The following is a 115,343-nucleotide window of genomic DNA, read 5'->3' as shown; positions in this document are numbered from 1 at the left end:
AGCAAGTGAGTAACGGTGAAATCAAAGTCGCGCTTTACCCAAGCGCTCAATTAGGTGATGATCGTGCGATGTTACAACAAGTGACTTACGGTGACTTAGATCTTACTTATGCAGAGTTTGGTCGAATGGGTCTATGGATTCCAAAAGCTGAAGCGGTCGCTCTCCCTTATGCCATCCGCGATTTTGACCATTTCCAAAAGGTCTATAATTCTGATTTTGGACAAGATATTCGTTCTCAAATGCTCAATAAGTTTGGTTGGCGTGCTCTTGATACTTGGTATAACGGAACACGAGAAACGACGTCAAATCGCCCCCTTGATTCAATCCAAGATTTCAAAGGATTAAAATTACGCGTACCTAATGCCAAGCCAAACTTAGAATTTGCAAAACTTTCAGGCGCATCTCCAACGCCAATGGCATTTTCAGAAGTTTACCTAGCACTACAAACTAATGCGGTTGATGGTGAAGAGAATCCATTACCTGCCATTAATACAATGAAGTTTTATGAAGTACAAAGTAACTTAGCCATGACTCATCATATTATTAATGATCAGATGGTTATTATGTCTGAAGCTTCATGGAAAAAGTTATCTGATACTGATAAAGCATTAATCAGTAAAACAGTCAAAGAAATTGGTGCTGAACATACTGCAACGGTTAAAAAGCAAGAAGCAGACCTTATCGCCTTCTTTGAAGAGCAAGGAATGAAAGTTTCTTACCCTGATTTAGCCCCATTCCGAGAGGCAATGAAACCACTTTATACTCAGTTTGAGAAGAAAGTTGGCGAACCGGTTATCTCTCAAATAAGTTCACTATAGAACACATAACTTATACCAAAAGTAATTGGCGTTGCTAGTAGGCAGCAAGAGAGAGAGGCTCCATGAGTATGGCTGTTCTATATGATTGGGGCGAACGAATGCAGCTAACAACCTAGCGACTTCAAGTAAGAAAGGTATACCTAAAGTAATTGGCGTTGCTAGTAGGCGGCAAGTGAGTGAGGCAGTAAATTCCCCCCCCTTTACTCGCCTCTCTCCTCCACTCCATTACACATTGAATAACAAGGATAAGGACAATGTTTAAGAAAGTGATTGAAAATATCGAAGAGATAATTACCGTGCCGTTAATGGTCGCACTGTTATTTATCTTAACTTGGCAGATTGCCACTCGCTGGTTTTTAAACTCACCATCATTATGGAGCGAAGAATTAGCACGTGTGCTTTTCATGTACTTATGTCTTATTGGTTCAGCCATTGCGATAAAAAAAAGCACCCATGTTAGCGTGACGTACTTTTCAGACAAATTACCTGAAAAGATTCGATGGCTATTAGTGATGACGTTAGAGTTCTTTGTCTTAATCTCAATCGTTGCCATTATCTATTTAGGTTACAAACATGTTCAGATGACCGCTTTTTTTGAGCTCATCACTTTGGGAATTTCGGTTAAGTGGATGAATTATAGCTTACCGGTTGGTGGCTGTTTTATGTTAGCTCGTCAGCTACAAAAAATGTACGGTATCGCATTTAACTTCAGAACATTCAATGTCTCTGACCCTCTAATCTAAAAGGTATTATTATGTTTGGTTCAATTGTTGGCTGGCTAACACTCCTTTTTGCTGGCATGCCTGTTGGCTTTTCTCTTATTTTTGTTGCTCTGCTGTTTCTCTTTTTCACTCAAAGTTCGGGCATGAATTTTGCCGCTCAACAGATGGTTGGCGGACTCAATAACTTCACGCTTTTGGCGGTGCCTTTCTTTGTTTTAACTGGCCATTTAATGAATAGCGCGGGGATCACTGAAAGAATATTCAATTTCGCCAAATCGATGGTTGGTCATATTACCGGCAGCTTAGGTCACGTAAATATTATGGCAAGCCTGCTGTTTTCAGGTATGTCAGGTTCAGCTCTTGCCGATGCGGGTGGCTTAGGTCAACTTGAAATTAAATCGATGCGAGATGCAAAGTATGATGATGATTTTGCAGGTGGATTAACGGCAGCCTCTTGTATTATCGGCCCATTGGTGCCGCCTTCTATTCCCTTAGTGATTTATGGTGTTGTTTCCAATACCTCAATTGGTGCACTCTTTTTAGCTGGAGCGATTCCAGGACTTTTATGTTGCCTTGCTTTAATGATAATGAGTTATTTTATCTGTAAAAAACGCGGCTACATGACACTGCCTAAAGCCACCTGTTCACAACGTTTTGTGTCATTTAAAGACGCTTTTTTATCGCTTTTAACACCGATTATCATTATTGGCGGGATCTTTTCAGGTAAATTCACCCCAACTGAAGCCGCGGTTGTTTCATCACTTTACGCACTATTTTTAGGCACGGTTGTTTATAAACAGCTTACTTTTGATGGTTTTATTGAAATCATTAAGGAGACCGTAAACACCACCGCTGTCGTCGCATTAATGGTGATGGGGGTTACCGTCTTTGGTTGGATTGTTGCTCGTGAACAGCTTCCTCAAATGTTAGCGGATTACTTTTTAACCATTAGTGATAACCCTTTGGTTTTATTACTGCTGATCAACTTGCTCCTTTTATTCTTAGGCACGTTTATTGAGTCTTTAGCACTATTACTCCTCCTTGTTCCATTTTTAGTCCCAGTGGCAGCCGCTGTTGGTATTGACCCTGTTCACTTTGGTGTGATGGCAATTCTGAACTTAATGATCGGTATCTTAACCCCACCAATGGGCATGGCGCTCTATGTGGTCTCTAAGGTTGGAAATATCCCATTCCATGTATTAACACGTGGGGTGATCCCTTTATTAGTCCCCCTCTTTATTGTGTTATTTCTTGTGGCGGTATTCCCACAATTTACCCTATTCTTGCCCGAGCTATTTTTAGGCTACGGACAATAGCGATAGATTTACCCTTCCATAAAAATTGAAAATAAGTGATTTAAAATGAAAAAACTAACCGGATTAATTGCTGCACCTCATACGCCTTTTGATAATCAAAACCAAGTCAATCTACCGGTCATCGATCAGATTGCTGAACTTTTGATTAAACAAGGTGTTAAAGGTGCATATATTTGTGGCACAACGGGTGAAGGTATTCACTGTTCAGTTGAAGAACGTAAAGCGATTGCTGAACGCTGGGTATCGGCAAGTCAAGGCCAGTTAGATATTATTGTTCATACTGGTGCCTTAAGCATTATTGATAGTTTAGAGTTGACTCGTCATGCAGAAACGTTAGATATTTTAGCAACATCCGTCATTGGGCCTTGCTTCTTTAAACCTGCCAATGTGGATGATTTAGTGGATTATTGTGCGGAAATCGCAGCGGCAGCACCTTCTAAAGGTTTTTACTACTACCACTCATCGATGTCCGGTGTAAATGTTGATTTAGAGCAGTTCTTAATAAAAGCAGACAGTAAAATTCCAAACTTATCAGGGGCTAAATTTAATAATATTGATCTGTATGAATACCAACGCGCTATCCGAGTGCTAGATCGTAAATTTGATATTCCATTCGGGGTCGATGAGTTTCTTCCAGCCGGTTTAGCCGTTGGTGCTATCGGCGCAGTAGGCAGTACTTACAACTACGCAGCCCCCATTTATTTAGAAATAATTTCAGCATTTGAACAAGGCGAGCATAAAAAAGTCGAACAGCTTATGGATAAAGTGATCGAAATCATCCGTATTCTGGTTGAATTTGGCGGGGTAGCCGCAGGTAAAGCCGCAATGCAACTCCATGGTATCGATGTTGGCAACCCGCGCCAACCAATTCGTTCTTTAACCGAAGAACAACACAAACTTGTTATAGAAAAATTTAAAGCAATTAATTTTATATAATATTGTTAATAAAAAGATGAAAGGAAGTTAACCTCCTTTCATCTTCTATCAAAATAGAGTGAATTAGCAAAAAAGAACCGATTTATAATGAAAGTAGTTACTGATATCCATCAAAAATATAACTATAATTACCAAGAGAAACTAAGAAATAAAATTTATAAGCAACATATATGATATCTCTACTATTTTAAGGTCTTATCCGTGAATTCAACCAATAATATCCTCGTTCGTCTTCGTTCAAATACGGAATCTTTAAGTAAAAAGCAGAGAGTCGTTGCAGATTATATTTTAGAAAACGCTATTGAAGTCCAATTTCAAACTATCACAGACCTTGCTCGAAATACGGCTACCAGTGAAGCGACGGTGGTTCGTTTATGTCGAGATATTGGTTATAAAGGTTACCCAGATTTTCGTATGTCTCTCGCTGTCGAATTGAGCCAAAAAGAGCAGCAGAAAAATAAACCATTAAATGATGATGTTTGTCATACCTCAATGCAAAATGCAATTACCAGTCTGCAAGATACCAATAAGTTAATCGATAAAAAAGCCATTGATCGCGTCTGTATTGCAATCCATAAAGCTAAATTTATTAGTTGTGTTGGTGTTGGTGCATCGAGTGTTGTTGGCCAATATCTGACTTACCGCTTAACCCGCATTGGTAAAAAATCCACCATGTATAGTGATAATCATTTAGCGGTGATGAATGCCAGTTGTGCAACGAAAGGGGATCTATGGTTTGCCATTTCAAGCTCAGGCGTCACCAAAGAGATCATTCAAGTTGCTAACAGCGTCGAAAAGAAGCAAGCGCCTGTTATCACCATCAGCAATATCAGTAATAGCCCTCTCGCTCGTCTCTCGACAGAATTGTTGATTGCAGCTAGGCCAGAAGGTCCATTAACCGGTGGGGCATTCTCTTCTAAAGTCGGCGCGTTATTAATTGTCGATATCATCATCAATCGCTTAGTGAAAAAGTATCCACAATATGACGACTCTATCCAGCAGACCGCAAAAGCAATTATTCCTTTAGTTAATGATTAGTTTTCAATTACAATAATTGGAGTTGCTAGCAGGCGGCAACTCCAACTATTTTAGGTATCTCTCAATCAACAGAGAATTAGATCTTTATTAAATTTCACACTATCTCCATTAGAAACTCTTTTCATATCGAGAAAACTAGCCTAACTTTATATCATCGAGTAAAACAGAACTTTATTATGTGATAAAAGAAAGGAGAAAGAGATTTGTTAGAAACAGACCGATTAATATTAGAACCTATCTCATATCACCATGCTCCTGCCCTTTATCGTTATTATTGCAACAACGCCGATCATCTAGAGCCTTGGGAGCCAACCAGAGATGAGGATTTTTATACCCTCAGATTTTGGCAACAAGTTGGCTTAAGCAGTGAGCATTCATTTTCTGAAGGGCGAGAATTCCGCTTCGCCTTAATTGAAAAAAGCAGCCAACAACTGATAGGTGTTTGCAACTTTACTTGTGTCATGGGAGGTGCTTTTCAAGCCTGTTATTTAGGTTATTCAATCGACCACCAGCATCAAAATCAAGGCTTAATGAGTGAAGGAATAAAAGCGGGAATTGATTTTATCTTTAATGAGGTTGGTCTCAATCGCATAATGGCTAATTATCTGCCTCATAATCGTAATAGCGCCCGAGTTTTAGAAAAGTTAGGCTTCGAAATTGAAGGGCGAGCAAAACGATATTTAAAGATTGATGGAAAGTGGCAAGATCATATTTTAACTGCAAAGGTCAGATAGCTTTTTATTCTTTCTATTTAATGAACCATGGCTAACTACTTACTTGCCGCCTACTAGCAAACGAATCAAGGAGACCAATGACTTAGTAGCCTCACGTTTGAAGTATCTATCAATTCTTATATTAAGTGCAAAATCACAATCATTAAACAAAATAGTTGCAGGACAAGCTGAATAGGAATATAGTCTATCGTAAATCGACGATAGACATTGTTTAATATAAGGTATAAAAATGAAAAGCATTACAATTTATGATCCATCAATGTGTTGTTCAAGTGGTGTTTGTGGAACTGATTTAGACCAAAAGCTTGTTGAATTCTCAGCAAACTTTAGCTGGTTAAAAGAACAAGGTTCTGACATTAAACGTATTAATCTAGCACAAGAGCCTATGGCATTTGTTGAAAACAGTGCTGTCGCTGCATATTTAGAGTTAATGGGTGAAGAAGGTCTTCCTTTAACGTTGGTCGATGGTCATGTTGCTTTAACTGAGCGTTACCCTAACCGCAAAGAGCTGGCTAAATGGGCTGATATTGAGTTAGTTGAAGAAGAGAAAAAACCTAGCAGCTGCTGCAAGTCAACTGGCTGCTGCTAAGGAGAAATAATATGGTCAATTATCTTAACGCTGTACCTAATTACCTTTTTTTCACAGGTAAAGGTGGAGTTGGTAAAACATCTCACGCTTGTGCATCTGCACTATCTCTTGCCGAATCAGGTAAAAAAGTTTTAATCGTCAGTACTGATCCAGCCTCTAACGTTGGACAAGTTTTTGATACTCAAATTGGCGATACCATTACTGCGATTAATGGTGTAGAAAATCTTTATGCGTTAGAGATCGATCCTCAAGCGGCAGCTGAACAGTACCGAGAACGTATTGTTGGTCCGATTAGAGGTAAGCTTCCTGATCCAATAGTCAAAAGTATTGAAGAACAACTGTCAGGCGCCTGTACTACCGAAGTAGCCGCGTTTGATGAGTTTACTGATTTACTAACTGATGAAAAACTTCAGCAAGAATTTGACCATATTGTCTTTGACACGGCACCAACTGGCCATACTATTCGTCTTCTTCAATTACCTGGTGCTTGGAATGAATTTCTAGAGCATGGTAAAGGGGATGCTTCGTGTCTAGGTCCACTGGCTGGACTTGAGAAACAGCGCGTAAAATATGCGAATGCAATTTCTGTGCTTTCTGATCAAACTCAAACTCGCCTAATTTTGGTGGCAAGAGCGCAATCATCTACCATTAAAGAGGCAGCTAAAACTCACCTAGAGCTTGATGATTTAGGTTTAAAAGGTCAGCATTTAGTACTAAACGGCCTTTATCCAACAAATCGTAGCGATGACGATCCATTAGCTGAGGCTATCATTAAACGCGAACAGAACGTGGTAGCAAATCTTCCGGCTGAGCTAAAACGTTTACCGTTATCTCAAGTTTCCCTGCTCTCTTCAAATATCTTAGGTTTAGATAATTTAAGAGCGCTTATCGATGAAAATATAGTAGTTAATCACCCAGTCGCTGCTACGCTAGTTGATGAAGAACAGTACAACTCATTATCAGATCTTATTGACCAACTTGCGCCACAAGGACATGGTTTAGTGATGTTAATGGGTAAAGGTGGTGTCGGCAAAACAACGATGGCGGCTTCCATTGCCGCTAAACTTGCAGAACGTGGCGGTAATGTTCACCTGACGACTTCAGATCCTGCTGCTCATTTGCGTTATACCTTAAATGACGATGCGACAAACTTTACGGTGAGTAAGATTGACCCAGTCGCTGAAACTGAACGTTACCGTGAATCAATTCTGAAAGAGAAAGGCGAAAATCTTGATGATGCGGGTCGAGCATTGTTAGAAGAAGATCTTCGTTCACCTTGTACTGAAGAGATTGCGGTATTCCAAGCATTCTCAGAAATCATTAAACAAGCTGAAGAGAAGTTTGTCATTATGGATACCGCACCAACGGGGCATACTTTGCTATTGTTGGATGCAACAGGTGCTTATCACAAAGAAGTGACTCGTCAGGATCAAGAGGTGGAAACCCCACTTTTAAAACTGCAAAACCCTGATCTAACTAAAGTGATTATTACTACATTAGCAGAACCAACCCCTGTTCAAGAGGCAGCTGACCTTCAGCAAGATTTAGAACGTGCCAATATCAAACCTTGGGCATGGGTCATCAATAACTCGTTGGTACAGAGTTCAGTTAAAGCAGAGTTATTAAAAGAGCGAGCGGCAAGTCAAAAGCCATTAATTGACCAAGTGATCAATCAATATGCTCAACGTACTGCTGTTGTGGCAATGCAAAAACAAGAGCCCGTTGGTATTGATGCATTAAAAGCATTAGCGAGTTAATTGCTATACCCAAAGTAATTGGAGTTGCTAGATTGAAGACGCAGATATTTAATCTTTTTAAATATCTGCGTTTTTTTAACAGACCACGTTGATAACAATGACTGACGGCTTATCCCCTTTGACCATCAGGGTAAAGATGAGGTAATAGCAGCTCATGGACATTAACCCGACTACCAAGGTGAGAGGCTAAAAGATACATCCCTCCAATTTTTCGATGTAAAAACAGGGCGTCGGAAGGCGGAGTATGCCAATAATTTTGTTCTAAACTCAAGACTTTACCTGCATCTTGTAAACGCTTTGAAAGATCACTGTTTTTAAAATCAAACTCATCTTGATAAATGACAGGCTCACAAGCCACAACCACTAGATCTAAAATCGTCTCTCGTTGTTCTGGCACAATATCTTGACTAAAAAAGCCTATCTTTTCCAGCGCACGATTTAATTCAACTTTATCGCCTTCCAGTACCGATCGAAAAGCAACTCGATAACCCTCGCTTATTTTTTCGCTATAGACTCGTGTTGCTCCAAAATCGAGTAATGCCACTCTCCCACTCTCTTTACAATAAAGATAATTGGCATAATTGGGATCCGTCTGAACCATCTTAAATTCAAACAATTCACGGAAAAACAGAGTGATTAACTGTTTTAATACTCGATCTTTCACTTCTTGAGGCTCATCAACTAAACTTTCAATCGCAACACCGTCGATAAACGTCATTGTCAATACGGTATCACAACTACATTCTGGATAAATATCGGGAACAATAAAATTTTTGTTATCATTTAATAGTGTTTTATATTGTTGAGCAAAATCGGCTTCTCTCAGATAATCCGCTTCATCATGTAGCTGTATTTTAGCATCCTCAAGTAACTCCTGATAATTAACACCCTTAGGGATCAGTCCAACGACATTCAGCAATGTGCCCACATTATTTACATCGCTATCGATACTATTTTTAACGCCAGGATACTGTACTTTTACCGCCACTCTATCGCCATCATCGGTATGAGCTTGATGAACTTGCCCGATAGAAGCACTGGCTAAGGGCTTATAGGTAAATGAGAGAAATAACGACTTCCAATCCTCGCCCAACCCTTGCTCCATTGTTTTGCTTAACTGTTTAGCAGGCATTGGGTCGGCATCGGACCTTAACCTTGCAAGAATCTTCGCCAGTTCAGGATCTAAAATATCCCCAGCATCCATAGACAACATTTGTCCTAGTTTCATCGCCGCACCACGAAGGTGTGCAAGTTGATCCGTTAAACGTTGAATATTACCGGGTGTCAGAAGCAGATCCTTAATTTGCGGCTTATTCCCCTGAGCTAATTGTTTGCTCCCTTCCTTGATGACATTGCCTGCTACTCGGGTCGCTAATGATGCAAAATTGCCAAAACGAGAAATTCTGTTGGTCGGAAGATCTCTCTCTTTCTTGGACATACCTGCACTCCTGAGCTCTGTGCTTTGAAATCAATAATGAATGGAATTACTGATAGTTAGTATAGTTGAGCAATTTAGAAGTGACAATTTGGGACAAAATTAGGCATAAATCATCGCAACACGATTATTTAACGCTAAATGACACTATTTTAAAATCTCATTTTTAACAGCTAGTTAACTTATTTTTAATTAAAGGGTATGCTAGCTACCAACAATAAATAATAGAAAATAAGGATATTCATGGAAGAGATCATTGAAATTCACCACGCCCAGCTTCCCCTACCTGATAAGACAAAACTCGCTTATCGAGCTTGGATGCCTAAAAATGCAGAACAGAAACCAGTACCAGTCATTCTTGAGTTTCTCCCTTATCGCAAGAATGATGGAACAATTGTTCGTGATGAAATCACCATGCCACAAACCGCCGCACAGGGTTATGCATGTGTACGAGTCGATTTACGAGGTTGTGGCGAATCAGAAGGTCTTTTTGATGATGAATATTCACCACAAGAGCTACAAGATGGTTGCGATGTTATTACTTGGTTAGCAGAACAACCGTGGTGTGATGGGAATATCGGAATGGTTGGGATCTCTTGGGGTGGTTTTAACTCCTTACAAATTGCAGCCCTTCAACCACCAGCGTTAAAGGCGATTATCACTCAATGTTCAACAGATGATCGTTATCGAGACGACATTCACTATTCTGGTGGCTGTCTGCTTAATGATAATATGGATTGGGCCGCTTTCTTTTGGGCTTATGCGCAAGCTCGCTCTCCTGATCCAAAATTAGTGGGCGAAAATTGGTTAGCGATTTGGAAGGAGCGGTTAGAAAAAATGCCTTTTCTTGCTAAACCATGGATAAAAGAACAGCGTAGAACTGACTATTGGAAGCAGGGATCAGTATGTGAAAACTATGATGCCATTAAAATTCCCGTTTATGCCATGAGTGGTTGGGCAGATGGTTATCGAAATACAGTATTTACCCTATTATCCAACCTTAAAGGTCCTAAAAAAGGGTTAGTGGGTCCATGGGCGCATAAATATCCTAATATTGCTTATCCAGCGCCTCAAATTGATTATGTCAAAGAATCCGTTCGATGGTGGGATCGCTGGTTAAAAAACCAAGAAAATGGCATCGATACCGAGCCTAAACTTCATTACTATTTGCAAGATAGCGTCAAGCCACAAACGGATTATCAACACCGAGCCGGTCAATGGGTATCTGAACCGAATTGGCCATCGACAAATACGGAATATCAAGCTCTCTATTTTACTAAAAACAAACTTTCAACTCAGCAATCGTCAACAGACGACATACCAGCAACAGAACAAAAAGCCTATCTATCTTCTCCTCAAACCGTTGGCTTAGATGGTGGTCGTTTCTGTGTTGGAATTCGTTTAGACATGGAACACCCTGATGATCAGCGTATCGATGATGCAGGATCATTATTTTTTGATTCAGAAGTGCTAACTGAATCCACTCCAATTGCGGGTGAAATTATCGCTAATTTGGCATTTACCAGTAAAACTAACAACGCAAATTTAATCGTTCGAGTGTGCGATGTTCATCCAAATGGTGAAGTGACAAAAATTACCCATGGTATTTTAAACTTGTCTCATCGTCAGAGCCATGAGCACCCTACTTTACTGAAAATAGACAATGAAGAACAGGCTACCATTTCACTCAATCATATCGCCTATGTCGTACCCAAAGGACATCAAGTTCGTGTTTCTCTCTCAACGGCATATTGGCCATTGATTTGGCCGAGTTCTGAAAAAGCAGATCTCAACTTTAATTTGCAACAGTGCAAAGTGACACTGCCTCTGAATAAAACCCCGACTATTTCATCTTTGGTTCCACCGTACAATCAAGCGGTCGAATTCAAAGGAAAAGCATTACGAAACTCAAATGGCACAAGAGAAGTAACCAAAGATTATAAAACAGGCATAACTACATTAAAAACCTTTGAAGATTTTGGTCATCAGTTTTATGACTCCTGTGAGACAGAAATAGATTTCACCATTGAACAAGCATTTTCGATTCATAAGGATGATCCTACTAGCGCAAAAAATGAAATTACTTTAGCGGTCGAAATGGGAAGAGAAAACTGGAGAACAGCCATTAAAGCGGATTATCAAATGACCTGTGACCGAGACTATTTTTATATTAAAGCCAATTGGTCGGCAAGTTATAACAATGAAACAATTTTTAATAAGCACTTTGATGAGAAAATATTGCGAGATTTTGTTTAATAACGCAATACAAAAATCAGCAACAAGTTATACCCTTCTTGCTTGGAGCTGCTAGGTTATTGACGGCGTCTCATTCACTTGTCGCCGACTAGCAACGCCAATTACTTTGGGTATAAATTTAACTAAACATCCATCAACAGAAGAGGCAGATTCATTATTGCCTACGAGTAAAAAAGTATTTTGCCTTTTCTGTATGATAAATCATCAACTAAATACTCTACTCCCCATTTTCCCACTCAAATATGTTAACCTAATTGCTTAGTTGTTACGGATTACAGCTATTTAAATGACAATGGAGTTAACAAATGATAAAAAATAGAATCACTCAAACACTTCTTTTTACTTTAGGTCTCTCTACCTTTTCAACCCTTTCTCACGCGGCCAACGTGCCAGATAATGTTCAATTAGCACCCCAACAAGAGTTAGTGCGTGGTAATGGAATGGAAGTGGCTTCAATCGATCCACATAAAGCGGAAGGTATGCCAGAATCTCATATTATGCGCGACCTTTTTGAAGGCCTTGTGAATCAAGATGGTGATGGGAATACCGTAGCTGGAACGGCAGAGAGCTGGCAAACAACGGATAATCGAACATTCACATTTACACTTCGTCAAGATGCAAAATGGTCAAATGGTGACACTGTCACGGCAAATGACTTTGTTTATAGTTTTCAGCGAATTGTCGACCCAAATGAAGCGGCACCGTACGCTTGGTTTGTAGAAACAATGACCATTAAGAATGCCACCGCAGTTATTAATGGCGAGAAAGATAAGTCTGAACTTGGTATTAAAGCCATTGATGAACATACATTAGAGATCCAATTATCTGAAGCGCTCCCTTATTTTGTTGATATGTTAAGCCATATGGCATTAAAACCGGTTCATCAGGAAACCGTAGAAAAGTTTGGCGATAAATGGACAAAGCCAGAAAACTTTGTCGGTAATGGTGCCTATCAAATCAATAAATGGGTAGTAAACGAGCGTATCGAAGTTGTTCGTAACCCACATTACTGGGATAACGAAAATACTGTTATCAATAAAGTAACTTTCTTACCGATAGATAACCAAATCTCGGAGATGAACCGTTTCTTCTCTAATGAGATTGATATCACTTATGAAGTTCCACTTGAACACTTTAAGCATATCAAAAAGAAAAATCCAGAGTCTTTAGGCGTCATTCCGAGCTTGTGTTCTTACTATTACGCATTTAATACTCGTAAAGCGCCGTTTGATGATGTTCGCGTGCGTAAAGCCCTCTCTTACACCATCGATCGAGATATCATCTCGAATGCTGTTTTAGGTCAAGGTCAAAAACCCGCTTACTTACTGACTCCAGAAGTTGTTGCAGGGTTTGAACCAAAAATCCCTGAATATGCATCGATGAGCCGTCAAGAGCGAACTAAAAAAGCTCAGGAATTATTAGCTGAAGCTGGATTCAATGAAGATAACCCACTTAACTTCTCATTACTCTACAATACGTCGGAGAGTCATAAAAAAGTCGCTATCGCGATTCAATCCATGTGGAAGAAGTCACTGCCTGTCAATGTTGATCTCTATAATAAAGAGTGGAAAACGTATTTAGACGATCAGCGTGAAGGGAATTTTGATGTGACTCGTGCAGGTTGGTGTGGCGATTATAACGAAGCATCGACGTTCTTAGGGTTAATGAAGTCAGGGATTGTTTCTAATCAGCCTAAATTTGCTAACACTGATTACGATGCTATCATGCAAAAAGCGATTACGGTTGAAGATAGCGTAGAGAGAAACATGCTTTACAATCAAGCCGAATCTGTATTGGCGAATGAAATGCCAATTGCCCCTATTTACCAATATGTCCAACCGAGATTAATTAAGCCAAGTGTGGGTGGATTCCCATTCAATAACGGTTTAGAACAGATCTATTCTAAAGATCTTTATATTAAAGCGAACTAATAAAAAAAACCAACTGCCAAATAATCTCTGGCAGTTGGTTTTCGACCACTTTAATAAATAATTAACCTAAGAAAGCGGCACCGTAAACTAAGCTACTGCAAATAACCCAAGTTGGATGAACTTTTAACTTATCTAACGTTACTCCGGCCACAATAAAGAGTAGTGCGAAGTGGAATAAGCCAGCCTCTAAACCTGAAACGACTAATTTATAGCTTAGAATGACCATTAAAGCCGCAATAACCGGTAAAACCCAAGCGCTTAACGCTTTGACTTTTGGTGCATTACGATACTTATATAGAATACTCATCGCTATAATCATAATAATGATTGTCGGTGCCGCCGTCGCAATGACCGCAATAATTGCACCGATTACACCACCAACCTCATAACCAATATAGCCTGCCATCTTAGTTGCAATTGGGCTAGGTAAAGCATTACCTAAAGCAAGTACTTCAGCAAACCGAGCTGCATCCATCCAAGCATAATTCCCAACAACTTGAGCTTCAATCAGTGGGATAATTGCAGGTCCTCCGCCATAACCAACAATATTTGGTATAAAAAAGGCTAAGAAAATATCTAAGTACATTTCCATAAATCACCCACTTTGCTTTGTTGATTTAGACTCAAGTTTCTTTTCAGGCTTTATAAATACACCTAGAATAACTGCGGCAACAATTAATCCAGGATGTACTCCAAAGGACAAGACAAGAATAAGCGAAGCCACTGACAAAATTGCTGTAGATATCACCCCCACAGCTTTATAACCTTTTAAGAAAAAGTCATAACATAACTTAGACATCATCCAGGCAACAACAGGTACCACTCCCATCGCCATTCCTTTGACCCAAGGTGTATCACGATACTCATTTAAAAGGCCTAATCCAACAATCATAACGATGATAATTGGAATAATGGTAGCAAATACAGCATTAATGCAACCGGTAACCCCTCCAACCTTATAACCAATATACCCTGCCATTTTTGTTGCAATTGGCCCAGGTAAGGTATTCCCGATGGCTAAAACATTGGAAAACTCATCGTCTTCCATCCATTTATAGTTATCAACAACTTCTTTATGAACAAGAGGGATCATCGTTGGTCCCCCTCCAAATCCAAAAATACCAATTCTAAAAAAAGCATTAAATAGATCTATTTGTTTTTTCATTATTATCTCTAAAATGCTGCAATTGAGCCGTCAGTACGCGCTTCTGTACCACCACATAAAACACCAGACTTAGGATCTTTCACAATGATCTGTCCTCGACCATAAGTCGTATAATCAGAAGCGACTTGAACATGATGTCCTTTGCGCAGCATTCCTGTCACAATATGATTTGGCATTGCTTGCTCTAAACCGATATTCATTCCACCCATCCATTGCCAACGAGGTGCATCAAGAGCAGATTGAGGATTTAAACCAAAATCAACCATATTCATTACAACTTGCATATGCCCCTGTGGCTGCATAAACCCACCCATTACCCCAAATGGACCAACAGGCTCTTTTCCTTTAGTGATGAAACCAGGGATAATTGTGTGATACGTTTTCTTATTCGGTTGAAGATAGTTATCATGGTTAGGATCCAATGAAAAGTTCTCACCACGATTTTGTAAGGCAATTCCTGTACCAGGCACAACAACACCAGATCCAAATCCGTGATAGTTGCTTTGGATAAATGAAACCATATTCCCTTCATTATCAGCAACTGCCAAGTAAACGGTGCCACCAGCAGGAGGCTTACCAACAGAAGGTTCTATCGCTTTACTTCCAATTAGATTACGTCTCGTTTGAGCATATTCATCAGATAATAATCCTTCAACAGATACTGACATCTTATCACTCTGGGTAATATAAGCTTGCCCATCAACGTAAGCAAGTTTCATTGCTTCGCACTGTTTATGGATAGTATCTAAATCATCACGGCTAGAAAATGTGTCATTTTTAAGCATGTTTAATGCCATTAATGCAACCATTCCTTGACCATTTGGTGGGATCTCCCAAACATCATAACCTTTATAGTTGATACTGATAGGTGTTACCCACTCAACCTCATAACGCTCTAAGTCACTTTTACGAATTAAACCGCCAGTTTGTTGTGAAAAAGCATCAATTTTATCTGCCAACTCGCCATGATAAAAACTACTTGCTTTCGTTGCTCCAATTTCACGTAGTGTTGATGCATGACCAGGACTTCTAAATAACTCACCAGGAGCCGGTGTTTTGCCTTCAATTGTAAACATCTCTAGCCAAGCTTGCTTCAACTCATCATTTAGTGCGGATGAAAATGTATTTTCTGCTTTTTCCCACAAGAAGCTAATAGTCGGTGAAACAGGGAAACCATCGTCAGCTAACTTAGCCGCTGGTTCCATCAAATCAGCAAAAGGTAATTTACCAAAACGTTCACTTAATGCAGCCCATGACGCAGGAATACCGGGAACGGTAACCGGAGTCCATCCATAAAGAGGCATCTTATCATGACCTTGCTCAGTCATTAGTTCAGGTGTTAATGCTTCTGGAGCAAAACTAGAACCATTTAAACCATATAATTTATCTTTGACCCATACAATAGCAAAGGCATCTCCACCAATACCACAACCCGTAGGTTCAACAACGGTTAGAGCAGCAGCTGTTGCTATAGCAGCATCAATTGCATTACCGCCATTTTTTAAAATATCAGCACCAATTTGTGCAGCCAAAGGTTGAGAAGTAGCAACCATTCCATTTTTTGCATAGGTTGCCATACGTTGTGATGTGTATGGGTAAGATAATCCATCATTACTAAGCATTTGTTACTTCCTTATTAAACATAACTCGATTTTTTCTATGTTGATAAATATTGTAAATTCCCATTAAAACAATAAAAACACCAATAACTGAACGAATATAGCCATCCATCATAAATAGTGGAATTGATAATGAAAAAAGCATGATGGGCATAAAGTAAGGAGCCCATGTAGCACTAATTGACTTCCCTTTTTGATAAAGAGGAAAGCATGAAGAAAATAAGGCTAAAATAATAAAAAACAGAGACCAAGGTCGCGTGATAAATACCATTAAATTAGAATCTGTTGATAATGCTCGAGAAAAATTAATTTCTGCGATATGACCCAACACAACACCCAAGATCATCGGTGCTAGTGGAAATCCTAATCCTTTTAATACAAAACCAACCATACCAAAAATAAATAAAGTCCATATATCAGCTTCTAAATTATTCAGAGAAAAAACACCTACCGAACAATAAAGCAGAATCACCGAAGCCAATGTATACATTGGTACGCGAGTTACTTGTACAAATGCTTTCAAACAAAGTGACTGTAAAGCGACCATAAAGAAATGGGCAATAAAGAACGCGATAAAAATCCCATTAGCTAAGACTGGCTGTTCACTAATAAAACCAGGACTTGGTACAATATTGTGAACCATTAATGCCCCTAACATAACAGCAGTTACCACATCCCCAGGAATACCCAGTGCCATCATAGAAATTAATGAGCCACCAGCAGTAGCATTATTTGCAGCTTCAGGTGCGATGATCCCATCAGGGTGACCTTTACCAAATTCGTCTTTCTCTTTTGAAGCTTTCTTAGCTTGATCATAAGCCAATACATTTGATATAGAACTGCCTGCTGCAGGAAGAATTCCAGTAAATACACCAATAACACTAGAACGACACAAATTTACCCAACTAGATAGAACCTGACTAATGGCTGCAAAATGATTAATCTTTGTTGCTTGGCCTGGATTTTTCATCAAAGGCTCTTTCGCTTTCTTTTTATCAGACAAATCACCAAGAAGCTGGGAAAATGCAAATAAACCAATTAATACTGGCAGAAAATCAAAACCATCAACTAGAAACTCAGTACCAAATGTAAAACGCTCAACACCATTAAGATCATCGGTACCAATACATGCAACCAAGAGACCTAATGCACCAGCAATTAGTCCTTTGACTAAGCTACCATTAGATAAGCTAGCGGTAATAGTCAAAGCAAAAAGAACTAATGAGAAATAATCCCAAGGCCCAAATTCCAAACCAATGTTAGCTAATTGAGGGGCCAGTAATACCAATACAATTGATGAAAATATGCCACCAAAAAAAGATGCCCAAACACCAATTCCTAATGCTAAACCTGGCTTCCCTTTTCGTACCAAAGGAAAACCATCAAAAGTTGTTGCTATTGATGATGGCGTTCCTGGAATACCAGTTAACATCCCGGACATTAAACCGCCAGATAATCCCCCGACCATCACGGAGATCATAGTGGCTAACCCTTGAATTGGGCTCATTCCAAATGTAAATGGTAATGTTAATACAATCGCCATAGTAATGGTAAAACCGGGGATAGAACCGGCCAGCAAACCACCAAAAGTGCCCGCAGCCATGAGCATCATTGTTTCTAAAGTAAACAACTGGCTTGCTGCATCTAAAACATCTACAAACATCTATTTATTCCTTAATACATTAGAGAGTAAAGTAACTCGCCTTCCGGTAAAAATACGCTTAAACCATATGTAAAGACGATATACATTACAGCGACGCTGCCAATCGCAATGACAAGGTGAATAAAAAGATATTTTAGGGTTTTATGACCAAGCATCGTTAAAACTGTAAAAACAAATAGACTGCCGCCAATTAACATTCCTAAGTAAGGAAGGGTATAAACAAACATCCCAAATAAAGAAAAAACAATTAAAACATTACGAGGAAAAAAAGTTTTCCAATTAAATTTTTCTTCATTTTCTGACTTTAATGAAGTTACAAAATAGATGACACACAAAATGGTCAGCAAAGAAAGTATAATTGTTGGCCATACATCAGAAGTAATTGTTCCATAATTTGTACGTTCAATACTTCCTAACGCATTAATAAATAAACCACATCCCATTAAAAGGATTAAACCTACAACACTATCCCTATTGATAAAGTTCATATTATCTCCTTAACGAACTTTTTCAAATAAAGGGGTATAACTCTACACCCCAAAATTATTCAAATATTATTTTACGTTATAAATGCCAACTTGCTTGGCAAGTGCTTCCCAAGATCCAAACTCTTGCCCTAAAGATTGAGAATAATCATTAGAAGCTAAGTATTTAACTTCAGTACCTTTAATTCGTAGTGTTTCTTTAACCTTTGTGCTTGCAACTGCTTTCGCAAATACTTCTTCATAATAGGCAACAATTTCAGGTGATGTCCCTTTTGGTAGAGCGACACCTCGACGTACACCGAATTCAACATCAAACCCTTGCTCCATAACAGATGGAACATCTGGCATCTGCTTTTGGCGATCTTCTGACGTTGTTGCTAATAATTTAATTGCACCGGTCTCAACATTTTTACGAGAAGAGGTTAGATTTGATAGACCAATGTGTGCATTTCCTGAAAGTAGTGCCGTCGTACGTTCACGTGTACCATCATAAGAAACATGACGAAACTTAACATTTAACGCCTCTTCTAACATCAACATTGTATAGTGTGATGTAGATCCTAATGAACCAGCGGCAACAACAGTATTAGGGTTAGCTTTTGCATAAGTTTGCAGCTCAGCAAGTGTTGAATATGGCTGCTGTCCATTCACACCGATATATTCAGCCGTTTCTGTTAACTGTGCAACAGGTAGATACCCATCCCAATTTACTTTTGCTTGTCCGCCAAGATAACTTGTCATCACTGATTGGTGAATAGCTAATAACTCACAACCATTCTTTCGGGTTTTCAAGAATTTCTTTGAACCCTTATTGCCACTACGACCAGGCATATTAACAACTTGTAATTGTGGCTTGATGCCTTGAGCATTTGCCTCTTCAACGATGGTACGAAAAATAATATCCGTTCCACCACCAGCGCCCCAAGGCACAATTAATTTCGCTGTTCCACAAGGCAAACGAATCTCATCACTTGCAAAGCTATTAGTAGAAAAAGCGCCTAAAACAAGCGCTGCCGATAAAGCTAATTTATTTTTTAACATTAAATCATCCCTGTGAATGTATATTTTTAATAAATAATCGATTATTGTAATAATTAATGCAAATTAGCGATTATTAGTAACAAAGTCAACAATTATGAAAAAAGGCATCAGGGAATGAAACAAACAAAAAGCACGCTAGTTTATCGAGAAATAAAGAATAATCTTATGAAAGGCCAATATTTACCGGGTGAAAAACTAAAAATCAGCGATTTAAAAGCAGAATATAATTTTAGTTTAGCCCCTCTTCGAGAAGCGCTTAGTCAACTAGCTGCACAAGGATTGCTCAATCAAGAGATTAACAAGGGCTACTCTATTCCTCACTTAAGCCTTGACGATATTTTAAATATTAAAAATGGGAGGGTATTAATCGAAAGTGAAGCCCTAAAATTATCATTAAAAAATGGAGATATAGATTGGGAAGCTAAGCTAATAAGTGCTCACCATAAATTAGAAAAATATTCATTAGCACCTGAGACCTTAGAAGAGTGGAGTTACGCTCATGAAGCATTTCATTCAATTTTACTTTCAGGGAGTACAAACCATTATCTAATCAATTTTTCGACTCAGTTAAATCTTGCTTTAAATAAATATCGCAGCATTAACGGTTCAGACGTTCTAATAAGAAAGACATTAGACAAACAGCATTATGAATTGCTTCAATGTGCTTTAAATCGTGATATAGATAAAGCAACAAAAATTCTAGTTGAACATATCGAACTATCTTGCCAATCTGCGATTAACTCATTACAAGAAGCATCAGAGAGTGTCAGTATATAACGCCAATAATTAGAGTGGCTAATAGTCGAAAGCACATGAAATTCAATGAGTATGGGTATAGTTATAGTTATAGTTATAGTTATAGTTATAGTAAATGATGGGACAAACAACTGTAGGTTTCATTTTTTTATTAATATACAACCCTAGTAACTTCAAGAATCGCCGTAATATGATGACAGTAGTATTGCGTTGCTAAAAATAAAATAGCAACGCAATACTATACCTAAAATAATTGGCGTTGCTAGTAGGCGGCAAGTGAGTGAGGCTCCATGAGTATAGGTGTACTATATGATTGGAGCGAATGAGCGACGCCAACAACCTAGCAACTTCAAGTAATAACGAGATATCAATTAATTATAACTAGAATGATTCACCTCGTTAATAACTTGCAACCGCTCCGTCAGTTCTTCCTTCTGTACCACCAATTAAAACACCAGTTTCTGGGTCTTTAACGATGATCTGTCCGCGTCCAAACACACCAGACTCAGCTTCAATTTTAATATCATGCCCTCGCTGTAATAAAGATAAAATAGAATGATTATCTAACGATTGCTCGACTAAGACAGTTTTTTCTTTCATCCATTGCCAACGTGGCGCATCTAAAGCCGATTGTGGGTTTAACTTATAATCTATCAAGTTCATCGCGACTTGAAAGTGTCCTTGAGGTTGCATGAATCCCCCCATAACACCAAACGGCCCTATTGGTTGACCATCTTTCATAATAAAACCAGGAATAATGGTATGTAACGTCTTCTTTTCTGGTTTTAAATAATTTGCATCATTTTCATTCAATGAGAAGTTATGACCTCGATTTTGCAAACTAATCCCTGTTTCAGGTACCACTAACCCTGAACCAAACCCCATATAATTGCTTTGTATGTAAGAGACCATATTCCCATCTTTATCCGCTGTTGCCAAATAAACAGTGCCCGATGATTTAGGATTATCGTGAGTGAACACTTGAGCTTTATGGCTAATTTTTTTGGCTTGGGATTGTCCATATGATACAGATAGAAGATCATCAGTAGAAAGATCCATATCAGCAGGGTCAGTAATATAATGTAATCCATCAGCAAAAGCTAACTTCATTGATTCAATTTGAAGATGAAGATCAAGCTCGTTTCGAGTTTTATTATATTCATGGTTATTTGCAATATTCATTGCCATTAAAGCAATAATACCTTGTCCGTTAGGGGGTATTTCACAAAAATCATACCCACGATAATTCAACGATACCGGTGTTATCCATTCCACTTCGTGTTTACTTAAATCATCAAGAGTAAAATAACCACCAGTTTTATCTGAATATTCAACTATCTTTTTAGCTAAATCACCATAGTAAAAAGACTTCGCATCGGTCTCACCAATCTCTCTCAAGGTGCGAGCATGGCCTTCTAACTTCCAAACATCACCAAGTTGAGGGGCTACGCCATCTTTAGTAAAAGTATCAAACCAAGAAGAAAGTGGTAACTCAGGCTGGTCTATTCTAATTTTATTAAACTTCTCAACTGCCTTCTTCCAGTATTTGGCCAAAGTAGGCGAAAGTGGGTAGCCATGTTTTGCATATTCAATAGCGGGGACTAAACATTCTAATAAAGATAAATTCCCCCAGCGCTCAGAAAGTGCAGCCCATGCTGATGGAACGCCAGGTACAGTAACAGGTTCCCAGCCATAACAGGGCATTTCTGAATGTCCTTGCTCTTTTAACATCTTTGCTGTTAAATTTTTGACTGACTTTCCAGAAGAATTTAAGCCATGCAATTGATCTTTCATCCAAACAATAGCAAAAGCATCACCTCCGATACCATTGGATGTAGGCTCGACCACCGTTAATGCAGCGGCTGTCGCGATTGCAGCATCCACGGCATTGCCACCTTGTTGTAGAATTGATAAGCCAGCTTGTGCCGCTAAAGGTTGCGAGGTTGCAACCATCCCATTTTTTGCATAAACAGCATTTCGCGCTGAAGAGAATGGGTATACAGGTGAATGAAGATCCATATCATTATCCTTAATGTGATTTAGGGTCAAATGCATCTCTTAATGCATCTCCCAAAAGATTAAAAGCTAGCACTACACTAAAAATTGCTAATCCAGGCCAAACTGCCATCCATGGAGCTTGAGTCAAAAAACCTTTAGCTGAATTCAACATGCTTCCCCAACTTGCCTCAGGAGGCTGCTGTCCTAAACCTAAAAATGATAGACTTGACTCAGCAATAATTGCACTCGCTAAAGAGAGAGTGACTTGAATGACTAACGGTGCAGATATATTAGGTAAAATATAACGTATTAAAATCCCTGTATGTGACACACCCACAGATATTGCAGCTTCGACATATTCAATATGTTTAATGGATAATACCTGCCCTCTCGCTAAACGAACAAAAACCGGCACACTAGCTAAGCCAATAGCTATCATTGCATTCGTTAAATTAGCCCCTAAAGCAGCCGCGATAGCAATAGCTAAAATTAAAGATGGGATTGCCATTACTGCTTCTGTACAGCGAGATATGACTGCATCTACACGACCGCCAAAATACCCAGCTATCATTCCTAAGGGCACACCAATTAACACCGCGATACCAACAGAAAAAAATCCAGCCATTAAGGATGCTCTTGCGCCGTAAAGTATCCTAGATAAAATATCACGCCCTAATTCATCTGTTCCCATTAAATGATGTAATGAAGGAGCTTGCCGTATAGCTAACCAATCCGCTTTATTTGGAGAATAAGGGGCAACTTGAGGAGCAAATATTGCCAATAATGCAAAAGATAAAATCACGATTAACCCAAACCAACCAACTTTATTTGCCTTAAATTTCAGCCAAGTTCGGTTGTTTTTTAAAGAAGTGAAAAATCTATAATTACTTTTAGGCTGTAGGACACTAATATTGGACATTACCCCACCTCTTGATGTCTAAGTTTTGGATTAAATACGTAATAAGCAACATCGGCTAAAATATTACAAATAATAAAAGAGAGCGCAGAAAATAGAACAACGCCTTGAACAACAGGAAAGTCACGGTTATACACAGAATCAACAATTAGCTTCCCTAACCCAGGAATAGTGAAAACTTGTTCAGTTAAAACAGCTCCTCCCATTAATTCACCAAATTGAATTGTAGAGAGTGTAATCACTGGGATAATTGCATTTTTTAAACCATGCTTAATAAATATAATGTAACGATTTACACCTTTGGCTCTTGCTGTGCGGATATAATCTGCATGTAAAACCTCAGACATTGCCCCTCTTGTATGTCTAAATAAGACAGCCGCAATTCCAGTACCCAAAACTAAACTAGGCATTATCATTGTTTGTAAATTTAACAGTAGATCTTCTTGAGGACTGACATATCCAGATGCAGGCAATACCCCCCATCGAACAGAAACTAAAAGTATTAACATAAAGCCTAGCCAAAAGTTAGGTATTGATTGTCCAGCTAAGGCGAAAAAACTAGATATAACATCCCATTTGGAATTTTTTTTAACAGCAGCAATAACCCCCATTGGAATACTAATTAAAAGAGCAATTAGCATTGATAAAAGACTAAGTTCTAATGTGACTGGAAGTTTTGAAATTAAAAGTTCCATAACAGGTTGTGCTGTTCTTATCGATGTCCCAAAATCACCTTGAACTACGCCACTCAACCAATAAAAATATTGCATCAGTACAGACTCATTCAAATGATATAACTCTCGAATATAAGCTAAAGCTTCAGGGCTCTTATCCTCACCAGCTAAAACTAAAGCAGGATCTCCCGGTATCATTTTCTGCAAAATGAATATAATAAGAGATATAAGAAATAAGGTTGGAATAGATGATAACAATCGCTTAAGTATAAATGTAAGCATAAAAAATCCCTTTTAAATGACTCACCAATTAAAAATAATTGGTGAGTTTAGTCTATTACTGTTTAATTACATCTCTAAGGCGAGGCATTCCATCACCATACCCCTTAAAACCAGTAATATCTTTGCTTACACCCCATTGCCATTTTGGATGATAAAGATATAGATAAGGACGATCATTTAAGACAGTTTTCATCGCTTGTTGATAGAGATCGACTCTAATCTCATGTTGATCTTCAGATCGTGCTTTTGAAATTAAAGTTTGAACATCATTATTGTTATAATTATTTTCATTTAAAGCCCCACCTTTAGAATAATAACTAAATATATTACCATCAGGATCTATTCGCCCGCTCCAACCAATTAAAAACATCTCATAGTCACCTTGAGCCTGTTTTTGGAGAGATGTTGCAAACTCCGTTGCTTTAATATTCAACACAAATCCAGCTTCGCCAGCCATTGCTTGTATTACTTGAGCAATATGCAAGTTTTCAGTCGTATTTGGCACCATAAAATCAATCGTTGGATTTGGTTTTCCAGCTTTTTCTAATAATTGTTTTGCCGCAGTAATATCTCTTGCAGGAAAAGTGGCATTTTTATCATAAAAGCTACTATTAGGCGGGACCCACTGATTACCAGCTATATATTGATTGGAAAAAACAACTTGATTAACAATATTTCGATCAATCGATAATTCAAATGCTTTTCTTACATCCGCATTTTTAACAGCTGACTCTTTACCTTGATTTAGACCGTAACCTAAGTTGAATGTAATCCCATTAAAGCCAATACCTGCAGCTTCAACTAGTGTTAATCTATCCTCAGATTTTAAGCTTGCTATATCTGTTGGCGCTATTCGTTCGGCAATATCAACTTGACCAGACTTTAAATTAGCTAAACGGATTGTCGTATCAGGAAGAGGTAAATAAGTGACTTTCTCAAAGTGGTAATGATCCGCTTCCCAATAGCTGTCATTTTTATCTAGCACTATTTTGTCCTGTGCTACACGACTCTCAAATTGATAGGGGCCACTACCAATTGGCATTTTAGAAAACGCTTCATTTGCCTGTTTTGCCGCTGTCATTGAAACCATCATTCCAGATCTATCGGCTAAAGCAGCTAAAAGTGGTGAGAATGGTTCACTTAGGTTAAAGCGAACCGTGTATTCATCAACAACATCGACAGTTTCAACAATTTTCAGATCCCCCTTACGGCGAGAGCTTTCCATGTTCTTTGAACGATCAATATTAAATTTAACAACTTCGGCATTAAATTTAGATCCATCATGAAAAATAACATCATCACGTAATGTCATTTCTAGACTTCTCATATCAGTGCTCCAAGCCCAAGATGTCGCCAGCATTGGTTTAAAACTTAAATCCTGATTGATATCGATAAGTTTATCAAAAATATTTGTAAATACTTCACGTCCAACCATAGAGGTGCTTGTATCAGGATCAAGAGCATCAGGATCCGCATTAATCGCAATAGTTAAATCTTTGGCATAAACAAATGGTGACAATGTCAGCATTGCCACCGCTAATACTTTCTTCATAAAATATCCTTATTTATTGTGTTTTAAACTGTTTCTAATTTAATTTTTTTGCTTGCAGAGAAATGTTTATATAACTCACTTCTTTCAATATATTCTTGTGTATATTGATTGACAGAATCATGACTATTTATACCCATAATCTCACTTTCATATAAACAACTTGATCTATGCAATTTATCTGTTGTTTTTAAAGCCACTCGATGGTTCAAACAATCATCTTTTGCATACCGACATCTAGATGCAAAAAAACAACCTTTGGGTAACTCTAAAGGTGATGGAATTTCACCAAATAAAGGTGAAATACTATTCCCACCAGCAACCGGGTGAGGTATCGCAGATAATAATGCTTGGGTATAAGGATGCTTAGGTTGAGAATAAATCTCATTTTTGGATCCACTTTCAACCACTTCGCCAAGATACATAACAAGAACTCTATCTGCCATATGTTCAATAACAGATAAATCATGAGATATTAAAACTAAAGTTAAACCAAATTTAGCCTTTAACTCATTTAAAAGATTAATGATTTGAGCTTGGACAGAAACATCTAATGCAGATAATGGTTCATCTCCAATAATCAATTCGGCTTTTGTTGCTAATGCTCTTGCTATTGCTATCCTTTGTCGCTGTCCCCCACTAAATTCCTGTGGGTAGCGATTCGCATAACTTGGATTTAGTCCAACTAGATTAAGTAACTCTAATACTTCATCCTCTAATTCATCGCCTTTTAATTTATGATGAATCTTCAATGGTTCAGATAAAGTATCTCTAATTGTCATCCGAGGGTTTAAAGAAGCAAAAGGATCTTGAAATATCATTTGCATATCTTTTCGGGCATTCCGCATCTCTTTTTTGTCTAACTCAATTAGTGATTGCCCCTTAAAGAAAACTTCTCCACTACTTGGTTCATGCAGTCTTAGTAATAAACGTCCTAAAGTAGACTTTCCGCACCCAGACTCTCCCACAATTGCTAATGTTTCTCCGGCTTTTACAGAGAAGCTGACATTATTAACAGCATTTAAAACTCGCTTTCCTGGTAATAAAAACTGCTTACTTAAATGATTAACTTCAAGAATATTATTAAGCGACATATTTACTTTCATCCTGCACATTAAGTGTGAAAAAAGACTCTAGTGGAGTAAACCAACAAGTACTTTTATGTTCATTCTGATGGTAAGTTGTTGATGGCTTCTTTTCACATTGAGGCTGAGCCATTGGGCAACGTGTTCTGAAACGACATCCACTTGGCATTTCAGTTACAGGAGGTACTAAACCTTCAATAGTATTCAGTTTATTGATATTCTCACCAATACGAGGAATAGAGTTTAGTAAGCCGATAATATAAGGATGTTGCGGTGACTCTAGAATTAAAGATGTTTTACCTTGCTCAACAATTTGCCCTCCGTACATAACAACGGTCTCATCAGCAATATTTGCTACAACACCGAGATCATGAGTGATCAGGAGGATTGACATCCCTTCTTCTTCTTGTAATTTTTTTAGTAATTGGATTATTTGAGCTTGAACTGTGACATCTAAAGCCGTTGTTGGCTCATCGGCAATCAGTAATTTAGGCTTATTAATAATAGCCATCGCAATCATCACTCTTTGACGCATTCCACCTGATAATTGATAAGGGTATTCTTTTAGCCTATCTTTCCCTTGAATTTGAACCTTTAGAAGAGTTTCAACAACAAGCTCCTCAACAACGCTTTCCGACAAAGACGGATTATGCGTTATGACAGCCTCTTTTAACTGATCACCAATAGTTAATGTTGGGTTAAGCGATGTCATCGGTTCTTGAAATATCATCGCAATATCTTGCCCACGCAATAATTCAAATTGAGGTTCATCTAGAGATAGTAATTCAGTATCATTAAATGAAATTGAACCAGAAAAGCTTAAGGATGAGGATGAGGAGGTTTGGTTAATTGGATGCTGTAACCCCATAACAGTTAAAGCAGTCAAGCTCTTTCCACAACCACTTTCGCCAACTAAGCAGGTGATTTTTCCTTTTTTTAGCTCAAAGGATATATCATCAAGAATTTTAGCTTGCCCAATATGCGTATCAACATTTAAGCTTAAGTTAGTGATTTTTAGTACATTGCCTTCCATTGCAATCCATCCTGTTAAGAATCATTAATAAAAAAATATCGATATTTTTACAAAATGTCAACAAAACAATAATGGTATACTTAATCAAAAAAATTGCATAAATTATATATAACTCACTCAATCACATTAAAAAATAAGGGGCATAATATGTCGATAACTACGGCAGATAGTCTATATACCTCGCTTAAACACGAGATTATAAAGGGGACTTATCCGCCAAATAAAAAACTAAAACTTTCAGAAATTAAAGATAAATATAACGTTAGCTATAGTCCATTACGTGAAGCACTGTCTCGTTTATCTGAAACTAGATTAATTACACAAACGGGTCAAAAGGGCTTTAAAGTTGCTGATCTGTCTCTAGATGATTTCTTAGACATTGTAAATCTTCGTATTCAGCTTGAACTTCAAGCATTAAACGCTTCGATTATTAATGCAGATATTGAATGGGAAAGTAAGCTACTCGCAGCACATCATAAATTAATTAAACAGTATCAAATAACCAAAATAAACACCTCTATTGAAGAAATTAATTTATTGGAAAACTTACATAGTGATTTCCATCAAATGCTTCTTTCTAAATCACAATCTAAGTGGTTATTATTTTTTATAAATGACTTAAATACACAATTTGATCGTTATAGAAGATACTTTTCACCCTATACGTATCAAAATTCGTCAAGTGTTAATGAGCATACTGACATTCTAAATGCCTCTTTAAATCGTGACGCTAATTCTGCCGCTCAGTTATTACAAAATCATTTAACTCACTCTGCAAATGTAATCATTGAAGCGATTAAAGAAAATACTTCTACTTACTCGACGAGTTAGTCAGTTGACTTTTTCAAATTGAAATTGTTATAGTATCGTACTAGCCAGCAAGTACGACATATTAAAGGACTAATATGAAACGAAAAACATTAAAAACAGCCGCGTTATTTAGCTCTCTCTTTAGCCTCAATCTAATCAGTTATTCAATCATTGCTGCCGAAGTGCCAGAAGGAACTGAACTAGCACAACAACAAGTTTTAGTTCGTGGTAATGGCATGGAGATTGTTTCCATAGACCCTCACAAAGTTGAAGGTACACCTGAATCTAATGTTATTCGCGATCTTTTAGAAGGGTTAGTTAATCAAGATAGCAAGGGTGATATGGTGTCTGCCGTTGCCGAAAGCTGGATGAATCAAAATAACTCAACGTTTACTTTTAAATTACGTAAAGAAGCAAAATGGTCAAATGGAGATCCTGTTACCGCCGACGATTTTATTTATAGCTTTCAACGTGGTGTCGACCCTAAAACAGCTTCTCCCTATGCTTGGTACTTTGAAAAAGCAAATATCGTCAATGCCAGTGATATCGTTAAAGGATTAAAGGGTAAAGATCAATTAGGTATCAAGGCCCTTAATCCCTACACTCTAGAGATTAAACTCAATAAACCAACGCCTTATTTTATTAAAATGCTAGCACACACAGCAATGAAACCGGTGCATCAGCAGACGATTCAACAGTTTGGTGATAAGTGGACATCACCTAAACACTTTGTAGGAAATGGAGCTTTTGTTCTTGCTGACTGGGTGTTAAATGAAAAGATAGATTTGGTGCGTAATCCTAATTATTGGGATAACCAACATACTGTTTTAAACTCGGTGACTTTTTTACCGATTGATAACCAAGTTTCCGAAATGAACCGCTTCTTATCTGGCGAAATTTCAATCACTAACGATATCCCCTTAGCCAATTATCAACACTTAAAGAATAAATACCCTGATAACGTCGTCACTAAAGGGAACCTTTGTTCCTATTATTATGAGTTTAATTCGCAGAAAGCACCGTTTGATAATGTAAATGTCCGAAAAGCCCTCTCCTACGCAATTGATCGAGATGTCATTGCTAATAAAATCATGGGGCAAGGGCAAAAACCAGCTTATACATTTACCCCTGAGATTGTTAATGGTTTCAATACAACAAATGAGGATTATGCTCAATTAACCCAAGCTGAACGTGTTGAAAAAGCAAAGAAACTGCTAGAACAAGCAGGATTTAATGAAGAGAACCCTCTTTCATTTTCTCTGTTGTATAACACTTCCGATAACCACAAAAAAATAGCGATTGCGGTGCAATCTATGTGGAAAAACAGTTTAGGAGCAGAGGTTCAACTAGAAAATAAAGAATGGAAGTCTTATGTTGAGTCACGAAAATCAGGCGATTTTGACGTAACACGAGCAGGTTGGTGTGGGGATTATAACGAAGCATCTAGTTTCTTATCCGTACTGCAATCAAATAACTCAGCCAATACTGGTCAATATTTTAATGCTAAATTTGAAGACCTATTGGATCAAGCAACTAAAATACAAGATCTCAATCAAAGAGGTGAATACTACACTGCTGCTGAAAAGATACTGACACAAGATATGCCTGTAGCACCTATTTATCAACAAGTCAGTACACGTTTGATCTCAAAGCAATTAAAAGGGTATCCTATTAATAATGCAGATGACCGTATTTACTCAAAAGATCTCTACATCATAAAATAGATAAAATTAAAATTTATAAGGATATATTATGGATATTATTTCCCATCTTCATGGACACCGCTCAATTCGCCAATATAAAGATCAAGTGATTCCAGCAGACGTTTTAGATGAAGTATTACAAGCGGGTATTCGAGCATCATCATCAGGTAATATGCAATCTTACTCCATCATTGTGACTCAAGATGAAGAACGACGCCAAGCATTATTTCGACCACATATGGAACAAAATATGGTGGTTGATGCCCCCGTACTTTTGACCTTTTGTGCAGACTTCCGCAGAATGAAAAAATGGTTAACGTTAAATGATGCAAATCAGAATTTTGATAACTTTATGAGCTTTATGATTTCTGCGATTGATGCAACGTTGGTTTCTCAAAATGTTGCGATTGCCGCTGAAGCAAAAGGTTTAGGTCTATGTTATATGGGGTCAACTCTGGCTAACTGTGACCAAATTGGTGAAATCCTTGAACTACCTGAAGGCGTAGTTCCTGTTGTTGGTTACTCTTTAGGTTACCCTGATGAAAACCCAGAAGTTCGTGACCGCCTACCGATGAATGGCTTAATTCACCAAGAAACTTATCATGACCACAGCGATCAAGAGATCATTGATATCTATAAGCAGCGTGAAACTGATGGCTGGAATCGTTATATGAGTATTCCTGAGTTAAAAGAGAAAATAGAAGCTTCAGATGTGAAAAACCTAGCTCAACTTTACACCTCGCTAAAATATACTCGTGAATCACATCTAGAGTTTTCTCAAACAGTTCTTCATTATCTGGAAAAACAGGGATTTATGAATCACAAACCTGACTAATCCCCCTTTTAAAGCCACTTTAAAATAATGAAAGGATACCTAATTGCTAACGAATATAATGTTATCGTTAGCTATCCTTCATTCCTTCTTTTTATAGATATCTCTAATTTTATGAGAGAAGCAGTGATTAAATACCGACAAACAATAATATTGCCAAAATAATTAGCGTTGTTCCTAAGCGGCAAGAAAATGAGGTGGCATGAGTATAGATTGACTATATGATTGAGCGAATGAATGCAACCAACAACCTGTCAACTTCAAAATTACGAAGGGGATATAAATGACGATCAGGTATAGATAACGCTTCAGAAAGCTCTATCATTAAATATCCTCAGCGAGAAGGGATTCCTTTTATTTATGCCTACGACTAAAGAGCTTTTAAAAATAAGCAATGTTCGGTACTTTATTATGTTTCGTACCTGTTATTTTGCACGTTTTTATTATCCGGTATTCACCCTACTCTATTTAGACTATGGTTTAACGCTCTCACAATTTGCCTTATTGAATACTGTTTGGGCTGCAACCATTGTTTTGGCTGAAGTTCCTTCGGGAGCTTTTGCTGATACATTAGGTCGAAAAAAATTAGTTGTACTCTCTTCAATCATTATGTTTATTGAGATAGCGCTTATTGCTTTCGTTCCGACAGGTAATCCCACTTTTCTATTTTCAATATTCTTAATCAACCGCGTTTTAAGTGGTTTAGCAATGGCTCTTGCGAGTGGAGCTGATGAAGCTCTGGCTTATGACACATTGAAAGAACAGGGTCATGAAAAAGAATGGCCACAAATTTTACAAACGTTACTGCGTGTATCATCGACAGTTTCGATTGTTGTTACGATTGTGGGTGCCAGTATGTATGATCTAAATGTGATGGGTTATATTTTCAATTTTTTTAGTTTTACTGCGCCAGAATCAACAAAAGAGATCATGAGGATTCCTGTTTATGCAACGTTGATTGTTGCACTATTGGCTTTGTACGCTGCCATTAATATGGTTGAACCTAAAAAGAACAATCAGATAAAAATCGAAGATAGAAACAATCTGACTAATAAAGAAACGAAAAATGCCAAAATTTTAGCTAGCTTAAAACTTACAATGCAAACAGGAAAGTGGGTTATTGCCACTCCTAGCGTACTATTTATCTTACTCTATTACAGTCTATTTGAGCAGACATCTCGTATGTTTCTCACCATGAACAGTCAATATTATCGAGCGATTGATATCCCTATTCTCTATTTTGGTTTTATAGGTGCTGGAATTAATATAATGAGAATTGTATTCGCTGGTTTTAGTCGGCGTTTAGCCGAAAACATGAAGCCTATTCACTTTATTCTTATGATGGGATTAGCAGCGACCTTAACTTATTTTGCGATTGGTTTTGGTTTTTCTATCTATGGTTTAATTCCTGTTTTAATTTTAGTTTTTATCACGACCACGGTAAATATGTTTATTAGTTACCATTTAAACTTGAGAACAGAATCACACCATCGTGCCACTGTATTAAGTTTTAAAGGATTAGTGTTTAATATCGGTTACGGTAGTATTGGATTACTATATGCCTATTACTACGCTTTGATTTCTAAAGGTTACACAAAAAAAGAGATAGATAATGATGTGGCATTTTTAGCTTCACTTCCCGCTTTCTACCTCTATTTCATTACTTTATTTATTATTTTAACATTGTTATTTTGGCGAAAAAACAGACAGCGAAAAGTTTGGTAGATACTTCCTCATCATGCTGATATTTCATACTATACCTAAAGTAATTGGAGTTGCTAGTAGGCGGCAAGTGAATGAGGCCCTATGAGTATAGGTTTTCTATATGATTAGGGCGAATGAATATCGCCAACAACCTAGCAACTTCAAGTAAGAAGGGTATATCAGTATGATGAGATAACTAAAGAGTTCCTTAACACTGCTTTATTTAATCAGCGTTACTTTAAAAACATTTTACCTTAAAAAGACTTTTCTCATCACTTTAACCATCAAATCTCGATGTTTAAGGATCAAGCGATTTTTTGGTAACCAAGCGCTCGAATGCAAAACAGTTTTCGCTTTAGAAAAAGTTAAGAAGCCTTCATGGCCATGATAGTGTCCCATCCCTGAATTTCCTACTCCACCAAATGGTGCATCGTCTGCTGCAACATGATAAATCGAGTCATTAATTGCCACTCCACCACTATGAGTATTTTCAACTAAATGTGAAATTAAAGCTCGATTTTTAGACATAATATATAAGGCTAATGGTCTTGGACGTGCATTAATATATTCCGTCACTTCTGCAATATTTCGGTAGGTCATGACGGGTAATAATGAACCAAAAATCTCTTGCTTCATCACTTCCATATCAGCGTTAACCTCTGTGATGACTTGAGGATAAATTCGTTGTTGATTAGCTTCAATTTCAGCAACTGAATGAATCGTTGCACCTTTTTCCTTTGCATCGTCTAAAAAGGAGATTAAACGCTGATACTGACGTTTATTGACAATATTGGTCTGATTATTATCACCATCACTCTTTAAATGATACTCGCGATAACGTTGGATAAAGATTTCAACAAACTCTTGCTGGCGATGTTGAGGGACAAAAATATAATCAGGCGCAACACAAATCTGGCCTGAATTTATCGATTTGCCAATAATAATTGCATCAATGGCAATCGACATCTTAATTTGATCATCAATGATCGTTGGAGACTTCCCACCGAGTTCTAAGGTGATTGGTGTTAAGTTCTCCGCCGCTGATTTTGCCACCCGCTTTCCAACCGATGAAGAACCAGTAAAAATAAGATGATCAAAAGGCAAGGATGAGAATGCGGCGCCAATATCAGCTTCACCCTCAATGACTTGAACATGGTCAGATAAACCAGATAATAACTGGCGAATTGCTCCATTAGCATTAGGTGTAAATTCACTCAGCTTTATCATCACTCGATTGCCAGCAGCTAGAGCTTGAATTGTTGGGCCTAAGGCTAAAAAAACCGGGAAGTTCCAAGGTGTAATAACACCAACAACGCCCAATGGTTGATAATGAACTTTAACCGATGATGGTGCTAATAATAGCCCTGCATGACGTTTTGATGGTTTCATCCATTTTTTTAGATTCTTAAGGGCATAATTAATGGCAGCAATACTCGGTAAAATATCAGCAATTAAGGTATCAAACTCGCTACGATAACCATAGTCTAGCTTCAGAGCCTGATAGATTTCTGATTCATTGGCTAATAATGCCGCTTTTAGCGTTTTAAGTATTTCAACACGTTGCTGATAGGTCGGTGCAGGAGCCTGATTATAGCTTTGCTTTAATTCGTTAAACTTTTGCTGTAGTTGTTCTGATGTTACTTCATTATTATCCATGATGTTCGCCTTTATCCCAATTAAATAAACACTTAAATCGTCGTACACGCTTAATTCTCAATACCATTTGATTAAACATATGATTTTATTTTTTATTCGCTAACGTCCTGATATCTAAACTTGTTAATCGCGTCACGCCATTCCTACCAGAAGGTTCTATTAATCGTAGAACGGCTTTAGTCATAGTGGTTGCCTTTATGGGCAAATAATTTCTCAATCGTCCAATCATTAACGGGGTAATCATTTTCATGATCCATTGTAAAAATTGTTCATCTTTGCGGGTGACTTCTCTAGATCCAACTAAAGGGCCTGGCTGCAAAAAAGTAACACGTTTAAAATTCAGACTTTCCACCTGCGTTTCCATCTCACCTTTGCATTTTAAGTAGTGAGAAAAACTATTTGCATTGGCACCTATACATGAAACCACAATCAAATGTTCTACACCGATTGTCTTCATCTGTTTTGCTGAGTTAACAACCAAATCCACGTCGATTTCTCTTAACTTAGCTTTACTGCCCGCTTGTTTTATTGTCGTTCCTAAACCAATAAAACCAATTGTAGCTTCAGCTATCGTATCAAGATGAGTTTCGAGGTAGCTTTCAAGATTGCTCTCAAAATTTGGCCATTTTGGAAAAACTAAATTAGGATCGATATAACTCTGTAACTTAGGATGTTCTATATTTAATCGACGGCGAGATAGCGTAGTCACTCGACTCACTTGGTGATGATTAAGTAATTGATTTAATGTTTCACTTCCCACTAAACCCGTCACTCCAGTCATTACAACAGATAATTTATTACTTAGCATTTTTCATTCTCCCCACAACCCGACTGCAACCATAACCTTATCATACAACCATACATACCGACCGGTCTAGTTTTTATTTATTATTTTAGACTGGACGGTCTGTTTTTCTCACTCTACAATAGCGTTGTGAATTGTTGGGTATGCTATCGATAGGTTTATAGACATTGAAAGACTTAAAACAGAAACTATTAAATGTTGGCTTTGATATTATCAGTGAACAAGGGTTTACTGGGGTCGGAATAATGAAAATTATCACCGCTGCGGGCGCAACAAAAGGATCTTTTTATCATCATTTTAAATCTAAAGAAGACTTTGGTGCACAGATGCTCCATAACTATTTTGAAGAGCATATTGCTGTCCTTAATGGATTTTTTGAAGATACAAATTACAGCTATCAGCACCGTTTAGAACGATACTTTGATCACTGGTGCCAAGTAAAATTAAGTAATGACTTTCAAATTAAATGCTTAGTAACTAAGCTGTCTGGTGAACTATCCAGCGCGTCAAATCTAATGAAAAAAGAGATGAATTTAGGCACAGAGAAATTCACTGAATCAATGAGCTGCTTATTACGAAACGGCACAGAAAACGGTGAATTTAATGTTGAAGATTATGATGAAACAGCAAGGGCCGTTTATTTTCTTTGGTTAGGCAGCACTCTATTTGCATCTTTAAATAGAGACAGGGGGATACTGGATCAAGTTATTACCCAAACCAACAAACTAATTCACTAACAGGTATACCCTTGTTACTTGAAGCTGCTAGGTTGTTGACTGCGTCCATTCGCCCCAATCATATAGAGCCTCTATATTCATGGGGTCTCATTCACTGTACAACTGATGATTATTTAGCATCTAACGTTAATACGGCCTTACGACCATCTGTATGTAAATCAACCCGATTATCTAATAGGAAGACTCGATTAGAGGCGAGTTTTTCTTGTTCAATCAGATAAACTTTTACTGCTGTCGCTCGCAGCTTAGCTAACTCAACTAATTCACTTTCTGCTATTAATTGTTCATTCCAGACAAGATTGTACATCGTCATCACTGCTCGCTCGGTTACTTGTTGTGGTGTTAAGACTTCATCTTGGTTTTCAGCAATCACTTGCTCTTTTAACAGGGCTAAATCCTGCCCATTTTCACGTTCATAGAGTCTTTCTAACGCATCAGTTAATTGACCGGTTGTTGGAAATTGACTCGCTGAAAGTGATTTAGGCAACTGACTAATCGTAATCTGGCTCTCTTTGGCTAATTTCGCTTTAAACTTATTATCTCTTAACGCTTCTCTGTCTTTATGTGGATCAATACTACCTTCAATATCAAGAATCAGCTTTGGGCGCTGTTCTAGGCCGATAGCTAACTTTTCTAAATTACGTTTAGCTTCAACCGACAACCGAGCACTCCCTGCATAAAAATCAACTTGATTTAACTCATCACTATCACTGTCGATTAATCCAGCTAACATCGAAAAGGGCGACGTAACCGCTTTAGTAATAATGTTACCCAATGCCTTGATAATAATGCCCCCCACGCTGAAACTAGGATCATCTATATCACCTGACACACCAACACCTAGATCGATAACACCATCACTATCTTGCAATAATGCGATAGCTAAACTGACAGGTAGGCTGGTTGCTAAATCACTGTTACTCGGTTTGCCTAACGTTAATTGATCAATTACAACATGATTACTGCCCACTAACTGGTTATTATCGAGTTGATAATTAAGGTCAATCGAAACTAACCCTTTATCAATGTAGTATCCAGCATAAGTGCCTGAGTAAGGGTTTATTGACGTTAACTCAACATCTTTAAAATTAAAATCAAGATCAATAAAAGGTTTTTCTAAAAATGGATTAATCTCACCATTTAAATTCACTGGCGCATAACGATCAATCTTCCCGGTCATATTAACCTTTGCAGGTTCCACCATTTGTGACGAAAATCCAGTTATATTCCCATTAATCAACTCAATACTTGCTCCAAAATTAGGCCTTAAAGAGTTGTCTGCAAAGAACGCTGACCCATCGATAAAATTTATTTCTTTAATCGAAACCAAAAGCGTTTGATTTTGAGAACTCTCGTTTGAGTGACGATGTAAATCTGACGTTGGATTCGCAACATCTTGCTTTTCACCCTCCGTTCCCTGGCGATGTTGATTAACGACTAGATCACCAATATTGGTACTTTGATCTTCAGCAATAATCATTCGCGCATAAGGTTTCATAATCTTTAATTGTTCAATATTAAGTTGATTATCAATTTGTGAAAATCTAATATTATTAATATTTAAGGTCTGCCATTTTAATAAATCTTTTTCATGGGCTTTATCGATAATATCTAAATCAGTCACCGATAGCGCACCATTAAACGTTAACTGTTTAGCATTAAAATCACTGTTTATATCACCTTGAAGATTGAACTCACCTTGCTTAACATCGATATTTACATAGTCCGATAAATAATTTTGCAAATCATTTAGAGCGAAATTTTTAATCGTTAACGCGGTATTTAATTGCTCTTCTGCAACATCAACCTTTCCCTTAGCTATTATCTTTCCTGTTTGGTTAATGCCAATCTTAAATTGATAATCTATTGGTTTAGTTAGAGCTGAATTAATCTCTCCCGTTGTTAAGGAGATATCATGTAATGACCAAAAATTGGTCTCTTTAAACAATTTTTCAGTCATGTTGAGTTGATAATCGCTTAAATCAATCCCACTTAAGGTGATATTCCAAGCTGTAGTTGGATCTAATTCTTCAGACGTTTCAGGGGAATCGTCGCCAGTATTTGATTGTTGATTGATCTCATTTTGTACCATTGAAATAGGTTGAAATGCTGTCGCAATATCGACACTTTTCTTATCGATGGTCGTGTTGACCACTAAGCCATAAGTATTCAATGAGTGTATTGAGACTTGTTGCTCATTTAAGTTAATTTCAATATCGTCTAATCCTGCATAACTTAAATTAACCAACGGTTTTTCTTGATAATTAAAGTTAATATTAGAAAGCGATACACTCCCCTTTTCAACGTTAAGATCGAGTTGATTATCAATTAAGGTAACCTGATAATTGGCTGACAGTCCTAATCGCCCAGAAATTAACTTCGCCTTAAATTGCGCTGAAATGAAATCCCAAAATTGCGGCAGCTGAATATTGCTCAAATTAACATCACCAATAATATTTAGTGGTGTTAACTGAATTTTACCAGAGGCTTGTATTTGACCACCTTGACGCCCAAGAATATTAATATCGTAATCATTACTGCGAGTTAAATGGGTAATTTCAGTCTCTACATCGATATTTTTAACTTTAGATTGCAAAGTATAGTGAGAGTCAAAATAAGGAATTTTTAGACCGAGTTTAGGATAATGAACATGGCTGTTAGTTAACTGATCGACAAAACTAATATTGGCATGATAAATAGAAAAATTGGAGATAATAAAATGAGGGATTTCATTTGATTTATTTTCAGGCTCCGTGACTGGCTGTCTTTTTTCTGTTGTTAATTTACTAATAATATCTGAAAAGTTAAATAACAAGCCTGAAGCATCATTTAATCTCTCAATATGGACAGATGGTGTAACTAGCTTAATATCCTTCACTGAAAACGCAAGATTATAAATAGAGTCCCAAAACTGATATTCGAACTGAAGAGCTTTAAGTCCTGCAAAAGGTTCTCCATCTTTTTCTGCGATAGAAAAGTTATTGATTGTCACTTCTAGGGTAAAAGGATTAATTTTAAAACTGTCTAATTCAACGTGGCGTCCTACAACCTTTGATAATTCCTGTGGCAAGTATTTTTCAACACTTTGTGGAATGACAATACCGAGGATAAAAACAAACAGCAGATAAACGAAGAGTAAAATAGCAAATATACGTTGATAAATAGCTAATTGTTTATACTTTGCTAGAAAACCTGTTGAAGCATTAGACGTTGAAGACATATCAATAATTCCATTTAATTTTAGCTCATCTAGTAGCTTATATACAGTTGATATTTGCTACTAAATCATAGATATAACTTCAGGTTAGCTCAAGTCTGTCTCTTTATCTTTCCTATTCGAGATTTTAATATTATTTCATTTACGCCAAAAATAATTGACGTTGCTAGTAGGCAGTAAACGAGTGAGTGAGCCCCACAAGTATAGATGTACTATATGATGAGGGTAGACGATCGGAGTCAACAACCTAACAACGTCAACGAATATAGGGGATGGCCTCCCACCTTAAACATCATAAAATAACATAAATAAAAAGAGCGACTCTATCAATGGCTGATAGGTCGCTCTTTTTAATCACTAATCTCTTTTAAAAAGAAAATTATTTATTTGTAGCCTTATTTATCCATCAATATTTTCATATCAACCAATAAATAGTAAAACAGCGCTAAATTGAACAATGAAGCCAATAATAACAGGAACCGATGTACGCTTGACGACTTCAAAAGTTGATAGCTTTGCTCTACCAGCAGAAACAATCACACATGCAGCCACAGGTGAAGCCGCTCGACCCATCGCACTGACTTGTTGTACAGGTAACATCATTGATAATGGGTTTGCGCCCATAGAATGAGCAATCGTAGGGATGACTTCAACAAACGCTAAGAATGCAGCATTGCCTGATCCCATCACAACCGAAGATGCACCAACTACCAAGCAAAAAAGTAGTGTTAATCCCATAAATGGCATTCCTGCACTCTTAGCACCGATAATCATATGCTCTATTGCACCGGTTGATTGAATACCATGCGCAAATACACCTGCGGCAACCAGCAAGAAAACAACCGTGGTAAAAGCATTTCCCATGCCTTTCATAAAGACACCAAAACCATCAAACAGGGATTTCAATGAACGAGTTCTGATGCCTTCACAAACCATAGAAATAAAGACAGCAATAAGAACAATCGTTGTGACATCTAGCTTCACGGTATCAATGACTAATTTACTAAAAATCACCGCAAAAATAATCGGTAAAAATGGTAAAATAAAATAAAGATTTGGCGCTGCAACGTGATCCTTATTTTCTTCATCTTCTAAAACTGAATTATCAACCGAAGCTCCTCCTTTATTATCAATATATGACTGCCAAAAGACATGAGCAACACCAATAGCAATAGTCGCAACAAAGGAAGTTGGAGCTTGATAATTAACTAAATAATCCATTAACTCCATATGTAGGGCTTCGCTTGCTCGGATTGCATCAACACCAATAGGAGTAAATGTTGTTGCAAGCGTAGAAGCAATAACTGCTGCTGCCGCACCTCTAGAAATACCTAACCCTGTCATGATTGGAAATAAAGTCACTGAAAGTAACACAGCTAGAGCCGTTGCACTTGGTATCGCCAGTTGTAATAACGCTCCCACCATATAGGCAAAAAATAATAATATATTCTTATTTTTTATCATGGATAGCGGCTTTATCGCTTGCTTTACAACGACTTTATCCGCCCCTATATGACTCATATACTCTGAGAAACCGACCAAAGCCATAATCATTAGACCAAGTGCACCAGCCCTATAACCCATTAAATACTGGATATATTTGAATGGATCAAAAGCTGCAATATTTGTTGCAGCTACTTTTGATGGTAAAACACTCCCCCAGCCAAAAATAGAGGCAGAAAACATTAAAATTAAACCAGCAGAGAGTAAAACAGGTTCGGTTTTATACCCTTTTAAAATTAATCTTGCCGCAAAAACAATAACTAAGATAACTAATAAAATTGAAAGCATCTTAATTATCCTTTTGCGCTATTTATAACAATGGTTTGAATAACGTCAGACGCTGCTTTAAGGCTTTTTAGCGGCAAGTATTCAAAAATAGAATGGAAGTTATGAGCCCCGGTAAAAATATTCGGACAAGGGATCCCATCTTCAGAAAGCACGGCTCCATCATAACCGCCACGCATCGGGATCACTTTAGGCTCGATATCATTCTCTTTATAAGCATTTAAAGCAAGATTAACCGGTGAATGTGCACTCTCATCAGTAGGTAAAAAGTTAGCCACATTCTGGTAACGATCCATCAGTGTTAATTGAATACAATTATCACCATAAAGCAGTTTAAATGAAGAGACTGCATCCCTAATAAATTGACAACGTTTTGCATACCCTGTTTGAGTAAAATCACGAATATCAATATTTAGCGTCGTCTTTGCACTATTTCCGTCAATCTTCTTCATCCAGTAGTAACCTTCTCGACCTTCTGTTACTTCTGGTGTTTCGGTTTCAGGAAAAACGCCCATAAACTTCTGAGCTAATAGCATCGAATTTTTTAAATTACCTTTGCTATTCATCGGGTGTGCTGATTGCCCAATAAACTCAACAACGGCATTGCCCGCGTTCCAATTCTCATGGACAAACTCACCAATACCACAACAATCTAATGTATAACCAAAATCTGCAAAATCAGGGGTTTTAAAGGCTTTTGCACCTAATAAGCCTTGTTCTTCATCGGGTAAAAAAGCCACTTTAATGGTCCCGTGGGCAACCGCTGGATTTTCATCAAAGTAATGCAGCATATCCATGATAGCAGCAATGGCCGCTTTATCATCAGCCCCAAGCAGGCTTTCACCATCAGTAACAAAAATTTGATCGCCTGTGTAACTTGTCAAATCAGGATTATCAGAAACGGTGAGAACCATCCCATTTTCAAGAGTAATATCACCACCAGTATATTCCACAAGAGAAGCATGGGTATCCGTTGTTCTTTCTGCACTTGTATCTAAATGAGCAAAGAAGGCGATAGTAGAAGACGTTTTATCCGTATTCGAAGGTAATTCAGCGGTAACAATTCCATTGTCACGATGTTCAATATTGTCGATAGAATTTAATAACTTTAATTCACTGACTAAAAGCTCCCCAAGCTTCCATTGACCTAAGCTGGATGGAGAGGTTTTACTCATTGGATTAGTCGTGGTATTAATTTTTGTATAGTTTAAAAAACGATCTGCTATATTCATTTATCTTTTCAGCATAGTGATTCATATTGAGAATCAAATGTACTACCCAAAAAGTATTACTTAGTTGATATAAGTCATTCTTATATGTAACAAATGAGTCATTGATCATATTAATGTGAGCCACCTAACACTTTACTTGGAGGTGCATCAACTCAATGTCTTATAAACTTTTGCAATTCACTATTTTTCTCAATCACTGCTTTCATTGCTTTATACCCTGCATCCATTGCCGCTTTACGCTCTTCATAACCACCAAACTCGGCTAACCCGGGATTAGATGGTGTTGGGACAACCAAAATATCGGCACTCTCAACTTCCTCTTTGGTGGATATGCAGCTCTGTAACCAGAAGGTATTGGATGAGACATCAAAGGCCGTATACTTTAATGGGGGTGGTTGACTACAAAAAACATCAACGCCAATAACAAAATCGGCGCCTAATTGTCTTGCCGCATACACAGGAACTAAAGAGAGTACACCGCCATCAACTAAAATATCTTCATTATGATAAACAGGCATAAAAATACCCGGTACGCTTGATGACGTTTGCACAGCTTGTCCGATGTTACCCGCTGTAAACATCACTGCCTTCTGTGTCGATAAATTGGTTGAGACAATAGCTGTTTTTATCGGCAACTGGCTAATATCTTGCTCACCTGTACTTTTATTGATCCATTTGGCTAATGCTTTCCCCTTAATTAAACCTTTAGTCGACAACCGAAAATCAGTTATTTCATGTTCAGAAAAACCAAACATGATTTTTTCTATTTCTGGGTAATCATGGGTTGCATAAAGTACCGCAGCAATAGAACCTACAGAGGTTCCAGTTACAATATCGGCTTTAATTCCCGCTTCATCAAGCGCTTTTATAACCCCTAAATGCATCATTCCTCTAGATGATCCACCACCAAATGCAATTGCTAATTGAGGTTTTTTATCATCCTTTAACTGTGGTTTCTGTTGCGGTTTTTTTTGTATTTGAATATTTTCAGCCGAAAGTTGATCGTATTTATTTATATTAGAGCAAGAGGCTAACCCCAAAACACCCATCGTAATTGCAAGTAATCGAAATCTAGCCATAATTTACCTTTTAATCTTATCCAAATGCTTTTGTTGTTCTACGATTTCTATTTTCTCTGTCTCAATCGCGACTTTTGCAAAGTTAAGGTGTGTCATTCTTGGGTTCCAAATAGAAGCAGGAACATGTGAAAACTTATCATAGTATTTTGGGTCAATTTCTAAAACGAGTAAACTGACCTGATCTAACTCTATTCCTTCGACATTTGAAGAAATAGAAAGCGTAACCGTCTTACTTTTAGCATAACTGAGTAATAATTGATTCTGTTTTATATCATGACTATCCTCGCCCTTAAAAGTTGCCAACTCTTCGGGGAGAATATAAGGGGTTTGATGATCACCAAAATTAAAATTTCGTTTTAACAACATATATTTATGCGGTATAGGCTCAGACGAATTCCACCAATGCGTATCTAACGCTGCGAGTACCGCTTGACTTTGCACTTTATCTACGGCGCCTAACTCTTTCAGGGTTGCATTGATCAACAAGGTTAAGTTTCTATCATATTCTGTCGTACTTAAGGCTTTTCTCTGCATAATTAGATGAAGTGAAAGCTTTGCCCCTAGCATATTTGAATAAAGGTCTTCGATAGAATAAGCGGAAACCCCTTCAGACCATCCTTTAAAGCTTTCATACCCACTCCATTGTGAGATCTCATGAGACTCTGCTTTAAAGTAAGCAAGACGAGCAGCAAGATGCGCCGCAATCGTCCACTTTTGTTCGTCAGTTAAAGCGTGAGCCTCAAAAAGCTTCATTTCAACATAACGAACACCAATCTCATTGGGTAGTTCTATTCGATGTTCTTGACCTAAGTTTTTTAGAATTTCAAAAAAGAGCCCAATCGTATCATCGGCAGTATCCCTAACATGGGCCATATCAATAAATCCACCATGGCGAGTATACAATATACCGTTGTTTTCACTCCCCCCACTCCTGTCGGTGAAAGTGATTTAGAGGTACTAGAGTAGACTCCACTGGCAAACTTATGAGGTCCTATTTCATCGATTTCAATGACATTATGAAGATGGAAAAATGGAACAGGAATCGGGCCAAAATTGACTTTTTGCAGGTCGCCAAATGCACAGCAAGGACGGACATTTTGAGGCACGATCAAATCAGGGTAATCAAGCGTATTCAATGTTGATGCTTGTTGATCATTATTATTATCGACCAAAATAGCTCTCACTTCATTCGATGTTGGCACCGTCGTTGTTTGCCAGTCATCCGAAGAGCAGGCCACTATAGAACTAAGAGACAATCCGATAAGAGAGAGTTTAAAAACTGATTTTGACGCCATATAAAATAGAAATCCTAATTTACAAACTGAAACTAGAAGAGTAGTTCAGAACTAGGGATTTTATTGACTTTATTATTGTCGAGTATCCAGTGGTAAACTAATTTAAAATCAATAAATTTCTTTTTCAACCACACCAATCACATAGATAAATTATGTGATTGGGTGGTTATGTAATGCCAACGAATAAAAGTATTCACTCAGTTATATAGCTAAAATAATTAGATTTGTTAGTAGAAGAGCGAGTGCAGCCAACAACCTAACGACGACAAGTGTAAAGGATATATATCACTCTAATGAAATATAACGACTGCCTTCGTAAACATATGGCTTCTGAGTTAAATTGGGGCTCATCACACTCTTACTCTCATCAATTTGATCAGCTTTTATCCTTGTCCAATCAAAGAAACTATCAACAAAGTCTCGCATATAATAGGTCTTATTCACTAATTGACCTGTGTGTTTACTTTCAGAATCAATAAAGATTAATGGGATATGAATGGCATCTAAAGAAAATAAACGTCCTACCCCATGCACTTTATAAGGAGAATAATTCACATCTGTTAACCCATGGTCTGAGAAATAAACAATCTTATAAGGCTTATTACTCTTCTTCATGATGGTATTAACTTCTGCAATATAAAGTTCAGTGTTGTAAATTGCATCTTTAAAACAAGAGCGCTCATCTTTTGAATTAAAATCTTGAATGTGAGTCTTGTAAAATTTGGTTCTTTTACAGAATGAAGGGTGTGATCCCATAGTATGTAAAAAAACCAAATGCCCTGTCTTACCATCAGTCAGGGTATTTTTAAGATCAACTAATAACTTATCGTCACTTCCTGCGGTAAGAAAACTGCCTTTGTTATGAAAGACGACTTGGTTTGCTCGTTTAGCTAAGACACTGATTGGAGTGTCATATTTACCAATAAACCCTTGATTTGAGAACCAAGCTGTCTTTAATCCAGCTTGGTTGGCCAAATCAATAAGATTTAGATTAGTATTAATATTATCTCGATGATTAACACTTAGAATACGTGGGATAGATTCTCTGGTATTCGTTGCAGGAGAAATAGCATCAGAGATAAACTGCCACCCTTTATAAGACGATAAATCTGCACCTTGATAATAGCTAAAAGACTTTCTTGGTGCTGACTCTCCCACTATCACAACATAGTTGTAATTTAATGTTGTCTTATCTGCTTTAACATTTGTCCATTCAGAATGAATCGGTTGATTCTCTTCTTTCTTTAATTGGTAAACTTCAAATGAACGATAAAATAGTTCAAAGTCATTGACCTTTCTTGCTAAGAGTTTGGCTTGATTTAAGATATCTTGGGTTTGAATACCCGTTCGTTGATGAATTTGAATCAGTCGTTCTGCTCTATGAGTAAGATCTGGAATATATAAAACCAATAAGGTTATCAATAAAATTTTATTACTCTTATTATCTATATTTATATTTCTAGTTGAATTAAGAATATAAAAATAAGGAATAAATAGAAACAATAGATAAGGGGTATTTAAATCCTTTATATATTCAGAGGCTTCAGTCGGTGTAGTATCAATAATTGAAGCTAAAATACTTAAATCAAAACTACCAAAGGTAATACAGATATAACTGGTAGACAGCCACAGAATAGTTAATAGAATAACGGTTAATAAGTGGAGTCTTTTTTAAGTTAATAAGTAATAACAAGGTAATAGTAGTGGCTATGCCACTATATAAAACGGTATCTAAGAGAGCTGGTAATAATTGACTCTCTTTATAACTGATTCGATACCAATACGGAGCTAAATTAATTAAGAATAAAGTCAAGAAATAAAGCGATAATCTTAATTTGTTATTATTCATGATCTTCACATTAAAAAATTGCGTAATAGAGAGAAACCAACCAAACACCAATGGCAATGATTGTTGCAATTAATACAGCAAAAGAGCCTAAATCTTTAGCAAAGCCGGTCATTTCATTAAACTCGGTTGAGATACGATCTAATGTTGTTTCAATCGCCGTATTCAATGTTTCAACTAATAAAACGAATAACACACTAAAAATCAAAACCAAATAATGCCATACATTCTGAGCGATAAAAGCGGCAACTGGAAGGGAGATGATAAATGCAATCATCTCTTCTCTCATGGCTGCTTCGTGTTTAAACGCGTGCTTCACCCCATTGAGAGAATTATTAAAAGCAGAGATCCAACGCTTTATTCCTTTAGCGGCTGGCTTATTTTGTGACTGTTGAAACATTTGTAGACCAATAGAGATAGAGAGTAAGCTGAGTATAAATTGAAACGTCAAAAATACCAAAAAATTCTCATCTCAATCAGCTTATACCCAAAGTAATTGGCGTTGCTAGTAGGCGGCAAACGAGTGCAGCCAACAACCTAGCGACGTCAAGTAAGAAAGGTATACTTATTTGACCACATCATGAACAGAAGTAGTAAAATTAAGCTAATATATTTGTCACTTCTTTAATAATCGCAAAAGAAGTCACACTAATATTGGTATCATCATCTTGACTTGATCCCATCGCGATTCCTTCTGGATAAAATACCATCTCTGATTGACGTGATGTTTTCCCTGATAAATGGATTTCGACACAATCTGTCATATCAACAATTTGAGCTATATTGTTAACGGTTACCCCCGCGCCTGGCATAATAGATATTCGGCTATCAGCTTGAGTAATTAACTGCTTTAATCGCTTAATACCTAACTCTGCCGTAGGTGCTTGACCTGACGTTAATATGCGATCACAGCCAAGTTTAATTATCTGCTCAAGCGCTACCTCTGCATCAGCACAATAATCAAAAGCCCGATGAAATGTCACCGATTTACCGTGTTTTTGGGCTAAATAAACAAGCTGTTCGATGAGTGCTAAATCGATATCACCATTAGCTTTCAATGCACCAATAACAATACCATCCACTCCCATTGCTAGAATCATTTCGGCTTCATCAATGAGCATTTTAGATTCAGCTTCACTGAAAAGAAAATCTCCAGCACGAGGACGGATCATAGCAAATATTGGAGTGTTACTTTTTTCAACCGCATATTTGATTAAACCCACCGAAGGTGTCAATCCGCCCACGCTTAATGCACTACATAACTCAATACGATCGGCACCTGCAACAATGGCTGTCTCTAATGACTCAATATTATCGACGCAAACTTCCACAGTCATTTTTTTCATTACTTTACCTCTTAATCTAAATCATCAATTCCGTATCGATATACATTTGCCATTTCGAAAATTAAAAAAACGCCTCCTGATTTTACTCGTTAGAAGTAAAAATAAGAGGCGCTCTAATTAATCACTTGGAAATGGCTCTGTTAGTGATAACGATGATTAATTAAATGCTCTTGCTAATGTAGCAAGACCTGAATATTGATAGCTTTGTTCACTGTTTGAAATGAATGCTGATTCACCCGGCTTTAACGTCAAATTCTTATCTTTTGTTGATACAGTAACTTCACCATCAATACAGAATAGGATCTCTGCACCACGGACAAACTGTTGCTGTTGTTCACTCTTAGCTTTTAATATATCAAAACCAAAATCATCGACAGGGATTGGATAGCTTTGCTTACCGGCCTTATTGACAGGTAACATTTTAATTTCATTAGGCTGAATTGGCTGATAAATAATATTATCAATTAATTCAGGAACATCGATATACTTTGGTGTTAAACCTGCACGTAATACATTGTCTGAACTTGCCATAATCTCAAGGCCAGTACCTTGTACATATGCGTGTGGTGTTTCAGCAAATAAGAACATTGCTTCACCTGGTGCTAGCTCAATGGTATTAAGCATCAACGGTGCAAATAGACCAATATCGCCATCGTAATGAGCTTTAAATTCTTGGCTGTATTGCAGCGCTTCACGAGCCATCGCTGTTTTTGCAGAAACTGAATAACGAGCCGCCAACTGAGTCAATGCATTCTGTTTCCTTTCACCCTCTAGTGTCATGATCGCACTAAAAAAGGCTTGTAAACCGTCACTATTTGGTGATTGCTTCAGCGCGTCTAATTCATGTTTAAGTTCGGTAACATTAACCTCATTAAAAAGCGCAATAATGTCGTTGATTGGTCGAAAACCGTTCATTGCTTTATAGAAAGTTAATGCGTAAACCAGCTCTGGTTTATGGTTTGGATCTTTATAGTTACGATTTGAAGCATTAAGGGCAATCCCTTGTTGATTCTCTCGAGCAAAACCCATTTCTGACTTCTGCTTATTTGGGTGAACTTGAATCGACAATGGCGTATGAGCGGCAAGTACTTTAAATAGGTAAGGAAGTTCACCAAAACGCTCTGTTGTATAGTCGCCTAATATTGTGTTTTTATCTTGTTCTATGATGTCAGACAGTAACTCACCTGTTTCTGCATTTTTTGAACAACCACCTGGGTGTGCTCCCATCCAAATTTCAGCTTGCGGTAGATTATCAGAATTTTCAATACCAAAAAGTTCATTTATCGAAGTTGTACTTCCCCAAGCGTAATTTTGGATAATATTATCAAGTTTAAAAAATGCCATGCTCGTCTCTTAGTGATTGTTTAAATTCTATTTGTTACTTCATATTAGCTATTATATTGCTAGCTGGGCTATTTTCCAATCATTGATTATTAATAGAATGCTATACCTAAAATAATTGGAGTTGCTAGTAAGCGGCAAACGAGTGTAGCCAACAACCTAGCGACTTTAGGTATTATGGGTATAAAAGCATCAGACTTACCGATAAAAAAGCCTCCCTAAAATTTAGAGAGGCAACTTACGTCGATAATTATATTTAAGCTTCAAATGTCACTTTAAAGCTTTTCGCCATACATGGTGCTAATGAAGCAAAACTTTTCGATTTTTTCAGCACATTGAATTATTGACAGAAATGAGCAAGAATTGGTGCCTATACCTCCAGAAGAGGAAATGGCTAGAAGATGACAAGTATATGAGACCCCATAAGTATCGAGGTACGGTATGATTGGGGCGAATGAACTAAGTCTACACCCTTCTTACGTCAAAGAATCTGTATTATTTTACCAGATGTTTATTTCTATAAAATCCGTAACTTATCATTCCGATTAAGGCGAAGATAGAACCACCAATTGCACCACTGATTCCATTATTTAATCCATTAATAAAAGTATCAACTGGGAATTGAATATTTGAATATAAAAACAGCCTGAATAAAGCAAATGATAAAGCGGCGGTTAATAAACTAAAGCCAACAACATTTATCGCGGCTAAATACTTATTTTGATTATACTGTTTTCGTAATTTGAGTTCATTAGTCAAAACGCCAATTAAAACGCCCATAAAACAACTAATGGTCAAGCTCATTCCATTATTTAAATAGTTCATCTGAATATCATCAGGAAATGGAAGTATTTTGTAGTTCAAAATAAAACTAACGATAAATGAAGGTATTGCGCCTGGTAATGTAATCTTCAAGGTTTCTTTAAAAGTCATAAATAAACTTCCTTACAGTAATGAGAATGATTTGATGTAAGGAAGTATATTTTTCAATCAAAAAATATACCAGAATTTAATATTAAACTCTGAGTTTCATAAATGGGATGTTTAAATATCTCCGAATAACTTCAAAATTTATCTGCATTATTTGGCTATCAACTTACTTTCAGTGATGGTTCGACCGTCTGGAAGCTTAGTTAATGATTGAAGATCTTGCCCTGTTGGTGCTTGTGAAACTCTTAAACCAAAGACTTCAATGGCCGAAAAAGCATGATCAAATATTTCTGACTGTATATCTTCATATTCAGTCCAGACCGTTGTTGTCGTAAAACAATAAACTTGCATAGAAATGCCATTAAAAGTTGAGTCCAATTGACGAACCATCAAAGTCAGATCTTTTCGTATTTTCGGATGATGTAAAAGATAGCTTTTTAAATAAGCACGAAAACAACCTAAGTTAGTCAATTTATTATCAATGGGTGATTTAGTTTTTTCGATTTCGGTTCGAACAGCACTGTCATTAACCATAGTCTTTAATATAGAATCTAAAGTATCTTGTTCAATAAAGTTAACCGAGCTAGGATCAATTAAAATGCTCCGCATAATTCTTCTAGCACCCGAATCGGTCATCCCTTTCCAATTCTTAAACGAATCAGAAATTAACGCATTAGTCGGTACCATCGTCACCGTATTATCAAAGTTTTGTATTTTCACTGTCGTCAATGTGATATCGATAACATTCCCATTCGCATTGTATTTTGGCATTTCTAGCCAATCGCCAATACTTACCATTCGATTTGCAGATAATTGTATTCCGGCTAACAACCCTACAATTGGTCCTTGAAATATCAACATAAACAAGGCTGTCATTGCACCTAAACCACTTATTAAAATAACGGGTGATTTATTAAGAAGTATTGAGATCACTAAAATCGTGGCAATAAGGAAAATAACTATCTTTAAACTTTGAGCAATTCCTCGAACTGGAATATCATGGCTAACTTGCTTCTTATATGAAACAAAAACAACGGCATTTATCATCGAATAAATAGATAAGACAGTGAAAAATATCGTTGCAACCACAATTACCATCGATATTGTCTTTTTAATTGCAATATCATCAGGTAACCACAGATGAATAAAAATCAACAGAAATAAAAACTGAATAGTAAACGAAACATTTCTAAATGACTTTTGCAAAAATAAGGCTTTTCTCCACCCAACTTTGTCACCATCATTCGACTTTTTCCAATACTTATAGATTAAACTAAATACAAGATGAACAGTAAATGAACAGATAAGAATTAAAGCAATAGAGCCATAAATTGAAAGCTCAGTATCTGAAAAATGATTAACCTTTTGAACCCATTGCTTAAACTCTTCTAACATCCTAACTTTGCCTCATCTATACCTTAAATAATTGGAGTTTCTAGTTGACTTGAAATGAGAAATAGCCAACCTTGATCGCCCCTCAATTAAGAAAAAATCTCTTCTTAATCATAAGAAAGTATAGTGAATAATAGCAAATTTGTTTGTTTCTTCATGAAGTAAACAATATATTATCAGAATATTTATACCTAAAATAATTGTAGTTGCTCGTAGCCGAACGAACGCAGTCAACAACCAAGCAACTTCAACTGTTCAAATTATAATATCACCTTGCCCCACGAAAATTAACAATACACTAGATGAAAAGATCAGGTTTATCTGTAATTACCGTATCTACGTTCCATTGTTCTAACTCATTAAGTTTATTAATGTCATTTAATGTCCAAACCTGTAATTGATAATCACTTTCTTTTATATCCAAAGCTATATCACTACTTACATTTAGGTAGTTAATGTTAATGCTAAATAAGTTTAAATTATTAATATTATTCTTGATCTTTTGAGTCCAAGTTTCGGTTATGTAACCTAACTTGATATTAGGATTCTTGTTTTGGCATAAATTTAAAATCTCGTATGAAAAACTAGAAATTAAAACATTTTCCTCATTAAAATCAGTATCTTTAATAACATCAAACAACCTATCAACTAATAATGGCGTATTCTCTGTAATATATGATTTATTCTCAATATTTACTTTTAAACCAAGTTTATTACATAAAACCAATACTTCTTCTAATGTCGGAATTTGTTCTTTTTCATAATCATCAGAGAACCAGAGCCCAGCATCAAGTTTCTTTATCTCATTCAAAGTTAAGGAAAAAACTTCCCCACAGCCATTAGTGCAACGATCGACTGTTTTATCATGAAAGACAATCGGGACGGCATCTTTAGTTAATTGAATATCAAACTCAACCCCATCCGCACCTAATTCAGCCGCTTTCTTTATACTGCTTAACGTGTTTTCTGGTGCATAGCCTGATGCTCCGCGGTGTGCTGTAACCTTCATTTCTCTATAAACCTTAATTTTATTTGTTGTCATCACAGATATTTGTTTCAGTTAAGTGACCAGCATCTCAATTTCATATTGGGTACAAGCCAACGTTGAATCAAAATGGTAATGTAAGAACTCATTTTAAGTGTGTCAATAAAAATAAACACCAAGGATCTCATTAATGAAAAAATTAATTGGTACAGTTTTAGCTGCAAGCCTAGTATTAGCAGGTTGTGGTGAAAAAAACAAAGAAGAAACTGCACAAGAAATTAAACCAATTGATGTTAACTTAAGCCTAGTATTTACTCCTAACGAGCTACTTACTAAAGAGTTAATTAAAGTCACCGATAATATTCGTCAGCGTACTGATGACGCAGTGAATATTAAAGTTTTCGCAGGTGGTCAATTACCTGTTTATAAAGATAATGTTGAACAAGTTGTTAATGGTGCCAACTGGATTGCCGTTGAAGACTTTACTCAACTAGGCGATTACGTGCCAGATTTTGCTGCACTTGCAGGCCCAATGTTATACCGTTCATACGATGAATATTTATCAATGATGCAGTCAGATCTAGTTAAAGATCTGGAAGCTCAAGCGGAAGAAAAAGGCATTAAAGTCTTAAACGCCGATTATATGTTTGGTTATCGTAATATGATCACCAATAAAGAGATCCACACACCTGCAGATCTTGATGGTATGCGTATCCGTGTTCCTGGCAGCCAAATGTTTATTAAAACCCTATCAGCTATGGGCGCGTCACCCGCTTCACTTCCTTTCCCTGAAACCTATTCTGGCGTTCAGCAAGGGGTTGTGGATGGCTTAGAAGGTTCAATTCTGACTATGTATTCAACTAAGATTTATGAAGTAGCGAAAAATATGTCGCTAACTAAGCATTTCTTAGGCTCTGTTGGTATCTATATCTCCCCAACATTATGGGATAAATTCTCACCTGAACAGCAAACAATCATCAATGAAGAGTTTGCTAAAGGTGCTATCTCTAACACAAATAATCTAGTGAAGTTAGATGCTGAATACACGACGAAGCTAGAAGAGTTAGGTGTTACTTTCAACGAAGTTGATGCACCTGCATTTGAAAAACTCACTGCTGATGTTTATTCACAGTTCCCAACTTGGTCACCAAATATCCGTAGCCAAATTGAAGCTGAACTAGAACAAATAAGAGCAAGCAAAGCACAATAGATCATTAATCTATTTAATTTAAGATGGCTCTAGTTAATGATTAGAGCCATCTTTATTTTTTGTACTAAGTTAATTGGAATTACTATGTTTTTTATTAGAAATATAGAGGAAATATTAGCATCAATCGCCATTATGGTGACCATCATTGTTGTTATTGCTAATGTTATTTTACGTTACGGCTTTGGCTTTGTTGTTCCTTGGAGTGAAGAACTGTCTGTTGTCTGTTTTATCTGGTCTGTCTATTTAGGCATTAGTTCCGCCTATAAGCATAAGCTTCATATGGGTGTCGATGTCATTTTGACTATGCTTCCTGAAAAAGCAAAAGCACCATTTCAGTTATTAATTCACACATTTCTACTAATTATCAATGGCATAATGTGTTACTTAAGCTATGACTACACCATGCTTTCGAATAAGTTAACACCTGTTATGGGGATGTCATACTTCACTATTAATGGTGTTTTATTTATAAGCTTCCTACTAATGGCGCTACATACCGTTAAATTCATCAGAAATGATGTCAACATTTTATTAAAAAAACCTAGCGTTAATGAAGGGTAATTGGTGAGTATGATGGACAGTTACATTCCTATTTTTATTTTATTTGCACTATTTTTATTAAACGTACCGATTGCATTTTCTTTAATCTCATCGGCGATGTTTTATTTCTTATTTTTGAATGATTCAATTCCGGTCACACTTGTGATGCAGAAATTCATTTCATCTACCTCATCATTTCCACTATTAGCCATTCCATTTTTTGTTATGGTTGGATCGGTGATGAATTATTCAGGCATCAGTAAGAACCTACTGGCTTTTGCCGACTCTCTCATCGGTCATAAAATAGGTGGCTTGGCTCACGTCAACGTGGCTTTAAGTACTTTAATGGGGGGGTATCAGGTTCTGCCAATGCGGATGCTGCAATGCAATCTAAAATACTGGCACCTGAAATGACTAAACGGGGCTATGGCTTGCCATTCACTGCAGCAATTACCGCAGCCTCATCAAGCATTAGCCCGGTTATTCCACCTGGTATCAACTTAATTATTTATGCATTATTAGCGAATGTTTCCGTGCATCAGATGTTTTTAGCTGGTTATGTGCCTGCTTTCATGATGGCCATCTCTTTAATGATTACCATCGCGATTATCGCTAGAAAAAGGAATTATAAGCCATCACGAGAAAAAGCAGCCTCATTAGGTGAACGAAGCCAAGCATTTTTAAAAGCAGTGCCTGCTCTATTCATTCCTTTTGGTATTATTTTAGGGATGCGTTTCGGTCTATTTACCCCGACTGAAGCAGGGGCAATTGCTGTTTTACTTTGTACTATAATTGGATTATTTATTTATAAAGAACTAAAAATCAAAGATTTTGCTGCCATCTTGAGAGAAACCGTACAAGGTACAAGTACCGTGATGTTCATCATTATTGGGGCAATGGTCTTTGGTTATTACATGACGTTAGAGCAAATTCCACAGACTATTGCGGCTCTACTTATCGACCTAACGGATAACAAGATTCTGCTATTGATGCTGATCAATTTATTGTTACTTGTCGTGGGTATGTTCATTGAAGGTGGAGCGGCGATGATTATCCTGACACCGGTTCTTCTACCTGCAGTTTTAAACCTTGGAGTTAATCCAGTTCATTTCGGTATTATTGTGATTGTCAATATTATGATTGGTGGTGTAACACCGCCATTTGGTTCAATGATGTTTACCGTTTGCTCTATTCTGAAAGTAAAAATGGTTGATTTTGTTCGTGAAGTCCTACCCTTCTTATTTGCTTTATTATTAGTTCTTGCTCTACTCACTTACTCAGAAAAGTTAGTGATGTTTTTACCAAATTTACTTTAGGCTTAACTCATGACAAATATTACATTTAAAGAAGCCAATCGAACATTAACGTCAGATTGGCAATCAGTAAAATGGGTACTCACAGATGTTGATGATACATTAACTTGGGAAGGACACTTACCACCAGATACATTAATTGCCTTAGATCAACTACAAAAAGCAGGTATTAAGGTCGTCGCCGTAACGGGTGCCTGTGCAGGCTGGTGTGATCATATTGCTCAACTCTGGCCAGTGGATGCTGTCCTTGGTGAAAATGGGGCATTCAAAATGGAAAAAGAAGGGGGTTTTCTCACCTTAAAGCCCCATAGCGATGGTGAGACAATGGCAAATAATCAAGCTAAATTGAAACAGCAAGTGCTTGATATTTTATCTGATTATCCAGAATTAAATCTCACGCTAGATCAATCTTATCGTCTTTGTGAAGTTGCCATTGATATCGGTCAAAATCGCCCGAGAGTTGATGAGAATATTATCAATGAAATCCTAACAAAAGTTCACGCATTAGGTGCTTATGCAACCGCAAGTTCAATCCATATTAATTGCTGGTATGGCGAACACTCAAAGAAAATTGCATCATTGGCTTACCTAGAAAATAATGGTTTAACCGGCCAAACTGTATTTGAACAGAGTTGTTATATTGGTGATTCTATGAATGATCAAAATATGTTCGAAATCTTACCTAAATCGGTCGGGGTTGCGAATATAGAGAAGTATTGGCAGCAACTGGCATTTAGACCCTCGATTGTGATGGGTAAGCCAGGCGGCTATGGCTTTGCTGAATTCGCTGATAAGTTATTGGCATTACAAAGTGATAAATAAATAATTAACTAAAAAAGTATTAGCCAATAAGTTATTTAAGCGCTTAAAGTCTTATTTCTACTTTAAAACACTAAACTTATTGGCTTTTTTCTATCCGATTAAAACAATTACTGATGATTTTTCATATATTCATCGAGTAATGTTGGGTAAGGGTCGAAATAGCAAAGTGCCTCCCCAGTGTCTAAATCATAGAAAGGGGTTAACTTATCTTTCAATGCTTCATCTTTATTTTGCTGTTCATTTTCTAATTGAATATCCCGTTTCATAATACCTCCTGATTTCTGTACTCATATTAAATATAGATTTAACTTCATTATATTGCTCACTTTTACAACAAAAACATCTGGTAACGAGATAAATTGTTGTATAGATTATCAATAACAACTTTTAAAGTAAGAGTGAAAAATGAAGAGATCGATATTAATAACCGGATGCAGTAGTGGTATTGGGAAGTATTGTGCCGAACAACTTCATCAAGCAGGTTATCTCGTGATCGCTAGCTGTCGACGGATTGAAGATGTCAATGTATTAAAGAAAGCAGGATTAAATGCAGTTCAACTTGATTTGGCTGATTCAAAATCCATTCATTCTGGATTACAACAAGCCCTCGATATAACGGGTGGAACAATAGACATCTTGTTTAATAATGCAGCTTATGGACAAGGTGGTGCATTAGAAGACCTCCCAACAGCAGCATTAAGAGAACAGTTTGAAACAAACCTCTTTGGTTGGCATGATCTAACTCAAGCAGTTATCCAAGTTATGTTAAAACAAGGACATGGAAAAATCATTCAAAATAGTTCCGTTCTTGGCTTAGTGGCTATGCGCTACCGAGGTGCTTATAATGCCAGTAAATTTGCGTTAGAAGGCTATACCGATACTTTGCGCTTAGAGTTAATGGGTACCAATATTACCGTTTCTTTAATTGAACCTGGCCCTATTGTTAGTCAATTTAGAGCCAACTCTTTAAAAATGGTTGAAAAATATATCGATGTTGCGAGTTCCCGTCATCATGAAAACTATCAACAGATGTTATCTCGTTTAGGTAAAGCGGAAAGCACAAATAAATTCACGCTAGGGCCTGAAGCTGTATTAGCACCGCTACAAAAAATACTAACCAGTAAGAAACCTAAGAGTCGTTATTATGTCACTCAGCCTACTTATATTTTTGGTTTTTTACGTCGCATATTACCAACAAAATGGTTAGATAAGATGTTGATTAAGGGGTGATATTCGTTCTGAGAGCGGTGATGAATACTTTATCTGCTCTCTACTTTCACTCTCAAAAAACGTTTAATACAAAATAATCTCACCCAAAACACCACTCAACTGAGCCCTTACTTTTAATTCATCCTGAGATAGAAATTTAGGATTATGTTGTGGCACTTTGGTGAGATTAGATTCACGTTGTTGTGGTGATTCACCTAACTGATTAAAAATATCCGCAAGAAGATTCATCGAGTGTGACATTAATTGCTCACTTTCTATCTCGGTTAAAATTGCTTGGTTTTTCAAACCAAGAGCGGTAAGGATATCGTTAAAATGCATCGAATAACCAGAGCCTGCCACATCAAAAGTTACCAATTCTGTCCTATTTATCATACGATCGAAATACCAGAGATAAGGTGGATGCTTTAACGTTCCTAATCCGATGGCAATAACTTGATGATCATAATGTAACTCTAACCTTCGATCCCAAGTATCTCCAGCTTTTCCTGCTTCAATAAGTAAATCACAACATTGTTCATTAAAAGTTAACTTACCAGAGACATAAATGTGTGTTTCAGCCCCTATTGTTCTTATTAATCTTTTATCATTTAAAGCTTCAGTCACGACATTGGTTAAAGAGAGATCCGCAGACAATAACCCAGACTTTTGTAAATAACGCACTAATCCTGCTACCGCATGAATCCCCATATCAAAGCCAAACCCTGCACCACCACTCTTCTCTACATCTAACAATTGACGGCGATTCAAGCGTTCAATTCGAGCATCATAAGAAAAGTCAGATAAAGGCTTGATAATATCAACTGGATTATCACTGGCAATAGCGATAATTTTATTGGGGATTAATGTTGAATTGACGGCACATGTTAGCTTTGAATGAGAAAAAAAGCTTCAAGAGAAGGTGTTACCAATGCGGTATCAATAAAGTAAAATTTTGCGCCCTGATGTTTTAATTGCGGGATAACAAGATTAAACCCATCTTCAACCTCATTTAAAGAAAATGAAGGCTTTTCAACAACAAACAACAAGTTATCAACATCAACGGTTTTATTTAACTGTTGAATAATTGAAAGATGAGTAGCGACAGGCGTTAATATAAATGCAGCCGCAATTTGCACCTCTACTTTTTGATCAGTTAATTGCTGTTTTTCAGAATGAGTTAATAAAAACTTATCTAAAGACGAGTAACATTGATAATAACCAAAAGTTCCCATTTGCTGCTTTCGTTCATCAAGCGATAATTTACTGGCTTTTGGATCAATAGCAATAATCGTGAAATGTTGGCTTAAATTAATTAATAACTCTTGATAAAGGCCAACAACTGAACTTTGTTGCTCCCCTAACCCACCAAAAACTAATATTATCTTTTCCACGTTAAGCTCACCCTATTAATTCGATATTTCATTAAAGTGATTCAGTATATACCGAAAATAATTGGCGTTGCTAGTCGACGGCAAGTGAGTGAGGCCCCATGAGTATAGCTGTACTCTATGATTGGGGCGAACGAATACAGCCAACAACCTAGTAACTTCAAGTATGAAGGGTATATACCCAAAATAAAAAAACCTCAGCTATTTTCACTTAACTGGTTGTTTAAGTGAAAATAAAAACTGAGGTCTTGATTAAAATTTAAAAGCTTTATCGAAAATTACATTGCTGCAGCAAAGATATCAATAATTTCTTGTTTTGTTGCTTGAACTGGATTAGTAAAACCACATGCATCTTTCAGTGCATTTTGTGCTAATGTTTCAAAATCATCTGTTTTTACATTCAATTCAGTTAAGCCAGAAGGGATCTTCACATCTTGAGAAAGCTGAACAATCGCATTTAATGCAGCCTCTGCCCCTTCTTGAGGAGACATCCCTATCACATCAACGCCCATCGCTTTTGCCACATCAGTTAAACGCTCAGGACAAACTTTTGCGTTATAACGTTGTACGTGTGGTAAAAGGATTGCATTACAAACACCATGAGGTAGGTCATAGAAACCACCCAGTTGATGTGCCATTGCGTGGACATACCCTAAAGATGCATTATTGAATGCCATACCCGCCATAAACTGAGCATAAGCCATCTGCTCACGAGCATTAATATCATCACCGTGCTCAACCGCTGTACGTAGATTTGCTTGAATGAGTTCAATGGCTTTAATCGCAACCGCATCAGTGACTGGGGTCGCGGCGATAGAAACATAAGCTTCAATCGCATGAGTCAATGCATCCATACCCGTTGCGGCTGTTAAAGATGCAGGTTTTGCTAACATTAACTCTGGATCATTAACTGAAATCAAAGGCGTGGTATTTTTATCAACAATAGCCATCTTGATATGACGTTCTTCATCGGTAATGATACAGAATAGTGTCATCTCTGATGCGGTACCTGCCGTTGTATTAATCGCGATGAGAGGTAATTGAGGCTTAACAGACTGATTGACACCTTCATAATCTGCAATGCTGCCCACCATTCGCGGCTAATAACGCAATACCTTTAGCACAATCATGAGGTGAACCACCACCTAGTGAGATCACAAAATCACACTCATTCTCTTTAAGAATAGCTAAACCATCATTGACATTCGTTACCGTTGGATTTGGCTGAGTACCATCAAAGACAGCGGTTTCAACGTTGCGCTCAGTCAGTAACGTTTGTACTTTTGTTACCATGCCTAATTGCATTAAAACATTATCCGTGACAATTAAGCCTTTTTTAAAGCCCTGTGCTTGAATGTTATCGACAGCGTCCGTTAAACAACCTGCACCCATTAGATTTATTGATGGGATGAAAAATGCGCTCATGATTTATACCTTCTTCAATTTTAATGTTTAGCTTCTAATATTGAGCTAAACAAGATAGAAATAGTATAATCACTCTAATCAATTAATATCAACAACTTAATAAATTAAATACCTATTTATAGGTATAGATCACATCTCACAATTAATTATAAATAAACATCAATCAATTGTCTTGTGCTGGATCATCACAAATAAAATATAAATCATCAAGTTATATAATAAGCATAATCTTTTAAGCACTTTTCTCACAGCTAAAGTTATCACGATCTTCTGGTAATATAAGATCTTCAATAACCGGCTCAAATGACACTTTAACATCATGAATAAAACAATCGTGTTTTTCTAATACGACAAGTGCCTCTTTTGAAACTTCGCCTAATACAGTTAATGTTTTATTGCTAATTTCGGCTGGTTCACTAAAAATGATCTTACATAATAAAAGGTGGTGAACGCCATTTATTGGATATGTGTTCATTACATCACATTCCAATTCATCAATTTCATCTAACTCTCGAAGCAATTCTTTATTTAAAATCGTTCTCATTACTTTTCCTTTCTATTGTTTCATCCAGATACAACAGACTTAATTATATATGATAATTAAGTATAAATACACCTGATAAATACATCAAAAAACCGACGGGAATAAATATGATTAATAACAGATTGTTAAAGTGATTTTAATTATTTTATTGATAGCTGTCACAACCTACTTTACTCTGATCGATTAACTCAGTGCCTTCAACGTTATACTGAAAATATCCAAAGTATAAATAAAACCAGTTATGAGTAATCACTGTATCAGTTAACCCAACAATACAAGGATCATGCTTAATTGCATCATCAAATGCTTCTTCTACGTTTGGAGTTCCCAGTGGAAAAATAATAGCAGCGACGGTATCAGTTCCTTTTACCCGCTTTCCTTCAATAAAATCATTCGAGTTCATATTTATATTCTGAGTAGACGCCACCGTTAAATCTGCAACACGCTGGGAACAACCAGTAGTAAAAATCAATGTCATCATTGTTATTACAATAGTCAAAGTCCTGAAATTCATTCATTTTCCTTATTTATTAATAATATTGTTAGTTACCACTATAGGTACTAGTACCTATAGTGTGGCGGTATTTTAATCGTATAAATAAATTAGTCAATAGTTACTTGTACTAGTACTTATAGTTTTTATAAATAAAAAAATACCTCTGTAAATTTACAGAGGTATTTATATTGTTTGTTACTTGTCATCGACTTAATTTAAAGATCTATACTCTTCATACTTGAGGTCGCTAGGTTGTTGGCTGTACTCGTTCGTCCCAATCATAGAGTACACTTATACTCATGGGGCCTCACTCACTTGCCGCCTACTAGCAACGCCAATTATTTTAGGTATAGAACTTTAATAACAAAAAAGTAAATGAATATTTATAAAATTCAGTATGATAAGTATTATTAAGCTATTGGTGGCGTTCCTTCACAATTAGAAACAACGGCATCAATTTGAACTTTTGCCCCTTGTGCAATCGCAGGGACACCGAATACGGTTCTTGCCGGCAAATCTCCACTGAAGAAAGTTGCATACACTTCATTTACCGCATCAAGATCTGTCATATCTCGTAATTGAATATTGATTTTAACGGTATCATCCATCACATGGTCAACACTTTCAATAATCGCTTTAATATTTTCTAAGCATTGTGTAGCCTGCTCTTTTGCCCCACCAGCAACAATTGTATTGGTTTTTGGATCCACTGGAAGCTGCCCAGAGATATGATTATAGTGAGAAAAAGCGACGGTATGAGCATATGGCGCATAAGGTGCAGTCGCGCTATTACTTGATTCGATGATCAAAAGTCGGCTATCTTCTTCAAGTTGTGGAGGCGTTCCATCACCGTGTGAAACAACGGTATCGATCTGGACTAACGCCCCCATTGGTAATGCCGCAACATTTACAAAAGAGCGAGCTGGAGCATAATTAGGGAAGAATTTAGTACAAACCTTATTAATTGCATCAACGTCTGCTAAGTTTTTAACAAAAATCGTTGTTTTAACTGCATCGTTCATCACATGACCGATACTTTCTAAGATAGTTTTAACATTTGTTAAGCACTGCTCTGCTTGATCTTCAACACCGCCATCGACTAACTTTCCAGTTATTACATCAACAGGAAGCTGTGAAGCTAAGTTATTATAGTGCGAGAAAGCAACCGTTTGAGTGTAAAGACCTACAGGCGCGTTATCCGTATTACGTGAAACTTTTATTAATTCACATGGCGCTTGAGGTGCAGTTCCTTCACCATTTGAAATTAATGCATCAATCTGAATTAAAGCATCACTATTAGGTAGTGAATCTACAGCAATAACAGTTCTAGTTGGTAGGTAATCAGTAAAGAAAGTTGCATATGCTTCATTTACTGCATCAAGATTTTCAATATTTCGAACAAATAGTGTTAACTTAACAACATCATCCATTACATGGTCAATACTTTCAACAATGGCTTTAATGTTATTTAAGCATTGTTCAGTTTGTTCTTTTACACCACCAACAACGACCATATTTGTTTTTGGATCTACCGGTAATTGGGCAGAAATATTATTATAATGAGAGAATGCAACTGTTTGAGATGAAAGTGCATTTAATGGTGCATTGTCAGTATTTCTTGAAACCTTGATAATATCATGACTCATTTTAACGACTCCTATTTATTATATTTATACCCTTCATACTTGAAGTCGCTAGGTTGTTGGCTGTATGCGTTCCCCCCAATCATAGAGTACATCTATACTCATGGGGCCCCACTCACTTGCCGCCTACTAACAACGCCAATTATTTTAGGTATATCACTCTAAGATATAAAATTAAGATAGGAAAAACACTCCCTATCACTATTTTTATTGATAAGTTAATAAGAAAAAATTAACGTATATACTCTTCATACTTGAGTATAAAAGCAATATAGTCTGCTTTTTTAAACTTTAATTAAGATTAGGTTACTCCACCTTATGTGAGGTGTTTTATTTTTTAATCTTTACTCTATTTAAACTATTTAAACTATTTACACTTTTTAATACTTCATCATCAAATAACTTATTGCACGTCAGTTAATACAAGCCTTTATTACTTATATAACCAAGGAATTCATTGACATATAAAGAGATCAAATTGATATTTAATTAACTCATAATGATAAAAGTAGTCTCATAATGATAATTAAAAGTTGGATTCTTATTCTACTCATACAAACAGAGGCAACTGTTATTTATTTAAATAAACTGAACTGAACATTTAGAGACGTATATTCTTCATGGTTTTATTTATTATAATTATTAGGTACTTGATGACTTTCTGCGAAATATACTACTCTTAAAAATCGGTTTAAATTTGATTAAAATCAACTTTTAATTCATTGAATATCATTTGATTAAATTTACTTGTTTTTTTTGAGTCAGGTCTAACTTTCCCTGTAACGAATAAATATATTTCATTGAATATACTGATACTAAAGATAATTGGAGTTACTAGTAGGCGGCAGTGAGTGAGGCCCCACCCTTCATATTTTAAATATATTTGATGACTGGGGCGAACAAGAAATAGATTAACGATGAGAAAGCTTTTGCGCTATCTCAATAGCAATCTCTTCATTATTATCTAGATGGCTATCAGACATAGGATAAAGAATCTGTTCTTCTTTCATATTATGTTGCACTAAGATTTCAACCAAACTGATTAAGGCATTTAAGCCATCATTGCTGTTTTCACTGTTAATTGCCGATTGAACGTTCGTCATTAACTGCTTAATCTCAACATGTTCCATCCGCATAACCATTGTCGGTCCTTGTGTCATTCCCGTTTTTTCTTCAAAAGCAGGGAATAACACATCCTCTTCTTGTTCAATGTGGCAATTTAATTCACGTTGAAAGTTTTTCCAATGATTATCCGCCTCTTGCCATTTATCATGATTAATTGCTGACTTCGTCAATTCTAATATTGAATCACATTGATTGTGATGCTGAGTTAATACGGAATAAATAGTAGACATAGCTTGACTCCAAGAGTTATCTTTACTTATCACTATAGTCCGAGTTGAATTATTTGTACTCATTTTTATCTTTCGACTATTGATATTACCTTTATATCATAAAAAACGCCGTTCTTAATGATTCAGAGAATTCATCGAGAACGGCGTTAAATTTAATCAAAAAATAAGAGTGGTTAAATAAACTCTTCAGTATCTATCTCTAGCTGTGTTGTTGCATTATAACGAGTACCAAACACATTTTGATAATTAAATAGGTCGTTAATTTTAGCCAACAAATCTAAAGATAAGCGGTAATTTTGAGCCAGCCAATTCTCTTCTAAATGCTGAAAGTTAGTTGTTCCTGGAAGCGCAATACTATTTGGACATTTAGTTAATGTCCAAGCCAAAGCTAATTGTGCTAATGTTGGTTGAGGTTGTGTACTATTTTCAGCCCCAAATTGAATTAGAAGTGGTTGTAACTGTTCGATTAACCCTAAATTTTGCGTAAAGTTTGGCTCTGAAAACCTAGGCATTGCACGACGGATATCTTTTTCAACAAACTGATTACTTTTAACTTTTCCTGTTAAAATACCACGACCAACAGGGCTGAATGAAACAAAGGTTGTACCTAATTCTTGGCATTTCTCAATAATTGCAATTTCAGGGTTACGAGACCAAAGCGAATATTCAGACTGGACTGCTGCAATAGGATGAACCTGATTGGCTAGGCATAAAGTTTTAGCTGACACTTCAGATAAACCTAAATGCTTTACCTTCCCCTCGTCGACTAAACGAGAAAGCTCTCCAACACTCTCTTCGATAGGTACCGATTTATCCCAGCGATGAAGGTAATAGAGATCAATCACATCGGTATTCAAGCGTTTTAATGAATCTTCGCAATTTTTTCGCAATGTTTTAGGTCGACCATCAATGGTTCGTAACCCATTATCACCTTTAAACATGCCACATTTACTGGCAAGAAAAAACTCATCACGACGATGGCCAACTGCTTTTGCTAATAATTCTTCATTTAATCCAAAACCATAAAGTGCTGCCGTATCCAACATATCATAGCCAAGATCTAATGCTTGATTCAACACCTTCATACCATGTTCCTTGCTTGGTGCAAGGCCATAAGCATGAGAGAGATTCATACAACCTAAAGCAATTGGTGCCAATTTTTTATCTGCAATTTTTGTCATGTCTTAATCCTTATTTTCACGCTATCTTTTCTTACTTGTTCTATTTATACCGAAACTTCATCGTGAGGCGAGTAGATGAATGAACATAACTAACAATCTGGCTTTTCATATATGAAGCTTGTGATTATCTTTATAAACAGAAAACCCCACCAAATAGCATGACTAATGTGGTAGGGTATTTAAATAATGATTCACTAATGATTATTCAATTCTAATAAGAGAAGAAAGTATTGTATTAATTTACTCTGATTCTAATAATTGCTCTAAACCATGAAGTGTTTCCATTGCAGGAAGACAACTAGCAACACTTGAGTTTGGCTCGCGTCCAGTCTTAATTGCATCAAAAAATTCACGATCAATTAATTCAATGCCATTATTAGATACTGCTACACCTTCAAGTGAAATCGGGTTTTCACGGCCATCAAAGAGATCATCATAACGTGCAATATACGTTCCCTCTTCACAAATATAACGGAAGAAAGTACCGAAAGGACCATCATTATTAAACGATAAAGATAAGGTACAGATTGCACCGCTTGGTACTTTCATCCCGATAGACATATCCATTGCAATACCTAATTTCGGATGAATTGGACCTTGCATCGCTTGCAGTTTAGTCGCTTTTTCACCCGTTTGATATTGGAAAAGATCCACAGTGTGGCAAGCGTGATGCCAAAGAAGATGATCCGTCCAGCAACGCTCTTCACCTTTAGCATTCGTATTAGTACGACGAAAGAAATACGTTTGTACATCCATCTGCTGGATATGTAGCTCACCCGCAGCAATTTTATTTTGGATCCACTGGTGACTAGGGTTAAAACGACGAGTATGGCCAGCCATAGCAATTAAGCCACTCTTCTTTTGAGCTTCAACAACTTTATAACTGTCTTCGATATTATCAGCCATTGGGATTTCAACAAGAACATGTTTTCCCGCTTCCATACACTCAATGGCTTGTGCTGCATGCATTTGTGTTGGCGTTGCTAAAATCACCGCATCGACGTCTGGAGACTCTAAAGCCGCCGTTAAGTTAGCATAGCCTACAGGTGGTTGCTCAAACGTTGAAATTAGATCATCTAATTTGTCAAGATCAGGAGAAACAAGCGAAGAAATAGCCACTCCTTCTATCTGCTTTACTGCATCGATATGTTTTAGACCAAAAGCCCCAGTTGCACCAACAATACATACATTCATAACTTATCCTTAAATTATTTTCATTTCTAACTTTTATAACAGTTGAATTTTATTACAATAAATAATTGAGCCTTTTACACAGTAATTTGTAGAATGAATAAAAAGCGCTGTTCGAGTTTTCTAAGCCACTTTTTTGTTGCTAAAAACCTTGTTTACATTTAAATCACTTTTAGAGTCTAAATAAGTATCGACGACTAAACATGCATTATTATTTAAACAAATATTGGGATAGGTCTTTTCTAAATAATGTTTTAAATGCATTTCAACACCGGCCTTTTGTGCCGATTCTAAACACGCTAAAGATAACTCTTTCACGCCTTGATCAATAGCAAGACACCGCTCTCTAATTTCAGTCGCATTCCCTGCAATATTTGAAACAACGTTTACATCAAAGTTAAGCTCAGTCAATTGATCTGCTACTTGTTCTGCTTTTTCACCAGAAATAAGAAGCTCAATGGTTTCTTGTTGGCTGTTTTTTTCGGCATCACAGCCACATCAATATAACTCAACCCTGTCCGTTCAAAGTAGTGTGCAGCTTGTTTCTTCACCACCATAGAGGTCGAACTACAATCTAAATAAAGTTGCTTTTTATGAATATACTGAGCGCAATCTTTGGCAATATCGATGGCTTGAAGATTAGGAACAAAAGAAAAAATCAATTGAGCACTACTCAATGCCTCTTCGAGTACAAAGGTACCTTGAACACCATATTCAATATACTGTAGCAGTATTGCTTCTCGTGTAGATGGGCATTCAGTTTTGATATCATAAGCACTGATGACCTTAGGAAGGCTTTGCTGCCAGTTATTCATAAATGATTTAGCAGTATCATCAAATCCAATCAATGCTACTCTGTTTAACGTCGCCATATCCCTATAAATCCATTTAAAGTAATTGGTTTTAATCTTTAAAAAATAGTAACAGCTACGATAAAAACAAGATAATTAAATAAAACAATAGGGTATTCAATTTTGATAAAAGTTATGCAATATTTTAGCTTATAGCTGTACACCATTGACTCTTAATTGTTGAAGAAATTGATTCTGTGTTTCTGTTGCATACCAGTTTTTTCTTAATGTTAAACCAATGGGTCTTACCTGTTTTCCTGAATTAAATGGAAGAATCGCGAACTGCTGATCTTTCAATTCACGTTCGATCTGATGTTCAGACAAAAGTGCTAATCGGTCACTACCAAGAAGAATTTCTCGGATAAGTACCTGTGAGCTCGCTTCGATTAATCTAGTCGGGATTTCAAGATCTTGTTCAGTAAAAATACTTTCAAACATACTTCTGGCTGGACTGTTTTTACCATACACAACCCAACTGGCTTTTTGCAGATCATCAATAACTAACTTCTGGCTTAATAACGGGTGATCAAAACGACCTACAATCTTATTCTCAGCTTGGAATAACGTTTCTTGTCGAATATCGGTATAAGGTGATGGAAAACGTAATGCACCAATAAGTATATCAATATCACCATTTCTTAATTTATCAAGTAAGTTATTGTATGGGCCATCTATTATGTTGATTGAGCAATCGGGACAGGTATCAAGAAATTGATTAACCGTTTTGGGTAACAAACACGTTCGAGCCAGAGGCAAACAACCTATATTAATCACACTTGAGACAATGTTGTCACAAAGAGTGACCTCTTCTACCCCCTGCTTAATCTCAATAAATGCTAACTTTACCGCTTTAACAAAAAATTTACCGGCTTTACTTATTGAGATTCCGGTACTGGTTTTTTCAAATAAGGTAATATCTAAAATAGATTCGAGATCTTTTGATGACCGATAGACAGATGATTGAGATACCCCAAGAATTCGACTTGCTTCTGTAAAACTCTGACCGTCAGAAACCGCAACCAAAGCCTTCAATTGAGTTGTTGTTATATTAAAAAGATAACGTTGAACAATCGTTTTCCGTTGTCCAGTACCCGCTTTCAAAGATTGGGAGATCCCTTGACTTATTAACTCTAAAGCACGCTCAATTCGAAACGCGAAAGCCTTACCTTGTTTAGTTGGATGCATACCATCAGTCAAGCGTTCAAATAATTCACAATTAATATTATTTTCTAATTTAGAAATGGCTTGAGTAATTGCAGGCTGAGACAAAAAAACCACCTCCGAGGCTTTAGTTATACTCCCTGTATGAACAACCTCAACAATGGCTCTTAAATGGCGAAGATTTGGAATATTAAAATTGTTATTCATTTTTTACTCTCCTTGCTATTTATATATCATCGTAATTTCGATAACTATCAACGTCCTGTTGAACCCTGCAAATAGTAACACTTACCATTAACAAATAAAGAACACGCATGATTCAAGTCATCAATATGTGACAACACGCACGTTATTTGAAAAATATTATTTTACATTATTTGAATAAAATAATTAGGTAAAACATTCTCACAAAAGAAAATAATCACCTGTATTATATGAGTTTTTTAATAGCAACGTGATAAATCCTTAATTTTATCATTGTCTCTTGTTACTAAAAAGTGAATAATACTTTCACTATATGAATTACACACATTTGTTTTTTTAATGTTAATGTTCATCTCATATTGAAAAGGAGATTCAAATGAAACAGACAAAGAAGTTAGCTTTAGCATTGCCTTTAACAATCGGTATTCTTTCTGCAACTCAAGCGAGTGCAAGTATTGATATCACTCTTGCTCACGTCGACTCTCAGGATTGGACAATCTCAAAAAAAGGAGCCGCGACTCAAGTCTTTAAGAACTTAGTTGAAGCAGAATCTAATGGTCGTATCAATGTCAATATCTATCCATCAGGCCAGTTAGGCGGTGAAACTGAGTTATTACAATCAACTCAGGAGGGGATGTTATCAATGACCATGGTATCAGGTGCATTCTCTAAACTTTGTAAAGAAGCAAATGTATTAGAAATCCCATACTTATTCCCTTCTTCTCCCGTTGCTTGGGATGTTTTAGATGGCGAATTTGGTCAAAAGCTTAGCGAAAAATGCCTTAAGACAACGGGTTTAAGAACATTAGCTTATGGTGAAACAGGTTTCCGTCACTTCACTAATTCAAAGCATGAAATTAAGACACCTGCAGATTTAAATGGGTTAAAAATTCGTGTGATGACAACTCCTCTTTATGTTGAAATGTTAAAGGCAGTAGACGCTGAACCAACCCCTATCGCTTTCCCAGAAGTCCCTGCTGCATTAACTACAGGTGTTATTGATGGTCAAGAGAATCCAGTTAGCGTGATTAGTGCTAATAAATTTTATGAACTTCAAAAATTCATCACCTTAGACGGTCATGTTTATAGTACTGACTTCTTATTAATGAACGATGATTTCTACGCTTCACTTTCAGATCAAGATAGATTGATAATTGATCGAGCGGCTAAAATTGCAGGTACAGTGGGAAGAGGTATCCAACAAGTTAACTCGGCTGAAGGTCTTGAAATTTTGGCTGAAAAAGGGATGAAAGTAACAACCTTAACGCCTGCTGAACTTGAACAGTTCCGTGAAAAAACTCAACCACCGGTAATTAAGTGGTTAGGTCAGCAAGTTGATCAACAATGGATTGACAGCGCATTAAATGCAGTAAAAATCGCATCAAAATAAAGTCTAGATCTTGCCTATCTTCTTAACTTAAGCAGATAGGCAAATAACAAGAAGAAGTGAAAAGAATGATTACTCAATATAAAAGAGTGTTAGCGGTTTTATCAGGAACTTCATTATTTGTTCTATTTATGATCATGTTAACCACCACAATTAGCCGTTATTTTTTTAATACCTCAATTTTATGGGGTGAAGAACTTTCCAAATACTCAATGATTTATGGTGTTATGTTTGCAACCTCACTCTGTTATTTAGAGGACCTACATATCAAATTCGCTATTTTAGACAATTTAAAATCAACCGTAATTAAAAAAGCACTGGCGATTGTTATCGATTTATCGGTTTTTGCTAGTTCAATTATCTTAATTTATTCTGGTTATTTATTTGTCATGAAGCGTGGTTTTATTGAATCACCCGGAATTGGTGTCCATATGTACTACTTCCAATCTGCATTAATTATTGGTGGTATTGCTCTTTGTTTAGCGTCATCAATGAAACTCATACAGCACGTCACAAACTATAAGCGTGCCCCTAAACTTTCTCTTTCTCAAAGCGATGTATAAGGAAATACGATGCCTTCTATTTTTCTAATGGGTTCGATGCTATTTATTGGGTTGCCTTTGGTCTTTAGTATCATCTTAGCAATGTCCTTTTATGTATCAAGTACCCCTATTTCTATTAGTTTAATTTCACAACGCATTTTTAGCGGCCTAGATTCATTTTCCATTTTAGCAATTCCTCTTTTTGTTCTAGCCGGTGAGTTAATGAATAAGAGCGGCATTACTGGTCGAATCATTGATTTTGCTAACTCTCTTGTTGGTCATTTTCGTGGTGGTCTTGCACAAGTAAATATCTGGTCTTCAGTGATGTTTGCGGGTATTTCTGGCTCTGCAGTGGCAGATACTTCAGCGTTAGGTCGTGTTTTTATCCCTCAGATGGAAAAAGAAGGTTATAGCAAAGAGTTTTCTTCGGCTTTAACCGCGGCTTCATCCGTTATTGGTCCAATGATTCCACCAAGTATTCCAGTTATCATTTATGCCTTAATTGCCAGTGGTGTCTCTGTTCCTGCTCTATTCTTGGCCGGTATAGTACCAGGTGTTTTATCTGCCATAGCACTCTCTATTTTCGTCTATTTCTATGCCACTCGTCATAATATTAAGAGCCAAGTTGTTCGAACAAGTCGACGTAAAGCATTAGTGAAGGCGTTTATTCCACTCACAATGCCATTGTTTATTTTGGGTTCTATTCTATTTGGTATTGTAACCCCAACTGAGGCTGCTGCATTTGCTGCATTTTATGCACTAACAGTCGGTATGTTTGTCTATAAAACATTAAAAATTAGCGACTTACCTGAAGTATTTGTGCGTTCGATGCGTGATTCATCGATAGTACTTATTTTGATTGCTGTTATCTCTGTTGCAAACTGGATACTAACGTTTTCTCGTGTACCACAATTTATTAGCCAACAAATTTTAAGCACAATTTCAGATCCTGTGATGTTTTTAATTATGGTGAACTTAATCTTACTTGCCGTTGGCCTGGTATTGGAAGGAATTGCAGCAATGCTAATCTTGATTCCAATTTTTCATCCAATTGCAATGAGTTTTGGTATTGACCCGGTCCATTTTGGTATCGTGGTTATATTTAACTTAATGATTGGTTTGATTACACCACCAATGGGTATCTGTCTATTTGTCGCGAATAGTATTTCGAAAGTTGGTATTGCTGCGATATCTCGTCAAGTCATGCCACTGTTTTTACTTGAAGTATTGGTATTGTTCTTTATTACTTTTGTGCCTCAAAGTGTCCTGTTCTTACCGAACTTATTTGGCTATTAGATAAGGAATCATTAAGGTGACTGTATTTAATATACTTCTACCTTTAATGCTAGCTGTTGGTTTGGGATATATCGCAATAAAGAAACAATTCTTTACCGTTTCGTTTCATAAAGAGTTAAGTCGCTTTGTTCTTTATATTGCCATGCCAGCAGTCATTTTTAATAACGTTTCACAACTTAAATTAGACAGTGCAATTAATCTAAACTTTCTTTTGATCTATGCATTAAGCGGCTTAAGTTGTATTTTAATTGCTTTACTCATTGCCCGGCGCTTATTAAAAACATCGTGGAAAGATGCTTATATTAATGCGTTAGGAAGTGGGATGCCGAATAGCGCATTCATTGGTTTTCCTATTGCACTATCAGTGGTTAATGATGTTTATATCCAAGCCTTTATTATGGCCGTTATTGTCGAAAACTTATTGTTCATCCCTCTCTGCTTGATCTTATTAGAGTCAGTTTCAGGGACTAAAACATCGTTATTTAATCAAATAAACATCATTATTAAAAAATTAATTAAGAACCCATTAATCGTCACGATTATTTTTTCAATCACGATTAATTTATTAGGTATTCAATTGCCTTTAGCAATACAAGAGACATTATCCTTACTCTCTAAAAGTGCTATCGCGTTAGCTTTATTTGTTATCGGTGGAGCATTGGCTAATTCACCAAAATTTGACCAAAAAAGACGAGTTTTTTCAGTGATCAGCGTTAAGCTTTTACTTTTCCCTCTGATCGCACTTTTATTAACTCAATATATTTATTTAGAACAAAATTTACAATATGCGCTGATTATTTTTTGTGCTGCACCAATGTTAACTATTTACCCTGTTTTGGGTGCTAACTATGGTCAAGAAAAATTCTGCGCAAACACATTAATTACAGCAACGTTATGTTCAGGAATAACCCTTTCCGTTGTTGTATTTCTTTTATCTTCACCTTTATAACAGTAATAGGTATTTAGACATGGACAAAGTTAGAATATCAGTGGCCGGCGCTGGCCTTATCGGAAAAACTCACATTAAGCTTGTTATTGAAAATGAGCAATGTGAACTCGCCTCTATTGTTGACCCTTCTCCAGCAGCAAAAGATTACGCTAAAGAGCTAGGTGTTGCACTTTATCACGATTTGGATGCTCTTTTTTCTGCGGATAAACCAGATGGAATCATCCTTGCGACGCCTAATAAATTACATGCTATGCAAGCTCATGCCTGTATTGAAGCTGATGTACCTGCAATTATTGAAAAGCCAGTCACTGATTCAATTGATGACGCAATTGAACTCCTTAAACATTCACAACGTGAAAAGAGTAAATTGCTTGTTGGTCATCACCGAGCTTATAGTCCACTACTTGAGACGTCGAAAGAAATTATCCAAAGTGGTGAGTTGGGTAAACTGGTCACCATTATGGGTAGCGCATCTTTCTACAAACCTGACTATTATTTTGATGAAGGGCCTTGGCGTAAAGTAAAAGGTGGTGGCCCTATTTTAATCAATATGATTCATGAAATTGGCAATCTTCGTCATCTGATGGGAGAGATTATTGGTGTTCAGGCTGTTAGCTCTAATAATACTCGTCAGTTTGAAGTAGAAGACAGCGTAGCAATGACATTGCGCTTTGCTAGTGGTGCAATCGGAAGTTTTATTTTATCAGATGCAACCTCAAGCCCTCGTAGTTGGGAGCAGACATCCCAAGAAAATAAAAGTTACGCGACTTATAATCAAGAAGATTGTTATCACATTGCAGGAACAAATGGTTCACTTTCGATTCCTACAATGCAAGTTAAAAGTTTTAATCAAGATGTCACACCTTCTTGGTGGAATGCAATGGAAGAAAAGCAAGTAGAGTTAACTCGCGAAGATCCATTAGCACGTCAGTTAAATCACTTTTGTGCCATTATTCGTGGTGACGAAACAGAACCAACAGTCAGCGTATGGGATGGACTTCAAAATTTATTGGTTATTGATGCAATTATCGATGCTTGTGAGTCAGAGCAATACACACCAGTGCGTGATATTACACCATTATTAGACTAAAAGGCGTTTGATATGAAGTATTCTATTGCAACAGTCTGCCTCTCTGGCACCCTTGAACAAAAAATGCATGCCGCAGCAAAAGCTGGATTTCATGCTATCGAAATTTTTGAAAATGATCTCACACAATACCGAGGATCTGCTGCTGACGTACGTCGTATTGCAGACAGTTTAGGTCTTGAAATATTGGTTCTTCAACCGGTTAGAGATATGGAGGGTATGCCTGACGGTTTACGTGAAAAAAAATTCCATATGTTAGAAAAGAAAATTGAACTTGCTCACCAATTAGGGACTCAACGCCTAATGATGTGTAGTAATACTCAGCCTTATTCATCACCTGACCTTCACCAGTGTGCTGATGATCTTCATAAAATTGCTGAGTTAGCTAAACGAGAAGGCGTTCAACTTGGCTATGAAGCACTTGCTTGGGGTCGTCACATTGCTGACTATGATGATGCATGGAAGCTCGTTAATATGGTTGACCACGACAATCTTGGTATCGTACTCGATACTTTCCACATGTTTGCTCGCGGAAATACTTTAGACACGCTAAAAAATGAGATCCCGGTTGAAAAAATTGCACTTGTTCAAGTTGCCGATGCGCCTAAAATGCAAATGGATATTTTGCAGTATAGTCGCCATTACCGCTGCTTCCCTGGTCAAGGTGATTTTCCTGTTATTGAATTCGTACAGGCACTCAAGGATAAAGGTTTTAATGATTACCTCTCTCATGAAGTCTTTAATGATGAGTTCCGCTCATCGTCACCAATTAAAAAAGCAGTCGATGGTATTCGATCGCTAAAATGGTTAGAAGATCAGACAAATAAAGACGTAATACCGCCGGTTGCTGAAGGAGTTAGTTTTGTCGAGTTTGCAGCCCATGATCGTCTAAACAATCCATTTACGGATGTACTTGAGTCTCTTGGTTTTTGTAAAACTCACCAACATAAAAGTAAAGATGTTGATCTTTACCAAGTTGGTGAGATTAATTTTATTTTCAATTATGAAAAGAATAGCCCTGCAGGGTTACATCTACAGGAGCACGGCGAGTCAGTTTGTGGTTTAGGTTTAGTGACTTCTAATGTCTCAGCTTTGAAGGATCTTGCAATCCGTTATAACGGTTCAACTATTGCACAAACACGACAACAGAATGAGCTCGCTATTCCTACATTAAAAAGTGCCAATAATCTTATGATTAGCCTATTTAATGGTATTGAATCTCATACTTTTTATGAAGTTGATTTCGAAAGAGTTGCAGAACAAAATAGTGATGCAAACTTTAGCCATATTGACCATATGGGACAGGTTGTTGCACCTGCTGATTTCTTATCAAATCTGTTCTTTTATAAATCTATTTTTGGTTTTACTCCAGAAGAAAGTTTTGATCTTCCCGACATTAATGGTTTAATTACTAGCCAAACAATAAAAAGTCCAAACGATAAAGTAAAGATTGCTTTAAATAGCACCAATGCGAAAAAGACAAGCACTCAACGTTTCATCAATGAGTCAAATGGTGCCAGCATTAACCAAATTGCAATTGCCTGTGATGATATTTTCAAAGCGGTTAAGAAGCTGTCTCCCATCTATCAATTGAAGATCCCAAGTAACTATTACTTGGATATTCAAGCGCAATATGATGTATCAGACGAACTTATCGCTAAGCTTCAACAGAATAATATTCTTTATGCTGAGGATGATAAAGGAAGCTTCTTCCACTTTTACACCAAAGAGATGAATGGGTTGTTCTTCGAAGTGGTACAGCGTATCGGTGAGTATAATAAGTATGGTGAAACGAATGCATTTATCCGTTTAGCTGCACAAGCGTCTGCTTATTAATACACATTTTATCTTTAACATAATAACAAACCTTCAAACTATTTATATATACCCCAAGTAATTGGAGTTGCTAGTAGGCGGCAAATCAGTGAGGCCCCATGAGTATAGGTGTACTATATGATTGGGGCGAACGAGTGCAGCCAACAACCTAGCGACTTCACGTATGAAGAGTATATTGGCTTATTTCCCTTGGGCTCTACCTAGCAACCATTGTGCTCTTTTTTTACATAACCTATACCAGCCGTTTATCATAAAAAATGATAATAGATTGAATAGAATAGGCTTAACTAAATCAAAATAACTTGTAATTAATCAACCCACAATGTTACAATTATTGATGATTTGTTAAATATTGGTTTTTTTGTGTCTAGAGTAAAAATAGAAAGTTTTATTGTATTTATCCTTATTGTGTTAATCGCCTTAACGACAAACCTTACGTCAACGGTCTATTCGCCTCTCATGTATGCTTTCAAATTAATTATCTCTATCACAGCCATCATCTCTTATATCCTGATTAGAGAGATTACCCCTTCAATCCTATTATTTATTGCATTGATATTTCGTTACATTCATGGTTTATTCATGTTTGTTTATTTCAATTCGACTTATTGGCAATTCGTTAGCCTTCTTAGTATTGTCTTCTTTTTTTGCCTCTTTGTCGGGACAGTAGATAAAATAAAGCGATATTCAATATCCAAAAATCATAATAAAAAAATCAATGTGCTCATATAGAAAAGCCTGCATTTATCTCACCACTTACTCGTAAGATAAAAGACAGGCTTTAACGATACTTGTGAATAGTTAACCTAATAAAAACTCTATCGCTAACTCATAACCGCGGGTTCCCATTCCAATAATGGTACCGGCTGCTACTGGTGAAATATATGAGTGATGACGGAAACTTTCACGAGCATGGACATTAGAAATATGTACTTCAACAACAGGGACATCAACGCCTTTAATTGCATCATGTAAAGCAATTGAAGTATGTGTGTATGCACCAGGATTAAACACAATCCCCTTACACTCTCCTCGCTTAAATTCTTCACCCGCACGATGAATAGCATTGATTAATTCGCCTTCGATATTATTTTGAAAAGCTTCTGTACCTACATCGTATTTAGCTGCAAGAACTCGACACTTTTCCTCGACATCCGCTAATGTTTCAAAACCATATTGGGTTGGTTCACGAGTGCCTAATAAGTTAAGGTTAGGTCCATTTAAAATGAGTAATTTGCTCACGTTCATTTCCTTTTGGTTTTCAGTTTTATTTTATACCCTTCATCCTGAAGCGACTAGATTATTGGCGTCACTCGTGCATCCGAATCATATAGAACACCTATACTCATGGGGCTTAACTCATTGGCCACTGACTAGCAACTTCAATTATTTTAGGTATAGTTTCAGTTTTGACTAAAATGTTGATCTCTAAACGCTTGTAATTGTTGTTCAGAAATACTTTGGTTTCTATAAGGATATGGGTTTCTAGAAACACATGTACTTATAGAAGGATCATGTTGTATGAATAATTTAAAAGCATCCACAGCTTGATGAAAGAAAAGTTCAAAACCGCTCAACGTTTTAATCCCTTTGCCTTTTGCTTCCTGAATAAAAGCTGTCTCTATTGGTGTATAAACAGCATCAAAAACCCATTGCTGTTTATCTAGCCATTCAGCTAATATCGGTATTCCAGAATAATTGTGATGACCAATAGGCGTGCAGTTTAAAACGCCATTTGCAGACCTCACCGCGGATTCAAGAAGGGTCTTATTAATCACTTTAACCTGTCTATTTTTTAATGGCAGGGTGTGTAAAAAATGTTCAGCTTTCTCTGTATCTTGCTCATAAATAATAATTTCTGATGCTTGCAATGCAATTAACCCATGAATAACAGCCTTACCGACGCCTCCGCAACCAATAACAACAACTTTGCCTGGTTTATTGATACTGGACTGCCGAAAAGCTTGAATAAAGCCCGTATAATCAGTGTTATAGGCTAAAAGTTTTTTATTATGATAGATCAAAGTATTCGCTGCACCAACAACTTTCGCGGAATGATCAATCCAATTTGCAACTTTTATTGCCATTTCTTTATAAGGAAATGTGATATTCATCGCATTAACATTCTGAGAGAGTTGAAACTTAACACAATTTTCAAATACAGAGAACTCTGGCTCACTTAACGGTGACAATTGATAATCTAATGACAACGATAATTCATTCGCTAATTGGTTATGAAAGCTTGGAGCACTTGATTTATCTATATTTATACCAATAAGTCGACACGATATCATAAATACACTCTCCTTTTATCATCAGTTAAAAATAACAGAAAATCGGTCAAATTTATCCATCATTTTTCGCTTATCTCTATTCATTTATTAGAATTTTTTGTATCACTATTAGCTAAACATTTACAATTACTATACAGCTCAAAAAACCACCTCTATCTAAAAATCTTATAGCCTGAAATTAAATTGAAATAGCCCAATCTTATATTGCCTCGTATAGTGTTTGTAATTTCATTAGTTAAGGACGCTAAAAATGATTATTGATTGTCATGGACATTACACTACAACACCACCACAAGTGGGCAAATATCGCGATGCTCAAAAAGAAGCAATAATAAAAGATCCAAGCCATGTTGGTTCTAAAGGAATCATGGTTATTTCAGATGATGAAATCCGTGAAAGTATTATCAATAATCAACTTCGTTTACAAAAAGAGCGTGGAACCGACTTAACTATATTTTCTCCTCGTGCAAGTTGGATGGGTCACCATATCGGCAATGAGCACACCAGTCGCTTTTGGACTGAACATCAAAATGATTTGATCCGCCGAGTATGTGACCTCTTTCCCAATAACTTTGCCCCTGTTGCTCAACTTCCTCAATCGCCTGGTATCTCACCTGAAAAATCAGTCAGTGAATTAGTTCGCTGTGTAGAAGAGATGGACTTTATTGGTTGTAACTTAAATCCTGATACTTCTGGAGGCTCGTTTAAAGATGTCTCTTTGGGCGATCGTGCGTTTTATCCTTTATATGAGAAGATGGTTGAACTAGATGTTCCTGCGATGATCCATGTCAGCGGTTCATGTAACAGTTGTATGCATACCACTTCGTCATATTATCTTGGTGCAGATACCATGGCATTCTCACAACTTATGATGTCTGACGTATTCAAAGATTTCCCTGAATTAAAGATTATTATTCCTCATGGTGGTGGTGCTGTCCCTTATCACTGGGGACGTTTCCGTGGAATGGCTCAAGATATGGGCTTAGCACCACTTGAAGAATTAATGCTTAATAATATCTATTTTGATACTTGCGTTTATCACCAAAAAGGCATTGATCTTTTACTCGATATTTTACCATCAAAAAATATCCTTTTTGCCTCTGAAATGATTGGAGCGGTACGTGGTGTTGATCCATTAACCGGTCATAATTACGATGATACAAAACGTTATATAGATGCATCAACTAAAGTGACTGCGGCAGATAAACAGGCAATATTTGAAGATAATGCTCGCCGAGTATTTAGCCGTTTACAAGCTCCTGCGATAAAAAACTCGGTACAACAGCAGGAAGCGTCAGCAATTATTATCTAGCATTGGTTAAAAAAGGAATTAAACGATGACCACTATGGAAAAAAAACAAACATCAACAACAACCCAACAACTACCTCAAAATGTCGTGATATGTAATATTGAACGTGCTACCCCAGAGGTTATCAAAGGATTAGCAGAATGTGGCGTTGCAACTGTTCATGAAGCACAGGGCCGCCGTGGTTTATTAGCTGACTACATGCGTCCAATCTATTCAGGTCCAGCTATCGCGGGTTCAGCACTAACCATTTCTGGCGCTGCGGGTGATAACTGGATGATGCATGTTGCTATTGAACAAGCTCAAGCAGGTGACATGCTTGTTTTTGCTCCAACATCGCCTTCTAATTTTGGTTTTTTTGGTGACCTACTAGCCACATCAGCACAAAGTCGTGGTGTTGTCGGATTAATTATCGAAGGTGGTGTTCGAGATACTCGAGACCTAAGAGAAATGAACTTTCCAGTATGGTCTAAACACATCTTTAGCCAAGGCACGATTAAAGAAACCTTAGGTTCAGTCAATATCCCAATGGTGTGTGCCGAAGAGATCATTAACCCCGGTGATATTATTGTTGCCGATGATGACGGTGTTTGTGTCGTTCGTCGTCAAGAGGCGGAACAAGTATTAGCAGAATCTCGTGCTCGCATGGTAAGAGAAGAAGAGAAGCGCATTCGTTTAGCTAATGGTGAGTTAGGTTTAGATATTTATAACATGCGACCTCGCTTAGAAGAAAAAGGTCTTGTTTATGTCAAATAACAAGACCGTATCAGCTCCGTGTATGTGGATGCGCGGTGGTACATCCAAAGGTGCTTATTTTCTTGCAAATGATCTCCCCCAAGATCAACAAGAGAGAGATGAGTTTCTATTAGCTATAATGGGATCGCCAGATAGCAAACAAATTGATGGTATGGGTGGTGCAACTCCTCTCACATCAAAAGTTGCTATTATCAAACCTTCTGAGCGTCCTGGAATTGATGTTGATTACTTATTCTTACAAGTTTTTGTTGATCAACCCATTGTCAGTGATGGTCAAAATTGTGGCAATATCTTAGCGGGTGTCGCCCCTTTTGCTATTGAACGCGGATTAGTTGATATTCTAAGTGACATAACTAATGTCTCTATTTATATGGAAAATACCGGTCAGGTTGCGACTTGTGAGGTCAACACTCCTAATAAAGAAGTTTGTTATCGAGGAGATGTGGCTATTGATGGAGTACCAAACAGTGCATCCCCTATCGCCATCACCTTTAAAGATACTGCCGGTTCAACTTGTGGCGCACTTTTACCTACTGGGAATGAGTTTGATATTATTGACGAGACAACCGTTACCTTAATCGATAATGGGATGCCAGTGGTTGTCATTCGAGCTATAGATATGGGGATAACTGGACAAGAATCTCCACAAGAACTCGAGAGCAATGATAAGCTGCGTCAAAAACTTGAGCGTATCCGTTTAGAGGCAGGTCAAAAAATGAATTTAGGTGATGTGACTGAGAAATCGATTCCCAAATTAACCATGGTGAGTGAGCCAACTCCAAATGGTTCGGTTTCAACTCGCACCTTTATTCCTCATCGTTGCCATGCTTCTATTGGCGTTTTAGGTGCCGTGAGTGTTGCAACAGCGTGTATGCTACCTGAATCTCCAGCTTTTAGTGTCTCAACACTCCCTGAACAAAAAACAAAACGCGTTTCAGTTGAACATCCCGCTGGCGAATTATCCGTTATTTTGCAAACAAAGAATAACCAAGTACAAAGCGCAGCAATATTACGAACGGCTCGAAAGCTTTTCGATGGGACGATTTTTCAACACGGTTAGAAGTATTGTTAATAACCAATATTTAATGTTTAATTATTACTAGCAAGATACTCTTAAATTTAAGGAAGAATAAAGATGGATGCTGATTACTTACCTTTTCACCCTGCTCCTAGTAAACCAAACTATACACCACCAGCAGGTGCAGTAGATGCACATTGTCATGTATTTGGCCCTGCATCACTTTTTCCATATTCTCCAAAACGTAAATATACCCCCTGTGATGCACCAAAAGAACAGCTTTTTGAGCTACGTGACTACTTGGGTTTTGACCGAAATGTTATTGTTCAAGCATCATGTCATGGAACAGACAACCAGGCTCTATTAGATGCATTAGAAACAGCAGGTGACCTTGCTCGTGGTATTGCTGTTGTTTCACCAGATATCACAAAAGAAGAGCTAGAACAGATGGATCGTTTAGGGGTTCGCGGGGTTCGCTTTAATTTTGTTAAACGCCTCGTTGATACGACACCTAAAGAGGTATTTAAATCAATTGCTGAAAAGATTAAACCCCTTGGCTGGCACATTGTAGTTTATTTCGAGTCTCAAGATCTTGATGAAATTGCCCCATTCTTAGTAGAGTTAGATACCACGATTGTTGTTGACCATATGGGTCGTCCCGATATCTCAGAAGGCATCGAGAGTGAAAGCTTTGCTAAATTTATAAACTTAATGGCAAACAATACGAATATCTGGACAAAAGTAAGTTGTCCAGAGCGTTTAACCTTAACCCCACCAAATTATAGTGATGTGATTCCTTTTGCTAAAACATTAGTAGAGAAATTTCCTGAGCGAGTCTTATGGGGGACAGATTGGCCACATCCCAATATGAAGTCACATACGCCAGATGATGGGCACCTTGTTGATGTCATTCCGAAAATTGCACAAACCACTGAATTACAACAAGCACTTCTTGTTAAGAATCCAATGCGCCTCTACTGGAAAAAATAAGTAAAAATAAGGAAATTTTATGTCTTCATATTTAAATAATAAAACACCTATTGAAGGGACAACCCTATTTGATGGTGCAATGTCTCGTAAAGGCTATGGTTTAAATAAAATGTGTTTTTCATTCAATGAACAAGATGCTCGTGATCAATTCAATCGTGACGAAGCCGCATACTGTGATAAATTTGGTGTCACGCCAGAACAAAAAGAAGCGATATTAAAACGTGATGTTCTTAAGTTATTAGAGTTAGGCGGTAGTATTTATTACTTAGCTAAGTTTACAGGCATGTTAGGACTGACCATTCAGGACGTGGGTGCTATCCAAACTGGTATGACAGTAGAAGAATTTAAAGACAAATTAGTAGCTGCAGGGAAGTAACGACATGGCTAAAATTATCGGTGGTATCACCACATCTCACATCCCATCAATTGGTAAAGCAATCGATCAAGGAATCCAACAAACACCTTACTGGAAACCTTTTTTTGACGGTTACCCACCCATCCATCACTGGTTAGAACAAGAACAACCTGATGTCGCAATCGTTTTTTATAATGATCATGGGTTAGAGTTTTTCATTGATAAAAAACCAACGTTTGCCATTGGTGCGGCTGAGCAATATCAAAATGCAGATGAAGGTTGGGGAATTAAACCGATCCCTGCGATCAACGGTGATCCTGACTTATCATGGCATATCTGTAATGAATTGGTTGATAAAGAGTTTGATATCACTATCTGTCAAGAGATGCGTGTCGATCATGGTCTAACGGTACCAATGCAATTAATGTGGCCAGGTAATAATTACAGTCACATGAAAGTCATCCCGGTTTGTATCAATGTTGAACAACACCCAATGCCTTCACCAAAACGTTGTATGGATCTTGGTAAAGCGATTGGTGAAGCGGTTGAAAGTTATGATAAAGATCTGAAAGTTGTTGTATTAGGTACAGGTGGACTTTCACATCAATTAGATGGTGAACGAGCTGGTTTTATCAATAAAGAATTTGATCTTTACTGCATGGATAAATTAATTCACGATCCTGAAGCATTAACTAAATTGACAATTCGAGACCTTATCGAGCAAGCTGGTGCTCAAGGTCCAGAGTTAATTATGTGGTTGGGTATGCGTGGTGCATTAGGTGATGAAATCTCCCTACTCCACAGTAACTATCATATCCCTGTTTCAAATACAGGTGCTGGCACGATGTTAATTCAAACAGAGAATCGGTAATTCCAATGTTATGATCGAAAGATCATATAATAATTGACCAAGCCGCCTTAACATCGCATTTTGTTAAAGCGGCTTCTTATCTTTAACGCTTAAGCTGTTTTGTCACTTTTTCAGCAACAAAATCATAATCCGTTTTTGTCTCAATTCTCGTCATTACATACAAAAATGGCGTATCCAAGAGTGAAATCACAATCTTGACCAAGTAAGTAGAAATAATCACACTAACAATATAATCTTCTGGAATCACACCCGCTAAACCAAATAAAACAGTCACTAATACCGTATCAAAAAACTGGGAAAGTAGCGTAGATAGATTATTCCGAATATAGAGCAACCGCCTTGAAGGAAATAGTTTTTTAATCATATGATAAATTGTCACATCTAAGCTTTGGCTACAGAGGTAAACTAAATTACCAATAAGAACCGCCTTCACCATCCCACTATTTGCAGAGAACAGGGCATCAAAAGATTGATTATAAAGCGTTGAATATTGATCCGCATTAAATGGTTGAAATAAACTCGCTGCGACCATTAATAAAATAAACGCAATATTGGCAGAAATCGAAATATAGATAATATTACGAGCTGCACTTTTTCCAAACTTTTCACTTATAAAATCAGTGGCTAAAAATACGCTGCCATAAACGACATTACCTAAGGTTGCGTCAAGCGAAAAGTCACCAAAAGAGGTGTAATGGATAAACTTATTGACTTGAATATTTGCAGCAATCACACAAATAATGACATAGATATAGACGCCAATTAAACCAAACTTACGGTATGAAAGGGTCAAGAGGGTAAAGCTGGTTAGGATTAACAAACCTAACAGTAAAATGTTGTACATTGTATCTCCAAGTTTTGATTATGCAGGATGGTTGACGAACTGCAATGAATGAATGTTTGTTTCGTTAATTTATACAATAAATAAAAATTTAAAGCGTATTTTAACCTAAGCCAACCGCGTTTTTGTGATCATAAACAATGACATTGTCACGTTGATATTTTGGATAAATCTCGTAGAACTGTTTGATGAGTTCTTCATCAATATTCACGTCTTGGCTATTTTCTGTGAAAATATTGACCAAAACAATATCCAAATTTTCTGACGCGAGTTGTAGGTCACGCTCAATCATCTCTATCGTTTGCCCTTTAATACCAATTAACAAGTTAACTGCATCAAATGTTTGGTGAAAATACTCAAGATCAAGCTTATCAATAAAGCCTTTATTTAAAACTTTTTCTCGAAAGTCATCGTCATAAGTTTCTAATCCCGTTTTAGCAATAATTTTATCAACGTCAAATTGCTTATTAAAATCCGCGATTAATTCATGATACATATAATGAGCTTCATACATAAAGGTATGAATATTTTTCTCTTTAATGATCACTTTAATACGTTCAATATGAGCTTTAGGTAATTCAAAGATGCTGCCTGAGTTAATAATCTCTAAAACTCCGGTTTCACCTGTGATTTTATCTAACTCAACGAAATTCACTTCATCTAATTCATTAATATCTTGACTGCCATCAGCCCAATAATCACAAAATGTACATTTACGCCATTTACAAAAACGTGACTTTAATAAAACCACCTCTCGATCAAAACCATCGGTAGTTAAACAATACCGTTCAGCAACAGGTTCAGCTGTTGAATAAATAAGCTGTTCAGCTTCAGTTAAAAGCACTTTTCCCTCTCCATATTTTGTTCAAATAAATTTTAAAAGCCACCAATCATACGCTAAAGGTGGAGGATGTCACAGAATAAATAGAATCAAAGAACACGCTTAGAAATTCAACCCTAAGTATCAAACAGCCAATAGATTATGTGATATTGATATCAATTTTTATTAGAACTATCCGCCGAGATGTGAGCAATCTACCATTCAGATATTCTGCCAATGGTAATCTTAAAAAAATAAGCTATATTTAAATCAGAAAATAAGATAGCGGCTCTACCTGACGATACGACCATTTATGTTTACCTTTTTCGTTCATGTGTTAGGAATTTAAGATGAAGTTACCATTAAAGCGCTCTGCTATCTTATTGATGATTATTAGCCAAAGCCCTGTCTTCGCTAATTCAGCACTAACAACAGTACGCTACTCTGCCCCGATTGTGCAGGTTGCTAACTCTCAACTCCATCGAGATCCTTTAGAGGAACTTAATGAAATTGCATCATTTGATACCAACCCAACACAGCCATTTAATCACTTTGATGATCTTTATCAACTAGCTATCCCTGCTCAACAAGAGTTAGAAACGCTTTGTAATCTGATATCAGCACAAAATTCAGCTAAACCCTACTATTCAGGTGTAAAGTCTATTGCGAGAGCAGAAAAGAAAATTGCTCATGAATTGAATGGCCAGCCAGAGTTACTAACCGATGTTGCTCGTGCTACCATCGTGACGGATAATATTGCTCAACTGACGCAAGTATATAATCAATTGGCACAGCATAGTGAAGTTGTTCGTGTTAAAAACCGATTCTTAGAGCCCGCTCCATCTGGTTACCGTGATATTAGCTTATTGATTATTTTACCAGAGACCAAAATGGTCACTGAGGTGCAACTTCATTTAGCTGAAATTGCCGAGATCAAAAATGGCTCTGAACATCAGCTTTACCAACAAGTACAAAAGATCCAACATGTCGCTGTTCAACAACAGCGCGATCTAACCGATTTAGAGCACAGCAAAATTGCTCGAATCCGTGTTGAAACAAACCGCTTATATGATGAGGCGTGGTCAAAGCATACGCCAATTAAAGATGTTGCTTAATTCTCATTATCCAAGAGCATTATTTACAATCATTTGAATAATGCTCACTCAATCATTCTATTTCCAACTTTCTTACTAATAAGTACAATTCTTTTCCTTTCGATTAAAACTCTCTTTTTCATAAATAAAATAATCAGTAGCATGCCAATTTATTAATACATAAGTCAGCTGTTTAAAACCAGAAAAATCACCGGTTGTTTTTATGAAAATAGCACTTTTTACAATTTTGAAATTTATGTTTTCAGTTTAAATAAAAACTACAGATTGAATCAAATTTTAAAGACTTTATGATCTGCATTCATTTTATAATCACGTATATATTACCATTAAGGTGTAATAATGAAGCCGACCTTATTAACGGTTAAAAATAAGCAATCTAGATTGACTCGATACTTGACTACTTTTCTTTTAACACTTTCTTTAGTATCTCCAGTTATTTTTGCTCAACAATCTCCAACAGTAGATTTACGTATCATTGAAACCAGTGATATCCATATGAACTTTATGGATTACGATTACTATAAAAACAAGCCAACAGAACGTTTTGGTTATGCTAGAACTGTTACTCTGATCAAGAATGCACGTAAAGCATCAAAGAATAATTTACTTGTTGATAATGGCGATTTACTGCAAGGTAGCCCGATGGGCGATTGGGCAGCAGATCGTGGTCTTGATCATGGTGAGAAATTCCCTGCTTATCAAGCGATGAATCCTATGCATTATGATGTTGGTAACTTAGGCAATCATGATTTTAATTATGGTTTAAAGTATCAGCTTCAAGCAACAAGCCAAGCCAATTTCCCCTACATCAATGCCAATGTTTATCTTGATAATGGACATGGTGAGGCAGGCAAACATGCCTACAACCCTTATATTATCGAAAATAAAACCGTTATTGATAATGATGGTAATAAACAAACCATTAAAGTCGGATTTATTGGTTTTGTACCACCACAAATTATGCTTTGGGATGCAAAAAACCTAAAAGGGAAAGTGGTCGTTAAAGATATTGTTGATACAGCAAAACAATATATTCCAGAAATGCGTGAAAAAGGCGCGGATCTAATTATTGCCATTCCACATTCAGGGCTTAATGATGACCCTTATCATGAGTTGATGGAAAATGAAGTTTACTATCTATCTAAAGTTTCTGGTATCGATGGTATTCTGTTTGGTCATGCTCACGCAGTTTTTCCTTCATCTGATTTCGCTCATATTCCAGGTGCCGACCTTAAAAATGGGCTATTAAATGGCATTCCCTCTGTTATGCCTGGGCGATACGGTGACCATATCGGTATCCTAGATTATAAATTACAGCTAAATAATGATCACCAATGGTCTATCATTGATCAACGCGGCTCTACCAATGCGATTTATGATAAACGAGACAACAAGGCATTAGTTAGAGCAGATAAAGAAACACAACAGATTCTAAAAGAAGATCATTTAGAAACCATTAAATATCTCAATAAGACTATTGGTAAAAGCAACAGTGAGATCAATAGTTACTTAGCGTTTGTTCAAGATGATCCATCTATTCAAATTGTCAATAACGCTCAAACTGACTATGTTAAAACGGTCTTAAAAAATAACAAAACACTGAATCAACTGCCAGTGTTATCTGCGGCAGCACCTTTTAAAGTTGGTGGTCGTAAGAATGATCCATCGAGCTATACTGCAATGCCAAAAGGGATATTAACCTTCCGTAATGCTTCTGATCTCTACTTATACCCAAATATTTTGATTGTAGTCAAGGCGACAGGTGCGGAAGTGAGTGACTGGTTAGAATGTAGTGTTGGTATGTTTAACCAAATAGATCCTCAAAGTACTCAACCTCAATCATTGATTAACTGGAATCATCGCAGCTATAACTATGATGTGATTGATGGCATTAGTTATCAGGTTGATGTGACTAAGCCAGCGCGATTTGATGACAACTGTCAATTAAGCAATAAAAATAGTCATCGTGTGGTTAACTTAACCTATCAAGGTAAAGCGGTTGATCCTAAACAGGAGTTTCTTGTTGTCACTAATAATTATCGTGCGTTTGGTGGAGGTCACTTTGCAGGTACAGGTAAAGACCATATTGTCTTCTCTGCACCAGATCAAAACCGACAAGTATTGACTAATTATATCGAAAGTCAAAGTAAGAAAAATGGTTATGTTGATGTGAAAATTGATAATAATTGGCGTTTACAGCCTATTAATAGTGAGAAGAAACTTGATATTCAATTTGAAAGTTCGCCAAGTGATAATGCAAAACGTTATATTAAGTCCCATTCAGTCAATTCAACTGAATTTATAACAACAGATAATATTGGTTTTGGTATTTATCGATTAAATATAACTAACCGATAATATAATCAACCCACAAGAAAAAGAGAGCGATTCTCCCTTCTTGTGGGTTATTTAAAATGATGTACATAAAGCAAATAGTGTTACTCGTCATCGGCCACTAAGTTAACCTCATAAATATAGGTACTCTCATAGGCAAAAGAACCACGCCAACAACCAGCAACGTTCAGTAAGAAGAGCTATCCTGTTAATCTAAAAAGACAATATTTGAAATATCTACACGCTCATCTAGCTTAAAATCATCAACAATTTGAACTTTGGGTAATGTACCGTACTCAGTCACAAAGTACTCATCAATCACTCTCTGCAATCGAATAGAAAGAATTCCTACCTCACCATAAGTTCTTTTAATACTATGGTTGTAAGCAAATAGAACCATCGCTTCATTATTGATATCAGACATAAATATAGAAATAGAGTCTATATCTATTTGATCTTGATTTTCACTCATTAAAATTGAATGAACACTCTCAAACCTCTCACTAAATTTTTGAAAAATAAAAGTAATTAAACCTTTATTCATTGAATGTCTCTCCCAAGTAGAGAGATTGGAAAAACTCATAACTTCCTCGGTCATCATCAATTACAAGATTAATTCCATACTTTGACATTTCTTTGCTGTCACGAATGAAAATATACCAGTACGTATTAATATCAAAAAAAAGCTGACCAGTAATGGGAACTAATCAGTCATATTGATTATACGTATTCATATACGTTATACAAAATTTTTTTGAGTTATTTAATTAATTTATGATTAAATGCCATATCAATCGCAGTTCTACCGATCATTTTTTCTATGGTTTGATAGCCTTCTTCCCCTAACTCTTCACTGACCTTCATTAATAATTTAGATAACCCTTGATAAGCAAGTTCATTGATTTCTTTAGATTCAGATATATGACCGATTAATAACCAAATAATATGACGAAATCCTGGATCCTTAAGCGCGATTGTCCAGCTTTTATCTAATACTTCGCAACTTGAAAGATCTAAATGAGAGAGAAAATAAGGAAAAGCGCGACCTTTAAGTGCATCACCAAAACTACTCACACTTTTATGGTACGATTGTAAGCTAGATTGTCGAATCCCCGTTTTCAAACTAACTTGATGATACGTAACCTGACCCCAGCCCTTTTCTAAGAAAAGCTCCCAGATAGACTGATTAATAAACTCATATTTTTGTTGTCGTTGTTCTTTTGTGATCCGAGCCATAACGATTACCTAAATATATTGATATCATCTTATGCAACCAATAGATTATAGCTCGAATTTGGAAAACTGCTTCTAATGAGACTCTAGTCAACGTTAATCTTTTTATTCTTCTCACTGATCCATTGTGACATATACTTAGTACTCGCCATCGTATGATGCTTTAACATTTCACCAAAGAAGTTATCTAAACGGTGCGCTTCTAAATCGAGCGATATTTTTTCAATCTTTTCAATTAGTTTGGCACCTAACTTCGTCGCATCATATTTATCTTTTAATAATGGATGACAAATATCTTGAGCTTGAAGCCAACGTGCTTTGTTTGAATAAAGTTCAATCGCTTGTTTAATAAACTCTTCATCTTGCTCTGTAACGTTACCGGGCCAATCAGGATAAGCATCAGATAACATTCCTTCACTACCCATTGAGCTTGTCACGCTGGGGGTTTGCACTTTCATGGCATCAAGAAATTTCCCTTTGATACCCGCCCCAAAACGAATAGGCGCTAAGCAAACTTTCGCTTTTTCTACCACTTCTAGCGCATCAGTTGCCCAACCTTTGATATGAAAACCCATTTTAGGATTATGAATTGCTGTCGCTTTTGGTGGTGGATATGAACCATAGATATGTAATTCGGCATCAGGAAGTTGGCGACGTATCTGTGGCCAAATTCGTTGCAATTGAAGTACCGCATCCCAATTCGGCGCATGACGGAAATTACCAATGGTCATAAAGTGCTCCCGGGCTTCAAATTCGCGAGTTTCTGTTGGCAATTGAGTTAAGTCGACCATAAAGGGTAAATGATGGAGAATATGCTCTGAAATATTGAACTGATTAATTAATAATTCCATCTCATAATTCGAGATGATTAAAGAGAGATCACAACGTAAAATTGCTGCGATCTCACGTTTAGTTAAATCAGACTGAAGATCGGATTGGGTCAATTCTCTTGATGCCTTAACCGCAGTATGTCGAGCATTTCGTAAAAACTGTAAATCTTCAGTATCTAAAATTTTCAATGCCTTTGGACAACACTTATCAACACGCCAACCAAACTGCTCTTCCATCATAAAACGGTCAAACATAACAATGTCAGGTTGTAACTCTGAGATATATTGATCAAAGCTATCTGAATTTAATTCAATACTCTGACTAGTTATCTCTTCTTTTTCTAGATCAATCATATGTTCAGTTCGCTGAGCAGGCGTCGCAAACTCGACCAACCAACCTTGCTGTTTAAATAATCGCAGTAGCGACATCATATGAGTCCCGGCTGCTGATGAGTTTGGTTCAGGCCAAACATAACCAATCGCTAAAATCGTTTTCTTCACGTTAAACTCGCCTATATCCTAAAAGATTAATATTCATTATCAAAATACTAAAGTCTCTGATTTTTTTTATTTTTTCCACCAATAATTTCACATCTTGGCTTCGATGTTTATCTGCAATCAAAATAGCATCATCACTATCAACAATCACTAAGTCATTAATCCCTAATGTCGCAATCAATCTTCCTGTTGAATGGATATAATTATTTTGACTATCAATCATCGCAACATTGCCATTTAACACATTTTGGTTCTCATCCCGAGTCGATTCTTGCCAAAGCGATTGCCAACTACCGATATCACTCCAGCCAACATCCATCGGGGTCATTAAAACTTTATCTGATTTTTCTAACACGGCATAATCGATAGAAATATCCGGACATCCCGTAAATGAATGTTCGTTGATGCGGACAAAATCAGGGTCAACTACCCCACTTTCTAACGCCTCATGACAGGCATTAAATATCTCAGGTTGATATCGATTCAACTCATCTAAATAGGTTGATGCTTTAAAAAGAAAAATACCGCTATTCCAACAATAATGCCCACCATTCACATAGGTTGCTGCATCTTCTGCATTTGGCTTTTCAACAAACTTATCAACAAAAACAATTTGTCCGCTATATTTAGCCCCCTGTTTAATGTATCCATACCCTGTTTCAGCTCGATTAGGAATAACTCCAAAAGTGACCAAGAAACCATTTTCGGCAGCATCAATACTCTGCTCAACGGCTTGATGAAAAGCAGCAATATGATTAATTTTATGATCGGCAGGAAGGACTAACATTAAAGGATCACCACCTAAAGCAATAGCATGAAATGCAGCTAACGCAATTGCAGGGGCGGTATTTCGTCCAATGGGTTCTAAGATAATAGCGTCAGGAGAAAAATCAGTCAGTTGCTCCGCGACAATAAACCGGTGCTGATGGTGACAGACGACATAAGGCGAAAACAGATCCAGCCCATCTAATCGCTGTAATGTATCCTGAATCATTGTGGTGTCATTAAGCAGGGGTAAAAATTGTTTGGGGTAATGGGAATGAGACAAAGGCCAAAGACGAGCACTCGCTCCACCAGCAATCACAACAGGTAGAATCATCGGGTTGCAACCATCAACGTAGTTAAATGAGTTGGTTACTATACCGTCTCGCTTTCAAGTTGTCTTGTCATATACACGGACTCAAATTTTTAATAGAAACATTGCTGATAAAAAAGGCTAACTTAAGCGATAAGGGGTGCTTAAATTAGCCTGTAAAATAAAGGCTTTAACCAATAACTTGATATACCCTAATTATTGGTTATCAAGATCATTGTAAATTTAAGACTCAGCAAGTAATTCTGGTTTTGTAATACTGGCTTTAAACTGCTGTCTTGCCCCATGTAGTAAGGGTTCAGTGTAGCCACTAGGTTGTTCACCACCTTTGAAAACCAAATCGCAAGCCGCTTTAAACGCAATGCTGTTATCAAAATCAGGAGCCATATTGGTATACTCAGGATCATTCGCATTTTGTTTATCGACAACCACTGCCATTTGCTTCATTGTTTCCATCACTTGTTGTTCACTACAAACACCATGGAGTAACCAATTAGCTAGAATTTGGCTTGAGATACGCAATGTTGCACGATCTTCCATCAACGCAATATCATGAATATCTGGCACTTTAGAGCAACCAACCCCTTGATTAACCCAACGAACCACATAACCTAAAATACCTTGCGCATTGTTCTCAATTTCTTGAGCAATCGTGGCTGAATCAAGGTCTTTATTCTCCATAATTGGCGGTGTTAATAGGCTATCTAATGATTCGGTATAATCATAAGTGGCTGATTTAATCTGCTGTTGAACCTCTTTCACATCGCAACGATGATAATGAGTGGCATGAATAAATGCAGCTAATGGCGAAGGAACCCAAGCACAATTAGCCCCAGCTTTAGGATGACCAATCTTCTGAGTTAGCATCTCTTGCATCGCATCTGGCATTGCCCACATGCCCTTACCAATCTGAGCTGTCCCATCTAATTGGCAATCTAAACCAATCTTAACATTACGTGCTTCATAAGATTGAATCCAACCTTGTGCTTTGATTAAATCTTTTGGATAAACCGCACCAGCATGCATCGAAGTGTGGATCTCATCACCAGTACGATCAAGGAAGCCCGTATTAATAAAGAATAAACGATCTTTAACACTACGAATCACTTCTTTTAGATTGGCGGAAGTACGACGTTCTTCATCCATTACACCGACTTTTAATGTTGCTGGTGCCAAGTTCAAGGTCTCTTCAACACAAGAAAATAGAGTATTTGTAAACGCACTCTCTTCAGGGCCGTGCATTTTAGGCTTAACAATATAGATGCTACCAAATCGAGAATTAATTAAACCTTCTTCTGTACGCTCATGAAGTGCGCATAATGACGTTAAAAAGGCATCTGCAATTCCTTCAGGGATCTCATTGCCTTGCTTATCCAAAATCATATTGGTTTTCATTAAGTGACCAACATTTCTAACAAGTAACAAACTGCGACCACGTAAAGTTAATGCTTCTCCGTTTGGCTGTTGGTAAGATCTATCTTTGGCAATGGTTCGAGTGACTGTTTTACCACCTTTTTCAAACTCGGCGGTCAACGTTCCCTTCATCAAATCTAACCAATTACGATAAGCTTGTACTTTATCTTCAGCATCCACAGCTGCAACTGAATCTTCAAAATCCATAATTGTTGTCTGAGCTGCTTCAACAATGACATCTTTAATGCCGGCATTGCATAATTGACCAATCGGTGTTGTGGCATCAATTTGCACTTCAATATGTAAACCATTATTAATAAACAATAGAGACAATATCGGAGATGTATTGAAACCAACAAATTGGCTAGAATCTTTCAGATCTACGATGTCGCCATTAGCAAGGTGACAAAGTACAAAGTGTTGGCCTTCTTTTTGACATAACTCATACACTTGGACATCTTGATGAGAACCTGAAGTCAATGGAATAGCATCATCTAAAAATTCGGCTCCCCATTGAATCACCGCGTTGGCTTTTTCTATATCTAATCCTTTACCACTTGGTAATGCCCCTGTTACAGCATCAGAACCGTAAAGTGAATTATAAAGACTCCCCCAACGCGCATTGGTTGCATTTAGTGCAAATCGTGCATTTGAGATAGGTAGGATTAACTGAGGACCAGCAACAACGGCAACTTCAGGATCAATATCTTTGGTTGCGATAGAAAATGCATCTTTTTCTTCAACTAAATAACCAATCTCAGTTAAAAATGATTTATATTCTGAAAAATCAAATGGCTGGCTTTGATGAGCAATATGCCACTCATCCAACTGCTTTTGAAAACGATCACGCGTGGCTAAAAGTTCGGCATTTTTAGGTGCGAGTTCTTTAATCGTATTTGAAAAACCACACCAAAATTGCTCTGATTCAACTTGCAAGCCAGGTAATACTTCATTCTCTACAAATGAAAATAAGTTTTGATCGACTTTAATATCAAAAGCATCAATATAATTATTCATCATCATTCCTTTAAATACTGTTTCGATTGACCAATCTAACAATGTTAACGGTATCGTTAACATTTGACCCTAAATAAGAAATTTAAAAATAAGCTTGTAGAAAATTTTCAAGCTTAAAAAATTATTGCATTAAACGATTTTATTTAAATAAACGTAACAAAAAACCATCTCAAAAAACGGAGTAAAATGAGTACTGAAAATAATGTCACGTCTTATAACAAATTCGATGTTTTGAATAGCTTATTTTAATGTAACATTAAAGATAAACTATTCAGCCTTTTTAAATAAAAAATTAAATTACCAAAATAATTAATTTTTGGGGCGAATAAATGGCATATGACGATTCACATCTTTATACAGAAGATAACGAAATTCTTCTGGACCACCGGCATAGCACGATTGAGGACAGAAAGCGCGCAACCACATAAAGTCACCAGCTTCAACTTCAACCCAATCCTGATTTAAATGATAAACCGCTTTACCTTGTAAGACATACAAACCATGTTCCATCACATGCGTTTCATCAAATGGAATAACACAACCAGGTTTAAAGGTAACAATATTAACATGCATGTCATGACGCATGTCTTGTGGATCAACAAAACGCTTCGTTGACCAACCACCGTCAGTATCAGGCATCACAATAGGTTCTAGGTCATTTTCATTTGCAACAAATGGCGTTGGTGCATCTAGACCTGCAACAAACTGATAGGCTTTTCGTACCCAGTGGAAGCGAACGGGCTCTTCACCATTATTTTTTAATGACCAATCACATCTCGGAGGAAGATAGGCATATCCTCCTTCTTCAAGTCGATGAACGTCACCTTCAATCGTGATATCCATAGAGCCAGAAACCACAAATAAGATACCTTCAGCCACATCATCAAGCTCAGGTTTATCTGAACCACCACCCGGTCCAACCTCAACGATATATTGAGAGAACGTTTCAGAAAAACCACTTAATGGACGAGCAATGACCCACATTCTCATCTCATCCCAAAAGGGTAAATAACTGGTTACAATATCAGTGAGTACACGCTTTGGTATAATCGCATAGGCTTCTGTTAATACCGCTCTATCTGATAAGAGCTGGGTCTGAGGAGGTAATCCCCCTGTTGGGGAATAATAGGGTTTATCTTTAACCATGATATATCCTTATACTTTTGATAAAAAATATCTAAATCCAAATTAATCTTTATTTAAATAATAAGATCTTTTGTTCTATTTGCTGCTTTTATTGCCAGCTTTTGTGCCGACTCTTTATGATTATATAATAGTTGATCAAGATCTAATCCGACGACATTACCATTAATCAGTCGCCATTCACCAGCAACCATCACACGGTCAGCTTCTTGTCCGCCACACAAAATAAGTGCAGCTAAAGAATCATGATGTCCAGAGAATCTCAAGTCATCCAATTTAAACATGGCAATATCTGCTTGTTTACCAACGGCAATCGTACCGATATCTTCACGTCCCATTGCACGCGCAGAACCAGATGTAGCCCAACGCAATGCATCTTTATGTGAAACATTTTTAGAACCATACCGAAGACGCTGAAGGTATAACGCCATTTTAACTTCATTGATTAAGTTTGAACCATCATTCGAGGCAGAACCATCCACACCTAATCCAACGTTTACCCCAGCTGCTTCAAGCTCATTATTACAGCTAATCCCTGATGCCAGCATCATATTAGAAGTAGGACAGTGAGCAATACCGATTCCAGCTTGGCCTAAGCGTTTAATCTCTTCACTATTAAAATGAATACCGTGAGCCAACCACGTTCTTGAGTTTAACCAGCCGACATCCTCTAAATAATCAACCGGACGTAGACCGAAACGCTCAAGGCAAAAATCTTCTTCATCTAACGTTTCACATAGATGAGTATGCATCATCACTTGTTCATTTTTAGAGATTCTTGCGGTTTCTCGCATTAAGTCAGTGGTAACCGAGAAAGGAGAACACGGCGCTAAGGCAATTTGTGTCATCGCCCCCTCTTCTTTACTGTGATACGCTTTAATTAAACGTAAGCTATCATCAATAATCTGTTGTTCTGTTTGAATGGTATTTCTTGGTGGTAAACCGCCTTGATCTTCACCTAAACTCATGGAGCCACGAGTAAATATGGTTCTCATGCCTAACTCTTTTGCAGAGTTAACCTGAATATCTATCGCATTCTCCGTCCCTTGAGGAATTAAATAGTGATGATCAGAGGCGGTTGTACAACCCGATTTTAACAACTCAACCAGAGCCAACTCGGTTGAATTTTTAATCATGTCACCATCAAGACCAGCCCAAACCGGATAAAGTGTTTTTAGCCAGTCAAAGAGTTCTTTATCCAGAGCATCAGGGTATGCACGAGTCAATGTTTGATAAAAGTGATGATGAGAGTTAACCAATCCTGGGGTAACAACATGAGAACTCGCATCTACAGCATAACTAATCGATGTTTTTGGTGTTTGATGACGAGCAACAAGTTCAATGATTTTATTACCTTGGACAACAAAACCACCCTCAGCATTCTCGGATGTTCCGGTATAAATTGCTTTTGGGTTTTTAATCCAGATAGTTTCCATGATTATTCTCTTCCTTTATTTTGTATTAAGATCTTCAACTAAATGGGCTTTCTCTTCAGCTTCAATGTCACTTTTGCTTTTCGGTAGTAACTGATCAACTAAAATAGCAATCAATGTACCTGTTGATATACCTGAATGAAAAATTGTTTTGATATCTGGATGAAGATGTTGTATCAAGCGAGGCTCATAAGTTACCGCCAGTCCACTTGCAATACCAATACAGATAACTAAAGCATTACGACGAGTATCTGCGGCTGTTACCAACATACGAATGCCTGAATAGGCAATCATTCCGAACATCACAATACCAACACCACCAAGTACCGGTTTTGGTACTGAAACCGCCAAAGCACCAACCTTGGGAAATAACCCCGCAATAATCATTAGTACACCCGTGGTTGCTACAACGTAACGACTAGCCACACCGGTAATACCAACAATACCGACATTTTGTGAGAACGAAGCAAGCGGCATTGCACTCATAAAAGCAGCAAATGTACTACCTAACCCATCACACAATAAGCCTTTTTTCAGGTCATTACCTTTAAGCTCCACCTTGCAGTTATTAGCAAGCGCCATGAAATCTCCTGTCGCTTCAGCAACAACAACTAAATACACTAATGAAATAGTAATTACAGCTGATAGAGAGAAGTTCATTCCAAATTTCATAGGTTCAGGCAGTGCAAACCATGGTGCATTAGCGACCGTGCTAATATCAACAACCCCCATGACCGTTGCGACAATCGTTCCTCCAACTAAACCTATAAAAATTGCAGAAGCCCCTAAGATACCTTTTCCATAAGAAGCAATAAAAATCACAATACCCAGAGAAATAGCAGCCAGAAATAGCTTAGGAATCGTTGCAAACTCTTCCGTCACCTGTGAATCACCAATCCAATTCATCGCAACAGGCAAAATAGTTAAACCGATTAAAGTAACAACCACACCACTCACGACAGGTGGGAATAATTTTCTGACGGTTCCCATAAAGAAACTGGCAATAACAACAACAAATGAACCGGCTAAACTTGCGCCAAAAATGTCAGGGAGACCTTTAGATGCACCTATGGCAATAAGTGCCCCTAAAAATGCGAAACTCGACCCCATAACAACAGGTAATCGAATACCAATATATTTAAAGCCAATACACTGAACAATAGTAACGATACCTGATGCAATCAACGCGGCACTCACCAGCGTGACAATATCTTGTTGCCCTAAACCGACGCTACTTCCTACGATAAGGGGGACGGCTACGATACCACCAATTGATGCTAGCATATGCTGTAAAGCCAGTAGTAGCATCGATCCTGATGGGGGTCTTTGGTTAACTGTATACAAGAGTTTCATGTTCTATCCTTAACATTTTACATTTGGTAAAATTAACGAGAGGTATTCAATTTAGCTTCCTCGGTAAGTTGAGAAGCTATATGGAGAAACAAGAAGGGGCACATGATAATGCGCTTGCTCATCATTAATACCAAAGCGAAGAACAACATCATCAAGAAATGGCACATTATCTGCTGCTCCCGGCTTTTGGCTTTTTTCGAAGTACGCGGCCACTTCGAAAACTAGTTGATACTTTCCTTTTTTAAACTCTGCCCCAGATAAGATCGGTGTATCCGTTCTGCCATCCGAATTGGTGACAGTTTTAGTTATTAACTTATACTCTCCAGATTCAAAAGCGTATAAAGAAACAGTAATTTCTTCTCCTGGTAACCCTTGAGCTGTATCTAAAACATGCGTTGTTAAATATCCAGACATAAATTCACCCATCTCCTTTGTCTATTTGGGCTTACATTAACTCTTCCTTAGATAAAACTTCATAAAAATAAATAAAAAACTCTATCTACAGGTTAAAATTATTACTATTATGGATACAAGTCTACATTAAAATCAAAATATTATTAACAACCTTGTTACAAGTCACAAAAAATAGACCGCGGGAACAAACAACTTTAATTGTTAACAATTTTATGACTTAATGTATACAAGATAATCGAAAACCATTCGTAGGAGGTTGATATGGAATATCCAAGAGATTTAAAAGGCTACCAAGGGAAGCCACCGCATGCAAAATGGCCAAATGAAGCTAAAATTGCCGTTTCTTTTGTTTTAAATTATGAGGAAGGTGGAGAACGTTCAATTCTCCATGGTGATAAAGAATCTGAAGCCTTTCTCTCGGAAATTCCAGGAGCTCAGCCTTTTCCTAATCAACGACATATCTCAATGGAGTCTATATATGAATACGGTTCCAGAGTTGGTGTTTGGCGCGTTTTAAACCTTTTTGAAAAATATCAATACCCTCTCACTATTTTTGCGGTTGGTATGGCTGCACAACGTTATCCTGAAATCATCAAGCAGATGCATGATGCGGGTCATGAGATTTGTAGTCATGGATACCGATGGATCGACTATAAAGATGTTTCTATTGAAGCTGAACGCGAACAGATGTATCAAGCAATCAATGCTATCAAAGAGATAACCGGAGAGCGCCCTTATGGCTGGTATACAGGCAGAACCAGTGATAATACTCGTGCCTTAGTGGCTGAAGAAGGCGGTTTCCTTTATGACTCAGACGCTTATGATGATGATCTCCCCTACTGGCATACCGAAGGGGAAAAACCACAACTAGTGATCCCTTATACTTTAGATGTCAATGATATGCGTTTTGCCACCTCACAAGGCTTTAACTCAGGCGAGCAATTCTTTCAATATTTAAAAGACTCATTTGATGCCTTATATGAAGAGGGGGCTACAAGTCCTAAGATGATGTCTATTGGTCTACACTGTCGCTTAATTGGACGCCCTGGTCGTATTCAAGCTCTTAAACGTTTCCTAAAATATATCAATGAATTTGACAGTGTGTGGGTTACTCGTCGCATCGATATTGCAAACCATTGGCATGAAAATCATCCACACCCAGATATGAAGGAGTCTTAACACAATGACAACAGCAACGACATGCTTAACAGCGGAAAATCAATTTAAAACCGTCACCCCTTCAGAGATGAGTAAAGATCAATTTCTTTCTGTTTTTGGTGATATTTATGAACATAGTGCCTGGATTGCTGAATTAGCCTACACCGATGGGCTATCCGAGCAAGACAACAATATAAATGAATTGCATCGAAAAATGGCAACCATTCTCGATAAGAGTCACAATGAGAAAAAATTAGAATTAATTAATCTTCACCCTGATTTAGCGGGGCGAGCAGCGATTAATGGTGAGTTAACTGAGTCATCGACAAAAGAACAAGCGGGCGCAGGCATTGATCAATGCAGCCCAGAAGAGATGACGAAATTTCAGCAATTAAATTCAGCATATAAGGAAAAATTTCAATTTCCTTTTATCATGGCAGTGAAAGGGGCGAATAGATTTTTAATCCTTGATGCTTTTGAAGTTCGAATTCATCACTCTCCAGAAGTTGAGTTTAATACTGCTATTAAAGAGATAAATAAAATCGCAATGTTCCGCCTACAAGAGCTATAACACAGCTAAATAAATTGTCGCGATGAATTTAAAGGAAGTAGAGATGATTGCAGAAGCAACAACAAAGTTGGCATTAAAAATCGAACCATTAACACCAGAAAATTTTAAACCATTTGGTCAAGTTATTGATAAAAATCAAGCTGAGTTTTTTTATATTAATAATGGTGGCACTAAGCGTTATCACCGTTTAGCAGACACCGACACTTTAGATCAAGGCGGAAACTCAATTATTAGTCTTTTTGAATCTAAAGCAAAATCAATGCCTTTTCGTATCGAAATGGTTGAGCGTCATCCATTAGGATCTCAAGCATTTATTCCCATTAATGGTATCCCCTTTTTAGTTGTTGTTGCTCAACCGGGCGAAAGTCCACAAATTGAAGATTTACATGCTTTTTATAGTGATGGAACTCAAGGTGTCAGCTATAACAAAAATGTTTGGCACCATCCCGTTATTGCTCTTGACGATGATTTATTACAAGTTGTTGTTGACCGTGTAGGAGATGGTAATAACTGTGATGAATACTTTTTTGATAAAACATTATATGTAGAGCTTGATGCCCCCTCGGCCTAAGAACAATACCGCATAAAATCAAACAGAACAGAACAGAACAGAACAGAACAGAACAGAACAGAACAGAACAGAACAGAACAGAACAATGACATTATTGCTCTAACACTAAATTAGTACTAATTGAGAAACGTATTTCTCATATTATAGAAGGATTTATATTATGGAATCTTATATGGTTGAATGGCTGAATCTTGCCATCCGTTGGGCTCATATGATTACGGGTGTTGCATGGGTTGGTGCTTCATTTTACTTTATTTGGTTAGAAAACAACTTAAATCGCGTTAATCCTAAAACAGGTTTAACGGGTGATCTTTGGGCTATTCATGGCGGTGGTATTTATCACTTAGAAAAATACAAACTTGCGCCTGAAAAAATGCCTGAAAATTTACACTGGTTTAAATGGGAAGCCTATTTCACATGGATTACCGGTGTTGCATTACTATCTGTTGTCTATTACTTAAATGCGAATATTTATCTGGTTTCTCCTGACAGTGGATTAAGTTCAGGTGGAGCAATTGCTATCGGTGTTGGCGCGATTATTTCAGGTTGGTTTATCTATAGCTTCTTATGCGATTCAGCATTGGGGAAAAGGCCAGTACTACTTGGAGTGATCTTATTCGCCTTATTAACCTTAGCCGCTTATTTACTTAGTCAGATTTTCACAGGCCGTGGCGCGTATATCCATGTTGGTGCGATTATGGGTACCATCATGGTAGGCAACGTATTTCGCGTGATTATGCCCGCTCAGCGAAATTTAGTTGCCGCTATCGAAGCCAATGAACAACCAGATCCAAGCTTACCAGCTAAAGGACTATTACGTTCTCGTCATAACAACTACTTTACGTTACCGATCTTATTTATTATGATCAGTAATCACTTTCCTTCAACTTACGGCAATGAATATAACTGGTTAATACTGGCTTCATTAGCAGCAATCAGTATTTTAGTTCGTCACTACTTCAATACTCGTCACAATAGCCAAAAGTTTGCATGGGCGGTTCCAACGGCTGCATTAGGTATGATTTGTCTAGCCTATGTAACTTCCGGAAATTTTGGTGTTCAACCTGCGTCAGTAATGGCTCAATCATCAATAACTGAACAGACCGATATCGTGATTATCGAGGAAACCATTGATACAACCTCTACAGCAAATACAGAGAGTCAACATCAAGAAGTTATGTCAATCATTAAAGGTCGCTGCACAACTTGCCATTCTGAATCACCGACTTTTTCAGCCTTCTCGACTGCACCAAGTGGTGTTATTTTAGATGATATTAGTCAAGTAAAGCTAAATTCAACTCGTATTCTTGCGCAAGCTGTTAATACTAATGTTATGCCTTTAGGTAACATTACAAAGATGACACCAGAAGAGCGAGAAATCCTTGGTCAGTGGATTAAAGATGGCGCTGTAATTACCAACTAGTTATTGCTTTATATACCCAGAGTAATTGAAGTTGCTAGTGGGCGGCAAGCAAGTGAAGCCCCATGAGTATAGGTGTACTCTATGATTGGGGCGAACGAGTACAGCCAACAACCTAGCAACTTCATTATTAATCAAACTTAGCGCTATTTGTTATTTAATCCTTAATATGCGAAGCTATTTATATCAAAAAAAACAACTAGGTTTATGATGAAAAAACAGGATGAAATTGTATACAGACACATCTTCGATGCGATTCTAGAGCAGAAGATCCCACCTAAAACTAAACTGAGTGAAGAGTCTTTATGTGAGATATTTTCTGTTAGTCGAACAATAATCCGTAAAGTCCTTTTTCGTCTTTCAATGGAGAATATCCTCACGATTCAGCCAAATAAAGGCGCGACGGTTTATGCTCCGACGATCGATGAAGCCAAACAGATTATAAAAGCTCGCCAAGTCCTTGAGATGGCTATTCTTGAATTAGCCATCGAAAATCGAACCAAAGAAAAAATAACAGAAATTAAAAATCTAATTGATTTAGAAGAAGATGCAATCGAAAAAGGTGATCAAGGAAGGGCAATTCGAATTTCGGGAGATTTTCATGTTCAACTGGCACAGATGGCAAAAAATAGTGCCCTGCTTAACTTTCAGAAAATCACGGTCTCACAATGCTCTCTTTTAATTTCTCTGTATGGGAAAAAATCTTCTCAACACACGCCGTTATGTGCATTAAAAGAGCATAGAGAGTTAGTTGAAGCCATTGAGGAAGGTAACACTGAAAGAGCAAAATCATTAATGCAAGCACATTTAGATCATTTAGCGAGTGGGCTTAATTTAAGCAATGAGTCGACATTTGATCTTCATAATGTTTTTTCTGATGTAGTGAATAATTAGCATTTAAAGTCATGGCATTAAAATAGTAGGTACTTATATTTTGGATTTAAATAGTAAGTACCTATCTCATATATTTTTCTTACATTTACTATTTTAAGGCTGGCAATGTTAAAACGGCATAGTGCTTGCGCCAACTCGCTATCGGTTCAACACTTCGTAGTCGAATCTGGAGTTGATCACTAAACAGTGACTGCTTAAATCGCTCAAGTGTTTCGGGCTTAATTTCAAGAGTGAACTGTTGTTGTTCTAATGGCTTACCTTCAATACCAATAGTTTGCCAACTCTGCTCTCTCGATCCCTCTTTATTACCTATAATTTCAAATTCATACTGTAGATTATTATCCCACAAACCTAAATTACTGAGTGTAAATGAAACGATCTGTCCGCTGTTTTGTTGCTTATTCTTGGGTTTTGTAATGGTTACATTCGAGAATATAGGCTCTGATTCAATTGAGCTAACCGTTTCAAACTCCCCAGCAGTTCTTATCATGAAGTCTGCACGATACCAGAGATGATCAGAGACGAACTCTCGTTCATTATAATCAGGTTCCCCTTGATTATTCACTCGACTGCCTGAAAATGGGTCTTGCCATTGGTAGTCTGTATCATTCCCTTCTGGACTACTAAAGAACGTATTTGCTCTTGGCCCAATAAATGAGACCGCTTTGAGTTCTATATTTGGCGTTTGGTTATAATAGATAAAATCAATACGATCACGATCATCTAACGCTCGCCCACACTCTTTAAGATAGCTATCTCCTGCAGTCCAACTATCTTCTTGTACCACAGGCCATGTAATTCCAGGATAGGTAACTGGATCTTGATAAAGTTGACGGTAGCTATCAATATACCCATCTTCACGAATCAGTCGATGAGTTAAAAAATCATACACCGTACCTGAATGATCAAACATCGTTTGAGTTTCGGTAGTCCAAATCAAGTCCACTCGGCTCATTGAAGTCACCACCGATAATGGAAATAATATTGCTATTATTTAATTGATTATTCTTATCAAGAACATACTCCATTTGGGCAGGACGTCTTGATTGTCTATCCATTTTATCTAAAATGTCACTATCTGAAATAACCTCACAGTTTTCTCTCGCTTGCCATGACTCACCATTTCCACCACGTGCGTCATACGTTATATAATTGGTCCAATCTAGATGGTTAGCCCATACATTAACTAAAGTTCCATTAATATTAATAACCGCACCAATACTTCCACCATGGTCAACCCCTTTATCCTGATCTCGAGCATCAATGACCTTCACAATAGGGTATTTAGACAAGATCCCTAAATCAGCAACTTGATGAGAACCTTGCCATAAATACATCCCTAGCTCTTGAGCGAGACGAGCATTGACTCCTCCCGCTTCTGAAAGTAATAACACATCAGCATCTGCGGCTTTTAGCTCTTCAATAGCGAGATCAAAGGAGTTCTTGTTGTTAAAGTTTTTATTTAAACTAAGCCACATATTTGCAGATACGATGGTTAAGTCAACGACTGAAGGCTCGGCACTTTGCTCTGTTGTATTAACACAACCAGACATTAACCCCATCACTAATGCAGAAACCAATAACCTTTTTTTAAATTCCATTTATTCTATCCCAATCTATTTTTAATCAATACGCTGTAAAAACACGATGTAAAAACCCAATTTGTAAAAGTAATTAGCAACTTGAAAAAATCTAACCAACTAAAACCTTATTGTATAACAATTGATTGAATAACAACTGTGATTAAAATATCTAAATCAAAAATGATCTTAAAAAAGAGCTACTATTAATGAATATACCCTCAAAAAAGAGATGCATTAATGCCATTACCAACAACGCCTTTAGGCTGGTTCTTATTGATTGTTATTGTTGTTGCGGTTTTTATCCTAGATATGCTGTTGATCTATAAGTTTGTCTTCAAAAAGCTAATATCACGAGCAAAGATCTCTCAAAATCAAACCACTGTATTAAAGAAGTTAAAAGAAAATGGATTAAGCGCTGTTTTTGAACGAGCAGAAAAAGAAGGGTTTCCTTGTCATCTCACCCTTACTACGGTTGATAGATTGAATAAAGTCTCTATCGATGAGTACACGATAAAACTCGCTGTCAAAGCGTTACTTTCTCTCCCTTCTGAAGTTGAAAGCATTAAGATTTATGCATCGAGTAAAATTGAAAATGATTACTGGTTTATTAAAGAAAGTACCTTAGTGGGTTACCTTGCGATGTCAGAAAAAAACCACCAAATGATTAAAAATTTACTCTAGCCGTAAATTGTTTATACCTTTCATACTTGAAGTCGCTAGGGCTTCACTCACTTGCCGTCTACCTACTAGCAACTCCACTTATTTTAGATATACCTTAAAACTAAATATCTAAATCAACATGATTACTGTTGTCACTAAGTAATACATAGCAGACAACAGCCTCAACCTCGAAATGAAAAGAAGATAGAGCCAGAGTTGAGTTATTCAAAAATTCAGCCTCCTCTTTGACCGCCCTAAATTAGTCCCAGAGAATTAATTTCGCACCAAAGTTGTACATACATTAATTACAACGTTATGCCACCTCACATTAAATATAATTATATCAACATCTTACAAACCAATTAAAACTTATTAATTTCTGGCCTCAATATTGCTTTACATATTTAACAATCAAGCAACGAGGCAGGAGGGCATCCCCTTTACAAAATAGTTAAACAGATCACAAGAGTTTTGCAAAAAATGTAATTTTCATTCAAAAATCTTTGATCTAGCACTCAACTTAGAGCTTTAAAAAGTAATTGTTTTGCATCGAAGATAATAACAACTTTTAATTAACAAATTATTAACCAAAGGAATATTCTCATCATGGATGAACAAAAAGAGATCAACATCAAAGCTTGCGACCCCAAACTCTACAATGAAGATCTTGCTCCCATTGCGAAGCAAAAGAGAAATTGGGGAAGTTTTGAAATATTTAATGTCTGGGCTAATGATGTACAAAGCTTATTTGGCTATACCTTAGCAGCATCACTCTTTATCAGTTATGGCTTAAATGGGTGGTCTGTTTTAGCTGCAATTATGGCTGCTTCAATCATTATTATGGTGCTTTGTAATTTAGCCGGTAAACCTAGTATCAAATATGGTATTCCCAGCCCTGTCTTTGCAAGGGCAAGCATGGGGGTTTATGGCGCTAACATTCCATCCATGACTAGAGCCATTGTTTCTATGTTTTGGTTTGCTGCTCAAACTTATTTTGCCTCAACTGCGGTAACACTATTAATCAACACCATTTTTGAACCGACAATCTATTTTACATTCCTTTCTCTAACATCGGTTGAATGGATCTCTTACTTACTCGTCTGGAGCTTCCAATTAGTCATGTTTATGCGTGGAATTGATGGGATAACCAAATTTTTGAACTGGGCTGGCCCTTTTGTCTATTTAGTCATGATTGTATTGATGATTGCTATCTGGTATCAAGCTGGTGATAAAATGTTACCTGCAGTAAGTAATATATTCGCAGGGAATAGCGAATATGAAGGCTCATCAATCTCTGCTTTCTTTGCAATTATGGGGACGATGATTGCCTACTTTGCTGCTGTTGTTATTAACTTTGGTGATTTCACACGTAATGTCAAAACTGAAGCTGAGTTGAAAAAAGGAAATTGGTATGGTTTACCTGGTAATGTTTTAATCTTCTCGATTATCGCCCTCTTTGTCACTGCAGGCACTGCCGTTGTATTTGGTGAAAACCTAACAAATCCGGCTGACATCATAGAACGAGTTAATAATCCAATCCTAACCATCGTCGCCGCTATCTGTTTCTTTGCTGCTACTGTGGGTATTAATCTCGTTGCAAACTTTATCCCTTCAGCTTATGGCTTGGCAAATCTAATGCCAGAAAAAATCAACTTTAAACAAGGTGGCATACTAACTTCCATTATCTCTTTCTTTATTGGTGCACTTTGGGTCTCTGTGATAAGTCAAATTGGTATTGCGGGATTTGTAAATAGCTTGGGTGCAATGCTAGCGCCAATCTACGGAATCATGATGGCAGATTATTACCTGTTAAAAAAAGAAGAACTAGATGTTCAAGATCTCTTCTCTTCTTCGCCTGACTCACGTTATTACTATAATAATGGTTGGAACCGTATCGCTATTTTCTCAGCTTTAATCTCCGCGATCTTTGCTGTCGCAACAATCTGGGTACCTGCACTTACTATATTCAACGGTTTTGGTTGGATTATTGGCGCTATCTTAGGTGCGGGACTTTATTACACATTGATGAAAGCAAACAGATCACACGTACTTTCAACTAATAACTAAAAAGTTATTCAAACACTCCACGTAAATTAACTGTGATAAGGGAAATATCAATGCAACAAGATACAACCGTACATATTAAAGCACCTGTAAAAAAAGAGTTTCCAGACATCTATCTGATTCTAATTGGAATGTTACTTATATCAGCAGTATTAAGCTATTTAATTCCAGCGGGTGAGTTTTCAAGAATTACATTAGAAAATGGGCGTCAAACGGTTGTCGCTGGTTCTTATACGGTAACAGAAAACTCCCCAGTTGACTTAATGCAAATTGTGACTGCAATACCTAGAGGATTAAGTGAAGCATCATCTGTTGTATTTCTCACTCTTCTCGTTGGTGGTTCAATTGGTGTATTACAAAGAATTGGCGTTATTTCATTTGGTATCAACACATTAATTAACAAGATACAAGGGTCTGAATATTTAGCTATCCCAATTTTAATGGTTATTTTTTCAGCAATCTGTGCTTTTGTTGGTACTCCTGAATTAGGTATTGCATATATACCTATCGTAATACCTTTAATGGCAAAATTAGGATATGACAAAATGACGGGGGTAGCACTTGTTCTAATTAGCTGTACATTTGGATTTGCATTTGGTATCACATCACCAACTAATGTTGGACTTGGGCATATGTTAGCCGAATTACCAATGTTTTCTGGTGCATTATTCCGCTTTGCGACATTAACAATTGTTATGTCTATTGCTATTTATTATATTTTAAATTACGCAAAAAATAACCGAGTTACACCAATTGCTTCTCCTGATATTGTCATTGAGGAAATAAGTTCTCGATTATTCTACTCAAGCATTATTACACTTTTTGTTTTTGTCGCAATTATTGCTAGTACCATTATTTTTGGTCTTGGGTTTTACGAACTTTCAGGATTATTTGTTTGTATGTCTATTCTTGCGGCTGCCATTGCAGGTATTAAGCCCAATGAGATCTGTAATAAATTTAATTTATCTTTTCAAGATATGCTGACAGGCGCTTTAATAACTGGTGTTGCTCGAGCCGTTTCTGTTGTTTTAGTCGATGGTAACGTTTTAGATACTATTGTTCATCATTTATCGATTGCTTTGGCAACTCTACCATCATCGATGGTCTCTATTGGTATATTATTTACTCAGGCTGTTTTTAACTTTTTAGTTCCTTCTGGTAGTGGGCAAACATTATTAACTATGCCCATTTTAATTCCTCTTGCAGATTTATTAGGAATAACTCGCCAAACAATTGTTTTAGCTACTCAATGGGGTGACGGAATAACTAATATCTTATTCCCAACATCTGGTTATTTCATGGCAATTTTAGTTATGGCTAAAGTTAATTATATAAATTGGGTGAAATTCTTCTTGCCTTTATTAGTTACCGTCACAGTATTAAGTGCTGGCTTTTTAGTCATTGCTCAAATGATTGAGATAGGTCCTTTTTAAAGACAATTGAAATTAAGAGCTAGAGAGGCTTGTTCACTTAGCCTCTCTTTTATTTAACACTTCCTCTCGCCTTTCCCTTCACTAAAAATTATTGGCATTACAATTGCTTAAATTTACTTATGAATCAATTAACCCATCAATAACGCTTGGGAGGTATTTTTATGAGTCAGCAAATGGAAGCGCTGTCAAAACCAACATCCGCGTCAATTAATCACTCTATTGAACAAGATACACGAAAAGGTTGGAAAGCAGACCTTCAACTTTCTTTTACTGATAGAGGTGATAAAACTGTTTTAAAACATAGATCACAATCAGGTCCTTTAGCGATACAGCGCCCCCTCTACCCTGATGGTAAAAAATGTCATATCTACCTCCTTCACCCACCTGGCGGGGTTGTGGGTGGCGATAGTTTAAATATTAATATCACCATTGATGAAAATGCCGAAGTTTTAGTGACGACTCCTGGCGCAACTAAATTTTATCGCTCTCAACAACGCTATGCCAAACAGAAACAAACCATTTATGTGAAAAAAGGTGCCCAATTAGAGTGGTTCCCACAAGAGAATATTTTCTTTCCTGATGCCCATAGCTACCTTGAAACAGACATCATTCTTGAAAAAGACGCACTATTTTGGGGCTGGGAAATGCACTGTTTTGGACGCCCTGCACAAAATGAGTGCTTTAATGCAGGTCAAATATATGGTCGGACTAAGATCGTTATTGAAAAAGAAACGGTTTTAACTGAAAGCTTAAGCTTTACCGGTGGCGATAACTCAATGATAAAAAATGGTTTATTGAATAAACCTATGTCTGCAAGCCTCTATTTCACATCAAAAGATCAAGGAGATTTAGAACTGGTACAAGACTTGCTTAATCAAGTTAAAATCTTATTTATGAAACAAAAAAACCTATCATTAAAAGAAATGAATAGGACAATGATTCTTGGTGTGACTCAAATTGATAAATTGATAGTGATCAGAGCATTGGCTGAGTGGAGTGAGGATATTTTAATGGCTTTCACTCATATTTGGCAGCACGTAAAACAAGCTCACACAGAAGAGAGGCCTGAAATACCAAGAATTTGGTTAACATAATTTCCGTCACTTTTTAACCAGTGGCTAAATCATATGCAAATTGATTAAACCGATTAATCAGCATATTAAATATAAATAGCTATCTCAGATCCAAAAGAACAATCAAAGGATTAGTTAAATGGAATTAACGCCAAGAGAAAAAGACAAATTACTGATATTTTGCGCTGGCATGTTGGCTCAACAACGAAAAGAGCGTGGCATCAAACTCAATTATCCAGAAACCATTGCATTTATTAGCAGTGCGGTATTGGAAGGAGCAAGAGAAGGGAAAAGTGTTTCTGAATTAATGGATTTTGGTCGCACCCTCTTAAGTATCGATGATGTAATGGAAGGAATTCCATCAATGATTCCTGACATTCAAGTAGAAGCGACTTTTGTTGATGGCACAAAACTTGTCACGATCCATGACCCCATCGTTTAAGGAAAAGTGATGAGTAATAATAATCGATCATTTACCGGACTGATCCCCGGACAAGTAGAAACCGCCGCCGGTGACATCGAGTTAAATGAAGGAAGAGAAACACGCTCAATCTCAGTTAAAAATACCGGAGATCGACCAATACAGATTGGTTCTCATTACCATTTTTATGAAGTAAATCCTTTCCTGATCTTTGATAGAGAACTCACTCGGGGCTATCGCCTTAACATTCCGGCAGGCACTGCAACCCGTTTTGAACCCGGACAATCAAGAACCATCGAATTAGTTAGCTATTCAGGAAAGCTAGAAGTCTACGGTTTTCAAGGCAAAGTAATGGGCAAATTGTAACGTCTTACCGTGATGACTAAAAAGGAATGATAAATGTCAAAGATATCTAGAAAAGCCTACGCTGAAATGTTCGGTCCTACGGTTGGTGATCGAGTTCGACTTGCAGATACAGAGTTATGGTTAGAAGTGGAAAAAGATTACACCACTTATGGCGATGAAGTGAAATTTGGTGGCGGAAAAGTAATTCGTGATGGGATGGGTCAAAGTCAAAGACCCAGCAGCGAAACACCAGACTTGGTGATCACCAATGCGATTGTTTTAGATTATTGGGGAGTTGTAAAGGCAGATGTCGCCGTTAAAGATGGTCGAATACACGCCTTAGGTAAGGCAGGGAATCCAGATGTTCAACCTGATGTTGATATTATTATTGGTCCAGGTACAGAGATTTTAGCTGGTGAAGGTTCAATTTTAACGGCTGGAGGGGTTGATTCTCATATTCATTTTATCTGCCCACAACAAATTGAAGAAGCGTTATCCTCCGGTGTAACGACCATGATTGGCGGTGGTACAGGGCCTAATACCGGAACAAATGCAACAACTTGTACACCTGGCCCATGGAATATGCACCGAATGTTAGAAGCACTTGATGAGTTTCCAATGAATTTTGGCTTATTAGGTAAAGGTAATGCTAGCCATCCAGAAGGATTAATTGAACAAGTTGCAGCGGGTGCGGTTGGGTTAAAACTACATGAAGACTGGGGAACAACACCAGCATCAATTGATACCTGCCTAACCGTAGCCGATCAGATGGATGTTCAAGTTGCGATCCATACTGATACATTGAATGAATCCGGCTTTGTAGAATCAACACTTAATGCCATTGGTGATCGTGTTATTCATACTTATCATACTGAAGGTGCAGGTGGTGGCCATGCGCCTGATATTATTCGAGCCGCAGGTGAAAAAAACATCTTACCTTCTTCGACAAATCCGACTCGCCCTTATACTGTTAATACCGTTGATGAACATCTTGATATGTTGATGGTTTGTCATCATTTATCTCCCTCTATTGCTGAAGATGTTGCTTTTGCGGAATCACGAATCCGTCGCGAGACCATTGCCGCTGAAGATATTCTTCACGACCTAGGCGCTTTTTCTATGATTGCGTCAGACTCACAAGCAATGGGGCGTGTCGGTGAAGTGATTACTCGCACATGGCAAACAGCTCATAAAATGAAAGTTCAACGTGGTCATTTACCTGAAGATTCAGAGTACAGTGATAATTTCCGTCTTCGTCGTTATATTGCCAAGTACACGATCAATCCAGCCATTACACACGGTATGGCTCATGAGATTGGTTCCATAGAAAAAGGAAAATTGGCAGATTTAGTTCTTTGGAAGCCCGCATTTTTTGGTGTTAAGCCAAGTGTTATTTTAAAAGGCGGTATGATTGCAATGGCACCAATGGGCGATCCTAATGCCTCAATCCCTACGCCTCAACCCGTTCATTATCGTTCAATGTTTGGGAGTTCAGGGAAGGCTTGTCAAAACACATCAATGCTCTTTATCTCTAAAGAGGCAAAGAAACAAAAAATAGATCAACAGCTTGACCTAAAAAGTTTAATCGGTGTTGTATCAAATTGTCGAAACATCAGTAAATCAGACATGAAATTAAATGATTGGATGCCGAAAATTGAAGTTGATTCACAAACTTATCAAGTGACAGCCGATGGTCAGACATTAAGCTGTGAACCGGCAGAAGTCTTACCGATGGCACAACGTTATTTTCTATTTTAATGACATAAACAGTTTTTTACTCAAAGGAAATTGAGAACACCCTCATGATAAAATTAACAACAATAAATGCTACTCATCAATCAGATTGTCACGGAACTTTAAGGTTACCGATCAATAGCCGAATTAAAAGTCGATTAAAAGTTGTGTTAGACGATGGACGTGATGCGGGTTTATTTCTTCCTCGAGGACATACTCTTCGAGATGGACAGCAACTAACAAGTGAGTGTGGTGAGATTATTGAAATTAAAGCCGCACCTGAGACTGTTTCAACGATTTATTGTGATGACACTTTATTATTAACGCGTATTGCTTACCATCTTGGTAATCGCCATGTTCCACTACAAGTTGCATCAGGATGGGTTCGTTATCAACATGACCATGTATTGGATGATATGGTTGAAGGATTGGGCGGCATCGTTACCACTGAAGAACAACCTTTTGAGCCCGAAGATGGTGCATATGGTGGACGTTCTAGCGGTCACCACCATCATTAATATTGATTTATTTTTTACTTAGGATTTACCTTCATAATTTCAAATATTAAGGTAAATCTATCTTTCGCTTTACATAAGGAATTTGTAATGAAAACTAAACTATTCACACTATTAACCACATTAACTACATTAATGACACCTTCATTAGCGTTAGCTCATGCGGGCCATGAAAATCACTCTTTTTTTCTGGTTTACTTCACCCAATCACTGGGATTGACCACTTACTGATGCTGGTTGCTTTTGGCGTATTAATCATGGTTGCACTTCCTTCAACTAAAAAACGTATCGCCGTTGCTGGATTAGGTATTTTCTCTCTATTAATCGGTTTGATTAGTGGACAAATATTTGGTTTTAGCTCCGTCACTGAACCTGCAATTCTCGTTTCTCTTCTCGTCGTTAGCATCGCACTTTGGTATTGCTTCTCAACACATGAAAGTTTTAAAGGCGTAATGTTAATCACCACGTTTAGCATGCTTTTTTTCCACGGTTACGCTCACGGTGTTGAAGCTACCCATGGTGTTTCTGTCTTTGGTTTTGGAATGTTAATCAGTGCTACTCTGTTAATCGGTTTAGGTTGTTGGTTAAAAGAGACAGTTTACAGTAAGTGGTTACCTATTACTGTTTCATCACTCACGGCTTTCTTGATGCTAACAGCTTAATGGAATAATGTGATGGATCAGACTAAAACTCATTTACCTAACTCTTCCATCGCTAATTATCGCCTTTTTCAGCTAATTAGCCCTGCTTTGCCTATTGGCAGCTTTACCTACTCTCAAGGTTTAGAGTATGCGGTGGAAGCTGAATGGGTAAAAGATCGAGTATCAATGGAACAATGGTTGCATTACATGGCGTTACATAGTCTTGCAACATTAGAGCTACCGATTCTAGACCGTTTTTATCAGGCCGTCGAAGATCGAGATCTCAACACCATTGATCAATGGGCTAGTTTTCTCTATACCAGTAGGGAAACCAGCGAATTAAGGGCAGAAGAAGTTCAACGAGGAACGGCATTAAATACCCTATTAAAACGGTTAGATATTGACATTTCGTTAGGCCAACCACTAACTGCAAAACCAAACCAATTATTAGGGTTTGTTATTGCTGCGCATCATTGGGGGATCCCCTTAACCGATTTAAAAGAAGGTTATCTTTGGAGTTGGTTAGAAAACATTGTTACGGCAGGCGTTAAATTAGTTCCATTAGGACAAACGGATGGTCAATTAGCTCTATTAAATTTAACGGGATACTTCCCAGATATTATAAAAAAATCAGAGCAATTAGAAGATTGGATGATTGGCAGTTTTACTCCATCACTCGCGCTGGCAAGCTCGCTTCATGAGACCCAGTATACCCGTCTATTTCGCTCCTAATTCAAAATTAAAAATACAACGATCAAAGAAAGGATTAATAACTTATGGATAATTACAAGCAGCCACTTCGTATCGGCATTGGCGGTCCTGTGGGTTCAGGAAAAACAGCACTACTTGAAGTACTTTGTAAAGCGATTCGAGATAAATTAAATATCGCCGTCGTCACCAATGATATCTATACTCAAGAAGATGCAAAAATATTAACCCGCGCAGAAGCTTTAGATGCTGACCGTATTATTGGTGTTGAAACTGGGGGCTGTCCTCATACTGCAAT

At 37.1% G+C, this 115,343-nt stretch carries 106 protein-coding genes and 2 pseudogenes (2 of these 108 cut by a window edge); 52 read left to right on the top strand and 56 right to left on the bottom strand.

The window, feature by feature from the left end; all coding sequences use genetic code 11:
• From L0B53_RS12865 to arsA, 8 genes are all read left to right on the top strand, one after another.
• Positions 1–818 carry the 3' portion of a sialic acid TRAP transporter substrate-binding protein SiaP gene (locus tag L0B53_RS12865; RefSeq protein WP_235062251.1) on the top strand. The gene continues 148 nt to the left of window position 1, outside the view, so only the last 818 of its 966 coding nucleotides appear in the window; its start codon lies beyond the left edge, outside the window; its stop codon occupies positions 816–818.
• Between the two features lie 254 nt (positions 819–1,072).
• Positions 1,073–1,561: a TRAP transporter small permease gene (locus L0B53_RS12860; protein ID WP_235060011.1), complete on the top strand. Its 489-nt coding sequence runs from the start codon at positions 1,073–1,075 to the stop codon at positions 1,559–1,561.
• Between the two features lie 11 nt (positions 1,562–1,572).
• On the top strand, positions 1,573–2,856 hold the full coding sequence (locus L0B53_RS12855) for a TRAP transporter large permease (protein WP_235060010.1): 1,284 nt from the start codon (positions 1,573–1,575) through the stop codon (positions 2,854–2,856).
• Positions 2,857–2,901: 45 nt separating this feature from the next.
• Positions 2,902–3,792: a dihydrodipicolinate synthase family protein gene (locus L0B53_RS12850; RefSeq protein ID WP_235060009.1), complete on the top strand. Its 891-nt coding sequence runs from the start codon at positions 2,902–2,904 to the stop codon at positions 3,790–3,792.
• A 201-nt stretch (positions 3,793–3,993) separates the two neighbouring features.
• Entirely contained in the window at positions 3,994–4,830 is an 837-nt protein-coding gene (locus L0B53_RS12845) for a MurR/RpiR family transcriptional regulator (RefSeq protein ID WP_235060008.1), read from the top strand.
• 203 nt (positions 4,831–5,033) lie between these two features.
• Positions 5,034–5,564, top strand: coding sequence for a GNAT family N-acetyltransferase (locus L0B53_RS12840; protein WP_235060007.1), 531 nt, complete (start codon positions 5,034–5,036; stop codon positions 5,562–5,564).
• A gap of 229 nt (positions 5,565–5,793) precedes the next feature.
• Positions 5,794–6,153, top strand: a complete 360-nt coding sequence (gene arsD / locus L0B53_RS12835; RefSeq protein WP_235060006.1) for an arsenite efflux transporter metallochaperone ArsD — start codon at positions 5,794–5,796, stop codon at positions 6,151–6,153.
• Positions 6,154–6,164: 11 nt separating this feature from the next.
• On the top strand, positions 6,165–7,910 hold the full coding sequence (gene arsA, locus L0B53_RS12830; protein WP_235060005.1) for an arsenical pump-driving ATPase: 1,746 nt from the start codon (positions 6,165–6,167) through the stop codon (positions 7,908–7,910).
• A gap of 109 nt (positions 7,911–8,019) precedes the next feature.
• Here the strand turns inward: arsA and L0B53_RS12825 are convergent, their stop codons facing one another.
• On the bottom strand, positions 8,020–9,348 hold the full coding sequence (locus L0B53_RS12825) for an AarF/ABC1/UbiB kinase family protein (protein WP_235060004.1): 1,329 nt from the start codon (positions 9,346–9,348) through the stop codon (positions 8,020–8,022).
• Positions 9,349–9,588: 240 nt separating this feature from the next.
• On the opposite strand from L0B53_RS12825, the gene L0B53_RS12820 reads away from it, so the two are divergent.
• Positions 9,589–11,601, top strand: a complete 2,013-nt coding sequence (locus L0B53_RS12820; protein ID WP_235060003.1) for a CocE/NonD family hydrolase — start codon at positions 9,589–9,591, stop codon at positions 11,599–11,601.
• Positions 11,602–11,906: 305 nt separating this feature from the next.
• Positions 11,907–13,532 (top strand): ABC transporter substrate-binding protein, encoded by a 1,626-nt coding sequence (locus L0B53_RS12815; RefSeq protein WP_235060002.1) that lies wholly within the window; start codon positions 11,907–11,909, stop codon positions 13,530–13,532.
• 61 nt (positions 13,533–13,593) lie between these two features.
• Here L0B53_RS12815 and L0B53_RS12810 read toward each other — a convergent pair whose 3' ends face one another.
• The 6 genes from L0B53_RS12810 to L0B53_RS12785 all read right to left on the bottom strand — a co-directional run bounded on the left by L0B53_RS12810 (position 13,594) and on the right by L0B53_RS12785 (position 19,505).
• Positions 13,594–14,124, bottom strand: coding sequence for a chromate transporter (locus L0B53_RS12810; protein ID WP_235060001.1), 531 nt, complete (start codon positions 14,122–14,124; stop codon positions 13,594–13,596).
• Positions 14,125–14,127: 3 nt separating this feature from the next.
• Positions 14,128–14,697 carry a chromate transporter gene (locus L0B53_RS12805; protein WP_235060000.1) on the bottom strand — a complete coding sequence of 190 codons (570 nt, stop codon included), beginning with the start codon at positions 14,695–14,697 and terminating at the stop codon, positions 14,128–14,130.
• A gap of 8 nt (positions 14,698–14,705) precedes the next feature.
• On the bottom strand, positions 14,706–16,319 hold the full coding sequence (locus L0B53_RS12800; RefSeq protein ID WP_235059999.1) for a gamma-glutamyltransferase family protein: 1,614 nt from the start codon (positions 16,317–16,319) through the stop codon (positions 14,706–14,708).
• Complete coding sequence (locus L0B53_RS12795) at positions 16,312–17,979, bottom strand: tripartite tricarboxylate transporter permease (RefSeq protein WP_235059998.1); 1,668 nt, start codon at positions 17,977–17,979, stop codon at positions 16,312–16,314. Before L0B53_RS12795 ends, L0B53_RS12800 begins: the two co-directional genes overlap by 8 nt.
• Before the next feature lie 11 nt (positions 17,980–17,990).
• Complete coding sequence (locus L0B53_RS12790; RefSeq protein ID WP_235059997.1) at positions 17,991–18,467, bottom strand: tripartite tricarboxylate transporter TctB family protein; 477 nt, start codon at positions 18,465–18,467, stop codon at positions 17,991–17,993.
• A 66-nt stretch (positions 18,468–18,533) separates the two neighbouring features.
• Entirely contained in the window at positions 18,534–19,505 is a 972-nt protein-coding gene (locus L0B53_RS12785; RefSeq protein ID WP_235059996.1) for a tripartite tricarboxylate transporter substrate binding protein, read from the bottom strand.
• A gap of 114 nt (positions 19,506–19,619) precedes the next feature.
• Between L0B53_RS12785 and L0B53_RS12780 the strand changes: the two genes are divergently transcribed.
• Positions 19,620–20,282 carry a GntR family transcriptional regulator gene (locus L0B53_RS12780; RefSeq protein WP_235059995.1) on the top strand — a complete coding sequence of 221 codons (663 nt, stop codon included), beginning with the start codon at positions 19,620–19,622 and terminating at the stop codon, positions 20,280–20,282.
• 378 nt (positions 20,283–20,660) lie between these two features.
• On the opposite strand, the gene L0B53_RS12775 is transcribed toward L0B53_RS12780, so the two are convergent.
• Genes L0B53_RS12775 through L0B53_RS12750 form a run of 6 tightly spaced genes read right to left on the bottom strand, consistent with a single transcriptional unit; the run spans position 20,661 to position 27,798 of the window.
• Complete coding sequence (locus L0B53_RS12775; protein WP_235059994.1) at positions 20,661–22,280, bottom strand: gamma-glutamyltransferase family protein; 1,620 nt, start codon at positions 22,278–22,280, stop codon at positions 20,661–20,663.
• A 10-nt stretch (positions 22,281–22,290) separates the two neighbouring features.
• The gene (locus L0B53_RS12770; protein ID WP_235059993.1) at positions 22,291–23,178 is read right to left on the bottom strand and encodes an ABC transporter permease; all 888 of its coding nucleotides are present in this window, start codon (positions 23,176–23,178) and stop codon (positions 22,291–22,293) included.
• The gene (locus L0B53_RS12765) at positions 23,178–24,131 is read right to left on the bottom strand and encodes an ABC transporter permease (RefSeq protein ID WP_235059992.1); all 954 of its coding nucleotides are present in this window, start codon (positions 24,129–24,131) and stop codon (positions 23,178–23,180) included. The genes L0B53_RS12770 and L0B53_RS12765 overlap by 1 nt, the downstream gene beginning before the upstream one ends.
• A 55-nt stretch (positions 24,132–24,186) precedes the next feature.
• On the bottom strand, positions 24,187–25,683 hold the full coding sequence (locus L0B53_RS12760) for an ABC transporter substrate-binding protein (RefSeq protein ID WP_235059991.1): 1,497 nt from the start codon (positions 25,681–25,683) through the stop codon (positions 24,187–24,189).
• 23 nt (positions 25,684–25,706) lie between these two features.
• Positions 25,707–26,786, bottom strand: coding sequence for an ABC transporter ATP-binding protein (locus tag L0B53_RS12755; RefSeq protein ID WP_235059990.1), 1,080 nt, complete (start codon positions 26,784–26,786; stop codon positions 25,707–25,709).
• Positions 26,764–27,798 (bottom strand): ABC transporter ATP-binding protein, encoded by a 1,035-nt coding sequence (locus L0B53_RS12750; protein WP_235059989.1) that lies wholly within the window; start codon positions 27,796–27,798, stop codon positions 26,764–26,766. Before L0B53_RS12750 ends, L0B53_RS12755 begins: the two co-directional genes overlap by 23 nt.
• A gap of 147 nt (positions 27,799–27,945) precedes the next feature.
• On the opposite strand from L0B53_RS12750, the gene L0B53_RS12745 reads away from it, so the two are divergent.
• The 4 genes from L0B53_RS12745 to L0B53_RS12730 all read left to right on the top strand — a co-directional run bounded on the left by L0B53_RS12745 (position 27,946) and on the right by L0B53_RS12730 (position 32,868).
• Entirely contained in the window at positions 27,946–28,629 is a 684-nt protein-coding gene (locus L0B53_RS12745; protein ID WP_235059988.1) for a GntR family transcriptional regulator, read from the top strand.
• Positions 28,630–28,703: 74 nt separating this feature from the next.
• Positions 28,704–30,332 carry an ABC transporter substrate-binding protein gene (locus tag L0B53_RS12740; RefSeq protein ID WP_235059987.1) on the top strand — a complete coding sequence of 543 codons (1,629 nt, stop codon included), beginning with the start codon at positions 28,704–28,706 and terminating at the stop codon, positions 30,330–30,332.
• A gap of 28 nt (positions 30,333–30,360) precedes the next feature.
• Positions 30,361–31,146 carry a nitroreductase family protein gene (locus tag L0B53_RS12735; RefSeq protein WP_235059986.1) on the top strand — a complete coding sequence of 262 codons (786 nt, stop codon included), beginning with the start codon at positions 30,361–30,363 and terminating at the stop codon, positions 31,144–31,146.
• A gap of 357 nt (positions 31,147–31,503) precedes the next feature.
• A complete protein-coding gene (locus tag L0B53_RS12730; RefSeq protein WP_235059985.1) occupies positions 31,504–32,868 on the top strand; it encodes an MFS transporter in 1,365 nt (454 codons plus the stop codon).
• 228 nt (positions 32,869–33,096) lie between these two features.
• Here the strand turns inward: L0B53_RS12730 and L0B53_RS12725 are convergent, their stop codons facing one another.
• Positions 33,097–34,503: a coniferyl aldehyde dehydrogenase gene (locus tag L0B53_RS12725; protein WP_235059984.1), complete on the bottom strand. Its 1,407-nt coding sequence runs from the start codon at positions 34,501–34,503 to the stop codon at positions 33,097–33,099.
• A gap of 85 nt (positions 34,504–34,588) precedes the next feature.
• Positions 34,589–35,311, bottom strand: coding sequence for a nucleoside-diphosphate sugar epimerase (locus tag L0B53_RS12720; protein WP_235059983.1), 723 nt, complete (start codon positions 35,309–35,311; stop codon positions 34,589–34,591).
• Between the two features lie 164 nt (positions 35,312–35,475).
• On the opposite strand from L0B53_RS12720, the gene L0B53_RS12715 reads away from it, so the two are divergent.
• Entirely contained in the window at positions 35,476–36,045 is a 570-nt protein-coding gene (locus L0B53_RS12715) for a TetR/AcrR family transcriptional regulator (RefSeq protein ID WP_235059982.1), read from the top strand.
• Positions 36,046–36,154: 109 nt separating this feature from the next.
• Here L0B53_RS12715 and L0B53_RS12710 read toward each other — a convergent pair whose 3' ends face one another.
• The 13 genes from L0B53_RS12710 to L0B53_RS12655 all read right to left on the bottom strand — a co-directional run bounded on the left by L0B53_RS12710 (position 36,155) and on the right by L0B53_RS12655 (position 52,520).
• Positions 36,155–39,265 (bottom strand): DUF748 domain-containing protein, encoded by a 3,111-nt coding sequence (locus tag L0B53_RS12710; RefSeq protein ID WP_235059981.1) that lies wholly within the window; start codon positions 39,263–39,265, stop codon positions 36,155–36,157.
• A gap of 417 nt (positions 39,266–39,682) precedes the next feature.
• Positions 39,683–41,053, bottom strand: a complete 1,371-nt coding sequence (gene dcuC / locus L0B53_RS12705; RefSeq protein WP_235059980.1) for a C4-dicarboxylate transporter DcuC — start codon at positions 41,051–41,053, stop codon at positions 39,683–39,685.
• Positions 41,054–41,058: 5 nt separating this feature from the next.
• Positions 41,059–42,282, bottom strand: coding sequence for a peptidase T (gene pepT / locus L0B53_RS12700; RefSeq protein WP_235059979.1), 1,224 nt, complete (start codon positions 42,280–42,282; stop codon positions 41,059–41,061).
• A 152-nt stretch (positions 42,283–42,434) separates the two neighbouring features.
• The gene (locus L0B53_RS12695; RefSeq protein ID WP_235059978.1) at positions 42,435–43,361 is read right to left on the bottom strand and encodes a patatin-like phospholipase family protein; all 927 of its coding nucleotides are present in this window, start codon (positions 43,359–43,361) and stop codon (positions 42,435–42,437) included.
• Between the two features lie 3 nt (positions 43,362–43,364).
• Positions 43,365–44,234 carry a DUF4056 domain-containing protein gene (locus L0B53_RS12690; RefSeq protein ID WP_260115549.1) on the bottom strand — a complete coding sequence of 290 codons (870 nt, stop codon included), beginning with the start codon at positions 44,232–44,234 and terminating at the stop codon, positions 43,365–43,367.
• Positions 44,177–44,656, bottom strand: coding sequence for a DUF4056 domain-containing protein (locus tag L0B53_RS19410; RefSeq protein WP_260115548.1), 480 nt, complete (start codon positions 44,654–44,656; stop codon positions 44,177–44,179). The genes L0B53_RS12690 and L0B53_RS19410 overlap by 58 nt, the downstream gene beginning before the upstream one ends.
• A gap of 285 nt (positions 44,657–44,941) precedes the next feature.
• Entirely contained in the window at positions 44,942–46,066 is a 1,125-nt protein-coding gene (locus L0B53_RS12685; protein WP_235059977.1) for a phosphoethanolamine transferase, read from the bottom strand.
• Between the two features lie 449 nt (positions 46,067–46,515).
• Positions 46,516–46,902 (bottom strand): diacylglycerol kinase, encoded by a 387-nt coding sequence (locus L0B53_RS12680; RefSeq protein WP_235059976.1) that lies wholly within the window; start codon positions 46,900–46,902, stop codon positions 46,516–46,518.
• Positions 46,903–47,101: 199 nt separating this feature from the next.
• Positions 47,102–47,848, bottom strand: a complete 747-nt coding sequence (locus tag L0B53_RS12675) for a copper homeostasis protein CutC (protein WP_235059975.1) — start codon at positions 47,846–47,848, stop codon at positions 47,102–47,104.
• A gap of 156 nt (positions 47,849–48,004) precedes the next feature.
• On the bottom strand, positions 48,005–49,192 hold the full coding sequence (gene manA, locus L0B53_RS12670) for a mannose-6-phosphate isomerase, class I (protein WP_235059974.1): 1,188 nt from the start codon (positions 49,190–49,192) through the stop codon (positions 48,005–48,007).
• 492 nt (positions 49,193–49,684) lie between these two features.
• The gene (locus tag L0B53_RS12665; RefSeq protein WP_235059973.1) at positions 49,685–50,122 is read right to left on the bottom strand and encodes a hypothetical protein; all 438 of its coding nucleotides are present in this window, start codon (positions 50,120–50,122) and stop codon (positions 49,685–49,687) included.
• A 147-nt stretch (positions 50,123–50,269) separates the two neighbouring features.
• On the bottom strand, positions 50,270–51,514 hold the full coding sequence (locus L0B53_RS12660) for a mechanosensitive ion channel family protein (protein ID WP_235059972.1): 1,245 nt from the start codon (positions 51,512–51,514) through the stop codon (positions 50,270–50,272).
• A gap of 295 nt (positions 51,515–51,809) precedes the next feature.
• A complete protein-coding gene (locus L0B53_RS12655; RefSeq protein WP_235059971.1) occupies positions 51,810–52,520 on the bottom strand; it encodes a glycerophosphodiester phosphodiesterase family protein in 711 nt (236 codons plus the stop codon).
• A gap of 166 nt (positions 52,521–52,686) precedes the next feature.
• Here L0B53_RS12655 and L0B53_RS12650 point away from each other — a divergent pair, with 166 nt between their 5' ends.
• The 4 genes and pseudogenes from L0B53_RS12650 (at position 52,687) to L0B53_RS12635 (ending at position 56,381) form a co-directional block, all read left to right on the top strand.
• Positions 52,687–53,706, top strand: coding sequence for a C4-dicarboxylate TRAP transporter substrate-binding protein (locus L0B53_RS12650; protein ID WP_235059970.1), 1,020 nt, complete (start codon positions 52,687–52,689; stop codon positions 53,704–53,706).
• 84 nt (positions 53,707–53,790) lie between these two features.
• Positions 53,791–54,267 carry a TRAP transporter small permease gene (locus L0B53_RS12645; protein ID WP_235059969.1) on the top strand — a complete coding sequence of 159 codons (477 nt, stop codon included), beginning with the start codon at positions 53,791–53,793 and terminating at the stop codon, positions 54,265–54,267.
• A 12-nt stretch (positions 54,268–54,279) separates the two neighbouring features.
• Positions 54,280–55,562, top strand: a pseudogene (locus tag L0B53_RS12640) (TRAP transporter large permease).
• A 9-nt stretch (positions 55,563–55,571) separates the two neighbouring features.
• Positions 55,572–56,381 (top strand): HAD-IIB family hydrolase, encoded by an 810-nt coding sequence (locus tag L0B53_RS12635; protein ID WP_235059968.1) that lies wholly within the window; start codon positions 55,572–55,574, stop codon positions 56,379–56,381.
• 107 nt (positions 56,382–56,488) lie between these two features.
• Here L0B53_RS12635 and L0B53_RS12630 read toward each other — a convergent pair whose 3' ends face one another.
• On the bottom strand, positions 56,489–56,647 hold the full coding sequence (locus L0B53_RS12630) for a hypothetical protein (protein WP_235059967.1): 159 nt from the start codon (positions 56,645–56,647) through the stop codon (positions 56,489–56,491).
• A 139-nt stretch (positions 56,648–56,786) separates the two neighbouring features.
• Between L0B53_RS12630 and L0B53_RS12625 the strand changes: the two genes are divergently transcribed.
• Positions 56,787–57,611 (top strand): SDR family oxidoreductase, encoded by an 825-nt coding sequence (locus L0B53_RS12625; RefSeq protein WP_235059966.1) that lies wholly within the window; start codon positions 56,787–56,789, stop codon positions 57,609–57,611.
• Positions 57,612–57,674: 63 nt separating this feature from the next.
• Here the strand turns inward: L0B53_RS12625 and L0B53_RS12620 are convergent, their stop codons facing one another.
• The 12 genes and pseudogenes from L0B53_RS12620 to L0B53_RS12565 form a co-directional block, all read right to left on the bottom strand.
• Positions 57,675–58,358: a hypothetical protein gene (locus L0B53_RS12620; protein WP_235059965.1), complete on the bottom strand. Its 684-nt coding sequence runs from the start codon at positions 58,356–58,358 to the stop codon at positions 57,675–57,677.
• Positions 58,359–58,474: 116 nt separating this feature from the next.
• Positions 58,475–58,981 (bottom strand): hypothetical protein, encoded by a 507-nt coding sequence (locus L0B53_RS12615; RefSeq protein ID WP_235059964.1) that lies wholly within the window; start codon positions 58,979–58,981, stop codon positions 58,475–58,477.
• 275 nt (positions 58,982–59,256) lie between these two features.
• Positions 59,257–60,406, bottom strand: a pseudogene (gene yiaY, locus L0B53_RS12610) (L-threonine dehydrogenase).
• A 229-nt stretch (positions 60,407–60,635) separates the two neighbouring features.
• On the bottom strand, positions 60,636–60,947 hold the full coding sequence (locus tag L0B53_RS12605) for a hypothetical protein (RefSeq protein ID WP_235059963.1): 312 nt from the start codon (positions 60,945–60,947) through the stop codon (positions 60,636–60,638).
• A gap of 145 nt (positions 60,948–61,092) precedes the next feature.
• On the bottom strand, positions 61,093–61,461 hold the full coding sequence (locus L0B53_RS12600) for a hypothetical protein (RefSeq protein ID WP_235059962.1): 369 nt from the start codon (positions 61,459–61,461) through the stop codon (positions 61,093–61,095).
• A gap of 392 nt (positions 61,462–61,853) precedes the next feature.
• Positions 61,854–63,089 (bottom strand): RidA family protein, encoded by a 1,236-nt coding sequence (locus L0B53_RS12595; RefSeq protein WP_235059961.1) that lies wholly within the window; start codon positions 63,087–63,089, stop codon positions 61,854–61,856.
• A 908-nt stretch (positions 63,090–63,997) separates the two neighbouring features.
• Entirely contained in the window at positions 63,998–64,441 is a 444-nt protein-coding gene (locus tag L0B53_RS12590) for a hemerythrin domain-containing protein (RefSeq protein WP_235059960.1), read from the bottom strand.
• A 173-nt stretch (positions 64,442–64,614) separates the two neighbouring features.
• Positions 64,615–65,622: an aldo/keto reductase gene (locus L0B53_RS12585; protein ID WP_235059959.1), complete on the bottom strand. Its 1,008-nt coding sequence runs from the start codon at positions 65,620–65,622 to the stop codon at positions 64,615–64,617.
• Positions 65,623–65,862: 240 nt separating this feature from the next.
• Entirely contained in the window at positions 65,863–66,816 is a 954-nt protein-coding gene (locus tag L0B53_RS12580) for a Gfo/Idh/MocA family oxidoreductase (protein ID WP_235059958.1), read from the bottom strand.
• A gap of 120 nt (positions 66,817–66,936) precedes the next feature.
• Complete coding sequence (locus L0B53_RS12575) at positions 66,937–67,224, bottom strand: hypothetical protein (protein ID WP_235059957.1); 288 nt, start codon at positions 67,222–67,224, stop codon at positions 66,937–66,939.
• 8 nt (positions 67,225–67,232) lie between these two features.
• Entirely contained in the window at positions 67,233–67,685 is a 453-nt protein-coding gene (locus L0B53_RS12570) for an NAD(P)-binding domain-containing protein (protein WP_235059956.1), read from the bottom strand.
• 129 nt (positions 67,686–67,814) lie between these two features.
• Positions 67,815–69,032 (bottom strand): LysR family transcriptional regulator, encoded by a 1,218-nt coding sequence (locus L0B53_RS12565; RefSeq protein ID WP_235059955.1) that lies wholly within the window; start codon positions 69,030–69,032, stop codon positions 67,815–67,817.
• Between the two features lie 373 nt (positions 69,033–69,405).
• Between L0B53_RS12565 and L0B53_RS12560 the strand changes: the two genes are divergently transcribed.
• The 6 genes from L0B53_RS12560 (at position 69,406) to L0B53_RS12535 (ending at position 76,126) form a co-directional block, all read left to right on the top strand.
• Positions 69,406–70,419 carry a DctP family TRAP transporter solute-binding subunit gene (locus tag L0B53_RS12560; protein ID WP_235059954.1) on the top strand — a complete coding sequence of 338 codons (1,014 nt, stop codon included), beginning with the start codon at positions 69,406–69,408 and terminating at the stop codon, positions 70,417–70,419.
• A gap of 65 nt (positions 70,420–70,484) precedes the next feature.
• Positions 70,485–70,979 carry a TRAP transporter small permease gene (locus tag L0B53_RS12555; RefSeq protein WP_235059953.1) on the top strand — a complete coding sequence of 165 codons (495 nt, stop codon included), beginning with the start codon at positions 70,485–70,487 and terminating at the stop codon, positions 70,977–70,979.
• 9 nt (positions 70,980–70,988) lie between these two features.
• Positions 70,989–72,254: a TRAP transporter large permease gene (locus L0B53_RS12550; RefSeq protein ID WP_235059952.1), complete on the top strand. Its 1,266-nt coding sequence runs from the start codon at positions 70,989–70,991 to the stop codon at positions 72,252–72,254.
• Positions 72,255–72,270: 16 nt separating this feature from the next.
• A complete protein-coding gene (locus L0B53_RS12545) occupies positions 72,271–73,203 on the top strand; it encodes an AEC family transporter (RefSeq protein WP_235059951.1) in 933 nt (310 codons plus the stop codon).
• Positions 73,204–73,222: 19 nt separating this feature from the next.
• Entirely contained in the window at positions 73,223–74,293 is a 1,071-nt protein-coding gene (locus L0B53_RS12540) for a Gfo/Idh/MocA family protein (RefSeq protein WP_235059950.1), read from the top strand.
• A gap of 12 nt (positions 74,294–74,305) precedes the next feature.
• Positions 74,306–76,126, top strand: coding sequence for a bifunctional sugar phosphate isomerase/epimerase/4-hydroxyphenylpyruvate dioxygenase family protein (locus L0B53_RS12535; RefSeq protein ID WP_235059949.1), 1,821 nt, complete (start codon positions 74,306–74,308; stop codon positions 76,124–76,126).
• Between the two features lie 801 nt (positions 76,127–76,927).
• On the opposite strand, the gene aroQ is transcribed toward L0B53_RS12535, so the two are convergent.
• Entirely contained in the window at positions 76,928–77,368 is a 441-nt protein-coding gene (gene aroQ / locus L0B53_RS12530) for a type II 3-dehydroquinate dehydratase (RefSeq protein WP_235059948.1), read from the bottom strand.
• A gap of 161 nt (positions 77,369–77,529) precedes the next feature.
• A complete protein-coding gene (locus L0B53_RS12525; protein WP_235059947.1) occupies positions 77,530–78,420 on the bottom strand; it encodes a shikimate dehydrogenase in 891 nt (296 codons plus the stop codon).
• A 250-nt stretch (positions 78,421–78,670) separates the two neighbouring features.
• Between L0B53_RS12525 and L0B53_RS12520 the strand changes: the two genes are divergently transcribed.
• The 6 genes from L0B53_RS12520 (at position 78,671) to L0B53_RS12495 (ending at position 83,717) form a co-directional block, all read left to right on the top strand.
• Positions 78,671–79,732, top strand: a complete 1,062-nt coding sequence (locus L0B53_RS12520; protein WP_235059946.1) for an amidohydrolase family protein — start codon at positions 78,671–78,673, stop codon at positions 79,730–79,732.
• Between the two features lie 25 nt (positions 79,733–79,757).
• Positions 79,758–80,483, top strand: coding sequence for a 4-carboxy-4-hydroxy-2-oxoadipate aldolase/oxaloacetate decarboxylase (locus L0B53_RS12515; protein WP_311197297.1), 726 nt, complete (start codon positions 79,758–79,760; stop codon positions 80,481–80,483).
• A complete protein-coding gene (locus L0B53_RS12510) occupies positions 80,473–81,543 on the top strand; it encodes a 4-oxalomesaconate tautomerase (protein ID WP_235059945.1) in 1,071 nt (356 codons plus the stop codon). The genes L0B53_RS12515 and L0B53_RS12510 overlap by 11 nt, the downstream gene beginning before the upstream one ends.
• A 75-nt stretch (positions 81,544–81,618) precedes the next feature.
• Complete coding sequence (locus L0B53_RS12505; protein WP_235059944.1) at positions 81,619–82,491, top strand: amidohydrolase family protein; 873 nt, start codon at positions 81,619–81,621, stop codon at positions 82,489–82,491.
• A gap of 19 nt (positions 82,492–82,510) precedes the next feature.
• Positions 82,511–82,867 (top strand): protocatechuate 4,5-dioxygenase subunit alpha, encoded by a 357-nt coding sequence (locus tag L0B53_RS12500; protein WP_235059943.1) that lies wholly within the window; start codon positions 82,511–82,513, stop codon positions 82,865–82,867.
• A 4-nt stretch (positions 82,868–82,871) separates the two neighbouring features.
• Complete coding sequence (locus tag L0B53_RS12495; RefSeq protein ID WP_235059942.1) at positions 82,872–83,717, top strand: class III extradiol dioxygenase family protein; 846 nt, start codon at positions 82,872–82,874, stop codon at positions 83,715–83,717.
• Between the two features lie 82 nt (positions 83,718–83,799).
• Here the strand turns inward: L0B53_RS12495 and L0B53_RS12490 are convergent, their stop codons facing one another.
• Both L0B53_RS12490 and L0B53_RS12485 read right to left on the bottom strand, forming a co-directional pair.
• The gene (locus tag L0B53_RS12490; protein WP_235059941.1) at positions 83,800–84,561 is read right to left on the bottom strand and encodes a queuosine precursor transporter; all 762 of its coding nucleotides are present in this window, start codon (positions 84,559–84,561) and stop codon (positions 83,800–83,802) included.
• A 100-nt stretch (positions 84,562–84,661) separates the two neighbouring features.
• Positions 84,662–85,402 (bottom strand): hypothetical protein, encoded by a 741-nt coding sequence (locus L0B53_RS12485; RefSeq protein WP_235059940.1) that lies wholly within the window; start codon positions 85,400–85,402, stop codon positions 84,662–84,664.
• Between the two features lie 326 nt (positions 85,403–85,728).
• On the opposite strand from L0B53_RS12485, the gene L0B53_RS12480 reads away from it, so the two are divergent.
• Positions 85,729–86,493 (top strand): phosphoribosylglycinamide formyltransferase, encoded by a 765-nt coding sequence (locus tag L0B53_RS12480; RefSeq protein ID WP_235059939.1) that lies wholly within the window; start codon positions 85,729–85,731, stop codon positions 86,491–86,493.
• Positions 86,494–86,832: 339 nt separating this feature from the next.
• Entirely contained in the window at positions 86,833–88,851 is a 2,019-nt protein-coding gene (locus L0B53_RS12475; protein WP_235059938.1) for a bifunctional 2',3'-cyclic-nucleotide 2'-phosphodiesterase/3'-nucleotidase, read from the top strand.
• Between the two features lie 184 nt (positions 88,852–89,035).
• Here L0B53_RS12475 and L0B53_RS12470 read toward each other — a convergent pair whose 3' ends face one another.
• From L0B53_RS12470 to uraH, 9 genes are all read right to left on the bottom strand, one after another.
• Positions 89,036–89,410: a hypothetical protein gene (locus tag L0B53_RS12470; protein ID WP_235059937.1), complete on the bottom strand. Its 375-nt coding sequence runs from the start codon at positions 89,408–89,410 to the stop codon at positions 89,036–89,038.
• A 176-nt stretch (positions 89,411–89,586) separates the two neighbouring features.
• Positions 89,587–90,063, bottom strand: a complete 477-nt coding sequence (locus L0B53_RS12465; RefSeq protein ID WP_235059936.1) for a hypothetical protein — start codon at positions 90,061–90,063, stop codon at positions 89,587–89,589.
• Between the two features lie 83 nt (positions 90,064–90,146).
• The gene (locus L0B53_RS12460) at positions 90,147–91,391 is read right to left on the bottom strand and encodes a glycosyltransferase (protein ID WP_235059935.1); all 1,245 of its coding nucleotides are present in this window, start codon (positions 91,389–91,391) and stop codon (positions 90,147–90,149) included.
• Between the two features lies 1 nt (position 91,392).
• Positions 91,393–92,487, bottom strand: coding sequence for a mannose-1-phosphate guanylyltransferase/mannose-6-phosphate isomerase (locus L0B53_RS12455; protein ID WP_235059934.1), 1,095 nt, complete (start codon positions 92,485–92,487; stop codon positions 91,393–91,395).
• A 219-nt stretch (positions 92,488–92,706) separates the two neighbouring features.
• Positions 92,707–94,911 (bottom strand): malate synthase G, encoded by a 2,205-nt coding sequence (locus L0B53_RS12450; RefSeq protein ID WP_235062249.1) that lies wholly within the window; start codon positions 94,909–94,911, stop codon positions 92,707–92,709.
• Positions 94,912–95,220: 309 nt separating this feature from the next.
• Positions 95,221–96,057, bottom strand: coding sequence for a bifunctional allantoicase/(S)-ureidoglycine aminohydrolase (locus tag L0B53_RS12445; RefSeq protein ID WP_235059933.1), 837 nt, complete (start codon positions 96,055–96,057; stop codon positions 95,221–95,223).
• Positions 96,058–96,110: 53 nt separating this feature from the next.
• Positions 96,111–97,490: an 8-oxoguanine deaminase gene (locus tag L0B53_RS12440; protein ID WP_235059932.1), complete on the bottom strand. Its 1,380-nt coding sequence runs from the start codon at positions 97,488–97,490 to the stop codon at positions 96,111–96,113.
• Positions 97,491–97,505: 15 nt separating this feature from the next.
• Complete coding sequence (locus L0B53_RS12435) at positions 97,506–98,840, bottom strand: nucleobase:cation symporter-2 family protein (protein ID WP_235059931.1); 1,335 nt, start codon at positions 98,838–98,840, stop codon at positions 97,506–97,508.
• 51 nt (positions 98,841–98,891) lie between these two features.
• Positions 98,892–99,254 carry a hydroxyisourate hydrolase gene (gene uraH / locus L0B53_RS12430; protein WP_235059930.1) on the bottom strand — a complete coding sequence of 121 codons (363 nt, stop codon included), beginning with the start codon at positions 99,252–99,254 and terminating at the stop codon, positions 98,892–98,894.
• Between the two features lie 261 nt (positions 99,255–99,515).
• On the opposite strand from uraH, the gene puuE reads away from it, so the two are divergent.
• The 5 genes from puuE (at position 99,516) to L0B53_RS12405 (ending at position 103,868) form a co-directional block, all read left to right on the top strand.
• On the top strand, positions 99,516–100,433 hold the full coding sequence (gene puuE / locus L0B53_RS12425) for an allantoinase PuuE (protein ID WP_235059929.1): 918 nt from the start codon (positions 99,516–99,518) through the stop codon (positions 100,431–100,433).
• A gap of 4 nt (positions 100,434–100,437) precedes the next feature.
• On the top strand, positions 100,438–100,983 hold the full coding sequence (gene uraD, locus L0B53_RS12420) for a 2-oxo-4-hydroxy-4-carboxy-5-ureidoimidazoline decarboxylase (protein ID WP_235059928.1): 546 nt from the start codon (positions 100,438–100,440) through the stop codon (positions 100,981–100,983).
• Positions 100,984–101,026: 43 nt separating this feature from the next.
• Positions 101,027–101,554, top strand: a complete 528-nt coding sequence (locus tag L0B53_RS12415) for an ureidoglycolate lyase (RefSeq protein ID WP_235059927.1) — start codon at positions 101,027–101,029, stop codon at positions 101,552–101,554.
• A 160-nt stretch (positions 101,555–101,714) separates the two neighbouring features.
• Entirely contained in the window at positions 101,715–102,977 is a 1,263-nt protein-coding gene (locus L0B53_RS12410; protein WP_235059926.1) for a urate hydroxylase PuuD, read from the top strand.
• A 204-nt stretch (positions 102,978–103,181) separates the two neighbouring features.
• Complete coding sequence (locus L0B53_RS12405; protein WP_235059925.1) at positions 103,182–103,868, top strand: GntR family transcriptional regulator; 687 nt, start codon at positions 103,182–103,184, stop codon at positions 103,866–103,868.
• Between the two features lie 88 nt (positions 103,869–103,956).
• Here L0B53_RS12405 and L0B53_RS12400 read toward each other — a convergent pair whose 3' ends face one another.
• Entirely contained in the window at positions 103,957–104,823 is an 867-nt protein-coding gene (locus L0B53_RS12400; protein WP_235059924.1) for a hypothetical protein, read from the bottom strand.
• Positions 104,774–105,469, bottom strand: coding sequence for an endonuclease/exonuclease/phosphatase family protein (locus tag L0B53_RS12395; RefSeq protein ID WP_235059923.1), 696 nt, complete (start codon positions 105,467–105,469; stop codon positions 104,774–104,776). The genes L0B53_RS12400 and L0B53_RS12395 overlap by 50 nt, the downstream gene beginning before the upstream one ends.
• A gap of 219 nt (positions 105,470–105,688) precedes the next feature.
• On the opposite strand from L0B53_RS12395, the gene L0B53_RS12390 reads away from it, so the two are divergent.
• From L0B53_RS12390 to ureG, 12 genes are all read left to right on the top strand, one after another.
• Positions 105,689–106,132, top strand: a complete 444-nt coding sequence (locus L0B53_RS12390; protein WP_235059922.1) for a hypothetical protein — start codon at positions 105,689–105,691, stop codon at positions 106,130–106,132.
• 585 nt (positions 106,133–106,717) lie between these two features.
• Entirely contained in the window at positions 106,718–108,178 is a 1,461-nt protein-coding gene (locus L0B53_RS12385) for an NCS1 family nucleobase:cation symporter-1 (RefSeq protein ID WP_235059921.1), read from the top strand.
• Between the two features lie 50 nt (positions 108,179–108,228).
• A complete protein-coding gene (locus L0B53_RS12380) occupies positions 108,229–109,608 on the top strand; it encodes a YfcC family protein (protein WP_235059920.1) in 1,380 nt (459 codons plus the stop codon).
• A 146-nt stretch (positions 109,609–109,754) separates the two neighbouring features.
• Positions 109,755–110,702 (top strand): urease accessory protein UreD, encoded by a 948-nt coding sequence (locus L0B53_RS12375; protein ID WP_409202807.1) that lies wholly within the window; start codon positions 109,755–109,757, stop codon positions 110,700–110,702.
• 118 nt (positions 110,703–110,820) lie between these two features.
• Positions 110,821–111,123: an urease subunit gamma gene (gene ureA, locus L0B53_RS12370; protein WP_235059918.1), complete on the top strand. Its 303-nt coding sequence runs from the start codon at positions 110,821–110,823 to the stop codon at positions 111,121–111,123.
• A gap of 9 nt (positions 111,124–111,132) precedes the next feature.
• On the top strand, positions 111,133–111,468 hold the full coding sequence (locus tag L0B53_RS12365) for an urease subunit beta (protein ID WP_235059917.1): 336 nt from the start codon (positions 111,133–111,135) through the stop codon (positions 111,466–111,468).
• A 33-nt stretch (positions 111,469–111,501) separates the two neighbouring features.
• Positions 111,502–113,205, top strand: a complete 1,704-nt coding sequence (ureC, locus tag L0B53_RS12360; RefSeq protein WP_235059916.1) for an urease subunit alpha — start codon at positions 111,502–111,504, stop codon at positions 113,203–113,205.
• 44 nt (positions 113,206–113,249) lie between these two features.
• Positions 113,250–113,699, top strand: coding sequence for an urease accessory protein UreE (gene ureE, locus L0B53_RS12355; RefSeq protein WP_235059915.1), 450 nt, complete (start codon positions 113,250–113,252; stop codon positions 113,697–113,699).
• Between the two features lie 87 nt (positions 113,700–113,786).
• On the top strand, positions 113,787–113,927 hold the full coding sequence (locus L0B53_RS12350) for a hypothetical protein (RefSeq protein WP_235059914.1): 141 nt from the start codon (positions 113,787–113,789) through the stop codon (positions 113,925–113,927).
• A complete protein-coding gene (locus tag L0B53_RS12345; RefSeq protein ID WP_235059913.1) occupies positions 113,927–114,358 on the top strand; it encodes a HupE/UreJ family protein in 432 nt (143 codons plus the stop codon). The genes L0B53_RS12350 and L0B53_RS12345 overlap by 1 nt, the downstream gene beginning before the upstream one ends.
• A gap of 12 nt (positions 114,359–114,370) precedes the next feature.
• On the top strand, positions 114,371–115,069 hold the full coding sequence (locus L0B53_RS12340) for an urease accessory protein UreF (RefSeq protein WP_235059912.1): 699 nt from the start codon (positions 114,371–114,373) through the stop codon (positions 115,067–115,069).
• 44 nt (positions 115,070–115,113) lie between these two features.
• Positions 115,114–115,343 carry the start of an urease accessory protein UreG gene (ureG, locus tag L0B53_RS12335; RefSeq protein WP_235059911.1) on the top strand. 406 nt of this gene lie beyond the right edge of the window, so only the first 230 of its 636 coding nucleotides appear in the window; it begins with the start codon at positions 115,114–115,116; its stop codon lies off the right edge, out of view.

Origin of the sequence: Vibrio sp. SS-MA-C1-2 (genome assembly GCF_021513135.1) — a bacterium.
GTDB lineage: Bacteria > Pseudomonadota > Gammaproteobacteria > Enterobacterales > Vibrionaceae.
Note: the sequence above shows the minus strand (reverse complement) of the source record. Positions and strands in the feature narration are given on the sequence as shown.

Bases quoted from the DNA above. Each gene is read 5' to 3' on its own strand.
- L0B53_RS12860 (WP_235060011.1), top strand. From the start codon at position 1,073: ATGTTTAAGAAAGTGATTGAAAATATCGAAGAGATAATTACCGTGCCG.
- L0B53_RS12855 (WP_235060010.1), top strand. From the start codon at position 1,573: ATGTTTGGTTCAATTGTTGGCTGGCTAACACTCCTTTTTGCTGGCATG.
- L0B53_RS12850 (WP_235060009.1), top strand. From the start codon at position 2,902: ATGAAAAAACTAACCGGATTAATTGCTGCACCTCATACGCCTTTTGAT.
- arsD (WP_235060006.1), top strand. From the start codon at position 5,794: ATGAAAAGCATTACAATTTATGATCCATCAATGTGTTGTTCAAGTGGT.
- arsA (WP_235060005.1), top strand. From the start codon at position 6,165: ATGGTCAATTATCTTAACGCTGTACCTAATTACCTTTTTTTCACAGGT.
- L0B53_RS12825 (WP_235060004.1), bottom strand. From the start codon at position 9,348: ATGTCCAAGAAAGAGAGAGATCTTCCGACCAACAGAATTTCTCGTTTT.
- L0B53_RS12820 (WP_235060003.1), top strand. From the start codon at position 9,589: ATGGAAGAGATCATTGAAATTCACCACGCCCAGCTTCCCCTACCTGAT.
- L0B53_RS12815 (WP_235060002.1), top strand. From the start codon at position 11,907: ATGATAAAAAATAGAATCACTCAAACACTTCTTTTTACTTTAGGTCTC.
- L0B53_RS12810 (WP_235060001.1), bottom strand. From the start codon at position 14,124: ATGGAAATGTACTTAGATATTTTCTTAGCCTTTTTTATACCAAATATT.
- L0B53_RS12805 (WP_235060000.1), bottom strand. From the start codon at position 14,697: ATGAAAAAACAAATAGATCTATTTAATGCTTTTTTTAGAATTGGTATT.
- L0B53_RS12800 (WP_235059999.1), bottom strand. From the start codon at position 16,319: ATGCTTAGTAATGATGGATTATCTTACCCATACACATCACAACGTATG.
- L0B53_RS12795 (WP_235059998.1), bottom strand. From the start codon at position 17,979: ATGTTTGTAGATGTTTTAGATGCAGCAAGCCAGTTGTTTACTTTAGAA.
- L0B53_RS12790 (WP_235059997.1), bottom strand. From the start codon at position 18,467: ATGAACTTTATCAATAGGGATAGTGTTGTAGGTTTAATCCTTTTAATG.
- L0B53_RS12785 (WP_235059996.1), bottom strand. From the start codon at position 19,505: ATGTTAAAAAATAAATTAGCTTTATCGGCAGCGCTTGTTTTAGGCGCT.
- L0B53_RS12780 (WP_235059995.1), top strand. From the start codon at position 19,620: ATGAAACAAACAAAAAGCACGCTAGTTTATCGAGAAATAAAGAATAAT.
- L0B53_RS12775 (WP_235059994.1), bottom strand. From the start codon at position 22,280: ATGGATCTTCATTCACCTGTATACCCATTCTCTTCAGCGCGAAATGCT.
- L0B53_RS12770 (WP_235059993.1), bottom strand. From the start codon at position 23,178: ATGTCCAATATTAGTGTCCTACAGCCTAAAAGTAATTATAGATTTTTC.
- L0B53_RS12765 (WP_235059992.1), bottom strand. From the start codon at position 24,131: ATGCTTACATTTATACTTAAGCGATTGTTATCATCTATTCCAACCTTA.
- L0B53_RS12760 (WP_235059991.1), bottom strand. From the start codon at position 25,683: ATGAAGAAAGTATTAGCGGTGGCAATGCTGACATTGTCACCATTTGTT.
- L0B53_RS12755 (WP_235059990.1), bottom strand. From the start codon at position 26,786: ATGAAAGTAAATATGTCGCTTAATAATATTCTTGAAGTTAATCATTTA.
- L0B53_RS12750 (WP_235059989.1), bottom strand. From the start codon at position 27,798: ATGGAAGGCAATGTACTAAAAATCACTAACTTAAGCTTAAATGTTGAT.
- L0B53_RS12745 (WP_235059988.1), top strand. From the start codon at position 27,946: ATGTCGATAACTACGGCAGATAGTCTATATACCTCGCTTAAACACGAG.
- L0B53_RS12740 (WP_235059987.1), top strand. From the start codon at position 28,704: ATGAAACGAAAAACATTAAAAACAGCCGCGTTATTTAGCTCTCTCTTT.
- L0B53_RS12735 (WP_235059986.1), top strand. From the start codon at position 30,361: ATGGATATTATTTCCCATCTTCATGGACACCGCTCAATTCGCCAATAT.
- L0B53_RS12730 (WP_235059985.1), top strand. From the start codon at position 31,504: ATGCCTACGACTAAAGAGCTTTTAAAAATAAGCAATGTTCGGTACTTT.
- L0B53_RS12725 (WP_235059984.1), bottom strand. From the start codon at position 34,503: ATGGATAATAATGAAGTAACATCAGAACAACTACAGCAAAAGTTTAAC.
- L0B53_RS12720 (WP_235059983.1), bottom strand. From the start codon at position 35,311: ATGCTAAGTAATAAATTATCTGTTGTAATGACTGGAGTGACGGGTTTA.
- L0B53_RS12710 (WP_235059981.1), bottom strand. From the start codon at position 39,265: ATGTCTTCAACGTCTAATGCTTCAACAGGTTTTCTAGCAAAGTATAAA.
- dcuC (WP_235059980.1), bottom strand. From the start codon at position 41,053: ATGCTTTCAATTTTATTAGTTATCTTAGTTATTGTTTTTGCGGCAAGA.
- pepT (WP_235059979.1), bottom strand. From the start codon at position 42,282: ATGAATATAGCAGATCGTTTTTTAAACTATACAAAAATTAATACCACG.
- L0B53_RS12695 (WP_235059978.1), bottom strand. From the start codon at position 43,361: ATGGCTAGATTTCGATTACTTGCAATTACGATGGGTGTTTTGGGGTTA.
- L0B53_RS12690 (WP_260115549.1), bottom strand. From the start codon at position 44,234: ATGGCCCATGTTAGGGATACTGCCGATGATACGATTGGGCTCTTTTTT.
- L0B53_RS19410 (WP_260115548.1), bottom strand. From the start codon at position 44,656: ATGGCGTCAAAATCAGTTTTTAAACTCTCTCTTATCGGATTGTCTCTT.
- L0B53_RS12680 (WP_235059976.1), bottom strand. From the start codon at position 46,902: ATGTTTCAACAGTCACAAAATAAGCCAGCCGCTAAAGGAATAAAGCGT.
- L0B53_RS12675 (WP_235059975.1), bottom strand. From the start codon at position 47,848: ATGAAAAAAATGACTGTGGAAGTTTGCGTCGATAATATTGAGTCATTA.
- manA (WP_235059974.1), bottom strand. From the start codon at position 49,192: ATGGCATTTTTTAAACTTGATAATATTATCCAAAATTACGCTTGGGGA.
- L0B53_RS12665 (WP_235059973.1), bottom strand. From the start codon at position 50,122: ATGACTTTTAAAGAAACCTTGAAGATTACATTACCAGGCGCAATACCT.
- L0B53_RS12660 (WP_235059972.1), bottom strand. From the start codon at position 51,514: ATGTTAGAAGAGTTTAAGCAATGGGTTCAAAAGGTTAATCATTTTTCA.
- L0B53_RS12655 (WP_235059971.1), bottom strand. From the start codon at position 52,520: ATGAAGGTTACAGCACACCGCGGAGCATCAGGCTATGCACCAGAAAAC.
- L0B53_RS12650 (WP_235059970.1), top strand. From the start codon at position 52,687: ATGAAAAAATTAATTGGTACAGTTTTAGCTGCAAGCCTAGTATTAGCA.
- L0B53_RS12645 (WP_235059969.1), top strand. From the start codon at position 53,791: ATGTTTTTTATTAGAAATATAGAGGAAATATTAGCATCAATCGCCATT.
- L0B53_RS12635 (WP_235059968.1), top strand. From the start codon at position 55,572: ATGACAAATATTACATTTAAAGAAGCCAATCGAACATTAACGTCAGAT.
- L0B53_RS12630 (WP_235059967.1), bottom strand. From the start codon at position 56,647: ATGAAACGGGATATTCAATTAGAAAATGAACAGCAAAATAAAGATGAA.
- L0B53_RS12625 (WP_235059966.1), top strand. From the start codon at position 56,787: ATGAAGAGATCGATATTAATAACCGGATGCAGTAGTGGTATTGGGAAG.
- L0B53_RS12605 (WP_235059963.1), bottom strand. From the start codon at position 60,947: ATGAGAACGATTTTAAATAAAGAATTGCTTCGAGAGTTAGATGAAATT.
- L0B53_RS12600 (WP_235059962.1), bottom strand. From the start codon at position 61,461: ATGAATTTCAGGACTTTGACTATTGTAATAACAATGATGACATTGATT.
- L0B53_RS12595 (WP_235059961.1), bottom strand. From the start codon at position 63,089: ATGAGTCATGATATTATCAAGGTTTCAAGAAATACTGACAATGCACCA.
- L0B53_RS12590 (WP_235059960.1), bottom strand. From the start codon at position 64,441: ATGTCTACTATTTATTCCGTATTAACTCAGCATCACAATCAATGTGAT.
- L0B53_RS12585 (WP_235059959.1), bottom strand. From the start codon at position 65,622: ATGACAAAAATTGCAGATAAAAAATTGGCACCAATTGCTTTAGGTTGT.
- L0B53_RS12580 (WP_235059958.1), bottom strand. From the start codon at position 66,816: ATGAATGTATGTATTGTTGGTGCAACTGGGGCTTTTGGTCTAAAACAT.
- L0B53_RS12570 (WP_235059956.1), bottom strand. From the start codon at position 67,685: ATGGCGACGTTAAACAGAGTAGCATTGATTGGATTTGATGATACTGCT.
- L0B53_RS12565 (WP_235059955.1), bottom strand. From the start codon at position 69,032: ATGAATAACAATTTTAATATTCCAAATCTTCGCCATTTAAGAGCCATT.
- L0B53_RS12560 (WP_235059954.1), top strand. From the start codon at position 69,406: ATGAAACAGACAAAGAAGTTAGCTTTAGCATTGCCTTTAACAATCGGT.
- L0B53_RS12555 (WP_235059953.1), top strand. From the start codon at position 70,485: ATGATTACTCAATATAAAAGAGTGTTAGCGGTTTTATCAGGAACTTCA.
- L0B53_RS12550 (WP_235059952.1), top strand. From the start codon at position 70,989: ATGCCTTCTATTTTTCTAATGGGTTCGATGCTATTTATTGGGTTGCCT.
- L0B53_RS12540 (WP_235059950.1), top strand. From the start codon at position 73,223: ATGGACAAAGTTAGAATATCAGTGGCCGGCGCTGGCCTTATCGGAAAA.
- L0B53_RS12535 (WP_235059949.1), top strand. From the start codon at position 74,306: ATGAAGTATTCTATTGCAACAGTCTGCCTCTCTGGCACCCTTGAACAA.
- L0B53_RS12525 (WP_235059947.1), bottom strand. From the start codon at position 78,420: ATGATATCGTGTCGACTTATTGGTATAAATATAGATAAATCAAGTGCT.
- L0B53_RS12520 (WP_235059946.1), top strand. From the start codon at position 78,671: ATGATTATTGATTGTCATGGACATTACACTACAACACCACCACAAGTG.
- L0B53_RS12515 (WP_311197297.1), top strand. From the start codon at position 79,758: ATGACCACTATGGAAAAAAAACAAACATCAACAACAACCCAACAACTA.
- L0B53_RS12510 (WP_235059945.1), top strand. From the start codon at position 80,473: ATGTCAAATAACAAGACCGTATCAGCTCCGTGTATGTGGATGCGCGGT.
- L0B53_RS12505 (WP_235059944.1), top strand. From the start codon at position 81,619: ATGGATGCTGATTACTTACCTTTTCACCCTGCTCCTAGTAAACCAAAC.
- L0B53_RS12500 (WP_235059943.1), top strand. From the start codon at position 82,511: ATGTCTTCATATTTAAATAATAAAACACCTATTGAAGGGACAACCCTA.
- L0B53_RS12495 (WP_235059942.1), top strand. From the start codon at position 82,872: ATGGCTAAAATTATCGGTGGTATCACCACATCTCACATCCCATCAATT.
- L0B53_RS12490 (WP_235059941.1), bottom strand. From the start codon at position 84,561: ATGTACAACATTTTACTGTTAGGTTTGTTAATCCTAACCAGCTTTACC.
- L0B53_RS12480 (WP_235059939.1), top strand. From the start codon at position 85,729: ATGAAGTTACCATTAAAGCGCTCTGCTATCTTATTGATGATTATTAGC.
- L0B53_RS12475 (WP_235059938.1), top strand. From the start codon at position 86,833: ATGAAGCCGACCTTATTAACGGTTAAAAATAAGCAATCTAGATTGACT.
- L0B53_RS12470 (WP_235059937.1), bottom strand. From the start codon at position 89,410: ATGAGTTTTTCCAATCTCTCTACTTGGGAGAGACATTCAATGAATAAA.
- L0B53_RS12465 (WP_235059936.1), bottom strand. From the start codon at position 90,063: ATGGCTCGGATCACAAAAGAACAACGACAACAAAAATATGAGTTTATT.
- L0B53_RS12455 (WP_235059934.1), bottom strand. From the start codon at position 92,487: ATGATTCTACCTGTTGTGATTGCTGGTGGAGCGAGTGCTCGTCTTTGG.
- L0B53_RS12450 (WP_235062249.1), bottom strand. From the start codon at position 94,911: ATGAATAATTATATTGATGCTTTTGATATTAAAGTCGATCAAAACTTA.
- L0B53_RS12445 (WP_235059933.1), bottom strand. From the start codon at position 96,057: ATGGTTAAAGATAAACCCTATTATTCCCCAACAGGGGGATTACCTCCT.
- L0B53_RS12440 (WP_235059932.1), bottom strand. From the start codon at position 97,490: ATGGAAACTATCTGGATTAAAAACCCAAAAGCAATTTATACCGGAACA.
- L0B53_RS12435 (WP_235059931.1), bottom strand. From the start codon at position 98,840: ATGAAACTCTTGTATACAGTTAACCAAAGACCCCCATCAGGATCGATG.
- uraH (WP_235059930.1), bottom strand. From the start codon at position 99,254: ATGTCTGGATATTTAACAACGCATGTTTTAGATACAGCTCAAGGGTTA.
- puuE (WP_235059929.1), top strand. From the start codon at position 99,516: ATGGAATATCCAAGAGATTTAAAAGGCTACCAAGGGAAGCCACCGCAT.
- uraD (WP_235059928.1), top strand. From the start codon at position 100,438: ATGACAACAGCAACGACATGCTTAACAGCGGAAAATCAATTTAAAACC.
- L0B53_RS12415 (WP_235059927.1), top strand. From the start codon at position 101,027: ATGATTGCAGAAGCAACAACAAAGTTGGCATTAAAAATCGAACCATTA.
- L0B53_RS12410 (WP_235059926.1), top strand. From the start codon at position 101,715: ATGGAATCTTATATGGTTGAATGGCTGAATCTTGCCATCCGTTGGGCT.
- L0B53_RS12405 (WP_235059925.1), top strand. From the start codon at position 103,182: ATGATGAAAAAACAGGATGAAATTGTATACAGACACATCTTCGATGCG.
- L0B53_RS12400 (WP_235059924.1), bottom strand. From the start codon at position 104,823: ATGAGCCGAGTGGACTTGATTTGGACTACCGAAACTCAAACGATGTTT.
- L0B53_RS12395 (WP_235059923.1), bottom strand. From the start codon at position 105,469: ATGGAATTTAAAAAAAGGTTATTGGTTTCTGCATTAGTGATGGGGTTA.
- L0B53_RS12390 (WP_235059922.1), top strand. From the start codon at position 105,689: ATGCCATTACCAACAACGCCTTTAGGCTGGTTCTTATTGATTGTTATT.
- L0B53_RS12385 (WP_235059921.1), top strand. From the start codon at position 106,718: ATGGATGAACAAAAAGAGATCAACATCAAAGCTTGCGACCCCAAACTC.
- L0B53_RS12380 (WP_235059920.1), top strand. From the start codon at position 108,229: ATGCAACAAGATACAACCGTACATATTAAAGCACCTGTAAAAAAAGAG.
- ureA (WP_235059918.1), top strand. From the start codon at position 110,821: ATGGAATTAACGCCAAGAGAAAAAGACAAATTACTGATATTTTGCGCT.
- L0B53_RS12365 (WP_235059917.1), top strand. From the start codon at position 111,133: ATGAGTAATAATAATCGATCATTTACCGGACTGATCCCCGGACAAGTA.
- ureC (WP_235059916.1), top strand. From the start codon at position 111,502: ATGTCAAAGATATCTAGAAAAGCCTACGCTGAAATGTTCGGTCCTACG.
- ureE (WP_235059915.1), top strand. From the start codon at position 113,250: ATGATAAAATTAACAACAATAAATGCTACTCATCAATCAGATTGTCAC.
- L0B53_RS12350 (WP_235059914.1), top strand. From the start codon at position 113,787: ATGAAAACTAAACTATTCACACTATTAACCACATTAACTACATTAATG.
- L0B53_RS12345 (WP_235059913.1), top strand. From the start codon at position 113,927: ATGCTGGTTGCTTTTGGCGTATTAATCATGGTTGCACTTCCTTCAACT.
- L0B53_RS12340 (WP_235059912.1), top strand. From the start codon at position 114,371: ATGGATCAGACTAAAACTCATTTACCTAACTCTTCCATCGCTAATTAT.